The organism is Mycobacterium ahvazicum (assembly GCF_900176255.2).
GTDB lineage: Bacteria > Actinomycetota > Actinomycetes > Mycobacteriales > Mycobacteriaceae > Mycobacterium > Mycobacterium ahvazicum.
This window is the reverse complement of sequence record NZ_FXEG02000003.1, coordinates 1,136,204-1,251,546: the sequence shown is the minus strand read 5'-3', so window position 1 is coordinate 1,251,546 and position 115,343 is coordinate 1,136,204. Positions and strand designations below refer to the sequence as shown.

93 protein-coding genes, 1 tRNA gene and 4 pseudogenes (2 of these 98 running past the window's edge) are annotated in these 115,343 nt (G+C 66.6%); 59 read left to right on the top strand and 39 right to left on the bottom strand.

What is annotated here, in order from left to right:
• Positions 1–771, bottom strand: partial view of a ribonuclease Z gene (locus tag MAAFP003_RS18550; RefSeq protein WP_096289222.1) — the 5' portion only. The gene continues 72 nt to the left of window position 1, outside the view; only the first 771 of its 843 coding nucleotides appear in the window; it begins with the start codon at positions 769–771; its stop codon lies off the left edge, out of view.
• 149 nt (positions 772–920) lie between these two features.
• Between MAAFP003_RS18550 and MAAFP003_RS18545 the strand changes: the two genes are divergently transcribed.
• Positions 921–1,349, top strand: a complete 429-nt coding sequence (locus tag MAAFP003_RS18545) for a CBS domain-containing protein (RefSeq protein WP_096289220.1) — start codon at positions 921–923, stop codon at positions 1,347–1,349.
• A 90-nt stretch (positions 1,350–1,439) separates the two neighbouring features.
• Here MAAFP003_RS18545 and MAAFP003_RS18540 read toward each other — a convergent pair whose 3' ends face one another.
• Positions 1,440–2,042, bottom strand: a complete 603-nt coding sequence (locus tag MAAFP003_RS18540; RefSeq protein ID WP_096289218.1) for a type II toxin-antitoxin system PemK/MazF family toxin — start codon at positions 2,040–2,042, stop codon at positions 1,440–1,442.
• 63 nt (positions 2,043–2,105) lie between these two features.
• Here MAAFP003_RS18540 and lepA point away from each other — a divergent pair, with 63 nt between their 5' ends.
• Genes lepA through MAAFP003_RS18520 form a run of 4 tightly spaced genes read left to right on the top strand, consistent with a single transcriptional unit; the run spans position 2,106 to position 6,337 of the window.
• The gene (gene lepA / locus MAAFP003_RS18535; protein WP_243394156.1) at positions 2,106–4,016 is read left to right on the top strand and encodes a translation elongation factor 4; all 1,911 of its coding nucleotides are present in this window, start codon (positions 2,106–2,108) and stop codon (positions 4,014–4,016) included.
• Positions 4,013–4,741, top strand: a complete 729-nt coding sequence (locus MAAFP003_RS18530; RefSeq protein ID WP_096289216.1) for a sensor domain-containing protein — start codon at positions 4,013–4,015, stop codon at positions 4,739–4,741. The genes lepA and MAAFP003_RS18530 overlap by 4 nt, the downstream gene beginning before the upstream one ends.
• 43 nt (positions 4,742–4,784) lie before the next feature.
• Entirely contained in the window at positions 4,785–5,507 is a 723-nt protein-coding gene (locus MAAFP003_RS18525) for a sensor domain-containing protein (protein WP_207768554.1), read from the top strand.
• Positions 5,508–5,566: 59 nt separating this feature from the next.
• Positions 5,567–6,337, top strand: coding sequence for a sensor domain-containing protein (locus tag MAAFP003_RS18520; protein ID WP_096289214.1), 771 nt, complete (start codon positions 5,567–5,569; stop codon positions 6,335–6,337).
• A 5-nt stretch (positions 6,338–6,342) separates the two neighbouring features.
• Here the strand turns inward: MAAFP003_RS18520 and MAAFP003_RS18515 are convergent, their stop codons facing one another.
• The 3 genes from MAAFP003_RS18515 to MAAFP003_RS18505 form a co-directional block, all read right to left on the bottom strand.
• A complete protein-coding gene (locus MAAFP003_RS18515) occupies positions 6,343–6,912 on the bottom strand; it encodes a metallopeptidase (protein ID WP_096289212.1) in 570 nt (189 codons plus the stop codon).
• An 83-nt stretch (positions 6,913–6,995) separates the two neighbouring features.
• Entirely contained in the window at positions 6,996–9,035 is a 2,040-nt protein-coding gene (locus MAAFP003_RS18510) for a glycoside hydrolase family 15 protein (protein ID WP_096289210.1), read from the bottom strand.
• A 74-nt stretch (positions 9,036–9,109) separates the two neighbouring features.
• Positions 9,110–10,354: an FAD-dependent oxidoreductase gene (locus tag MAAFP003_RS18505; RefSeq protein ID WP_096289208.1), complete on the bottom strand. Its 1,245-nt coding sequence runs from the start codon at positions 10,352–10,354 to the stop codon at positions 9,110–9,112.
• Between the two features lie 37 nt (positions 10,355–10,391).
• On the opposite strand from MAAFP003_RS18505, the gene MAAFP003_RS18500 reads away from it, so the two are divergent.
• The 5 genes from MAAFP003_RS18500 (at position 10,392) to MAAFP003_RS18480 (ending at position 14,726) form a co-directional block, all read left to right on the top strand.
• Positions 10,392–10,586, top strand: coding sequence for a hypothetical protein (locus MAAFP003_RS18500; protein WP_096289206.1), 195 nt, complete (start codon positions 10,392–10,394; stop codon positions 10,584–10,586).
• A gap of 320 nt (positions 10,587–10,906) precedes the next feature.
• The gene (locus tag MAAFP003_RS18495) at positions 10,907–11,944 is read left to right on the top strand and encodes a sulfate ABC transporter substrate-binding protein (RefSeq protein WP_096289204.1); all 1,038 of its coding nucleotides are present in this window, start codon (positions 10,907–10,909) and stop codon (positions 11,942–11,944) included.
• Positions 11,941–12,822, top strand: a complete 882-nt coding sequence (cysT, locus tag MAAFP003_RS18490; RefSeq protein ID WP_096289202.1) for a sulfate ABC transporter permease subunit CysT — start codon at positions 11,941–11,943, stop codon at positions 12,820–12,822. The genes MAAFP003_RS18495 and cysT overlap by 4 nt, the downstream gene beginning before the upstream one ends.
• Entirely contained in the window at positions 12,819–13,637 is an 819-nt protein-coding gene (gene cysW / locus MAAFP003_RS18485; protein WP_096289200.1) for a sulfate ABC transporter permease subunit CysW, read from the top strand. Before cysT ends, cysW begins: the two co-directional genes overlap by 4 nt.
• Positions 13,638–13,652: 15 nt before the next feature.
• A complete protein-coding gene (locus MAAFP003_RS18480; protein WP_096289198.1) occupies positions 13,653–14,726 on the top strand; it encodes a sulfate/molybdate ABC transporter ATP-binding protein in 1,074 nt (357 codons plus the stop codon).
• Positions 14,727–14,729: 3 nt separating this feature from the next.
• Here the strand turns inward: MAAFP003_RS18480 and MAAFP003_RS18475 are convergent, their stop codons facing one another.
• From MAAFP003_RS18475 to MAAFP003_RS18460, 4 genes are read right to left on the bottom strand one after another with little or no spacing between them, the layout of a single operon-like run.
• Positions 14,730–15,056, bottom strand: a complete 327-nt coding sequence (locus MAAFP003_RS18475; RefSeq protein ID WP_096289196.1) for a hypothetical protein — start codon at positions 15,054–15,056, stop codon at positions 14,730–14,732.
• Positions 15,057–15,102: 46 nt separating this feature from the next.
• On the bottom strand, positions 15,103–15,852 hold the full coding sequence (locus MAAFP003_RS18470; RefSeq protein ID WP_096289194.1) for a sirohydrochlorin chelatase: 750 nt from the start codon (positions 15,850–15,852) through the stop codon (positions 15,103–15,105).
• 13 nt (positions 15,853–15,865) lie between these two features.
• The gene (locus tag MAAFP003_RS18465) at positions 15,866–16,609 is read right to left on the bottom strand and encodes a phosphoadenylyl-sulfate reductase (RefSeq protein WP_096289192.1); all 744 of its coding nucleotides are present in this window, start codon (positions 16,607–16,609) and stop codon (positions 15,866–15,868) included.
• Positions 16,606–18,276, bottom strand: a complete 1,671-nt coding sequence (locus MAAFP003_RS18460; protein ID WP_096289190.1) for a nitrite/sulfite reductase — start codon at positions 18,274–18,276, stop codon at positions 16,606–16,608. The genes MAAFP003_RS18465 and MAAFP003_RS18460 overlap by 4 nt, the downstream gene beginning before the upstream one ends.
• 533 nt (positions 18,277–18,809) lie before the next feature.
• Here MAAFP003_RS18460 and hemW point away from each other — a divergent pair.
• Complete coding sequence (gene hemW, locus MAAFP003_RS18450) at positions 18,810–19,982, top strand: radical SAM family heme chaperone HemW (protein ID WP_096289186.1); 1,173 nt, start codon at positions 18,810–18,812, stop codon at positions 19,980–19,982.
• 5 nt (positions 19,983–19,987) lie between these two features.
• Here hemW and MAAFP003_RS18445 read toward each other — a convergent pair whose 3' ends face one another.
• The 9 genes from MAAFP003_RS18445 to MAAFP003_RS18400 form a co-directional block, all read right to left on the bottom strand.
• A complete protein-coding gene (locus MAAFP003_RS18445) occupies positions 19,988–21,220 on the bottom strand; it encodes a sodium-dependent bicarbonate transport family permease (protein ID WP_096289184.1) in 1,233 nt (410 codons plus the stop codon).
• A gap of 282 nt (positions 21,221–21,502) precedes the next feature.
• Positions 21,503–21,709: a hypothetical protein gene (locus MAAFP003_RS18440; RefSeq protein WP_096289182.1), complete on the bottom strand. Its 207-nt coding sequence runs from the start codon at positions 21,707–21,709 to the stop codon at positions 21,503–21,505.
• A gap of 548 nt (positions 21,710–22,257) precedes the next feature.
• The gene (locus MAAFP003_RS18435; protein WP_096289180.1) at positions 22,258–23,202 is read right to left on the bottom strand and encodes a MerR family transcriptional regulator; all 945 of its coding nucleotides are present in this window, start codon (positions 23,200–23,202) and stop codon (positions 22,258–22,260) included.
• A 14-nt stretch (positions 23,203–23,216) separates the two neighbouring features.
• Entirely contained in the window at positions 23,217–24,719 is a 1,503-nt protein-coding gene (locus tag MAAFP003_RS18430; protein WP_096289178.1) for a flavin-containing monooxygenase, read from the bottom strand.
• Positions 24,716–25,636: a ferritin family protein gene (locus MAAFP003_RS18425; RefSeq protein ID WP_096289176.1), complete on the bottom strand. Its 921-nt coding sequence runs from the start codon at positions 25,634–25,636 to the stop codon at positions 24,716–24,718. Before MAAFP003_RS18425 ends, MAAFP003_RS18430 begins: the two co-directional genes overlap by 4 nt.
• Positions 25,637–25,661: 25 nt before the next feature.
• Positions 25,662–26,522 carry an SDR family NAD(P)-dependent oxidoreductase gene (locus MAAFP003_RS18420; protein ID WP_096289174.1) on the bottom strand — a complete coding sequence of 287 codons (861 nt, stop codon included), beginning with the start codon at positions 26,520–26,522 and terminating at the stop codon, positions 25,662–25,664.
• A gap of 2 nt (positions 26,523–26,524) precedes the next feature.
• Positions 26,525–27,535 (bottom strand): alpha/beta hydrolase, encoded by a 1,011-nt coding sequence (locus MAAFP003_RS18415; RefSeq protein ID WP_096289172.1) that lies wholly within the window; start codon positions 27,533–27,535, stop codon positions 26,525–26,527.
• A gap of 175 nt (positions 27,536–27,710) precedes the next feature.
• Positions 27,711–28,793, bottom strand: a complete 1,083-nt coding sequence (locus tag MAAFP003_RS18405) for a GGDEF domain-containing protein (RefSeq protein ID WP_096289170.1) — start codon at positions 28,791–28,793, stop codon at positions 27,711–27,713.
• A gap of 136 nt (positions 28,794–28,929) precedes the next feature.
• The gene (locus tag MAAFP003_RS18400) at positions 28,930–29,283 is read right to left on the bottom strand and encodes a nitroreductase family deazaflavin-dependent oxidoreductase (protein ID WP_096289168.1); all 354 of its coding nucleotides are present in this window, start codon (positions 29,281–29,283) and stop codon (positions 28,930–28,932) included.
• Positions 29,284–29,426: 143 nt separating this feature from the next.
• Here MAAFP003_RS18400 and MAAFP003_RS18395 point away from each other — a divergent pair, with 143 nt between their 5' ends.
• Both MAAFP003_RS18395 and MAAFP003_RS18390 read left to right on the top strand, forming a co-directional pair.
• On the top strand, positions 29,427–29,897 hold the full coding sequence (locus MAAFP003_RS18395) for a DIP1984 family protein (protein ID WP_096289166.1): 471 nt from the start codon (positions 29,427–29,429) through the stop codon (positions 29,895–29,897).
• A gap of 255 nt (positions 29,898–30,152) precedes the next feature.
• A complete protein-coding gene (locus MAAFP003_RS18390) occupies positions 30,153–30,971 on the top strand; it encodes a 3-hydroxybutyrate dehydrogenase (RefSeq protein ID WP_279304518.1) in 819 nt (272 codons plus the stop codon).
• A 4-nt stretch (positions 30,972–30,975) separates the two neighbouring features.
• On the opposite strand, the gene MAAFP003_RS18385 is transcribed toward MAAFP003_RS18390, so the two are convergent.
• From MAAFP003_RS18385 to MAAFP003_RS18375, 3 genes are all read right to left on the bottom strand, one after another.
• Entirely contained in the window at positions 30,976–33,810 is a 2,835-nt protein-coding gene (locus tag MAAFP003_RS18385; RefSeq protein ID WP_096289164.1) for an MMPL/RND family transporter, read from the bottom strand.
• The gene (locus MAAFP003_RS18380; RefSeq protein ID WP_165796434.1) at positions 33,807–34,205 is read right to left on the bottom strand and encodes an MmpS family transport accessory protein; all 399 of its coding nucleotides are present in this window, start codon (positions 34,203–34,205) and stop codon (positions 33,807–33,809) included. Before MAAFP003_RS18380 ends, MAAFP003_RS18385 begins: the two co-directional genes overlap by 4 nt.
• Before the next feature lie 352 nt (positions 34,206–34,557).
• A complete protein-coding gene (locus MAAFP003_RS18375) occupies positions 34,558–34,983 on the bottom strand; it encodes a hypothetical protein (protein ID WP_096289160.1) in 426 nt (141 codons plus the stop codon).
• 208 nt (positions 34,984–35,191) lie between these two features.
• Here MAAFP003_RS18375 and MAAFP003_RS18370 point away from each other — a divergent pair, with 208 nt between their 5' ends.
• The 10 genes from MAAFP003_RS18370 to MAAFP003_RS18325 all read left to right on the top strand — a co-directional run bounded on the left by MAAFP003_RS18370 (position 35,192) and on the right by MAAFP003_RS18325 (position 56,058).
• Positions 35,192–36,640, top strand: a complete 1,449-nt coding sequence (locus tag MAAFP003_RS18370) for an FAD-binding oxidoreductase (RefSeq protein WP_096289158.1) — start codon at positions 35,192–35,194, stop codon at positions 36,638–36,640.
• 554 nt (positions 36,641–37,194) lie between these two features.
• Positions 37,195–37,953, top strand: a complete 759-nt coding sequence (locus MAAFP003_RS18365) for a thioesterase II family protein (RefSeq protein ID WP_096289156.1) — start codon at positions 37,195–37,197, stop codon at positions 37,951–37,953.
• Positions 37,946–39,265: a beta-ketoacyl [acyl carrier protein] synthase domain-containing protein gene (locus tag MAAFP003_RS18360; protein WP_096289154.1), complete on the top strand. Its 1,320-nt coding sequence runs from the start codon at positions 37,946–37,948 to the stop codon at positions 39,263–39,265. The genes MAAFP003_RS18365 and MAAFP003_RS18360 overlap by 8 nt, the downstream gene beginning before the upstream one ends.
• A complete protein-coding gene (mbtD, locus tag MAAFP003_RS18355) occupies positions 39,265–42,318 on the top strand; it encodes a mycobactin polyketide synthase MbtD (RefSeq protein ID WP_096289152.1) in 3,054 nt (1,017 codons plus the stop codon). Before MAAFP003_RS18360 ends, mbtD begins: the two co-directional genes overlap by 1 nt.
• Position 42,319: 1 nt before the next feature.
• On the top strand, positions 42,320–48,898 hold the full coding sequence (locus MAAFP003_RS18350; protein ID WP_096289150.1) for a non-ribosomal peptide synthetase: 6,579 nt from the start codon (positions 42,320–42,322) through the stop codon (positions 48,896–48,898).
• Positions 48,895–53,289, top strand: a complete 4,395-nt coding sequence (locus MAAFP003_RS18345; protein ID WP_096291261.1) for a non-ribosomal peptide synthetase — start codon at positions 48,895–48,897, stop codon at positions 53,287–53,289. Before MAAFP003_RS18350 ends, MAAFP003_RS18345 begins: the two co-directional genes overlap by 4 nt.
• On the top strand, positions 53,286–54,578 hold the full coding sequence (gene mbtG / locus MAAFP003_RS18340) for an NADPH-dependent L-lysine N(6)-monooxygenase MbtG (RefSeq protein WP_096289148.1): 1,293 nt from the start codon (positions 53,286–53,288) through the stop codon (positions 54,576–54,578). Before MAAFP003_RS18345 ends, mbtG begins: the two co-directional genes overlap by 4 nt.
• Positions 54,575–54,802, top strand: coding sequence for an MbtH family protein (locus MAAFP003_RS18335; RefSeq protein WP_096289146.1), 228 nt, complete (start codon positions 54,575–54,577; stop codon positions 54,800–54,802). Before mbtG ends, MAAFP003_RS18335 begins: the two co-directional genes overlap by 4 nt.
• Before the next feature lie 159 nt (positions 54,803–54,961).
• Positions 54,962–55,477: an MTB12 family secreted protein gene (locus tag MAAFP003_RS18330; RefSeq protein WP_096289144.1), complete on the top strand. Its 516-nt coding sequence runs from the start codon at positions 54,962–54,964 to the stop codon at positions 55,475–55,477.
• A 47-nt stretch (positions 55,478–55,524) separates the two neighbouring features.
• Positions 55,525–56,058 carry an MTB12 family secreted protein gene (locus MAAFP003_RS18325; RefSeq protein ID WP_480212828.1) on the top strand — a complete coding sequence of 178 codons (534 nt, stop codon included), beginning with the start codon at positions 55,525–55,527 and terminating at the stop codon, positions 56,056–56,058.
• On the opposite strand, the gene MAAFP003_RS18320 is transcribed toward MAAFP003_RS18325, so the two are convergent.
• The 3 genes from MAAFP003_RS18320 to MAAFP003_RS18310 all read right to left on the bottom strand — a co-directional run bounded on the left by MAAFP003_RS18320 (position 56,055) and on the right by MAAFP003_RS18310 (position 57,933).
• Positions 56,055–56,915, bottom strand: coding sequence for a sigma-70 family RNA polymerase sigma factor (locus MAAFP003_RS18320; protein WP_243394123.1), 861 nt, complete (start codon positions 56,913–56,915; stop codon positions 56,055–56,057). The two genes, MAAFP003_RS18325 and MAAFP003_RS18320, sit on opposite strands and share 4 nt — an antisense overlap.
• Positions 56,912–57,508, bottom strand: coding sequence for a carboxymuconolactone decarboxylase family protein (locus tag MAAFP003_RS18315; RefSeq protein WP_096289140.1), 597 nt, complete (start codon positions 57,506–57,508; stop codon positions 56,912–56,914). The genes MAAFP003_RS18320 and MAAFP003_RS18315 overlap by 4 nt, the downstream gene beginning before the upstream one ends.
• 83 nt (positions 57,509–57,591) lie before the next feature.
• A complete protein-coding gene (locus MAAFP003_RS18310) occupies positions 57,592–57,933 on the bottom strand; it encodes a type II toxin-antitoxin system VapB family antitoxin (RefSeq protein WP_096289138.1) in 342 nt (113 codons plus the stop codon).
• 166 nt (positions 57,934–58,099) lie between these two features.
• Here MAAFP003_RS18310 and hrcA point away from each other — a divergent pair, with 166 nt between their 5' ends.
• From hrcA to MAAFP003_RS18240, 14 genes are all read left to right on the top strand, one after another.
• A complete protein-coding gene (hrcA, locus tag MAAFP003_RS18305; RefSeq protein WP_096289136.1) occupies positions 58,100–59,131 on the top strand; it encodes a heat-inducible transcriptional repressor HrcA in 1,032 nt (343 codons plus the stop codon).
• A gap of 67 nt (positions 59,132–59,198) precedes the next feature.
• Complete coding sequence (gene dnaJ, locus MAAFP003_RS18300) at positions 59,199–60,341, top strand: molecular chaperone DnaJ (protein WP_096289134.1); 1,143 nt, start codon at positions 59,199–59,201, stop codon at positions 60,339–60,341.
• 23 nt (positions 60,342–60,364) lie between these two features.
• The gene (locus MAAFP003_RS18295; protein WP_096289132.1) at positions 60,365–61,180 is read left to right on the top strand and encodes a 16S rRNA (uracil(1498)-N(3))-methyltransferase; all 816 of its coding nucleotides are present in this window, start codon (positions 60,365–60,367) and stop codon (positions 61,178–61,180) included.
• A 55-nt stretch (positions 61,181–61,235) separates the two neighbouring features.
• On the top strand, positions 61,236–62,294 hold the full coding sequence (locus tag MAAFP003_RS18290) for a PhoH family protein (RefSeq protein ID WP_096289130.1): 1,059 nt from the start codon (positions 61,236–61,238) through the stop codon (positions 62,292–62,294).
• An 18-nt stretch (positions 62,295–62,312) separates the two neighbouring features.
• Positions 62,313–62,846, top strand: a complete 534-nt coding sequence (gene ybeY, locus MAAFP003_RS18285; RefSeq protein WP_096289128.1) for an rRNA maturation RNase YbeY — start codon at positions 62,313–62,315, stop codon at positions 62,844–62,846.
• Between the two features lie 74 nt (positions 62,847–62,920).
• Entirely contained in the window at positions 62,921–64,111 is a 1,191-nt protein-coding gene (locus tag MAAFP003_RS18280) for a hypothetical protein (protein WP_243394155.1), read from the top strand.
• 5 nt (positions 64,112–64,116) lie between these two features.
• Positions 64,117–65,421 carry a hemolysin family protein gene (locus MAAFP003_RS18275; RefSeq protein WP_096289125.1) on the top strand — a complete coding sequence of 435 codons (1,305 nt, stop codon included), beginning with the start codon at positions 64,117–64,119 and terminating at the stop codon, positions 65,419–65,421.
• On the top strand, positions 65,414–65,734 hold the full coding sequence (locus MAAFP003_RS18270) for a cytidine deaminase (protein WP_096289123.1): 321 nt from the start codon (positions 65,414–65,416) through the stop codon (positions 65,732–65,734). Before MAAFP003_RS18275 ends, MAAFP003_RS18270 begins: the two co-directional genes overlap by 8 nt.
• Entirely contained in the window at positions 65,731–66,630 is a 900-nt protein-coding gene (gene era, locus MAAFP003_RS18265) for a GTPase Era (protein WP_096289121.1), read from the top strand. Before MAAFP003_RS18270 ends, era begins: the two co-directional genes overlap by 4 nt.
• Positions 66,631–66,788: 158 nt before the next feature.
• Positions 66,789–68,255, top strand: a complete 1,467-nt coding sequence (espB, locus tag MAAFP003_RS18260; protein ID WP_096289119.1) for an EspB family ESX-1 secretion system-associated protein — start codon at positions 66,789–66,791, stop codon at positions 68,253–68,255.
• A complete protein-coding gene (locus MAAFP003_RS18255; RefSeq protein ID WP_096289117.1) occupies positions 68,252–70,180 on the top strand; it encodes a secretion protein EspK in 1,929 nt (642 codons plus the stop codon). Before espB ends, MAAFP003_RS18255 begins: the two co-directional genes overlap by 4 nt.
• A gap of 123 nt (positions 70,181–70,303) precedes the next feature.
• The gene (locus MAAFP003_RS18250; protein ID WP_096289115.1) at positions 70,304–71,545 is read left to right on the top strand and encodes an EspA/EspE family type VII secretion system effector; all 1,242 of its coding nucleotides are present in this window, start codon (positions 70,304–70,306) and stop codon (positions 71,543–71,545) included.
• Positions 71,546–71,609: 64 nt separating this feature from the next.
• Positions 71,610–71,924, top strand: coding sequence for a type VII secretion target (locus tag MAAFP003_RS18245; RefSeq protein ID WP_096289113.1), 315 nt, complete (start codon positions 71,610–71,612; stop codon positions 71,922–71,924).
• Positions 71,925–72,039: 115 nt separating this feature from the next.
• Positions 72,040–72,618 (top strand): hemerythrin domain-containing protein, encoded by a 579-nt coding sequence (locus tag MAAFP003_RS18240; RefSeq protein WP_096289111.1) that lies wholly within the window; start codon positions 72,040–72,042, stop codon positions 72,616–72,618.
• A 56-nt stretch (positions 72,619–72,674) separates the two neighbouring features.
• Here the strand turns inward: MAAFP003_RS18240 and MAAFP003_RS18235 are convergent, their stop codons facing one another.
• Together MAAFP003_RS18235 and MAAFP003_RS18230 are read right to left on the bottom strand one after the other, a co-directional pair.
• Complete coding sequence (locus MAAFP003_RS18235; protein WP_096289109.1) at positions 72,675–73,571, bottom strand: manganese catalase family protein; 897 nt, start codon at positions 73,569–73,571, stop codon at positions 72,675–72,677.
• Between the two features lie 260 nt (positions 73,572–73,831).
• Positions 73,832–75,307, bottom strand: a complete 1,476-nt coding sequence (locus MAAFP003_RS18230; protein WP_096289107.1) for an amidase — start codon at positions 75,305–75,307, stop codon at positions 73,832–73,834.
• Positions 75,308–75,368: 61 nt separating this feature from the next.
• Between MAAFP003_RS18230 and recO the strand changes: the two genes are divergently transcribed.
• The 3 genes from recO to MAAFP003_RS18215 all read left to right on the top strand — a co-directional run bounded on the left by recO (position 75,369) and on the right by MAAFP003_RS18215 (position 77,659).
• Positions 75,369–76,190 (top strand): DNA repair protein RecO, encoded by an 822-nt coding sequence (recO, locus tag MAAFP003_RS18225; protein WP_096289105.1) that lies wholly within the window; start codon positions 75,369–75,371, stop codon positions 76,188–76,190.
• Positions 76,191–76,361: 171 nt separating this feature from the next.
• A complete protein-coding gene (locus MAAFP003_RS18220; protein WP_096289103.1) occupies positions 76,362–77,231 on the top strand; it encodes a decaprenyl diphosphate synthase in 870 nt (289 codons plus the stop codon).
• The gene (locus MAAFP003_RS18215; protein WP_096289101.1) at positions 77,231–77,659 is read left to right on the top strand and encodes a hypothetical protein; all 429 of its coding nucleotides are present in this window, start codon (positions 77,231–77,233) and stop codon (positions 77,657–77,659) included. Before MAAFP003_RS18220 ends, MAAFP003_RS18215 begins: the two co-directional genes overlap by 1 nt.
• Positions 77,660–77,709: 50 nt before the next feature.
• On the opposite strand, the gene MAAFP003_RS18210 is transcribed toward MAAFP003_RS18215, so the two are convergent.
• Both MAAFP003_RS18210 and MAAFP003_RS18205 read right to left on the bottom strand, forming a co-directional pair.
• Complete coding sequence (locus MAAFP003_RS18210) at positions 77,710–78,102, bottom strand: Fur family transcriptional regulator (RefSeq protein ID WP_090603893.1); 393 nt, start codon at positions 78,100–78,102, stop codon at positions 77,710–77,712.
• A complete protein-coding gene (locus tag MAAFP003_RS18205; protein WP_096289099.1) occupies positions 78,099–78,509 on the bottom strand; it encodes an ArsR/SmtB family transcription factor in 411 nt (136 codons plus the stop codon). Before MAAFP003_RS18205 ends, MAAFP003_RS18210 begins: the two co-directional genes overlap by 4 nt.
• A gap of 173 nt (positions 78,510–78,682) precedes the next feature.
• Between MAAFP003_RS18205 and MAAFP003_RS18200 the strand changes: the two genes are divergently transcribed.
• From MAAFP003_RS18200 to MAAFP003_RS18185, 4 genes and pseudogenes are all read left to right on the top strand, one after another.
• Positions 78,683–80,074 carry a glycine--tRNA ligase gene (locus MAAFP003_RS18200; RefSeq protein WP_096289097.1) on the top strand — a complete coding sequence of 464 codons (1,392 nt, stop codon included), beginning with the start codon at positions 78,683–78,685 and terminating at the stop codon, positions 80,072–80,074.
• Positions 80,075–80,243: 169 nt separating this feature from the next.
• The gene (locus tag MAAFP003_RS18195) at positions 80,244–81,419 is read left to right on the top strand and encodes a PPE family protein (protein ID WP_096289095.1); all 1,176 of its coding nucleotides are present in this window, start codon (positions 80,244–80,246) and stop codon (positions 81,417–81,419) included.
• 587 nt (positions 81,420–82,006) lie between these two features.
• Positions 82,007–82,333, top strand: coding sequence for a hypothetical protein (locus MAAFP003_RS18190; protein ID WP_423790923.1), 327 nt, complete (start codon positions 82,007–82,009; stop codon positions 82,331–82,333).
• Positions 82,334–82,335: 2 nt separating this feature from the next.
• Positions 82,336–82,488: pseudogene (locus MAAFP003_RS18185) on the top strand (type VII secretion protein EsxI); the annotation flags it as partial.
• 60 nt (positions 82,489–82,548) lie between these two features.
• Here MAAFP003_RS18185 and MAAFP003_RS18180 read toward each other — a convergent pair.
• Positions 82,549–84,531, bottom strand: a complete 1,983-nt coding sequence (locus MAAFP003_RS18180; protein ID WP_096289091.1) for a TPM domain-containing protein — start codon at positions 84,529–84,531, stop codon at positions 82,549–82,551.
• 65 nt (positions 84,532–84,596) lie between these two features.
• Here MAAFP003_RS18180 and MAAFP003_RS18175 point away from each other — a divergent pair, with 65 nt between their 5' ends.
• The 3 genes from MAAFP003_RS18175 to dnaG are packed head-to-tail and all read left to right on the top strand — an operon-like array spanning position 84,597 to position 88,494.
• Positions 84,597–85,874, top strand: coding sequence for a deoxyguanosinetriphosphate triphosphohydrolase (locus tag MAAFP003_RS18175; RefSeq protein ID WP_243394122.1), 1,278 nt, complete (start codon positions 84,597–84,599; stop codon positions 85,872–85,874).
• A 30-nt stretch (positions 85,875–85,904) separates the two neighbouring features.
• A complete protein-coding gene (gene sodC, locus MAAFP003_RS18170; RefSeq protein ID WP_096289087.1) occupies positions 85,905–86,513 on the top strand; it encodes a superoxide dismutase[Cu-Zn] in 609 nt (202 codons plus the stop codon).
• A 55-nt stretch (positions 86,514–86,568) separates the two neighbouring features.
• Positions 86,569–88,494, top strand: coding sequence for a DNA primase (dnaG, locus tag MAAFP003_RS18165; protein ID WP_096289085.1), 1,926 nt, complete (start codon positions 86,569–86,571; stop codon positions 88,492–88,494).
• Here the strand turns inward: dnaG and MAAFP003_RS18160 are convergent.
• Positions 88,469–88,747 carry a hypothetical protein gene (locus tag MAAFP003_RS18160; RefSeq protein ID WP_096289083.1) on the bottom strand — a complete coding sequence of 93 codons (279 nt, stop codon included), beginning with the start codon at positions 88,745–88,747 and terminating at the stop codon, positions 88,469–88,471. The two genes, dnaG and MAAFP003_RS18160, sit on opposite strands and share 26 nt — an antisense overlap.
• A gap of 175 nt (positions 88,748–88,922) precedes the next feature.
• On the opposite strand from MAAFP003_RS18160, the gene MAAFP003_RS18155 reads away from it, so the two are divergent.
• Together MAAFP003_RS18155 and MAAFP003_RS18150 are read left to right on the top strand one after the other, a co-directional pair.
• Positions 88,923–88,995: transfer RNA gene (locus MAAFP003_RS18155), tRNA-Asn, on the top strand.
• 195 nt (positions 88,996–89,190) lie between these two features.
• Complete coding sequence (locus tag MAAFP003_RS18150; protein WP_341477099.1) at positions 89,191–89,487, top strand: DUF3349 domain-containing protein; 297 nt, start codon at positions 89,191–89,193, stop codon at positions 89,485–89,487.
• A gap of 8 nt (positions 89,488–89,495) precedes the next feature.
• Here the strand turns inward: MAAFP003_RS18150 and MAAFP003_RS18145 are convergent, their stop codons facing one another.
• The 5 genes and pseudogenes from MAAFP003_RS18145 to MAAFP003_RS18125 all read right to left on the bottom strand — a co-directional run bounded on the left by MAAFP003_RS18145 (position 89,496) and on the right by MAAFP003_RS18125 (position 97,848).
• Positions 89,496–91,142, bottom strand: a complete 1,647-nt coding sequence (locus tag MAAFP003_RS18145; protein ID WP_096289079.1) for an NAD-dependent malic enzyme — start codon at positions 91,140–91,142, stop codon at positions 89,496–89,498.
• An 86-nt stretch (positions 91,143–91,228) separates the two neighbouring features.
• Positions 91,229–91,915 carry a serine O-acetyltransferase gene (cysE, locus tag MAAFP003_RS18140; protein ID WP_096289077.1) on the bottom strand — a complete coding sequence of 229 codons (687 nt, stop codon included), beginning with the start codon at positions 91,913–91,915 and terminating at the stop codon, positions 91,229–91,231.
• 2 nt (positions 91,916–91,917) lie between these two features.
• The gene (gene cysK, locus MAAFP003_RS18135; RefSeq protein WP_096289075.1) at positions 91,918–92,850 is read right to left on the bottom strand and encodes a cysteine synthase A; all 933 of its coding nucleotides are present in this window, start codon (positions 92,848–92,850) and stop codon (positions 91,918–91,920) included.
• 486 nt (positions 92,851–93,336) lie between these two features.
• Positions 93,337–93,603: a hypothetical protein gene (locus MAAFP003_RS18130; protein WP_096289073.1), complete on the bottom strand. Its 267-nt coding sequence runs from the start codon at positions 93,601–93,603 to the stop codon at positions 93,337–93,339.
• 101 nt (positions 93,604–93,704) lie between these two features.
• Positions 93,705–97,848: pseudogene (locus MAAFP003_RS18125) on the bottom strand (bifunctional nitrate reductase/sulfite reductase flavoprotein subunit alpha).
• A gap of 321 nt (positions 97,849–98,169) precedes the next feature.
• On the opposite strand from MAAFP003_RS18125, the gene MAAFP003_RS18120 reads away from it, so the two are divergent.
• Together MAAFP003_RS18120 and MAAFP003_RS18115 are read left to right on the top strand one after the other, a co-directional pair.
• Positions 98,170–98,658, top strand: coding sequence for an LppP/LprE family lipoprotein (locus MAAFP003_RS18120; protein WP_423790910.1), 489 nt, complete (start codon positions 98,170–98,172; stop codon positions 98,656–98,658).
• 78 nt (positions 98,659–98,736) lie between these two features.
• Positions 98,737–100,218 carry a nitrate/nitrite transporter gene (locus tag MAAFP003_RS18115; protein ID WP_103175414.1) on the top strand — a complete coding sequence of 494 codons (1,482 nt, stop codon included), beginning with the start codon at positions 98,737–98,739 and terminating at the stop codon, positions 100,216–100,218.
• A gap of 9 nt (positions 100,219–100,227) precedes the next feature.
• Here the strand turns inward: MAAFP003_RS18115 and MAAFP003_RS18110 are convergent, their stop codons facing one another.
• Positions 100,228–102,174, bottom strand: a complete 1,947-nt coding sequence (locus MAAFP003_RS18110; protein ID WP_096289069.1) for an acyl-CoA dehydrogenase family protein — start codon at positions 102,172–102,174, stop codon at positions 100,228–100,230.
• A gap of 181 nt (positions 102,175–102,355) precedes the next feature.
• On the opposite strand from MAAFP003_RS18110, the gene MAAFP003_RS18105 reads away from it, so the two are divergent.
• Positions 102,356–103,477, top strand: coding sequence for an esterase-like activity of phytase family protein (locus tag MAAFP003_RS18105; RefSeq protein WP_096289067.1), 1,122 nt, complete (start codon positions 102,356–102,358; stop codon positions 103,475–103,477).
• Here MAAFP003_RS18105 and MAAFP003_RS18100 read toward each other — a convergent pair.
• A pseudogene (locus MAAFP003_RS18100) lies at positions 103,436–105,712 on the bottom strand (ATP-binding cassette domain-containing protein). The gene MAAFP003_RS18105 and the pseudogene MAAFP003_RS18100 overlap by 42 nt on opposite strands.
• A 101-nt stretch (positions 105,713–105,813) precedes the next feature.
• Positions 105,814–106,290 (bottom strand): MarR family winged helix-turn-helix transcriptional regulator, encoded by a 477-nt coding sequence (locus tag MAAFP003_RS18095; RefSeq protein ID WP_096289065.1) that lies wholly within the window; start codon positions 106,288–106,290, stop codon positions 105,814–105,816.
• Positions 106,291–106,491: 201 nt separating this feature from the next.
• Here MAAFP003_RS18095 and MAAFP003_RS18090 point away from each other — a divergent pair, with 201 nt between their 5' ends.
• From MAAFP003_RS18090 to MAAFP003_RS18075, 4 genes are read left to right on the top strand one after another with little or no spacing between them, the layout of a single operon-like run.
• Positions 106,492–108,462, top strand: coding sequence for an ABC transporter ATP-binding protein (locus tag MAAFP003_RS18090; protein WP_165796457.1), 1,971 nt, complete (start codon positions 106,492–106,494; stop codon positions 108,460–108,462).
• Complete coding sequence (locus MAAFP003_RS18085; protein ID WP_096289061.1) at positions 108,459–109,319, top strand: energy-coupling factor transporter transmembrane component T family protein; 861 nt, start codon at positions 108,459–108,461, stop codon at positions 109,317–109,319. The genes MAAFP003_RS18090 and MAAFP003_RS18085 overlap by 4 nt, the downstream gene beginning before the upstream one ends.
• A gap of 23 nt (positions 109,320–109,342) precedes the next feature.
• Complete coding sequence (locus MAAFP003_RS18080) at positions 109,343–109,795, top strand: SRPBCC family protein (RefSeq protein ID WP_096289059.1); 453 nt, start codon at positions 109,343–109,345, stop codon at positions 109,793–109,795.
• On the top strand, positions 109,788–111,572 hold the full coding sequence (locus tag MAAFP003_RS18075) for a sulfatase-like hydrolase/transferase (protein WP_096291259.1): 1,785 nt from the start codon (positions 109,788–109,790) through the stop codon (positions 111,570–111,572). The genes MAAFP003_RS18080 and MAAFP003_RS18075 overlap by 8 nt, the downstream gene beginning before the upstream one ends.
• Before the next feature lie 63 nt (positions 111,573–111,635).
• Here the strand turns inward: MAAFP003_RS18075 and MAAFP003_RS18070 are convergent, their stop codons facing one another.
• Entirely contained in the window at positions 111,636–112,082 is a 447-nt protein-coding gene (locus MAAFP003_RS18070; protein ID WP_096289057.1) for an Rv2324 family transcriptional regulator, read from the bottom strand.
• A gap of 121 nt (positions 112,083–112,203) precedes the next feature.
• Between MAAFP003_RS18070 and ddaH the strand changes: the two are divergent.
• The 3 genes and pseudogenes from ddaH to MAAFP003_RS18055 all read left to right on the top strand — a co-directional run.
• A pseudogene (gene ddaH, locus MAAFP003_RS18065) lies at positions 112,204–113,086 on the top strand (dimethylargininase).
• Between the two features lie 132 nt (positions 113,087–113,218).
• On the top strand, positions 113,219–114,454 hold the full coding sequence (rocD, locus tag MAAFP003_RS18060; RefSeq protein ID WP_096289055.1) for an ornithine--oxo-acid transaminase: 1,236 nt from the start codon (positions 113,219–113,221) through the stop codon (positions 114,452–114,454).
• A gap of 29 nt (positions 114,455–114,483) precedes the next feature.
• Positions 114,484–115,343, top strand: the 5' portion of a protein-coding gene (locus MAAFP003_RS18055) for an APC family permease (RefSeq protein ID WP_096289053.1). The gene runs 568 nt beyond the window's last position; only the first 860 of its 1,428 coding nucleotides appear in the window; it begins with the start codon at positions 114,484–114,486; the stop codon falls past the right edge of the window.

Sequence of the window (115,343 nt, the reverse complement as noted above, 5' to 3'; positions counted from 1 at the left end):
GGCCAGTGTCCGCCACTGTTCTTCTTGTCCGGGCACCAGCGCGGGCACATAGTGCGTCATGACCAGCGTGCCCACCCCGGCGCGGGCCGCGGTGGCCGCGGCTTCCTCGACCGACGAGTGGTAGTCGCAAATGTCCTGCAGCCGCTGCTGCGGGATCTGGGTGACGATGTCCTTGCGGATCACGGTGTGCACCAACGCGCCTGCCCCGGCCGCCAGCTCGTCCAGGCCCGGGCACGGCACCGTGTCGCCGGCCAGCACCACCGAGGCGCCGTCGGCGTCGACCCGGAACCCGATCGTCGGTGCGACCGGCCGATGGTCGGTCGGAGCCACCCGAATCGAGACGCCGTCGCGGTCCCACACCGGGCCGTGCGTGTACTCGTGCACCTCGACCGCTGGTGGGGTGTTCAGGTCGTCGTGATGGGCGATCCGGTAGCTGATGTCGTGGCCGAACGCCTTCAGCGTCGCCTCGACCGTCTCCGCCGTGCCCGGTGGCCCGAGGATCGGGAACGGCGCCGGATCGGGTGTGAACGTGGTGATCCATCGCGTGATCAGCAGGTCGCCGAGATCGCCGATGTGGTCGCTGTGCAGGTGGGTGAGCAGCAGGGCCGACAACCCGGCGGCGCCCACACCGATGGCCGCGGCGCGCTGCAGGACACCGCGCCCGCAATCCACCAGGAACACCTGCCCGCCGGCCCGCACCAGCGTCGCCGGTCCCGCGCGATTCGGGTCGGGGATGGGACTGCCGGTGCCCAACAGGGTGATCTCGATCATGGCCCTTATCCTTCAAGACGCGTCGGCGGAGTGTGGCTCATTTGCCGGTATCGACGGGTGATCGGGCCGCCGGTTTTCGCGTTGGCTTTCCCACCGCGCGAGTTGGCCGTAGCCTGGTGTGAAGCAGATCACAACCAGCTGGAGGCTTGATGCGGATAGCGGACGTTTTGCGGAACAAAGGCGCGGCGGTCACCACGATCAATCCCGACGCGTCGGTCCGGGAATTGCTCGCGGGCCTCGCCGAGCAAAACATCGGCGCCATGGTGGTGGTCGGCGACGAGGGAGTCGTCGGCATCGTGTCCGAGCGCGACGTCGTGCGCCAATTGCACGTGCATGGCCCCGGCATGCTCACTCGCCCGATCTCCAAGATCATGACCGCGACCGTTGCGACGTGCACGAAGTCCGACACGGTCGACGAGATCAGCGTCCTGATGACCAAGAACCGGGTGCGTCACGTGCCCGTGCTCGACGGCAAGAAACTGATCGGCATCGTCAGCATCGGTGACGTCGTCAAGACGCGCATGGAAGAGCTCGAGGCCGAACAACAGCAGCTGCAGTCCTACATCACCCAGGGCTGAGTGCGGGAGACTCTGCCGCGAGCGTAAGCGCACTGCGACATGGGGCGCGGCAAATAGCCGTGCGCTTACGCTCGCGACGCAACGCCATGCTTACCGCCAGGCGTAGTCGGCGCGCAGGCGCGTGGCCACCACGTCGAAAACCTCGCGCTGCAGGATCGCGCCCTCGCGGCGAATGCCCTCCTCGGGCACGTCGAGCACCCGATCCAGCCGCACCCAGCTCTGCCTGCCCTCGTAATCCCAGTCGCCGGTGCCGATCCCGACCCAATCCGGGTCGGAGGCATAGCGCTCCTGGCTGGACAGCATGAGTCCGAGCAGCACGCCGCGCTCGCGGCCGACGACGAGGACCGGGCGGTCCTTGCCCTGGGTGGGGTCGTCCTCGTAGACCACCCACGTCCAGACGATTTCCCCGGGATCGGCCCGCCCGTCGAGGTCCGGGGCGTAGACCACCTTGCGGGCGCGTTGCGCGGTCGGAAAGCTGTCGCTGGTGACCGGCCGGCCCTCGGTGATCGACGTCGCCTGCGAGTCGCCGCTGGACGCCCGCGCGTTCGCGGTGGTTTTGACGACTTGCTCGATTTCGCGGTAGACCGCGTGCGCGGTCTGAACCTGCTGGATGAAACGCGGAACCCCGTAGACCACGACGTTCTGGGCAAACCGCTGGAAGGTCTTCCACTGCGATTTCCGGCTGGACGCCATAGTCGCAGCATAGTCGTCGGTGCACGGGTGCGACTGTGTCCGAGTGTGTCCCGACCAGCTTGCATAGATACCCTGGACGTACCCGCGAACCACCGGTCAAGCAGCATCAACAGCACCCGCCAGGAGATCCCCATCAGCAGTTTCGCCGACAAGACCTTCACCGCGCCGGCGCAGATCAGGAACTTCTGCATCATCGCTCACATCGACCATGGCAAGTCCACCCTGGCCGACCGGATGCTTCAGCTCACCGGCGTCGTCGACGAGCGGTCGATGCGTGCGCAGTATCTGGACCGGATGGACATCGAGCGGGAGCGCGGTATCACCATCAAGGCGCAGAACGTCCGGTTGCCGTGGCAGGTCGATGGCACCGACTACGTCCTGCACCTGATCGACACCCCGGGCCACGTCGACTTCACCTACGAGGTGTCCCGCGCGCTGGAGGCGTGCGAGGGCGCGGTGCTGCTGGTCGACGCGGCGCAGGGCATCGAGGCCCAGACGCTGGCCAACCTGTATCTGGCGCTGGACCGCGACCTGCACATCATCCCGGTGCTCAGCAAGATCGACTTGCCGGCCGCCGACCCGGACCGCTATGCCGGTGAGATCGCGCACATCATCGGTTGCGACCCCGGCGACGTGCTGCGGGTCTCCGGCAAGACCGGCGAGGGCGTGGCCGACCTGCTCGACCACGTGGTGCGCGAGGTGCCGCCCCCGCAGGGCGACGCCGACGCCCCGACCCGCGCGATGATCTTCGACTCGGTCTACGACATCTACCGCGGCGTGGTGACCTACGTCCGCGTGGTGGACGGCAAGATCGTTCCGCGCGAGCGCATCCTGATGATGTCCACCGGCGCCACCCACGAGCTGCTCGAGGTCGGCATCGTCTCGCCCGAACCGAAGCCCAGCGCGGGGCTGGGTGTGGGCGAGGTGGGGTACCTGATCACCGGCGTCAAGGACGTCCGCCAATCCAAGGTCGGGGACACCGTGACGACGGCGCGCAACGGCGCCAAGGAGGCGCTGACCGGTTACCGGGAACCCAAGCCGATGGTCTACTCGGGACTGTATCCGGTGGACGGCTCGGACTACCCGGACCTGCGCGACGCCCTGGACAAGCTGCAGCTCAACGACGCGGCGTTGACCTACGAGCCCGAGACCTCGGTCGCGCTGGGCTTCGGATTCCGTTGTGGCTTTTTGGGTTTGCTGCACATGGAGATCACTCGCGAACGCCTGGAGCGTGAATTCGACCTGGACCTGATCTCGACGTCGCCCAACGTGGTGTACCGGGTGATCAAGGAGGACGACAGCGAGATCGTGGTGACCAACCCGTCGGACTGGCCCGAGGGAAAGGTCCGCGAGGTGTACGAGCCGGTGGTCAAGACCACCGTCATCGCCCCCAGCGAGTTCATCGGAACCATCATGGAGCTGTGCCAGTCGCGCCGCGGCGAGCTGGGCGGCATGGACTACCTGTCGCCCGAGCGCGTCGAGCTGCGTTACACAATGCCGTTGGGCGAGATCATCTTCGACTTCTTCGACTCGTTGAAGTCGCGCACCCGCGGCTACGCCAGCCTGGATTACGAGGAGGCCGGCGAGCAGGAAGCTTCGTTGGTCAAGGTCGACATCTTGCTGCAGGGCGAGGCGGTAGACGCGTTTTCCGCGATCGTGCACAAGGATTCGGCGTTCGCTTATGGAAATAAGATGACCACCAAGCTGAAGGAGCTGATTCCGCGCCAGCAGTTCGAGGTGCCGGTCCAGGCCGCGATCGGATCGAAAATCATTGCGCGCGAGAATATTCGCGCGATCCGCAAAGACGTGCTCTCCAAGTGCTATGGGGGAGACATCACGCGTAAACGCAAACTTCTGGAAAAGCAGAAGGAAGGCAAGAAGCGGATGAAAACGATTGGGCGCGTTGATGTTCCGCAGGAGGCATTCGTCGCGGCGCTGTCCACCGATGCCGCGGGGGACAAAGCCAAGAAATGAGTTACCGGTGGTGCAGCGTGGCGCCGCTGATAGCAGTCCTGCTGGCCACCGGGTGCACTTCCACGATCGGCGGCAAAGCAGTTCCAGCGCCGGCTCCGCCCCTGCTACGGCTCCTGCTCGACGGCGCAACGCTGAGCAAGCTGCTTGACCAACCGTTCCAGCGTGCACCGTACCTGCCGCCGTCGTACGGCGGCAGCGAGAAGCTCGGAACGGCTTGGGAAGACTCCCGGCCGGCCGAGTGCATCGGCGTCAGGTTCATGATGCAGAAGATGGCGTACGCATCCGTCCCGGTGAAGGGCGTGGCCGACGAGATCTGGGCCAACGACGGCCACTCGGTGCGGGTGGATGACGTCGACGAGGGCGTCGTCTCGTTTCCTTCCGCGAAGGACGCCGCCGCCGCGTTCGCAACCTTGTCCGCCCAATGGCAGGGATGCGACGGCGCGACATTGACCACCAGCGATCGCACCTTTCCGACCGCCGCCATCTCCGACGTGCGCGTCGCGGATTCTGTTGTCGCAGCAAGCATTCTGATGAACCCGCACGCACAGTCGATTCTGGCCGGGATACCGATTGCTCGGGCTCTGGGTGTTCGGGGCAACTACGTGTTCGAGGTCGCGGTGCGCTTCTACGGGGTAGACAATCCCGGTGCCCAGGGCACCGCGGACCCCAAGACCAGCGCCGTGGACATCGCACACGCCATGATGGACCGGCTCGCCCTGAGCTGACATGTTAGAAGTAACCATGCGCACGGTAAAGCTGGCGGCGGCGGTGCTGGCGGTCGCGGCCGCGGCGGCCGGCTGTGACGCGGTTGTCGGGGGTACGGCCAAGCCTGCGCCGAATCAGCTGCCGCATCCGCTCATTGGTGAAACAGTCAGGCAGGTACCGCTGGATGCCACCACCTTGTCGAAACTCCTCGACCGACGGTTCCAGGCCATCTCTCAGTTCCCGCCGGTCTTCGGCGGTGCCGACATATTGGATGACGCCTATCCGGACGTTTCACCCACCGAGTGTCTAGGGGTGATCTACATGACACAGAAAAGCGTCTACCAGTCCGCGGGGGTGAAGAACATCGCGACGCAGCTGTGGCAGCAGGAGGGCGACACGGCCACGGCCGCCGACATCGCCGAGAGCGTCATCGCGCTGCCGACGCGGGCGGACGCAAACGCGTTGTTCGCACAATTCAACGACCAGTGGCGGCACTGCGATGGCAAAACGGTGTCCGTGCCGTCCAGCAGTTTCGTCGAGAACGTCGTCACGAATGTCCGCGTCGCGGATTCCGTTGCCGTGGCCAATGTTTCGAAAAATCCTGATGCGCAATCGATCTTGCATGCCGTCCCGGAAGTGCGTGCCCTCGGGGTGCGGGGCAACTGCCTGGTCGAGGTCGAGGTCGCCTATGTCGGCAGCAGCGAGTTGTCGGACCAGTCGCCCGCCCAGACCGAAGCCGTTACCATCGCGCACGCGTTGATGGACAAGGTCAGCGCGTTGAGTTGAGTTGCGCGCACTGCCCACCGCCGTGCTGTCCGTCGATGCCGAGAAGGTAAGAGGTTGTCATGCGTCTATTCCGGCTGACCGCTTCGTTGGTGATCGTGGCCGCTGTGGCCGGGGGTTGTAGTGCGGTCGTCGACGGGGTGGCCCGGCCCGCGCCGAATCTGAAGCCACGACCGCTCACCGGCCAAGCGGTCAAGCAGGCGCTGCTCGACGGCCCCGCATTGTCGCGGATGCTCGACCAGCCACTGGTTGCGCATGATCCCGCCGACGTCGGCGGCCCCGGCAAGCTTTACCGGGTTGACAGACATGTGTCGCCGGCCGATTGCTTGGGCGTGACGGAAATGCTGCAGGCCAGCGTTTACGATTCCGCCTCCCAGCCTGCCCAAGTCACCGACGTGACGTCGGAATCGTGGTGGAACAACGGCGAACCCGCGCAAGTGATCACGGTCATCGAGGGAGTGGTCGCGCTTGGATCGGTCGCGCAGGCCCAGGGGTTGTTCCGGCATTTCTCGCAGCAGTGGCAACAGTGCGGCGGCGTGACGGCGTCGGAACGGAATGGCCCGATCGCAACGACGAATCAGATCGGTACCGTTAGCGTTACGGATTCCATTGTCGCAGTGACCAATACCGCGACATCGGTGCTGCCCAACATGCCGGCTCTGCGGCCGACGCCGCAGGCCCGCGCCATCGGCGTCCGGTCCAACTGCCTCGTCGAGGTCCAGGTGGTGTTCTTCGGTGAGCGACGCTCTTCGGACCCGGGATCGGGCAACATCGACACCAGTGGTGTCGACATCGCGCACGCGATAATGGACAAGGTCAGCGCGCTGAGCTGACGCGGCTACACCTGTTTGTTGGCGATCACATCGCCCGACACCGCATCGATCGTGACCCGGTGCTCGACGATGTAGCTGTCCCAGGCCACGGCTTGCCACACGGTGGCGCCGTTGCTGTCGCCCAGGCTCAGCTCGCTGATCGATGCGCCCGCGATGATGGCCAGGATCTTTTGCGCCGCGGCACGGTAGTCCAGTTTCGCGGCCTGCACCCAGGCGCGGGTCTGGGCTTTGTCGGCGTCGCTCTGGTTCGCCGGGGTCGGCCCGACCATCAGGGTGACACCGTCACTGGACACGTCCATCGATTGGTTTGTTCCGTCGGGGGTGGCCACCAGGACCCGCCACGATCCGGCCTCCTGGGATCTGATCAACGTCAGCTTGCCGTTCGGAACCGCTGCCACCGCAACGGATCCGGCATGCAGCAGGGTCTGCGGGTCGGGCGGTGCTGCCGGACGTGTCCAATTGGAATGCGGCTTGGTGGTCGTCGCCGAGGTCGACGTCGCGGTCGAATCGCCGCTGTGGCCACCGCACCCGGCCAGCCACGCGATCGACGCGCAGACCAGGGCCACCGTTTTCACCGCTGCTCTCATCGCCCGCCCATCGTGTCAGGTGTGTTCCGTTGTATTTCCAAGCCGGGTAATAGCTTTCGCTACCAGAGTGTTCACATGGGCGCGTTGGCGGGCTGGAACATGCCAGAACCGTCGGATTCCTCCTCGGCGCGAATCACGTGCACGACCGCGTTGATCAGCGCCAGATGGGTGAACGCTTGCGGGAAGTTGCCCAGGTGCCGGCCGGTGCGCGGTTCGATCTCCTCGGCGTAGAGATGCAGCGGGCTGGCGTAGGACAGCAGCCGCTCGCACAGCCGCTTGGCCCGTGCCACCTCGCCGATCTCGACCAGCGCGGACACCAGCCAGAACGAGCAGATCGTGAACGTGCCTTCCTCGCCGGACAGCCCGTCGTCGGTCTGCTCGACCCGGTAGCGCAGCACCAGGCCTTCCTCGGTGAGTTCGTTGGCGATCGCCAGCACCGTGTTACGCACCCGCGGATCGTCGGGCGGCAGGAATCGCGTCAGCACCACCAGCAGCAGCGAGGCGTCCAGCGCGTCACTGCCGTAGCGCTGGGTGAAAACACCGCGGGAGTCCACGCCGTTCTTGAGAATATCGGCCTTGATCTCCTCGGCGATGACCCGCCACTGCTGGGCATAGCTCTTCTCGCCTTGGCGCTCAGCCAGTTTGGAGCCGCGGTCGAGTGCCACCCAGCACATCACCTTCGACGACGTGAAGTGCTGCGGCTCCCCGCGCACCTCCCAGATGCCGCGATCGGGCTCGCGCCAGTGCGCGATCGCCTCTTCCACCTGCTTCTTGAGCACCGGCCACAATGTCTCCGGAACCTGTTCGCGTGACTTGGCGTGCAAATAGAACGAATCCAGGATCGAGCCCCAAATGTCGTGCTGGATCTGGTCATAGGCGCCGTTTCCGATCCGCACCGGCCGCGCGTGGTCGTAGCCGGACAGATGGTTCAGTTCCTCTTCGACCAAGCTGCGCTCGCCACCGACGCCATACATCACCTGCAGCGGATGACGCTCGTTGTTGTTGGCGCCGGACACGTCGGCGATGAACGCGAAGAAGTCGTCGGCCTCGCGATCCAGGCCCAGCGTGTACAGACCCCACAACGCGAAGGTCGAGTCGCGGATCCAGGCGTAGCGGTAGTCCCAGTTGCGCTCGCCCTGCGGCGTCTCCGGCAGCGACGTGGTGCTGGCGGCCAGCAGCGCGCCGGTCGGTGAGTAGGTCAAGCCCTTCAGGGTGAGCGCGCTGCGCTGCAGATAGGCCCGCCACGGATGGTCGGGGAAGTTGCCGATGTTGATCCACTGCCGCCAGCACTCGGTGGTCTGCCACATCTTCTCGGCGGCCTCTTCATAGGTCTGCGGCGCCGGGTGCTTGGTCCAGCTGAGCGCGACGAACACGTCGTCGCCCTCCTTCATCCGGGTGCGCGCCCGCGCCTCGCGGCCCTCCAGCCCGATGTTCAGGTTGCTGGTCAGGCGCAGCTGCGGGTGGTCGTCGGGCTGCTTGCTGGCGCGCGCGAGCACCTCGCCGTACGCGTGGGCCGAGTATTCCCACGCGGGGCCGATGCGGTGGTAGTCGAACGCCGGTTCGCAGCTCATGACTAGCTCGACGGTGCCGCTGACGCAGCGCACCGTGCGCAGCAGGATGTGCTCGGCATCCCAGTCCATCGGCGTACGGCGGTGGGTCTTCGACCGGCGCTCGATGTCATGCCAGGGACCCATCACCAGCGCGTCGCGCACGATCAGCCAGCCGGTATGGGTCTGCCAGGTGGTTTCCATGATCAGGCTGCCGGGCAGGTAGCGGCGCGCCGAGGGAACCGAGACGCCGTACGGTCCGAGCCGGAAATGGCCCGCGCTGCGGTCCAGGATCGCGCCGAACACGCTGGGCGAGTCCGGCCGGGGCACGCACAGCCACTCGACCGAACCGGCGGGGGAGATCAGGCACGTCGTTTCCCAGTCGGACAGGAATGCATAGTCGGCGATCGGCGGAAACGGGTTGCGCAGCGAGCTGCTGGAGGTAAACGGAGCCGCGGCGCTGAAATCGAGCGGCGAAGCCAGCGGTGGTTGGCGCGCGGAAGGAAATGACTGGTCGGACTCCCCGTTGGCGGGCTGGTCGGCGGGTTCGGCGTGCATGACCATCCCGCCATCATCATCTGTCGAGGTGCCCGGCGTCCATTTTTTGTCCAGCCGCTGGCGCGGCGGCGATCGGCGGGTCAGCCGGTTGACCGGGCAAACTTCGGTGCGTGCTCGGGCAGTGGACCGATCGCCACCAGGTAGGCGAGGAATCGCCGCAAAGACGGCAGCCGGGCGGCCAGTCGCACGCCCCGGGGCGCTTCGCCGTCGCTTCCGGCCACCACGTCGGCGACCACCTGGGCGTGGATTGTCCGCTGTACCGCCTGGATGATCGCCGTGGGTACCCAGCGGCGCACCTGCACCCGCAACAGCTCCAGCGTCGAAACCCGGCCGGCTCGCAGCGGATCGGCCAGCAGGCGCGCGGCGGCCACGGCGTCGGCGACCGCGAGGTTGATCCCGACACCGCCGACCGGCGACATCGCGTGCGCCGCGTCGCCGATGCACAGGGCGCCGTCGGTGTACCACCGGCGGAGCCGATTGAGTTGCACGTCAAGCAGTTTCACGTCATCGAAAGAAGTCAGCGTGCCGACTCGGTCGGCGAGCCAGGGCACCAGATCCACCAGCACCCGGTGCAACGCCTCGATGCCCTGGCCTCGTAGGTCGGCATCGGCGCCCTTGGGAATGATGTAGGCGATCTGGTAGTAGTCGCCGCGGTCGATCATGATGATCCCGTGTCCGGCCACGAACATGCCGGCAAGCCCGCTCGGGTCGTCGGCATGACGAGGCAACCGGAACCACCACACGTCCATCGGGGCGCCGAACCGCCGCGGTTGGAATCCGAGCGCGGAGCGCACCGTGGATCCGCGCCCGTCGCAGGCCACCGTCAGCAAGGCGCGCATCTGCTTGCTTTCGCCGTTCGAGTCGCGATAGGTAACCCCGGTGACGCGGTTGCCGTCGCGCACCACCCCGGTCACTTCGGTACTGCGCAGCAACCGGAAGCTGGGTTCCGCCTCGGCCGCGGTGGCCAACATCTCCAGTAAGTCCCACTGCGGCACCAGGGCGATGTGCTGGTGCGCGCCCGGCAGCCGGGACAAATCGAGGTTCAGCGGTTGGCCCTGCATCTCCAATGTGATGCTGTCGATCAGGCGATGCGGGAGCTGGGTGAAGCGCGAGCCCAAACCGAGTTCGTCGAGCAGGCGCAACGTGCTCGCGTGCACGGTGTCGCCCCGGAAGTCACGCAGGAAGTCTGCGTGTTTTTCCATCACCGTGACTCTTACACCGGCCCGCGCTAAGAGCAGGCCAAGCACCATTCCGGCCGGACCGCCGCCGGCGATGACACACGTAGTTTCCTCGGATGCGACAGGCACTTGCCGATCTTCACACATTGGTGTTTCCACAGCTCGGACGAATAGTGTGAGCCGGGTGAACGGGTTTCTCAATTGGTGGGACGGAAATGAGCTCTGGCTTTCCGGACTTCCCTTCGTGCTGCAGGCCATGGTGGTGATGCCCGTCGTGCTGGCGGTCGCCTACCTCCTGGCGGTGGCGCTGGACGCCGTGCTCAGCAAAGGCCTCGAATTGATGCAGCGCGCCCGCCAGACCGACGGGACGCCCAGGTAACCTGCGATGCCTCGTTCTCACGTGACGCTGGTTCTCGTCACGCTCGTGGTGTTGGTGATCGTCGCCTGGTGGGTGACGCACTGAGGCGGGCGCGCCGACTTGCGATGCCACCCGGTCCGGTGGCGGGTCAGCGAATTCCTGTTAGGCTTCGCGCCATGCACCTGACATCCGAAGCCCCGGAATGTGATGTCTTCGTGCACTGTTGTCGCTGACTACCACCCGCGCGCGGTTTGGTAGGGAGTTCGCGAATTCCCCTGACGTTTGATCGCCTTTCCGCAGCAACGGACCGAAATCCGTAAGCCCGCACCGAAAGGCCGTCAATGCTTATCGACAACGCCGGCGCACCGCGCTGGCGGCCTCTTGTTGCGCTCGCACTGATCGTCGGTGTCGTCGCGGCCTGCGGCGGCGGTCCCAGCGATGTCGTTGGCGGCAGCGGGCCCTCGGGCGCGCACACCACGATCACCCTGGTCGCCTACTCCGCTCCAGAACCCGGATGGAGCAAGGTGATTCCCGCGTTCAACAACTCCCAAGAGGGCAAGAGCGTGCAGGTGATCACCTCCTACGGCGCCTCGGGTGACCAGTCCCGCGGCGTTGCCGAAGGCAAGCCGGGCGACCTGGTGAACTTCTCGGTGGAGCCGGACGTGACCCGATTGGTCAAGGCGGGCAAGGTTTCCAAGGACTGGAACACCGATGCGACCAAGGGCATCCCGTTCGGGTCGGTGGTGACTTTCGTAGTGCGCAAGGGCAATCCGAAGAACATCAGGGATTGGGATGACCTGCTGCGGCCCGGCGTCGAGGTCATCACGCCCAGCCCGTTGAGTTCCGGCTCGGCCAAATGGAATCTACTGGCCCCGTACGCCGCCAAGAGCGAGGGCGGCCGGAATGGCCAAGCGGGAATCGACTTCATCAGCCGGTTGGTGCGCGACCACGTGAAATTGCGGCCCGGGTCGGGGCGAGAGGCCACCGACGTGTTCGTCCAGGGCAGCGGCGACGTGTTGATCAGCTACGAGAACGAGGCCATCGCCACTGAGCGACAAGGCAAGCCGGTCGAGCACATCACCCCACCGCAGACCTTCAAGATCGAAAACCCGCTGGCGTTGGTGACAACGAGCCCGCACCTCGACGTCGCCACCGCGTTCCGCAACTTCCAATACACGGCCGCGGCGCAGAGGTTGTGGGCCCAGGCCGGTTTTCGGCCGGTCGACCCGTCGGTGGCCGCCGAATTCGCCGACCAGTTCCCGTTGCCGCCGAAGCTCTGGACGATCGCCGACCTGGGCGGCTGGGCCACGGTCGATCCGCAGCTGTTCGACAAGAGCAACGGCAGCATCACCAAGATCTATACGAAGGCCACCGGATGACCGTGACGACGCCCCCGGACCCGAAAGCTGTTCGGCCCGACCTCGACGCGCCCGGTGGGACCCAGCCGGTCGCGCGGTCTTTCGGGCGCGGCGGCACCTCGTCGCTTCGCGTCGGGGTGGCGACGCTGTGGCTCTCGGTGATCGTGCTGCTGCCGCTGGCCGCCATCGTGTGGCAGGCCGCCGGTGGCGGCTGGCGCGCGTTCGGGGAGGCCGTCACATCGCGTGCCGCAATCGAGTCGTTTCGCGTGACGCTGACCATCTCCGTCGGGGTCACGGTGGTCAATCTGTTATTCGGCCTGCTGATCGCCTGGGTGCTGGTGCGTGATGACTTCCCCGGAAAGCGTCTCGTCGACGCGATCATCGACCTGCCGTTCGCCTTGCCGACGATCGTCGCCAGCCTGGTCATGCTGGCTCTGTACGGGAAAAACAGCCCGGTCGGGCTGCATCTTCAGCACACCGCCTGGGGTGTGGCGGTGGCGCTGGCGTTCGTCACGCTGCCGTTCGTGGTGCGCGCGGTTCAACCGGTGCTACTGGAGATCGACCGGGAAACCGAGGAGGCCGCCGCGTCGTTGGGTGCCAGCGGGCCCAAGGTCTTCACCTCGGTCGTGTTGCCCGCGCTGCTGCCGTCGTTGTTGTCCGGTGCCGGCCTGGCGTTTTCGCGGGCCATCGGCGAATTCGGTTCGGTGGTCCTGATCGGCGGCGCGGTACCGGGCAAGACCGAAGTGTCGTCGCAGTGGATACGCACGTTGATCGAGAACGACGACCGCACCGGGGCGGCAGCGATATCGATTGTGCTGCTGCTGCTTTCGTTTGTGGTGTTGTTCGCTCTGCGCCTAGTCGGCGCGCGGGCGGCCCGGCATGAGGAGCGGGCGCAGTGACATCGTCACGCTGGGTTCGTTACCTCACCAGGTATGTCGCGTTGGCCTATGTCGGGGTGCTGCTGATCATCCCGGTGGCGGTGATCTTGTGGCGGACGTTCGCGCCAGGGTTCGGTCAGTTCGTCGACTGGATCAGCACCCCGGCGGCGATATCGGCGCTGGACTTGTCACTGCTGGTGGTGGCCATCGTGGTGCCACTGAACGTCTGCTTCGGCATTCCCACAGCGCTTGTCTTGGCGCGCAACAGATTCCGCGGTAAGGGCGTGCTGCAGGCGGTCATCGACCTGCCGTTCGCCGTCTCGCCCGTCATTGTCGGCGTCGCGTTGATCGTGCTGTGGGGGTCGGCGGGTGCGCTCGGCTTCGTGGAACGAGACCTGGGTTTCAAAATCATCTTCGGCCTGCCCGGCATCGTGCTTGCCAGCATCTTCGTCACGCTGCCGTTCGTGGTGCGCGAGGTCGAGCCGGTGCTGCATGAGCTGGGAACCGACCAGGAGGAGGCGGCGGCCACCCTGGGTTCTGGCTGGTGGCAAACCTTTTGGCGGATCACGCTGCCGTCCATCCGGTGGGGCCTGACGTACGGCGTCGTGTTGACCATCGCTCGTACTCTCGGTGAATACGGCGCGGTGACCATCGTGTCGTCCAACCTCCCGGGCAAGTCGCAGACACTGACGCTGCTGGTCTCGGATCGCTACAACCGTGGGGCCGAATACGGTGCCTACGCATTGTCGACGTTGTTGATGGGTGTTGCCGTGGCCGTGCTGATCGTCCAGGTGATTCTGGATGCCCGCCGGGCACGAGCGGCGAGCAAGGCCTGACAAGGAGATTCGGACATGACCGACGCCAAAACCGCCGACCTGGCGATCACTGTGCGCGACGCCAACAAACGCTACGGTGATTTCGTCGCATTGGACCACGTGGACTTCGTGGTCCCCACCGGCTCGCTGACGGCCCTGCTCGGCCCCAGCGGTTCCGGCAAGTCGACCCTGCTGCGCACCATCGCGGGTCTCGACCAGCCCGACACCGGCACGATCACGATCAACGGCCGTGACGTCACGCGGGTGCCACCGCAGCGGCGCGGCATCGGATTCGTGTTCCAGCACTACGCCGCGTTCAAGCACATGACGGTCCGCGACAATGTCGCGTACGGATTGAAGATTCGCAAGCGACCCAAAGCCGAAATCAAGGAGAAGGTCGACAACCTGCTGGAAGTCGTGGGGCTCAGCGGATTTCAGGGTCGCTACCCCAACCAGTTGTCCGGCGGTCAGCGACAGCGCATGGCGCTCGCGCGTGCTTTGGCCGTCGATCCGCAGGTGCTGCTGCTCGACGAGCCGTTCGGGGCGCTGGACGCCAAGGTTCGCGAGGATCTGCGCGCGTGGCTACGCCGGCTGCACGACGAGGTCCACGTCACCACGGTGCTGGTCACTCACGACCAGGCCGAAGCGCTGGATGTCGCCGATCGGATCGCGGTGCTCAACAAGGGCCGTATCGAGCAGATCGGGTCCCCGACCGAGGTTTACGACGCCCCGGCGAACGCGTTCGTGATGTCGTTCCTCGGTGCGGTCTCGACCCTGAACGGCAGTTTGGTTCGCCCGCATGACATTCGAGTCGGTCGCAATCCCGAGATGGCGATCGCCGGTGGTGACGGCACCGCCGAATCCATCGGAGTCGTCCGCGCTACCGTCGACCGCGTCGTGGCACTGGGATTCGAAGTGCGCGTCGAGTTGACCAGCGCTGCCACCGGTGGCAGCTTCACCGCCCAAATCACCCGAGGCGACGCCGAGGCGCTGGCCCTCAAGGACGGGGACACCGTCTACGTGCGCGCCACCCGGGTGCCCTCCAGCGTCGCCGCCGCGGCGCCGTCGGGCGGGGCCGACGAAGAGCAGAGCACGTTGACGTCGGCCTGAGAGTTATTGCAGCGACCAGTAGGGCGGTTGCTGGGTCAGTCGCTCGATGTACTCGGTCACCGTCAGCTCGTCGGATTCAGCGTTGTCGTCGCCGTGGGCGAATGGGCACCTTCGTGGATCGGTTTCGACGATCCACACCGCTTCGAGTTCGACTTCGGGGACGGGGGCGCCCGGCGCCGGTGAGATCAGGTCCGCGGCGAATCCTTCTGCGCCGGGCCACGTCAGGCCGTCGCTGTAGATGACCTCGTTGTTCCGGTTCAGGGCGACGACGTGGAAGTGCGGCAGGCCGGCCAGATGCTCGGCGAGCCCACGTGGTTCGTAATCGCCCATTGCGCCATGTTAGTGCCGCAAGCGATTTGACGTACCGTCAGCCTGCTCAAGCCGCGATCTGGCCGGCGGCCGTCGCGGTGAAGCGATCCAGCACCGTCTCGGCCACCAACCGGTCGGCTCCCAGCGGGGCCGCCATCTCGATGCCGGCCTTGGCGGCGAATCTCTCCACCCGATCGGGGATGCGTCCCGGCGCCAGGAACCACGGCGCGACGACTACCCGCTGGGCGCGCTGGCGGCGCAACCTGCCCAACGCTTCGGAGAGCGAACGTTCCTGTTGGGTGGCGAACGCGGTCGTTGCCCCCGCCCAGGACGTGCCTGCCAACAGCTTTGGCGCTACCCGGCCGGTGCGTGCGTTCACTGCCAAGTCCGAGGTGCCGATCGCCACGACGAGGACACCGACGCTGTCGTCGCGGGGCGAGACACCCAGCTCGGTCACGCGCCGGCGCAGCACCGCCACCATCCGGTCATCCTCGCCGAGCACCGGTGCCTGCCACACTTGTTGGTTCGTAACGCAATTGGCGATCTGGGCGGGGATGTCGACGCGGGCGTGGTACGCGTTGGCCAACAGCAACGGGGTGACGACCGCCGGGCCATCCACCGACGTGAGTACATCGGCCAGGCTCGGTGAGCTGTGTTCCAGGAAGGCCAGTCGCACATCGAGGTTCGGCCGCAAGCACACCACCTGGTCGGCGACGGCCCGTGAGTTGGCCCCCGACCGTGGATCCTTGCTCCCGTGTGCGGTCAGGACGAGGGCAGGCTTGATGGCGCCACTCCTGCTCATCGCTACGCTCTGCATCGTCGCCGGCGCGTCACGACGCGTGCAGTCCGCATTCGGTTTTGGCCTGCCCCTGCCAGCGTCCGCTGCGCGGGTCGGCGCCCTCGGCGGGCTTGGCCGTGCAGGGGGCGCAGCCGATCGACGGATAGCCTTCGTAGACAAGGGGATTGACCAACACATCGTGCTCGTCGATGTAGTTCTGCATATCCTCGTCGGTCCACGCCGCCAGCGGGTTGATCTTCACCAGCTTGAATGCCTCGTCGAAGCTGATCAGCGGCGCGTTCGCGCGGGTCGGCGCCTCGACCCGGCGTATCCCGGTCACCCATGCGGAGTAACCGCTGAGCGCTTTGCTCAGCGGGGCGACCTTGCGCAGCCGGCAGCATTCGCCGGGGTCCCGCGCGAACAGGTCCTTGCCCTTCAGCTTGTCCTGCTCGGCCACCGTGTGCTCCGGCGCGACATTGAGAACCCGTATGTCGTAGACGGATTCGACCGCGTCCCGGGTGCCGACGGTTTCGACGAAGTGGTAGCCGGTGTCCAGGAACAGCACCGGCACACCGGGGCGAACCTTGGACGCCAGATCGACCAGCACGGCGTCTTGCATGTTGGAGGCGACGATGTAATTGCACGTCGCCCAGCCGCGCGGGCCGTTGATACCGCCGAAGTTGTCATCCGTCCAGCGCAGCAGCTCGGTGGCGCTGGCGCCCTCGAGTTCGGCCGCGCCCCGGGCGGCCAGCTCCCGCAGTGCGGCGTATTCCGGGTCGGTCGTTTCGGTGCTCATCGCAACTCGCCTTCCTCGGCGCGAAGTGCCCACTGCGCGAACCGCTCTCCCTCGTTGCGGTGCTTGACGAAGTTGCGCACCACCCGATCGATGTAGTCGCCCAGCTCGTCGCTGGTCACCTTGTGCTGGCGCAGCTTTCGGCCGAAACCGCTGTCCAGCCCGAGGCTGCCGCCCAAATGCACCTGGAAGCCCTCGACCGAGTTTCCGTCGCCGTCGTCGACCATCTGACCCTTGAAGCCGATGTCGGCGACCTGAATTCGCGCACACGAGTTGGGGCAGCCGTTGATGTTGACGGTGATCGGCACGTCGAGGCGCGAGTTGATGTCATCGAGCCGCTTTTCCAGCTCTGGCACCAAAGTCTGTGCCTTGACCCGGGTTTCGGCAAAAGACAACTTGCAGAACTCGATCCCGGTGCAGGCCATCAGGTTCCGGCGCCAGTGTGAGGGGTTCGCCTGCAATCCGAGGGCATCGAGGCCGGCGACGAAGCCGTCGAGCTTGTCGTCGGGAATGTCGAGGATGACCAGCTTCTGGTAGGGGGTGAACCGGATCCGGTCCGAACCCGCCTGCTCGGCCAGGTCGGCCACCGCGGACAGGATGGTCCCGGAGACCCGGCCCGCGATCGCGGCGACACCCACCGCGTTGAGTCCGTTCTTGAGCCGCTGTACTCCGACGTGGTCGATCGGGTGCGTGACCGGCTCGGGGGCCGGGCCGTCGATCAGCGGCCGCTTGAGGTATTCCTGTTCGAGAACTTCACGAAATTTTTCTACGCCCCAGTCCTTGAGCAGGAACTTCAGCCTCGCCTTGGCGCGCAACCGCCGGTACCCGTAGTCGCGGAACACCGAGGTGACCGCGGCCCAGACCTCGGGCACTTCCGCCAAAGGCACCCACGCGCCAAGGCGCTGGCCCAGCATCGGGTTGGTGGACAGCCCGCCGCCGACCCACACGTCCAGCCCGGGGCCGTGCTCGGGGTGGTTGACGCCGATGAACGCGATGTCGTTGACCTCGTGCACCACGTCTTGCAGACCGGAGATGGCCGTCTTGTACTTGCGCGGCAGGTCGGCGAACTCGGGCTTGCCGATGTAGCGCTTGACGATCTCGTCGATCGCCCAGGTCGGGTCGAGTACCTCGTCGAGGGACTCGCCGGCCAGCGGTGAGCCCAGGATTACGCGCGGGCAGTCACCGCACGCCTCGGCGGTCTGCAATCCGACCTCGGCCAGCCGCCGCCAGATCTCCGGGACATCCTCCACCCGGATCCAGTGGTACTGCACGTTCTCCCGGTCGGAGATGTCAGCGGTGTCACGGGCGAACTCGGTCGAGATCTGGCCCAGCGTGCGCAGTGCCGCGGCCGACAGGGCGCCGCCGTCGCAGCGCACCCGCATCATGAAGTACCGGGCCTCGAGCTTGTCCATGTTCTCGTCGCCGGTCCAGCTGCCGTCGTAACCCTGCTCGCGCTGGGTGTACAGACCCCACCAGCGCATACGGCCACGAAGATCGTTCTTCTCGATGCTGTCGAAGCCTTCTTTGGAATAGGTGTGCAAAATGCGGTCGCGCACCTCGAGTGGGGGACCGGCTTGTTTGAACTCCTCGTTGGGGTTCAGCGGTTCGCGCTCTCCCAGCGCCCATTGACCCTCACTTCGAGGAGCCTTGGCGGGGCGGGCTGTGGTCATTCGAAGATCTCCTTCGCGGGCTGTGCAGGCGTGGACGCGCGACTCACCGGTTCCTACGGCAGGCGCAGATCCGGCGCCAGCTGGACGTACAGGTGGGCGGGTCTACGGAATCAAGCCGGACAGCTACAGCTGCAGACACGCTTGAGATCGATGTGCCGCCGAACCACTAGCGCAATGCGCTGGCTGGGCTGGGCGACGGTCACGCGCCCATTCTGCCATGGATAGAGGCGGCAGTCGCCACCAGGTCAAATTTGCCCTCACGGTGAGCAAAACTACCGGGTAATCCTGGGTAATTCGACATACAAAGCCGAGAAATCCCTGAGAGGTGAGCCTGGCCGCGTCTGACGTGCCCAATCGCCCCACCGTGCGTTCAGGCCTACGTCGATCCCGTCTGACCCTGCGGCTGGAACTTTCGCGTCGACCGTGGGTGCTAGGTACCAGAACCGTCTTGAATTCGTCCATAGGCCCCACGCTCGGCGATGGCCTCCCCGTCGAGAGGGCGGCTGGGTCCGGCGAACGTGCAATCATTTGGCATGGCCCTTCGCGCGGCACCGGTTGAGCTTCCCGGCATACAGCGCAGTCCTGGGCAGTCGTTCGGGGTGTACGTCCACGTCCCGTTCTGCATAACGCGTTGCGGGTATTGCGATTTCAACACCTACACGCCCGCCGAGCTCGGCGGCGTCAACCCGGACGCCTGGTTGGAGGCGCTGCGCACCGAGTTGGCGCTGGCCGCGGCGCGGCTGGATGCACCGACGGTGAACACGGTGTTCGTCGGCGGCGGGACGCCATCCCTGCTGGGGCCCGCGCGCATCGTCGCGCTGCTCGACATGGTCCGTGAACACTTCGTGCTCGCCCCGGACGCCGAGGTCACCACGGAGGCCAACCCGGAATCGGCCTGGCCGGACTTCTTCGAGGCCGCCCGAGCGGCCGGGTACACCCGGGTGTCGCTCGGCATGCAGTCGGTGTCGCCGTTCGTGCTGGGTGTCCTCGACCGGATCCACACGCCGAACCGGTCGGCGGCCGCGGCCCGCGAGGCGCTGCAGGCGGGCTTCGAACACGTGAGCCTTGACCTCATCTACGGCACGCCGGGGGAGACCGACGACGAGCTGCTGCGCTCGGTCGATACGGCGATCGCGACCGGCGTCAACCATGTGTCCGCGTATGCACTGGTCGTGGAGGAGGGGACCGCGCTGGGGCGCCGGGTCCGCACCGGTGAGCTGGCCGCACCCGACGACGACGTGCTGGCGCACCGTTATGAACTGCTCGACGAGCGCCTGTCCGCGGCCGGGTTCGATTGGTATGAGGTGTCGAACTGGTCGCGGCAGGGTGGGGAGTGCCGGCACAACGTGGGCTACTGGGACGGTGGCCAGTGGTGGGGCGCGGGGCCGGGTGCGCACGGGTATGTCGGCGCGACGCGGTGGTGGAACGTCAAGCACCCCAACGCATACGCCGAGATATTGTCGGATTCGGCGTTACCCGTGGCGGGCTTCGAGCAGCTGGACGCCGAGGCGTTGCACACCGAGGATGTGCTACTGAAAACCCGTATGCGTCAAGGGCTTCCGCTGGAGGTGCTGAACGCCGCCGAACGCGAACGAGCCAAAACCGTTGTCGCCGACGGCTTGTTGGTGGACGGAGGCGACCGGCTGGTCCTCACCCCCCGCGGCCGGTTGCTGGCCGACGGGGTGGTGCGGACCCTGCTAGGGTGACGGCGTCAAACGCCGAACCACCCTTCGACGAGGCGGGCAATCTCGATGTAGAGCGGGATCCCGATCGTGACGTTGTAGGAGAACGTCAGACCCAGTGACGCGGCCAACGGCAGCGTCGGACTCGCTTCCGGGATCGCCAATCGCTGGACCGCCGGCACCGCGATGTAGGACGCCGCGCCGCACAAGACCGCGAACAGCACGTAGGTGCCCGTCTTGAAGTCGGTGTGGGTCAGGCTCGCGTAGGAGCAGGCGACGATGATCCCCAGCGTGGCAAAAACATTCGGCGCGAGTACCGCGAAGAAGATGAACCCGGGCCCCGCCGTTCGCAGGTCCTTCAACTTGCGCGAGGCCGTCATGCCCATCTCGAGCAGGAACAGGCACAGCACACCCTGGAACGCCATCACGAAGAACTTGTCGTCGTCCTGCACGACCTTTTGACCCTGCAGGCCACTGATCAGGCCGATCACGATCCCGCCGATCAGCAGCACCAACCCGGGGTTGAGGAACACCTCCTGGAACAACTCGCGGGAGAAGATGGACGGCTTCTTCTTGGTGAGCTGCGCGCTCGGGCTGACGTCGAGTTCCTCTGTGCGCTCGCGCTTTTCCAGTGAGAGTTCGAGTTCGTCCTCGATCGCGCGCTCGGTCTCCAGGCTCTGGCCCTGCGGAGGCCGAGCCGCGGTGCCAGGCCCGATGCCGACCTTCACCGGCGCGTAACCCGGCTCGTCGGCCATGTTGCCCGCGGCGTCGATTCCCCGGTGTCGCAGGTGCGCCACCAAGTAGAGCGCCACCAGGCAGCCGGGAATCTCCATCACGGCCAGCATCACCGGCATGTACGCGTTGAAGGCGATGTTCACCGCGGCCAGGACCGCCACACAGGTGGCGAACGTACCGGCAGAGTCCGACCCGTAATAGCCGGCGATCGTCGCCCGATCGATCCTGCGCAATTTGGTCAGCCAGCCGAGCAGGTAATAAGCGACGATGCCGATCACGAAGTTGAGCGCGAAGCCCAACACCATGAATCCGATGATCGCCCCGACGCTGGAGGCATTGACCTCGGCGAGTTCCTCACCACCGTGCCAGCCGATAGCCAGCAGCAGGTACATGGTGAGGCCTTGATAGATTACATAGGGGAACTCGAATCGCACCTTCAAGATCGGGATCAGGAATCCGAAGTAGAAGAAAAGCAGAAGCGGCTTGAACAGGTTATGCGTGAAGTTATGCCAGAACTCTTGCAGCATTGGTGCCTCTCTTTTTCCGTCCGGTGGCCCGGGGGAAGCACCGTCCGCAAGCGGGGGCTACCACGAACGTCCCGACGACCGTGGAAAATTTAGCTCTGCCGCTGCCAAACCGCCACTCGGATCTGACCCGAATTGTGCATGTCGTTCCAAGCCGCGCCGAAATGGCTGGGAATCCCAAAACCCGTGGTCACAGCGATGCTGGTAGGACGGGGTAAGGTGGGATTAGCGTGAATCTGGTGTGAGTTCGCTGTGCATTTCCTGTCAGGATTAGCGTGTCGCAGCTCAACCAGAAATTAGCGAGGGCCGGACGCCGGCGCCCCGTTTGCGGTGGGTCACCGACAGCCAGGCGGACGGCGAGTAATGCGTCGTAATCTCTTCGAATCCGTCGACCCGGGAAACCGTAAGGACGCCTGTTTCCTGGTTTATTTCGAGTTCGTCGCCGTCCGAACCGTGGACTTCCTCACCGTTCGCGAGCCTGATCACGAACATAATGTTCCTCTCAGTGGATGGGTTTTAATCGCGATCGGGCATTTGCTGGTCATCCGCACCGGCCGGATTAAACCTTTGTTACGTTTTTCTGTCAGGGTCCGTGGAAAACGTCCGGCACGGTTCTTCCGGCCCCGAAATGCTTCCGCGGTACGAATCCCTTAGGTAGCGATTCACCCGGGCTACCCCCTTCTCCGCGCCGGTCACTGGCAAGCCCCCCATGCAGTCCGCGTCGGAGCCAATGATGGTACGGGGAACACAGCCATGGACAGCCATGGTAGCCCTTTCCTATTCGCCAAGCAGGTGAACGAGGGGCAAACGTTTTGGCCTACCGGTGCCTCCGGGTGGACCGCTCGATCGGCCCTCATGCGATGAGTTCGCGGCTGCTGCCTGGGAAAACGGAACTCGGGCGGCCGACCGCCCGGCTACTCCGAAGAGGCGACGCCCGATTAATTCCAGGAGCGATCGATCGGTGCGCGGCGCCCCGGGGGACCCGAATGGCAAACCTGCGTGAAGCTGTCGACGTCGGCCGCGCCCCAACTGATTGCGCGCTAATTGGCTTTGCGCCGGCGTGCCGACAATTCGTCGGGCGGCGCCTCGGTCCCGGCTTCCGGTGAGCGTTCCAGGTAATCGGCCAGGATGCGGCTGGTCAACGATTCGATGTTCGACTCGATCGACGACGCGAGCGTTGCGGTGACGGTCGCCACCGCCTGAGTGCGGAACCGAACCAGCATCGTGATCAACTCGGCGATCTCGGCATCCGCGGGCAGCGCCTGGCCGGGTTTGATCTTGTCGATGACGTGTTCGGCGCCGGCGCGCACCAACAGGTCGCTGATCTTGTCGATCTCGGGCACGATCTGCTCGTGCAGGTCGACCAGCTTCTCCAATTCGACGCCGTAGCCCCGGATCTCGTTGAACGCTTCGATCAGCTTGGGCCGGGTCACGGTGGCCTGCGCGCCGTCGACGCGGATCACCTGCAAGGCGACCAGCCGGTCGAACGCGGTCGGGTCGTCGACGAGCGCCTGGGCGTCGGCGAGCGGCATGGTCTCCGGCTTCTCGGTGGTCCAGCTGCCCACGATGGCCGTCTCGAGGCCCAGCACGTCGCCGAGGCTCTTGCCTTCTTCCCAGGCGCCCAGCATTTCCCGCACATGGGCGATGTTGTAGCCGCGGTCGAGCATCGAGGTGATCAGCCGCAGCCGGGTGAGATGCGTGTCGTTGAACAACGCGATGCGCCCGACCCGTACTGGCGGCGGCAGCAGTCCGCGATCCCGGTAGACCCGGATGTTGCGGGTGGTGGTGCCGGCCAGCCGGGCCAGGTCGTCGATCCGGTACTCCCCGGACGCCGCATCGCCGTGCGGGTGCCGCACCGCCGCGTCGAACAGCTGCGACACCGCGGTGTCGATGAAGTCCCGCGATTGGCGCCGAACGCGTTTGGGCGCCCGTCGCACGTTGTACAGGACGCTGGCGATCGTGCCGGGTTCCGGTTTCTGTGCCATCTCAGTGCGCCGGCTTAGGCCGACGACGTGACGCGCGCGGTCACTCCGCGCGCCACCGCCTGGTAGTCCGCATAGCGGAAATCGCTCATCTGGCGAAGATACTGGGTCGCGAAACCTGGGTACATCGAGCCGTTGAACCCGTCCTTGGTGAGATACCAACTGCGACAACCCGACATCCAGGTCGTCTTGGTGAGCCGGCGCTGAATGCTCTCATTGTGGCGCCGTTGCACGTCTTCACGTACGTCGAGATAGCGCAGGTCGTCGTCGAGAATGGTGCGGATGCCGCGCACCGCGTAGTCGAGTTGGCCCTCGATGTAGACCAGCAGCGAGTTGTGCCCCGGCCCGGAGTTGGGGCCGGTCATGAAGAACAGGTTCGGATAGCCGTGTGCGTTGATGCTCTTGTAAGCCCGTGCGCCATCGGCCCATTCGTCGGCCAGCGACCGCCCGCCGAGGCCGGTGACGGCGAACGGCGGGCCGGTGAGGTGGACGTCGTACCCGGTGGCGAACACGATGCAGTCGAGGTGATGCTCGATACCGTCGCTGGTGCGGACGCCCACGGGGCTCAGCGTCGCGATCGGCCAGGAGATCAGCTTGCAGTTGTCGCGCTGCAGCGCGGGGTAATAGTCGCTGGAGACCAGCATCCGCTTGCAGCCGGGGGCGAAATCGGGGGTCAGTTGCCGGCGCAGCCACGGGTCCTTGACGGTGGCGCGCAGATGAGCCTGGCCGAGCCGAGCCACCACCGAGGTCAGCGGGGTATCCCACACCAGGGCGGTGGCGCTGGCTTCGTGGCCCCAGAACAGCGCCTGGCGGGCAAGTTGTTGGGCGGCAGGGACTTTGGCGAATAGGGCTTGCACGGCCGATGGGGTCGCCACATCGAGGCGGGGCAGCACCCAGCCCGGGGTGCGCTGGAATACCTTGACGAATCCAGCCTGTTTGACCAGTTCGGGGATGATCTGGATCGCGCTGGCGCCGGTTCCGATGACTGCGACGCGCTTGTCGGTGAAGTCGTAGTCGTGATCCCAGCGGGCACTGTGGATCTTGTGCCCCCGGTAGGTGTTCAGACCACGGATGTTCGGGAAGCTGACATCCGAGAGAGGACCGGAGGCCACAACGACGGTGCGGGCGCGAAATTTCTTGCGGTTCTTGGTCTTCACCGTCCACACGCCGGCGGCCTCGTCGAAGGTCAGATCGTCGACCTCGTGTCGGAAACGGATGTGCGGACGGATGTCGAACTTGGTCGCCATGTCTTCGAGGTGGCGACAGATCTCGGGGGCGGGGGAGTACGTCCGCGACCATCTCGGGTTCTTCACGAACGAGTAGGAGTAGAGCAGCGACGGCACGTCGCAGCTGGCCCCCGGGTAGGTGGTGTCGCGCCAGGTTCCGCCCACCCGGTCGGCGCGCTCTAGGATGATGATGTCGGTAATTCCGGCTTCGGCTAGCCGAATTGCGGTACCAAGCCCGGTGAAGCCGGCTCCGATGATCAGCGCTGCGTAGGTGTGGTCGTTTGCCATGGTCACGCTGCCGGCTCGTGGGTGAGTTCCTTCGACCAGCTCGGTGCCGGCCTCAGCAGCGGCTTGGGATAGAAATCCGACAGCCACACCATGGAATTGGCCAGCAGTTGATAGGGGTGCCGGGGGTTGACCACCCACATGCCGTGGCGCTTGAGCAACTTGTAGGTGGGCACCCGCCGGGTGCGTTCACCCCGGTCGCCGAGTTGCTTGAAACGGTTGACCGCGTTGAACAACCGCTCCGAATCCATCCCCATGCCGGCCATCTCGTTGCGGACCCGATTGAGCAGCGGCACGTACATCAGCACGCCGATGATCAGACCAGGGGACGCGAAGCGCCCGACGAATTCGATGGCGAGTCGACGCGCGCTGGCGTTGCCGATCATCTCCAGCACCTCGAAATCGACGGCGATGTGCCGTGATTCGTCGTTGTTGATCTTCTCGAACACCTGATGGCAGACGGGGTCCTGCACCGTGTCGAGGAGGAACTTCAGCAGCGCGCCGTCGAGTGCGACCTCCAGCATCGGGATCACGGTGCCCAGCACCGACAGCGGCATATCGTCGGCGAATGTGTCCAGCCACTCGATGGCCAACCGGATGTTGACGTTGGGCTTGGGGATCTCGCCGTCGTCGAGCATGCCCCAGCGCTTCATCAGTGCCAGTTCGGCGTTGGCGTGCCGTTGCTCCTCGGCGTGGAAATACCGGTAGATCTCGGCGATGGTGGGGTTCGGCGCCTTCTTGGCGAGCGCCGCGAATCCCCGGGCGCCGATGTTCTCGATCCAGCACAGGTCGGCCATGAAGGCCCGGAGTTTGGGCCGGAACTCGGGCTTGATCGTGTCGGCCCCCGGTGCGTCCCAATCGATATCGGCGAGCGCCCACTGGCGATCCTTGATCTTGGCAAGCATGGCTTCCATGTCGATGGCCACCAGCAGCCCCCTTCTCTTTAATTTGTCAGTGCATGTTAGCCCGCGACACAAGGCCAACCGCACGGGTATAGGCTTGCGGCGCAAGGCGTTTGACGTTCCAGCCGATCTTGGCGTCGAGTTGTGGCAGGCAGTAGAGCTCACCGCGATCGTGAGCGTCCAGGCAGGTCCGCGCGACCTTCTGTGCCGAGAACCCGGTCCAGCGCATCAGCGTGTTGGCGAGGTTGCTGGATTGCTCGCTGATCCGGCCCGATGCGACGATATTGGTCTTGACGAACGTCGGGCACAACACGGTGACCCGGATGCCGGTACCGGACAATTCGGCGGCCAGCGTTTCGGAAAGCGACAGCACGCCGGCCTTGCCGACGTTGTAGGCAGCCATGCCGGGAGCGGCACCGAACGCTGCCGCCGAGGCGACGTTGATGATGCCCCGTGGCGCGTGCGCGGGCCCGGCCTCGCGCAGGATCGGGGTGAACACGTGGCAGCCGTGAATCGGACCCCACAGGTTGATGCCCAGCGCCCACGCCCAATCATCCAGGGACACATCGCCGATGGCTGCGCCGCCGGCGCCGACACCGGCGTTGTTGATGATCAGCGTGGGCGCGGCTCCGAAGAAGGACCGTGCTTCTTCGGCCAGCGCGCGAACGTCGTCGATTCGCGAAACGTCGCAGCGGTTCGCGATCGCCTTCGCGCCGTGCTCGGCGATGGCGTCCGCGGTCTGCTGCGCGGCGACCTCGTCGATGTCACTGCATACCACCGTGCCGCCCCGGCGAGCGAGTTCGACGGCGAACGCCGCGCCGATCCCGCTGCCGGCCCCGGTCACCACGGCCAACGCGCTGTGGCTGGTGGTCTTCGACGTGCCGAGCAGTTTATCCAGTGGTCCGAGCATCGTCAGCCCACCTCGTCAACCACGGCGCGGGCATCCTGCAAGGCGTGGGCGATGAACCGCGCAACGTAGGCCATGGCCTTTGCCGCTTCGGGTGTCATGCGCGGAAGTGCTTGGAACACATGGACTTGGTGTGGCCACACCTGCAGTTCGCAGCGGCCGCCGGCGGCTTTGATGTCGGCGGCCAACTGCCGAGCATCGTCCTGCAGCATTTCGGCCCCGCCGGCCTGAACCAGGGTCGGCGGCAGCATCGCACCGCCGGCGACGTCGAGTGTCAACCGAGGATGGGTGAGATCGATTTCCGGGTGGTAGAGCGCGACGAGACGGGCCGCGTCGGCGACTCGGATGGCGGGATCGGGACGAATCTTCTCGCGAGCGAGTGCGAGCGCGAAGGTCATGTCGATCAGCGGCGAGAACAGCACCAGCGCGGCAGGAGAGTTCGCGGCGACCTCGGGCTGCAGCAGCATGTCGACCGTCAGGTGACCACCCGCCGAATCACCGGCTATCACAATATTTTTCGTCGGCACGTCACACGTTTGCACCAGCCAGTCCCAGCCCGCCCGGACATCGTCGGCGGCGGTCGGAAAGCGATGACGCGGCGCCAACCGGTAGTCGATGCTGAACACCGGCAAGCCGGTCAGCGATGACAGCCAGGATGTCAACCGGCGGTGAGTCTTTGGCGAACATATGGCATAACCGCTGCCGTGCACGTAGTAGATCGCGCCGGCTTTGCTGGACGAATGCCTGGTTTCGCTCGTCGGCGTCCGGGGCCCGTACACCCATTCGCCCTTGACCCGGCGACCGTCGGGCAGTCTCGTGTCGACCAGTTCAACGCGGGTGCCCGACAGTGAGGGGCCGAAGGTGGCCATCACACGCGCGATCATCTGGCGCGACAGCCAGATTCCCCACGCGCGTTCGGGCGGCACCAGCCCGCTGAACGGTCGCAGGGTGTAGGTGCTTACTGCCGCTGCGCCGCGGGACCGCAATGACCCGCGGGCCGGAACGATGTCCGCCATGCAACGCAGTCAACAGCAAATGGTGACATTCGTCAATGGCAGCTTTTGGCCGGAGCGGCGGTCAGCCTGCCCATTGCGTCGTGAAGGCGGCAACCGACTCCGCGGTGCGACGACGGGCCGCTGCGGGATCGGGAAACGCGGCGGCCAGGCCGTCGACGGCGCGGCAGCCGCGTGGCTAGTCCAGCGGGTAGCGGTATCCGGACAACCGAACCTGGTTTCCGCCAGCGCGTTTCGCCTCGTACATCGCGGCGTCGGCGGCCTCGACCAGGCTTTCGATGATCTGGCGCCCGGGTCTTTCGACCACCATCGGCAGACGAGCGCTGCTGACACCCAAGCTGGCGGTCACGTACCAGGGGGTCGCGGCAATGGCCACCCGCATGGCCTCGGCCGCCTGGAGCGCTTCCTGCTTCCCGATGCTCTCGGCGACCAGGAATTCTTCCCCGCCGACGCGAGCGATCACCGTCTTGCCGCCGCGAATTCGGCGGAGGCTGTCGGCAACGGCCACCAAGATCCGGTCTCCGGTCGCGTGACCGTAGGTGTCGTTGATGCGCTTGAAATTGTCGAGGTCGATCATCAACACGCTGATGCACAGCGGGCGCTCGTCCCCGGCGAGCAGCTTGGGCGCCGTTCGATAAAAGCCCCGCCGGTTGCGCAGCCCGGTGAGCGGATCGGTCGAGGACTTCAGGGCGTCCACCGACAACCAATGCACGAGGACCTGTCCGCAGAACGGTACTGCCAGCAGCCCCGCGCTGAGCACCAGCCAATCCGCTGTGGCGATCAATGCATCGCTGTTCGCGGCGATGCGGGCGGCGCAGATTGCTGCCGCACCTGATGCGGTGCCGAGCGTGAAAACCAACACGCGAGCCGAGTGAAAGAACGCGACGTAACCGGCCAGGCCGCCGAATGCCGCACACCCGAGCATTCCGTTACGCGGGTCGGACTGCACAATGCAAACCACCGCGATGCCCAGCGCGCCGACCGCTGAAAAGACCTTGGATTGCGCCCGGGTCGGCCAGCACCGCCCGTATACCAGCGCGAACCCCGCGAGGATGACGATGGCCGCCACGGCGGCGGCGCGCTGCGCGGGTGCGTGCGGACCTGATGGGCTGCTGAGCATCAACACCGTCGCTGCCACCAGGGTGGTCAGGATCGCGACGAGCAGGAAGCGGACAAACGGCTTCAGTCCGCGCGCGGCAAGGTATTCCGACAGCCAGTCATAGTGGTCGGGCTGCCGCCACCACGCGCTGATCCACCCCATTTACCGACGCCCCTCGCCCCCGGTGACGTCGGAAATCGACGGCGCCGACCAAACCTCGGTCGTATGCTACTTACCGGTTGCTGAAATGCGGGGCTCTTCGCGCAAAGCGGGATCGCGGAGCGGACGTGCAGGCCGACTATTTGCCGCGCTGGAGTGCGAACACCGGGATGACACGCGTGGTCTTGGTCTGATACACCCCGAAATTCGGCGACCGGGACACCACCTGGTCGAACAGGGAATCGCGCTCCTCGCCCAGCGCCTCGCGGGCCGTGGCCTCGAACGATTCGGTGCCTATCTCCAGGCGCACCCGTGGATTGGCGCGCAGGTTGTGCACCCATGCGGGGTCGTTCGGTGCGCCGCCACGCGAACCGATGATCACCAGGGCGTCGTCGATCGGGAAGTACGCGAGTGCGGTCAAGCGCGGCAGGCCTGACTGGGCGCCGGTCGTGGTCATCAACAGCACAGCAAGTCGTGATCGGTTGGTACGCATAGCTTCTTGCCCGTGAGGTGGCGCTTTGGGCACTGCGTGGAAGGTGAATTGCCAGCCGCCCAAGCCGGGTTCATGATGCTAGTGGCCCGGGCTACCCGACGCGGTCACTTGGCCGGGCCGGCAATCACAAAGGAGTTGGAATCGTGAAGCTCGCAGAGGCTTTGTCGCTTCGCGCGACCGCGGCGCGGCGGATCGAGCAGTTACGCACTCGCATCGTGAACAACGCTCGATACCAAGAAGGCGAAGAGCCCGCTGAAGACGCGTCAGCCCTGCTGACCGAGGTCGGCGAGGTGCTCGATGAGTTCGAAACTCTGATCCGGCGTATCAACCGCACCAACGCTGCCACCACCATCGACGCGGACGGCACCCTGACCGATGCGTTGGCCCGCCGCGACGCGTTGCGCCACCGTCACTACGTGTTGACCGTGGCGGCGGATGCCGCCGCGGGCACCAACCAGCCCAGCTACTCTCGGCAGCTGCGGTCCGAGCTGAAAATGCAGTCCGCGTTGCCTGTCGCCGAGTTGCGCGCGCAGGCCGATGTGCTGGCGCGCGAGCTTCGTGAGCTAGACGTGCGGATCCAACGCTCCAACTGGGAGGTAGATCTGCTGGATTAAGAGGTGGAGCAGGTAGTTGTCGTGAAGGCGTGCGCAAGCCCTGATCGGCGGGCGAAGTCCGGTCTCTCCTGGCGCACGAAGGGCAGTGCAGAGGGTCCGATTCCCTCATCACATCGCAGCCCAGCATTGCGCACCGGTGACAGCACACAGCACACAGCACATCACCACGTGCAGATTCGTGACGATGAGGGCGGGCAAGGGGCATCCACCTCAGGAAACGCCGGCCGGGAAGCTTTCGGCGGATAATCACCTCCGATGGCCGAGATGCGGCCCCAAGGGGAGAGTGTGGCGATGATCCACGGAAAGTCGGTCGTTGTAACGGGTTCCACGTCGGGTATAGGTCTTGCGATCGCACGGGCTTTCGCCGCCAAGGGAGCGAACGTGACCCTCAACGGCTTCGGTGACCCGGACGCCGTCGAGCAGCAGCGGTCCGATATCGAAGAGGCTTTCGGGGTGACGGCGGCCTATTCGGGCGCCGACGTGACCAAGCCGGCCGAGATCGCCGAGATGATCGGCGACGCCGAACGGACCTTTGGATCGGTCGATGTCCTCGTCAACAATGCCGGCGTCCAGTTCGTGGCGAAGCTGGAGGACTTTCCGGTCGAGAAGTGGGACGCGGTGATCGCGACGAATTTGTCGGCGGTGTTCCATACGTCTCGGTGCGCACTGCCCGGGATGAAACGGCGCGCCTGGGGCCGAATCATCAACATCGCCTCGGCGCACGGCCTGGTCGCGAGTGCGGAGAAGTCCGCCTATGTCGCGGCCAAGCATGGCGTTGTGGGGCTGACCAAAGTGGCGGCGATCGAAACCGCCGAGTACGGCATCACCTGCAACGCAATCTGTCCCGGATGGGTCATGACCCCTCTGATCGAGCAGCAGATCGAAGCGTTCGCCACGTCAGCGGGAAAGTCCTTTGACGAGGCCAAGCAAGAGTTCGTCGCCGACAAGCAGCCGATGGCCCGCTTCACCCGTCCGGAAGATGTTGGGGCACTTGCGGTTTTCCTGGCCGGCGAGGCGGCGGCCACCATCACCGGTGCCAGTTATTCGATCGACGGCGGCTGGACCGCCCAATGACGCCCTAGGTGGTTTGTGCCTGCGGCAGCGGGCGACTACGCACCAGCGTCGGCCACCAGAACCATGGTCCGAGAATGCGCATAATGCACGGCACTACGAACGACCGCACGATCAGCGTGTCGAGCAGCAATCCGATGCACACGGTGGAACCCACCTGGCCGATGGTTCGCAGATCGCTGGTCAGCATTGCCAACATCGTGAACGCGAACACCAAGCCCGCGGACGTCACCACACCGCCGGTACTGCCGAGCGCGCGGATCAGGCCGGTGTGGATTCCGGCGTGCAGCTCCTCTTTGACGCGAAGGATCAACAGCAGGTTGTAGTCCGAACCGACCGCCACCAGGATGATGAACGTGAGCGGCAATATCAGCCAGTGCAGCGGCAGACCGATGAGATGCTGCCAAACGAGGATGGAAAGCCCGAACGCGCCGGCGTAGGAGAAGGCCACCGTCAGGGGAATTACCAAGGCCGCCATCAGACTTCGCGTCAGGAACAACATGATCAAGAAGATCAGCACGAAGGCGGCGATCGCCACGATCAGCAGATCGGACGCGGCGTATTGCTTGATGTCTTTATTGGTTGCTCCGGAACCGCCGATATAAACTTTGGAGCCGGCCAGCGAGGTCTCCTTGAGCGCCACGGTTATTGCGTTGGGGAACTGTTCGACGTGCTGCACACCCTCCGGGCCGTTGGCGTCTCCCTCGTGGGTCACGATGATCCTGGCGGCCTTGCCATCCGGCGACATCAGCAGCTGCATACCGGTTTTGACGTCGTCGTTGTCGAAACCCTCGTGGGGGATGTAGAAGAAGTCATCGCTGCGGGACTGGTCGAAGTCGAGCCCGACATTGATCTGGTCGTCGAAGGTCTGGTCGGTCTGCGTGGTCTGCAGAGACGACTGGCCGTAGGTGTTGACCAATAGATTGGCCAGCGCCTCCGAGTCGTCGGCCGTGAGTTTCAGCTGGGTGATGATTTGCGGCAAGGTCTTGTCGATGACCTCGAGCGAGGCTACGGCGTCCTTGATGTCGTCGGCCATCTTGTCGAGGCCGTCGATCGATTCGAACAGCGACCTGAATGCGTAACAGACGGGAATGTCGAAACAGTGTTTCTCCCAATAGAAATAGCTGCGCATCGGCCGGAAGAAGTCTTCGAGGTTGGCCAGGTTCGACCTCAACTCGTCGGTGACCTTTTGCATGTCCTCCATCGTGAGGACCGTCTTGTGCATCTCGTCCGACATCGTCTGGAAGAAGCCGATCTCTTTGCGCAAGACCGCGACGGTGTGCTGCGTGATCTCGGCCTGCTCGCTGGTATTGGCGTTTTGCCGCTGGCTGAACGGGAGCTGTTGGCCCAGACCGCTGCCCTGAGTGGTGAACAGGTAGGGGATATGGGCATGTTCCAAAGCTCGACCCATGGGCCTGGTGATGCTCTGCACCATCGCGACGCCGGGAAGGCGTTCGAGAGCCTTGGCGGCGCGGTCCAACGAGATGAAGTCGGCCGAATTTCGCAGGTCGTGATCCGACTCGATCATCAACATCTCGGAAAAGAGCTTGCTCTTCGGGAAGTGCCGATCCGCCGCCTGGAAACCAAGATTGGCGGGGGAATTGTGCGGCTGGTACTGACGATCGTCGTAGTTCTGCCGGTACGTCGGCACGAAGATCGCCCCGAGCATGACGGCAGCGGTACTGGCCGCCAGGATTGGCACCGGCCATCGGACGACGCTCGTCCCGATCCGTCGGTAAAGATGCGCCTTGGCCTTGCTTTTCGGGTCGAAGAGCCCAAATAGGCTGCCCACCGTCAAGAAGGCCGGACCGAGCGTCAGCGCTGCCGCGATGGTGAACAGCATGCTGATCGCAACCGCCGGCCCCATGGTGTGGAAGTAGTTGAGTCGCGCGAAAGTCAAGCAATAGCAGGCCCCGGCGATCGTCAATCCGGACCCGAGGATGACCGGCGTGACGCTCTTGTACGCGGTGTAGAAAGCCTGCTCCCTGCCCTCGCCGTCATGTCGCGCCTCGTGGTAGCGGCCCATCAGGAAGATGCCGTAGTCCGTGCCCGCTCCCAGGGTCAGCGCGACGACGATATTCACGGCGAATGACGAGAGTTCGATGTACCCGAGATGACCGAGGGTAGCGATAACCCCCTTCGCGACCAACATCTCGAACAGAACTCCGGCCAACGGGACAAACAGGGTGACGACGGAGCGGTACACCAGCAGCAGCATCCCGATGATCAGAAAGATCGTCACGATCGTGATGTCGTTCAGGCTCGAATTCGCAATAGCTACGGTGTCCGAGGCCAGCGGTGCGGCGCCGCTGACGTAAACCTTGAGCCCGGGTGGCGGCGTGTCCTTGGCGACGATATCCCGAACGGCCGCAACGGATTCGTTCGCCTGCATTTGGCCGATGTCGCCGGCGAGACGAAGGAGCACGTATGCGCACTTGCCGTCGAGGCTCTGCGCCCCCGCGGCGGTGATCGGCTTGCCCCACAGATCCATGGCGTACTGCACATGCTTGGGGTCTTGCTTGAACCGTCGCATCAGATCGTCGTAGTACTGATGATCCGCGTCGCCCAGCGGCCGGTTGGCTTCCAGCACAATCATGGCCAAGCTGGTCGAATTGGACTCGTGGAACTCCGCGCCGATGGACAACAACGCCCGCTGCGACGGCGCGTAGTGCGGGACCACCGGCCCCGCGAGTTCTTCTGCGACCCTCTCCACTTGCGGCATGAAGGTGTTCGTCGACACGGCCAGAAGCGCCCAGAAGGCGATGATCGGTATCGCGAAGATGCGGACCATTCTGGGGACGAATGGTCGCTTCGCCACGGGCTCCGACCGATGCTCGCTCATGCGGATTTCACCAGGCAAAAGACGTGTGCGTCCTGATGGGCATCGGACTGTTCGGCGCGGACAACGCCGTTCACCCGCAACCGGCAGCCGACTTGGCCGCCCTGAACCTGGGCCGAGATGCTGCCGGACACCACGGTCAGTGTGGTCGACTCGGTGTGCGACCACGGCAGCGTCGTGAGATCAACCCGATGCGGATGTCCGTTGACGTCCACCCAGACGAGCATCCCGCCTTGCCCGACGTTGCCGAACAACTCGTAGGTGAGCCGTTTGATACTGAACTCCGGCGGTGCCGCGGGCTCGTTGACGGTGATGACGGGCGGGGGATCGGAGAACTCGTGCACCTTCCACATGGCCACCCCTCCGACGGTGAGCGCAACGACGGCAACCAAAGGCATCCAGACTCGTGCCAGGACGGTCCTGCCGACTGAACGAGGGCTCACTCGATCACCTTTTCGGACGACGGTTCAGGCCTTGCGCTCGCATGTCATCCCCGCCTACGCGCCGCCCGAATAGTAGACGGTCATGTGCCCAATGCGGTGGACTGATGGTCAAGAGTAGCGGCTTTGCGCCAATACGAGAACATGACGACTACGGACGTTGCCACCCACCGGGGCTCACGGCAACGGGGATGCGCCCAGTCGCGCTGATTGCAGCGCGAACCGATGCGACCACGCCGGTTTGCTTAGGGCGCCGCCGGCGTGTGAAACGGCTTGTCAGAAAGGGTGCGAGCGGAACCCATCGTGTTGCTCACGACAATTTCCGCAAACGTCTTTTCAACCTCGCGCTGCGCAGGATCTGAGTCGTGAAGTTCAAGGAGGCGAGCATGGGGAACACCCCGAGGAAGGTCCGCTCCGACGGGGTCGCCCCGTGCAGGTGGTACAGGCTCCCGAACACGTAAAAGCAACCCACCGAGAACAAGGCGCCGGGGATGCTGAGCGTCAGCAAGGAGCTGCGGTCGGCCACGATCCGCTTTGCGTAGTCGAGCTCTTCTTGCGACATCGGTTCGCGTTTGCGCACCTTGGTGGTGACCGCTCTGGCGATGCCGATTTCGTCGGCTATCGGAGGGGACGGTCGTTCCCCCAGGCGTTTGACGTACCCGGCAGCAATGGTGGCGAACACCAGGGCCATTGCCAGGGCAACGACGGTGAGCAGCCCGTATAAACCTTGCTCCATTGCGCGCTCCTTGCCTGACGGTAGCCGTTGTGGACGCGACCGAGCACTAGCTTAGGCCCGAGCGTGCGGCGCGGGGAATCACTGCCAGCCTTTGGTCAGGCGGCGGTAACGGTTCGAGCTCGTTTCGGTCATGGCGCCGCACGTCGGGCGCTGCCGCGTATCCCGCGGTCTAACAATGCGGGCATGACGCAATCGCGGGAGTCCGACGGTGGCGCGTGAGATCTCGCGGCAGACGTTTCTGCGCGGTGCCGCCGGCGCGATAGCGGCCGGCGCGGTATTCGGCACGGGCCGATTCGGTTCCGCCCCGGCGACCGCCGCGCCGAACGCCACTGGCTGGGACGGTCTTTCGTCCGCGCTTGGTGGCAAGGTGCTGTTGCCGGACAGCCCGCAATTCGGCTCGGCCAAGCAGGTTTTCAACACCAACTACAACGGACTGACGCCGGCGGCGATAGTCACTCCGACGTCGGCGGCCGACGTGCAGAAGGCGATGGCCTTCGCCGCCGCCAATCACCTCAAGGTCGCTCCGCGCAGTGGCGGACACTCGTATATCGGCGCGTCGACGGCCAACGGCGCCATGGTTTTTGACCTGCGTCAGCTGCCCGGGGGAGTCAACTACGACGCGGCCACCGGGCAGGTCACGGTGACGCCGGCGACGAGTTTGTATTCAATGCACGAGACGCTGGCCGGTGCCGGCCGGGGTTTGCCGACGGGTACCTGCCCATCGGTGGGTGCCGCGGGACACGCGTTGGGCGGCGGAATGGGTGCCGACTCGCGGCATGCCGGTCTGCTCTGTGACCAACTGACCTCGGCCCAGGTGGTGCTTCCCGGCGGCCAGGCGGTCACCGCGTCGGCCAACAGCAACCCGGATCTGTTCTGGGCGTTGCGCGGGGGCGGGGGCGGCAACTTCGGGGTGACCACCTCGCTGACCTTCAACACCTTCCCCACCCACGACGTCGATGCCGTCAACCTGAACTTTCCGCCGCAGTCATTCGCCCAGGTGCTCGTCGGTTGGGCCAACTGGCTGCGCACCGCCGACCGCAACAGCTGGGCGCTGGCGGACAGCACCACCGACGGGATGGGCACGGCGTGCCGCATTCTCGCGACCTGCCCGGCCGGATCGGGACCCGGCGTGGCCAACGCCATCGTCTCAGCCGTCGGCCTGCAACCGACCGGCACCGAGAGCCACACCTTCAACCGGATGGACCTGGTCCGGTATCTGGCCGTCAACAATCTGAACCCGCAGCCGCTGGGTTACGTCGGCGGGTCGGATGTCTTCCAGAGCCTCACCCCGGCCGCCGCTCAGGGAATCGCGGCCGCGGTCAACGCTTTTCCGCGCGGCGCCGGCCGCATGCTCGCCATCATGCACGCTTTGGACGGCGCCCTGGCCACCGTCGCCCCGGGTGCCACCGCCTACCCGTGGCGCCGGCAGGCCGCCCTGGTGCAGTGGTACGTCGAAACCGGTGACCCGGCGGCCGCGACCAACTGGCTCAGCACGGCACACCAAGCGGTGCAACAGTATTCGGTCGGCGGCTATGTGAACTACATCGAAGCCAACCAGCCGCCGGCGCGTTATTTCGGGCAGAACCTGCCCCGGTTGTCGGCCGTGCGGCAGAAGTTCGATCCGGGCCGGGTCATGTTCTCCGGGTTGAACTACTAGCAGCTTCGTCGAGTGTGCGGTCGCGGCGTTGAGTCTGCGCCCGCGGTGCCCACCGTGCGCTCGGGGCGCCGACACGCCGGGACGGCCCGCCGTCAGCGCACCCTCGACGCCGCACGAGCCGAGACAGCGCCTCCGCAAACGGATGCCGGCCGGCGGCCAAACGCCGGATGCGCGGCGCTCGATGACACCCAAGCTTCCGCGGACCCTGCTGTGTCCGGGATCACCCGGGTGCCTTGGCGGGGGCTTAGTAGCAACAGCGCAGGGAGAGAGGATAGGGTAACCAAAAAAATTAGGGCAGCCTGTGCTAATTCAGGGAGGTTTGGTGGTGCGTGCCCCCGCGGGCTCGGAGAATATCCGTGCGGAGGTAGCCGAGTGGGTCGGCGTTGCTGTTGACGCTGTTCAGCAGGCCGGCAACCTGCGGTGTCGGGCCTTGGGCTCGCTGCGCGTGACGTCGCCGGCCGGCCGGTCGCGGCGAGTGGCGGCAGGGTCCCGGGCCGCTGCTACCCACTCGGCCGGCGCTCTGAGCCACAGCGCCCAGGCATCCGGTGAGCACCATGACATTCCGTGACCTGATCAGCATGCCATCCACCTTTCCGTCCTGGATCAAGCTGGTTCCCGGGCGCACGTCGGCTGACGGCGCCACCGTGGTGTTTCCACACGCCGGCGCGGCCGCCGCGAGCTACCGGCTGCTGGCCGCCGCACTGGCTGCCGGCGGCGACATCTACATCGTCCAGTACCCACAGCGCGCCGACCGGCTCGCCGAACCTGCCCACGAGACCGTGCACGACCTCGCCCTCGGGCTCTTCGAGGCCGGGCCTTGGCGCCGCGTCGCACCGTTGCGGTTGTTCGGGCACAGCATGGGCGCCGTGGTGGCGTTCGAGTTCGCCCGGGTGGCCGAAGAGCGCGATGTCGCCGTGCGGAAGCTCTGGGCTTCCGCGGGCCCGCCGCCGTGTGTCGTCGCCGACATGCCCGAACTGCCGACCAGCGACGACGGCGTGCTCGCCGAGCTCGCCGACCTCGGCGGTACCGATCCCGAACTGCTGGCCGACGAGGAATTCTCCGAACTGCTCACCACCGCGATGCGCGCCGACTATCAAGCCTTCAATCGCTACGACCCCAGTCCCGATATCCGCATCGGCACCGACATCCACGTCCTGGGCGGCCGCGACGATCACCGCATCGCGATCGACGTGCTGCGCCAGTGGGAACGGCATACCGCCGGGTCCTTCGAGCTGTCGTTGTATGACGGCGGCCATTTCTACGTCTACGACCATGTCGATGCGATCGCCGCACAGGTGAACGCCGATGTCTGACCACGGAGTCCAAGCCACCGAGATCGATCCGGTGGTGATCGTCGGGATGGCCGTCGAAGCACCCGGCGGTATCGACACCGCCGACAGCTACTGGGACCTATTGGCGCACGGCCGTGAGGCCTTGGGCCGGTTTCCGACCGACCGCGGCTGGTCGGTCGCCGAACTGCTCGCCGGGTCGCGCCGCAGCGGATTCAAACAGATCCACGACCGCGGTGGATTCCTCGGCGGGGCAGCAACATTCGATCCAGAGTTCTTCGGGATCTCGCCCCGCGAAGCGATCGCGATGGACCCACAGCAGCGGGTGACGCTGCGGGTGTCCTGGCGCGCGCTGGAGAACAGCGGCATCAATCCCGACGACCTGGCCGGCCACGATGTGGGCTGCTTTGTCGGCGCGTCCATGACCGGGTATGGGCCCGAAATGGCCGAGTTCTCCCGGCACAGTGGCCATCTGCTCGCCGGAACCGCGCTGAGCGTCATCTCGGGGCGGGTGGCGTACACGCTCGGGCTGACCGGCCCGGCGCTCACCCTCGACTCCTCGTGCGCGTCGGCGCTGGTGGCCTTCCACGTCGCGGTGCGCGCTCTGCGCGACGGCGATTGCGACTTGGCGCTGGCCGGTGGCGTCAACGTATTGGGCTCGCCCGGTTTCTTCGTCGAATTCTCCAAGCAACACGCCCTCTCCGACGACGGCTACTGCCGCCCGTACAGCGCGCAGGCCAGCGGAACGGTCTGGGCCGAGGGAGCGGCAATGTTTGTGTTGCAACGCAAATCGGCGGCGCTGAGGGCCGGCCGGCAGATCATCGCCGAAGTCCGCGCCACCGCGGTCAACCAGGACGGTCGCAGTGCCGGTCTGTCCGCCCCCAGCGAGGAGGCTCAGGTCCGGCTGTTCCGCCGCGCGATCACCCAAGCCGAAATCCAGCCCGGCGAAGTGGGCATGATCGAGGGGCATGGCACCGGTACCCGGCTCGGCGATCGCACCGAACTGCGTTCGCTGGCAAAGACTTACGGGAACACCGAACCCGGCGCCGGGGCACTGCTGGGTTCGGTCAAGTCCAACCTGGGTCACTCGTTGGCCGCTGCCGGTGCGCTCGGGTTGGCTAAGGTTCTGGTTTCGGCCGAGCACGGCGCGGTACCGGCCACTCTGCACGCCGACCAGGCAAGTCCTGAAATCGATTGGGATGCACAAGGGTTACGCCTGGCGCAGACCCTGACTCCGTGGCCGGCGGTTGCCGGACAACGCACGGCCGTGGCGTCGGCCTTCGGGATCGCGGGTACCAACGCGCATCTGATCGTTTCGATGCCAGAGGTGGCATAGTGCTCGATCACATGTTGCCCGACGGCCGTGTCCCGGTGCTGCTCACCTCGCACGACAAAGAGCTGATTCGCCGGGATGCCGCTGCGATCCTGGACTACCTGGACCGCAGCGGCAACGCCGCACCGGATTTGGCGGCGTCGGTCGCGTCGACCCTGTTGCGGCTGCGGCGGCTGCGACGTCACCGCGCGGTGGTGCGGGCAGCCGACCGGGCCGAGCTCGTCGACGGCTTGTCGGCGCTGGCCCTCGACGACGAGCACCCCCTGACCAGCTGGTCGTCGAAGAGCTCGGCGCCGCGCATCGCTTTCGTGTTTCCGGGGCAGGGCAACCAATGGCAGGCGATGGGAGCCGACGCCTACCGGGTGCTGCCGGCCTATCGGGAGACCGCGGACGAGTGCGGGCGGGCGTTCGTCGCGGCCGGGTTGCCCTCGCCGCTGCCTTACCTGTTCGGGGAGCAGGAGCAGCACTGGTCGCGCACGCAGATCCAGGGCGCGCAGTTCGCGCACGCGGTCAGCCTGGCCGCGGTATGGCGAAACCACGGGGTGGTTGCGGAGGTCACCATCGGGCACAGTCTCGGTGAGGTGGCGGCGGCGTATGTGGCAGCGACGATCACCTTGCCGGACGCGGTCCGATTGGTCGGCGCGCGCGCGAGCGTCGTCGACCGGCTGACCGGCCGGTACGCGATGGCGGTGCTGGGCGTCGGCCTCGAAGAGGCGGAGTCCGTGCTGGCCGATGCGCCCGGCTGGCTGGAAGTGTCCGCGGTCAACGGCCCGTCATCGACCGTGGTCTCCGGTGAGCACGACGCGGTGGCCGCGGCAGTGCGACTGGCGGGGCGTCGCGGCATCTTCAATCATCAACTGTCCGTGGACTATCCGGGTCACACCAGCGCACTGCGGCCGTTGCGGACTCCGTTGATCGAGTCGATGCCCGATTCGGGCTTCCGGCGCGGCGAGGCGCGGTTCGTCGGCTCCACGTTCGGCAGCGAGGTGGACGACGACATCGACTTCTCCGAGTATTGGTACGAGAACCTCTGTGGCACAGTGCGATTCGACCGGGCCGTGCGACATGCGCAGAAGCTGGGCGTCGACACATTCGTGGAACTGTCCGCACACCCGTCGCTGCTCTATCCGCTCGCCGATATCGTCGACGAGGAGTCGGCGGTGGTCGTCGGGTCGGGGCATCGCGACAAACCCATCGTCGAGGCCCTTTCGGCGAACATCGCCGCCGTCGCGACCGCCGACCCCGGCAGCCCGTGGGCCAAAACCATCCCGGGCGGTATCCGGCCGCCGCTGCTGAGGTTCCCGAACGCGCCGATGCGGGCGGTGCACCTGTGGGCGACGCCGGAGCCGCTGACCGACCCGGTCGCGGTGCCCGCGCTGACCGCTGCCGTCGAGGATTGGCAGCAGGTGACGTCGACGACGGGTGCAACCGGTTGCAGCATCGGGTTTTTCGGCGAGGCCGCTGCGGGCGCGTTGACGCGGCAATTGATCGACGCCGTCGCCACGCACGACGGCTGCCGGGCGGTGCCGCTCGGCGAGGCCGAAATCGTCGTGGTGATCGCCCCGGAACTCGACCGGCTGGATGCGCTCGCCGCGATCGAGCAGATCGCCGGACGATCCGACGCGGGCCTACCCGACTACGCCGCGATCACCGGCCCACGTTGCCGGGCCGTGTGGTTGCTGACCGTCGGTGCCGAGCAGGTCGAGCGAGAGGATCCGAATGTCTCGCCCGCACAGGCCGCCCTGGCGGCGATGCACCGCAGCGTCGGGTTCGAATTCCCGGACCAGATCTTCGGGCACCTGGACCTGCCCAGCCGCGATGTCGACGCCGCAACCGCGCTCGCGGTCGTCGAGGCGCTGATCGGCGAAGGGGCCGAGATCGCGGTGCGGGGGACCGAACCGCCCCGACGCTATGCTCGGACGTTCCGGGAGTGCCGAGACTCGGCAATCAGCCGGCCATTGGACGGCGCCGCCCTGGACAACGTGGTGATCACCGGTGGCAGCGGAGCGATCGGCCTGCGGTACGCGCGGTACTGCATCGAACACGGGGCGCGCACGGTTACCTTGTTGAGCCGCAACGGCGTTGACCCCGACACGTTGGCACGGCTCGCCGACAACCATGACGCGGTGGTGCAGGCCCCGCGCTGTGACATCACCGACCGTGTCGCGCTGTCCGCCGCCGCGCTCGAATACGCCGGCGCTGGTGCGTCGTTGCTGATACACACCGCCGGCATCGCCAAAGCGGTGGTGCGCGAGGATCTCACCGGCACGGATGTGGCCGAGGTATGTGAGGCGAAGGTTCGCGGATTGGCGCTGCTGGCCGAGGTTTGGCCGAGCAGGCCCGGCTGCCGGATTCTGGCCTGCTCGTCGGTGTTTGGCGTGTGGGGCGGCTACCACCATGCGGCGTATGCGGCGTCCAACCGGATGCTCGACGTGCTGGCCGCCCAGTTGCGGGCCGGGGGCCGGGACTGCACGGCGATTCGATGGGGACTATGGCAGGCCGCCGGTGTGGTGGCGGCCAACGAGATCACCCGCACCGAACGCTCGGGATTGATCGCCATGGACCCCGAATTGGCGATCGAAGCCAGCCTGTACCGTTACGACGGCGATCCACTGATTTTCGACGCGGACTTCGACCGGCTCGCGGTCTTCTTCGAAAGCCAGGGAATGCCAATGCCGTTCAGCGGCTCGCTCGGCGAGAGCTCTGAGCATGACAACGGCTCGGCTGTCAAACCGGTCGCCGACGTGGTGCGCGCCGAGCTGGCCGCGACATTGCACTTGGGTGATTCGTCGTCGATTGACTCGAGTGCCTCGCTGATCGACCTGGGTGTGGATTCGCTGCTCGCGCTGGATCTGCGCAAGCGGCTGCGCCGGACGGTGGGGAACTCGGTTCCGGTGGCCCGGATGCTCGGCGGCATCACCGTCCACGAATTGATCGATGCGTTGGGCGCCGGCTCGACCGGCGGGCCCAAAGCTGCGCCGACGTTGGGTGGCGGCGCCGCTGCGATCGGGGCGCACCATTCGACGCTCGCGATGCTAGAAAGGTTGGACACCTAGCGTGACTGAAATTAATGCCAGCGCCCGGCTCGACGAAAAGCGCTTGGAGTTGTTGCGCCGCAAGCTCGCTGAGCGCGGCCTGACCCGGCCCGATGCCGAGGCGCCGGTGGCGACCGTCGACGAGCCGCGCATGTCCGGTGGCCAGCACCGGATGTGGTTCGTACAGTCGGTCGACCCCGACAGCGCGCTGCTCAACGTCTGTGTCTCGTACCGGGTCAGTGGCACGGTCGACGTAGCGCGGCTGGGGGACGCCATCAATGCCGTGGCCGCGCGGCATCAAGTGCTGCACACGACCTACGAGACCGACGCCGACGGCTTTCCATATCCGGTGGTCCGCGAAGACCTTCGGCCGGATTGGGCCGAGCACGATCTGTCGGATCTGCCCGATCAGTCGCGGCGGTTGCGGCTGGACGTGCTGGCACAGCGGGACTTCTGCCGTCCCTTCGACCTGGCCAAGGATTCGCCGCTGCGGGTCACCGTGGCGCGCTTGTCGGCCGACGAGCTGATGCTGCTGTTCACCGCCCACCACATCGCGTGGGACGACGGGTCATGGGCGCCGTTCTTCGCCGATCTGACGCACGCCTACACCGACCCGGACGGATTCGCCGCCGCGCCGGCGGTGCCGACGCCCGCGGTCGAGGCGGCCTTCGCCGACGCCGCGAGAAATGACCAGGACGCGGACTACTGGCGTCCCCTGATCACGAACCTGCCGGAGCCACTTGAGCTTCCGGGGCCCAACGGTTCGGTGGTGCCCAGCACCTGGCGTGCGCAGCGCGCGACGACGCGGTTGCCGGCCGACCTGGTCGATCGGGTTGCGGAATTGGCCCGACAAACCGGCGCCACCCCGTACATGGTGTTGATGTCGGCCTTCGCGGCACTGGTCCAGCGCTACACGCAGTCGAGCGATTTTCTGGTCGCCGTCCCGGTGCTCAATCGCGGCGTCGGGACCGAGGATGCCATTGGCTACTACGGCAACACCGTGGTGATTCGGCTCCAACCGCACTCCCGTCAGACATTCCGCGAACTGCTTGCCCAGACGCGCGACAGCGCGGTGGGCGCCTTCGCACATTCACGCGCCGACCTCGATTGGCTGGTGCGCGAATCCAATCCCGATCGCCGCCACGGCGCCGACCGGATGACCCGGGTGAGCTTCGGACAGCGAGACGCCGACGGCGCCGGCTTCTGCCCGCCGGGGGTGCGGTGCGCGCGCGCCGAGTTGCGCGGTCACTTCAACCAGCTGCCACTGAGTTTCATGGTGGAGCTGCAGCGATCGGGCAACGGCGGCGGGCTCATCGAGGCCGAATACCTCGTGGAGGTGCTCGATCGCCCGTTGGTCGAACAGCTGTTGCGGCACTACGTCGTCCTGCTGGACAGCGCGCTGAGCAACCCCGACGCGACGCTGTCGGCATGCGCGCTGATGAGCGGCGAAGACGCCGAATGGCTGCGCCGAGTGTCGACGGGCGAAGAGTTCACCACTGCGGCGGCCACGTTGCCGGAGTTGGTCAGTCGGCGCGCGAGTTCGGCGCCCGACGCCATCGCGGTCGGCTACGAGGGCCGCGACTACAGCTACCGGGAGATCGACGAAGAGTCCAACCGGGTGGCGCACTGGCTCATCGACCAAGGGATCGGCACCGAGGACCGGGTCGCGCTGCTGCTGGACAAGTCGCCCGAACTCGTCATCACCGCGCTGGGCATCCTCAAAGCGGGTGGGGTCTACCTGCCGGTGGATCCCACCTACCCGCAGGATCGCATCACGTTCATCCTTGGTGATGCGGACGCCAAACTGGTGCTGCGCGAACCGGTTACCGGTCTGTCGAACTACCCGGTGAGCGCGCCCGAGCTGATTCGGCCACTGAGCCCGCACAACACGGCCTACCTGATCTACACCTCCGGCTCGACCGGGCTGCCCAAGGGTGTTCCGGTTCCACACGCGCCGATCGCCGAGTACTTCGTCTGGTTCGGCGACGAATACCAGGTCGACGCAACGGAATCGCTGTTGCAGGTCGCCTCGCCCAGCTTCGACGTGTCGATGGGCGAGATCTTCGGCACGCTGATCATGGGCGCACGGCTGGTCATTCCGAGGCCCGACGGGTTGCGCGACATCGGCTACCTGACCGAACTGCTGCGCCGCGAAGGCATCACCTCGATGCACTTCGTGCCTTCACTGCTCGGGCTGTTTCTCTCGCTGCCCGGCGTCAACCGATGGCGCACCCTGCGGCGGGTGCCGATCGGCGGCGAGGCCCTGCCGGGCGAGATCGCCGACAAGTTCCATGCCACCTTCGATGCGCTGCTGTACAACTTCTACGGACCGACCGAGACGGTCGTCAACTGCACCAGCTACCCCGTGCAGGGCACCCAAGGCACCCGCATCGTGCCGATCGGACGGCCGAAGATCAACACGCAGGTGTATCTGCTCGATGATGCGCTGCAGCCGGTCCCGGTCGGCGTGATCGGCGAAATCTACATCGCCGGAACACATGTCGCTCACGGATATCACCGTAGGCCGGCACTGACGGCCGAACGCTTCGTCGCCGACCCGAACACTGCGGGCGGGCGGATGTACCGCTCCGGTGACCTGGCCCGCCGCAACGCCGACGGAGACATCGAATTCGTCGGCCGCGCGGACGAGCAGGTGAAGATCCGCGGCTTCCGCATCGAGCTCGGTGAAATCGCCGCCGCCATCTCGGTGGACCCCAGCGTCGGGCAAGCGGTGGTGCTCGCCGTGGATCTGCCCCGATTGGGCAAGAGCCTGGTCGGCTATGTGACCCCGGCGCCGGACTGTGGCACCGAATCCGTTGACGTCGAACGTATCCGGGCCCGGGTGGCCGCCGCTCTGCCGGACTATATGACGCCGGCCGGCTACCTGGTGCTCGACGAGATCCCGATCACCGCACACGGCAAGATCGACCGCGTCGCGCTGCCGCAACCGGAGATCGCCGCCGCCGCCGAATATCGCGACCCGACGACGCCCACCGAACGCCGCATCGCCGCGCTGTTCGCCACGCTGCTCGGCCACGACCGAGTGGGTGTCGACGACTCGTTCTTCGATTTGGGCGGCCACTCGCTGGTGGCCACCAGACTGGTCACCGCGATCCGCTCGGATTGCGGTGTGGAGCTCGGTATCCGCGATGTCTTCGAGCTGGGGACGGTGGGCCGGCTGGCCGAGCGGGTCGACCAACTCGGGTCCGGCGAGCTCGTCGAGACCCGACCCAAGCTGATCGCGACCGCGCACGACGAACCGTTGCCGCTGTCGGCGTCGCAGCTGCGCAGCTGGTTCGCCTACCGTATCGACGGGCCCAGCTGGGTCAACAACATTCCGTTCGCCGCGAAACTGAGCGGTCCGTGGGATATCGAGGCGCTGATCGCCGCTATCGGCGACGTCGTCGCCCGTCACGAAATCCTGCGCACCAGCTACGTCGAAATCGACGGCGTGCCTTACCAAGTGGTCAATCCGGCCGGTGATGTGGCGATCCGCCGCGCGTCCTTCGATGGTGCCGAGCAGGACAGCGAGGCCTGGCTGCAAAAACAGCTGGACCAAGAGCGCCAGCACTGCTTCGAGCTCGACGCCGAACGGCCGATTCGGATTGCGTTGCTGCGCAACGGCATCCAGGACGAATATGTGATGTCGTTCGTGGTCCACCACATCGCCTCCGACCACTGGTCGGCGGGCGTGCTGTTCACCGATGTGCTCACCGCGTACCGGGCCCGCCGGACCGGGGAGGCTCCGTCCTGGGCACCGCTTCCGGTGCAGTATGCCGACTACGCGGCATGGCAGAGCACGTTCCTGGGTGACTCCGGCGGCCAGGAGTCCGCCATCGCCGCCGAGCAGCGCGAGTACTGGACCCGCCAGTTGGCCGGGATGCCCGAGGACACCGGGTTGCGGCCGGACTTCGCTCGCCAGCCGGTGCCCAGCGGGGCGGGTGAATCCGTCGCCTTCCGCATCGACTCGGCCACCCGCGCCAAGCTCGCCGAGGTGTGCCGCGAGTTGGGCATCACCGAATTCATGCTGCTGCAAACGGCCGTCGCCGTGGTGCTGCACAAGGCCGGTGGCGGCGTGGACATTCCGTTGGGCACCCCGGTCGCCGGGCGTACCGAGGCCGAATTAGACCAGCTGATCGGTTTTTTCGTCAACATCCTGGTGCTGCGCAACGACCTGGACGGCAACCCGACGCTGCGTGCGGCGCTGACCCGGGCGCGCGAGACGGCGCTGGCCGCCTACGCCCACCAGGATCTGCCCTTCGACCGGGTGGTCGACAGCGTGAGCCCGGTGCGCTCGCTGTCGCGCAACCCGCTGTTCCAGGTCGTCGTGCACGTGCGCGATCACCTGCCGGCCACCCGGGTCATCGAGTCGGGACCCGCCACCGGTGACGGCGGGGACACGGTGTGCACCTCGCTGGACCCGATCTTGGACATGGCGCACGCCGACCTCAGCGTCAACTTCCTGGGCACCGACGGTGGTGACGGCGCCGGATACGACTGCGACGTCATCTACCGCACCGAGCTGTACAGCCGGTCGACGATCGAGCGACTGGCCGGCTGGCTGGCCCGGATCATCACCGAGTTCGCCGAGAACGTCGACCAAACCCTGCGCGACGTTGCGGTGATCGACGACGACGAGCAGCACCGCATCCTCGACGAGTGGAGCCGCGGTGCCCCGCCGCCACCCGACCGGCCCCGTACCATTCCGGAGCTGCTCGCTCCCAGCCGCAATTGGGGGTCCGACCGGATCGCGGTGCGCTGTGGCAGCGAGCAGCTCGATTATCCCGCGCTGCACCGCCGTTCGGACAACCTGGCGGCGCTGCTCGCCGAACATGGCGTGGCACCGGGCTCGCTGGTCGGGCTCTCGACACGGCGGGGCATCGACATGGTGGTGGCGCTGGTGGCCATCATGAAGGCCGGTGCCGGATACTTCCCGATCGATCCCGGCTATCCGTTGGCACGCAAGCAATTCATGCTCGACGACGTGGTGCCGCCGGTGGTACTGGCGACGGCCGAGGCTGTGGCCAGCACGCCAGAAGTGCCTGGGGTAGAGGTCATTTCGCTGGACGATCCGCAGGTGCGCACGGTGGTGGAGAACGGCACGGCTCGTCTGGACCTACCGGTGCCGCATCCTGACGACCCGATGTATTTGGTGTTCACGTCCGGCTCGACCGGCAAGCCGAAGGGTGCGGTGGGCACGCATCGATCGATGTCGGCGCGGCTGGATTGGCAGTTGCGGCATTACCCGCCCTGCGCCAACGACATTCGGTTGGCTCAGGCCTCGATCACCTTCCTCGAGGGCGGCATGGAGATGCTGGCCGGCCTGGCGGCCGGGGCGACGATGATTCTCGCCGACGACGCCGAGCACCGGGACGCCGAAGCACTGGCGGCGCTGATGGATCGGCACTCGGTGGCGCAGGTGACCGCGGTGCCCAGCCTGGTCCGGGCGCTGGTGGACATCCGGCCCGATGTGGTGCGGTCCCTGTCGAGGCTGGTGTGCGGTGGCGAGCCGGTGAGCACGTCGCTGCTGCAGCGCCTGGTGGCCGCGTGTGCGGGCAATACGGGCATCCAGCTGTTGAACAACATCGGCTCCACCGAGACCTCCGGTGCGGTGTCGCGCGGGCCGCTCAATTCGCCGAATCCGCTGGTGGGCAAGCCGGTCCCGGGTAGTGATGCCTACCTCCTCGACAACGGCCTGCGCCCGGTGCCGGTCGGTGTGGTCGGCGAACTGTATTACGCCGGTGACCAGCTGGCCCGTGGCTATTGGAAGCGGCCCGGGCTGACCGCGACGCGGTTCATTGCCAATCCCTATGCGGCCGAACCCGGTTCGCGGCTGTACCGAAGCGGCGACCTGGCCCGGTGGACCGAGGACGGCCAGCTGGAGTTCGCCGGCCGGGCCGACCATCAGGTTCACGTGCGCGGTTTCCGGGTCGAGCTGGCCGAGGTCGAATCCGCATTGGCGGCCGCCGAAGGCGTCGCCGCGGCGGCGGCCCGTACCTGGGAGGTGCACGGAGGTCTCTCGCTGGCCGGATACGTGGTGCCGCAACGGCCGATCGTCGACGATGCCGGGAAGGCCGGCTTCGCGGCCGCGGTGCGCGCCGCGATCGCGATGACGCTGCCCGGCTACATGATGCCCTCGTCGCTGACCGTGCTGGACGCGATGCCGAAGACCGACTCGGGCAAGCTGAACCGGCCCGGGCTGCCGAAGCCGGCGGTCAGCACCGGCGGCCGGATCGAACCGTCGCGCACCGACACCGAACGGGCGCTGGCCAAGGTATTCGCCGAACTGCTCGCCACGCCGGAGGTCGGCCGCTCCGACGACTTCTTCGCCCTCGGCGGCGACAGCATCCTGTCGGTTCAGCTGTCCTCGCGGGCCCGCGCGGCCGGCCTGGCGGTCAGCCCGCGCATGGTTTTCGAGCATCCGACCGTGGCGCAGTTGGCCGCCGCCCTGGACGCTGTGGGCGAAGGCGAGGCCGGCACCGGCCAGGCCGATGCGCCGGCCGATGCCCGCTTCGAGCCGATGGCCGCGTCCGGACTGTCGGCCGACGACCTGGCCGCCGTGTCGCAGCTGTGGGCGTCGTCGCGCGACGGGACGTCATGACCGCGACCAAAACCGATGTCGCACCCGACATCGAGGACGTGATGGCGTTGAGTCCCCTGCAAGAGGGCCTGTATTCGCTGAGCGCGCTCACCGAGTTCGTCGAAGGCGACGCGGCCGACGACCCCTACATGATCGGCATGGCCGCGGACATCACCGGCGTACTCGACGTGGAGCTGTTACGCGACTGTGCGACAAAGATGTTGGCCCGGCACCCGAACCTGCGGGCCAGTTTTTTCAGTCGGGGCATTGCGCGCCCGGTGCAGATCGTGCCGTCCCGAGTCGAGTTGCCGTGGCGACGTGTCACGGCCACACCCGGCGAACTACCGGCGCTGGAGGTCGGCGAACGTCGGCGCCCGTTCGATTTGGAACGCGGGCCGGCCATCCGTTTCCTATTGATCGAATTGCCTGGGCCACAATGGCGGTTGGTGATCACCGCCCACCACATCGTGATCGACGGATGGTCGTTGCCGGTGTTCGTCAACGAGATGATGATCCTGTACGCGGCCGGGGGAGATCCCGCGGCGCTGCCCGTCGCGCCGCGGCCGTACCGGGACTACATCGGGTGGCTTGCGAGCCGCGATCCGCAGGCCAGCCAACAAGTTTGGCGCCAACACCTGGCCGGGCTTTCCGGCCCCACCCTGCTGGCCGCCGCGCTCGGCTCCGCCGAGGCGGCCGAGGGCCAGTCGGCGGGCCTGCCGCGCACCACCGAACTGCGGCTGGCGCCCGACGTCGCCGAGCGGCTCGTCGAGGGCGCCCGGTCGCGCGGCATCACCGTCAACACCCTGATGCAAATGGCGTGGGCCCTGGTTTTGTCGCGGCTGACCGACACCCACGACGTGGTCTTCGGCGTCACGGTCTCCGGCCGGCCGGCCGAGCTTGCCGGCGTCGAGACGATGATCGGCCTGTTCATCAACACCGTGCCAATGCGGGTACAAGTCGACCCGGCCGCCGGCGTGGGCGACCAATGCCGCGCCGTGCAACGCGATGCCGCACTGCTGCGCGAACACGGCTATCTCGGGCACGCACAGCTGCGCGCGCTGGGCGGGGTGGGCGAGATGTTCGACACCCTGCTGGTTTACGAGAATTTCCCGATGGACGGGCTGGTCGCCGGCGGTGAATTGACCGCGGGCAGTGCGACATTCCGGCCATCCGCGCTGGAGAGCTTGTCACACTTCCCGATCGCGATCGCCGCCCACATGGCGGGCCGCGAATTGGTGGTGCTGGTCGAGGTGTTGGACGGCGCGCTGGGTGTCACCTCCGCCGAGCGGCTCGGCCGACGGGTGATGGCCACCGCCGAGCGACTGCTGCAGGGCTGGGATCGGCCGTTGCGTGAGGTCAGCGTGCTCTTCGACGACGAGGCCGTCGCGGCCGCCGGCGCAGCGGCTCCGCCCGCGGCCGGCATCCACACCCGGTTCGCCGCGATCGCGGCGACACTGCCCGATCACGTCGCGGTCAGCTGGGCGGGCGGCACGCTGAGCTATCGCGAGCTCGACGGTCGCGCCAACGGGCTGGCCGCCCGGCTCGCCGAGCGCGGGGTGAGGTCCGAAACACCAGTGGCCATAAGGCTTTTCCGCGGCCCGGAGTACATCATCGCGATGCTCGCGGTACTCAAGGCCGGCGGGATGTGCGTGCCGATGGAGCCGGGGCTGCCGCCCGAGCGGGTGGAGTCGATTTTGCGCCAAACCGGGGCGTCGATCGTCGTCGACGAAGACCTGATGCGGACCGGCGAGGCCCGCGACTTCCGGGCCGTCGAGGTAACCCCCGGGCAGGCCGCGTACGTCGTCTTCACCTCGGGGACGACGGGAGAACCCAAGGGCGTCATCGGAACTCACGCGGCCGTCGGCGCGTACGCCGACGATCATCTGGACAGCGTGTTGCGGCCCGCGGCCGCCCGGCTGGGCCGCCCGTTGCGGATCGCACACGCGTGGTCGTTCGCGTTCGATGCGGCGTGGCAGCCCCTGGTCGCGCTGCTCGACGGCCACGGCGTGCACGTCGTCGACGAGCGGACCCAGACCGACGCCGAGGCTCTGGTCGCCGCGATCGCCGAGCACGGCGTCGACATGATCGACACCACGCCGTCGATGTTCGCCCAACTCACCGCTTGCGGATTGCTGACGACGGTTCCGCTGGCGGTACTGGCGCTGGGCGGGGAAGCGCTGGGTAAGTCCGCGTGGACCCTGATCCGCAGCGAGTGTGCACGAACCCGGTTGCGCGCGTACAACTGTTACGGCCCGACCGAGACCACGGTCGAGGCGGTGGTGGCCGCGATCGCCGAGTATGACGAGCCGTCGATCGGACGGCCGACGCACCACACCCGCGGGTACGTGCTCGACTCCGGGCTGCGCCCGGTGCCCGTCGGGGCGACCGGCGAGCTCTACCTGGCCGGCGCGCAGTTGGCCCGCGGCTATCTGGGCCGCCCGGGAGAGACCAGCCACCGCTTCATTGCCGATCCATTCGTCGCCGGCGAGCGGATGTACCGCACCGGCGACGTGGTGCGCCGGGGCATCGACGGCTCGCTGCAGTACGTGGGGCGCGCCGACGCGCAGGTGAAGATCCGCGGCTATCGGGTCGAGCCGGGTGAGATCGCCGCCGCACTCGAGTCGCACCCCGCGGTCCGGCACGCCGGTGTTCTGGTGCGGCGCCTGCAGACCGGAGCGCGGCTGACCGCCTACGTGGTGAGCTCGGACGGGCACACACCGCCGACCGCGCAGTTGCGCGCCATGCTCGCTACCCGGTTGCCGCGCTACATGATTCCGCAACGCATCATCGGGGTCGACGAAATCCCGTTGACCGCAAACGGCAAACTCGACGAAACCGCGCTGAGCGCATTCGATGCGGCCGACGCCGCGAGCACCGCCTGGGCCGAACCCGAAACGCCGACGGAAACCGCACTGGCAGAAGTGCTTTCGGAGCTGCTGCAGCTACCTCGGGTCGACGTCACCGCGGACTTCTTGCAGCTGGGCCTGGACAGCATCATGGCGTTGTCGGTGGTGCAGGCGGCGCGGTCGCGCGGTCTGGCGTTGCGCGCCAGGCTGATCCTCGACTGCGTCAACATCCGGGAATTATCGGAGGCCATCGATTCCGAGAGTTACGCTGCCGCAAGCGATATCGACGAATCGGCCGGGCCGATGCCGGTGCTGGCCAACGGCCGCTGGCTCTACGAATACGGCGAACCCCGCCGGCTGGCGCAGACCGAAGCCATCCGGCTGCCCGCCGACGTCAGCCCCGAACACCTGGCTGCCGCGCTGGCCCGCATCTTCGCCGGGCACGAAGTGCTGCGCACGCGACTGGACCGCGACACGATGACTCTGGTTCCGACCGGGGCAACCGCGACCCTTGTCGACGAGGTGGCCGTGTCCGGCGATCTGCCGGCCGCCGTCCCCGGGCACGTCGCGGCGGCCGTCGAACGTCTCGATCCCGAGCGCGGAGTGCTGCTGGCCGGGGTCTGGCTTCGCCCCCCGACCGGACCGAGCGTTCTGCTGCTGGCCGCCCACGTGTTGGCAATGGATCCGGCGTCGTGGCGGGTCGTTCTCGGCGAATTGGACACCGCGCTGCGGGCTTTGGCCACCGGGCACTCGCCCGCGCCGATCCGGGAGCACACCAGTTACCGGCGCTGGGCCGAGGCGCTAATTCAGCGCGCCGAGAAGTTGGACACCACGCGATTCTGGGCGGCGCAGCTCGAAGGGGACGATCCCCATCTCGGTGCCCGACGGGTGGATCCGAATCGCGACCGGGCCGGCGATCTGATCGTCCGGATGGTCGCCGCCGATGCGGACACCACCCACCGGCTGCTGGATTCCGGGCTGCCGCTGCCGCATCTATTGGTGGCCGCCACCGCGGCGATGGTGACACGCTGGCGCCAGCAGCGAAACCAGGCCACGCCGCCGCCGCTGCTGGCACTGGAAACCCACGGCCGCGCAGACAGTTTGGTGGACGACACCACCGACACCGGCGACACGATCGGACTGCTCAGTTCGATCTATCCGGTGCGGGTGTCCTCGGCCGACCCGCGGCAGGTCGGGAAGCAGTTGGCGGCCATCCCGGGCGACGGACTCGATTACGGCCTGCTGCGCTACCTGCGCAAAGACACCGCTGCACAGCTGGCCCCGCTGCCCGGCCCGCAGGTGCTGCTGAACTACCTGGGCGCGGCCCACACCGGCGGCGGCACCGTGGTCAAGCTGGAGCGCGAACTGCTGGCCGGGGTGTCGCCGCAGCCGGAGCCGGATGTGGCGGTGCGCCACGAACTCACGATTATGGCCACCGTGCTGCCGTTCGATTCCCAGCGTGTTCTGGCCGCGCAGTGGCGCGCGCTGCCCGGCATTCTCGATGACGCGGATATCTCTGCGTTGCAACAACTTTGGATTGAATCACTGCGGGAGGTGGTGACATGAGCACCCTGGCGATCCTCGGCGCCGGCGCCAAGGCGGTGGCGGTGGCCGCCAAGGCCAAGGCATTGCGCGACATGGGCCCCGATATCCAAGACGTTCCCGACGTGATCGCCGTCGAACGCACCGGAGTCGGAGCGAACTGGCAGGCGAGCGGCGGCTGGACCGACGGGGCACACCGGCTCGGAACCAGCCCGGAAAAAGATGTCGGCTTTCCGTATCGGTCGGCGTTGGTGCCGCGCCGCAACGGCGAGCTCGACGAGCTGATGACCCGGTACAGCTGGCAGTCCTATCTGATCGCGACCGCGTCGTTCGCCGAGTGGATCGACCGCGGCAGACCCGCTCCGCCGCATCGCAAATGGAGCCAATACCTGGGCTGGGTCGCCGACCAGGTCGGCATGCACGTGGTGCACGGCGAGGTCGACGGGCTCGGCATCGCGGGCGACCGCTGGGCGCTGCACACCCGCGAGACCACCGTGCACGCGGACGCGTTGATGATCACCGGCCCGGGTCAGGCCGAGAAGTCGCTGCTGCCCGGCAACCCGCGCATGATGTCGATCGCGCAGTTCTGGGATCGCGCCGCCGGACACGACCGCATCAACGCCGAGCGGGTCGCGGTGATCGGCGGTGGTGAGACGGCCGCCTCGATGCTCAACGAGCTTTTCCGGCACCGGGTTTCGACGATCACGGTCATCTCGCCGCAGGTGACGTTGTTCACCCGGGGCGAAAGCTTCTTTGAGAACTCGTTGTTCTCCGACCCCACCGACTGGACCGCCCTGACGCTGGATGAGCGCCGCGACGCGCTGGCCCGCACCGACCGCGGTGTCTTCTCGGCGAATGTGCAGGAAGCGCTGCTGGCCGACGACCGCATCCACCACCTGCGCGGCCGGGTCGCCCACGCGGTGGGCCGCGACGGGCAGATCCGGCTGACGCTGTCCACCAACCGGTTCAGCGAGAACCTGGAGACGGTGCACGGATTCGATCTCGTCATCGACGGCTCGGGCGCGGACGCGCTCTGGTTCACCTCACTGTTCAGCCAGGACGCGCTCGATCTGCTCGAGCTGGGTCTGGGTGGACCGCTGGCGTCCGATCGCCTGCAGGAGGGGATCGGCTACGACCTGTCGGTCAGCGACGTCGCCCCGAAGCTGTTTCTGCCTAACCTTTCCGGCCTCACCCAGGGGCCCGGTTTCCCGAACCTGAGCTGTCTGGGCCTGTTGTCGGACCGGGTTTTGGGGTCCTGGGTCGGTCCGGCGGCTGGTCTGTCCCGATTCCCGACGATGGTGGAGAAGCGATGAGTACTAACCCGTTCGACGACGACAACGGCACCTTCTTCGTGCTGGTCAACGATGAACAACAGCACAGCCTGTGGCCGGTGTTCAGCGACGTCCCAACGGGCTGGCGGGTGGTCTTCGGCGAAGCGACCCGCGCCGAATGCCTGGACTATGTCGAACAAAACTGGCCCGACATCCGTCCGAAGAGCCTGCGTGACTCCCTCTCCGCGAGCCGTTCGGCGGGTTAGCCGGCGAACCCAAATTCTGGGCTGCTACACAGGTTGCGCACAGATTAGTCCGTGCGATCCCGCGTAGCATCTGTCACAAGGTGCACAACCACACCATCTACACCAGGTGGGGGGTGTGGGTGACATTCCGTCACGTCGCTGCACGTCGAAGGGGGAATCATGAAATCTCTGAAAGCTATCGTCACGGGTGTGGCAGCCCTGGGCGCCGTCGGCGCCGCCGCCATCGGCGTCACCTCGGTCGCATCCATTCCAGCGGTTAGCGCGGTCCAGCTGGCCGCCTTCGGCGCCCCGTTGCCGCAGGACCCACCGCCGTTGCCGGCTCCCGCCGTCGACGTTCCGACCGCCGACCAGCTGACCGGACTGCTCAACACCCTCGCCGACCCCAGCGTGTCGTTCACGAACAAGGGCAACCTGGTCGAAGGCGGCGTCAGCGGGACCGTGGCGCACATCGCGGACAAGAAGCTGCAGAAGGCGGCCAAGAACGGCGACTTGCCGTTGTCGTTCACCATCACCAACATTGCGCCGGCCGCCGCGGGATCGGTTACGGCGGACGTCGCGGTTTCCGGCCCCAAGCTGACGAACCCGGTGATGCAGAACGTCACGTTCGTCAACCAGGGCAGCTGGATGTTGTCGCGCTCGTCGGCGATGGAGCTGCTGCAAGCCGCCGGGCAGTGAGTAGCATCCGTCAGGTTGGCCTGGACCGGGCCTCTAAAGGGGGAAATGTGAAATCCATAGCTATGAGCGCGGCTGCGCTGGCCGTCATCGGCGGCGCGGCCGTCGGCATCGCTGCTGTGGCAGCGCCCATGACTGAGGTGCAGTTGGCCGCGGTGGGTGCGCCGTTGGCGCCACTGCCCCAGGAACCCCCGCCTCCTCCCGCGCCTGCGCCGGTGGTGCCGGGCCAGCAGCTGCCGACGGCCGAGCAGTTGACCAACCTGTGCATCCAGGCCACCGATCCTGGCGTGGGCTACTCCGTGAAGGTCGGTCTGGTCGAAAACGGCATCGCGCCCGACGAGGGCCACGTTGCCGACCACGACCTGCGTAAGGCCTACCGGAACGGCAACTTCCCGGAGACCTTCACCGTGACGAACATCGTCCCGGCCGGACCGAACATGGCCGCCGCCCAGGTGGCCATCGCGGGTCCGAAGTTCGCCGGGCCGGTCAACAAGCAACTGGTGTTCGTCCAGCAGGGTGGCAACTGGGTGCTACAACACGACGCCGCACTGGCGTTGTTGCAGGCTGCGACCGCCGTCAACTAGTCGGGCACGGCTTTCGCGACGCGCTCCGGGTCGGCCAGCACGTCGATGGCGGCGACCAGGCCGTCGCGGACCACGAAAGCCATGATCGCGGTGGGCCGGCCGGTCACGAACACGACCGCGCCGGCCGCACCGTTGACGGTGGCCGCACGGACCTCGCGCTCGGGGGATGCGTAGCCGCGGGCCAGCCGGGCCACCGATGACGCTCCCTCGGCGCGGAAAAGCCCTGCGCCGGAACCGAAGTCACCCCGCAGCACGACGTCGGGATGCAGCACCGACACCAGCCGGGCGAAGTCACCGGAGCGCCCGGCCGCGAAGAAGGCGTCGACGGCCTCGCGCTGCGCGGTGATGCCGACGTCGGGAAGCGGGTCCGCGTCCCGGATTCGACGGCGTGCGCGGCTCGCCAGCTTGCGGGTCGCCTCCGGGGTGCGCTCGACGATGGGTGCGATCTGCTCGAACGGGACGGTGAAGACGTCGTGCAGGACGAACGCCAACCGCTCCGCCGGCGCCAGGGTGTCCAGCACGACGAACAACGCCAGCCCTACCGCGTCGGCCAGCATCGCGCGATGTTCGGGGTCGAACTCGCCTTGGGGGTCCACGATCGGATCGGGCAGCCGGGCGAGGAGTTCCTCGCGATGCCGACCGTGGCGGTCGCGCAAGGTGTTCAAGCAGATGCGGGCCACCACGGTGGTCAGCCACGCGTCCAGATTGGCGATGTCCTCGGCGGAGCTGCGGTTCAGCCGTAACCAGGCTTCCTGCACGGCGTCCTGCGCATCGTCGATCGAACCCAGCATCCGGTAGGCGATGGCGCCAAGCTGTGGCCGGGCCGCCTCGAAACGTGCCGCCAGTGCAGCCGTCACGCGCGGCCGGATTCGGGCAGGGCGCACACCCGGTTGCCGGAGAAGCCGGACGAGCCGATGCCGAGCGCGACATTGAACCGGGCACGCAGATTGCCCAGATTGATGACGTGGGTCAGGGCGACCAGCTGCGGGGTGTCGAAGTGGGCGCGCAACGCGTCGAACAGCTCGTCGGTCACCTCGACCGGGGTCCGGCTCATCGCGGTGGCGTACTCCAGGATCAGCTTGTCGACGTCGTCGAAGCACGCGGCGTCGCGGTAATCGGCCATGCCCACCAGTTCGTCGTCGGTGATGCCCCACCGGCGGGCGATCTGCGAACCGAGGTCGATGCAGTACTCGCAGCGCACCGTCGTCGCCGCCTTCAGCTCGGCCAGTGCGCGGTGGCGCGGGCACAGGATGTCCAGCTTCGATTCGGCCATTTCCAGCTTGCCGATGGCGCTGAGCAACGCGGGGATGTGGGCATACATCCGCAGCGGCTCGAGCATGCCGGCCGTTTCCAGGCCGGCCATCCGCCCGAGCTTGCGCCTGGTGAAGAAGAAGGCGATCTTGGCGCCCAGGCTGGCGTCGTGGTCCGAGACTCCCTGAAGCCGGGACATGGCGAACCTCCCGAATAGTCCTAGTGCGGACCCGTTTTGGGCCTCATTAGGTCGACACCCGGCGACGCACGAACGTGACCGGGCTAGTGCCCGAACGTGGAACCCGATCCCTGGGTCTGCTGGCTCAGCGGCACATCCATGTCGTATACCCGGGCATGGAACACGGTGCGATTCCGCAGCGCGGCTTGGACCGCGCGATGCAGGCCGTCCTCGAGGTAGATGATGCCTTTCCACCGCACCGCGTGCGGGAACAGATCGCCGTAAAAGGTGGAGTCTTCGGAGAGCAGCCGGTCCAGCGCCAGGACCGTCGTCGTGGTCACCAATTCGTCGAGCCGGATCTGCTGCGGGGGTATCTGGGACCAGTCCCGGTAGGAGAGCCCGTGTTCCGGGTAGGGCTTGCCTTCTCGTACGCCCTTGAAAATCATTGGTAGATCTTCTCCGATGCGTCGTCGAGGCCCTAGAAAAACCTGCGGATACCTGCTGAACAGGCTAGCCGCAAAGTTGCCGGACGTGCGCAGCAGATGCTCGCGCAGCGAGGTCAGCGCGTCGTATGAGACCGTAAAATGGACGCGATCAAGGAGGTAGCAACCGATGGGCAGTGCTGACGAGCGTCGCTTCGAGGTACTGCGCGCCATCGTCGCCGACTTCGTCGCGACCAAGGAGCCCATCGGATCGAAGTCGCTCGTCGAGCGCCACAATCTCGGCGTGTCCAGCGCCACCATCCGCAACGATATGGCGGTGCTGGAGGCCGAGGGCTACATCACCCAGCCGCACACCAGTTCCGGGCGGGTGCCCACCGAGAAGGGCTATCGCGAGTTCGTCGACCGGATCGATGACGTCAAGCCGTTGTCGTCGGCGGAGCGAAAGGCGATCCAGAGCTTCCTGGAATCCGGCGTCGACCTGGACGACGTATTGCGCCGGGCGGTGCGGCTGTTGGCTCAGCTGACCCGTCAGGTGGCCGTGGTGCAGTACCCGACGCTGTCGACGTCGACGGTTCGGCATCTGGAAGTGATCGCGTTGACCCCGGCCCGGCTGTTGATGGTGGTCATCACCGAATCCGGCCGGGTGGATCAGCGCATCGTCGAGCTCGGCGACGTCATCGACGACCATCAGCTCTCGCAGCTGCGCGAGATCCTGGGCCAGGCGCTGGAAGGCAAGAAGCTCTCCGCGGCCTCGGTCGCGGTGGCAGACCTGGCACAGCAGCTGGGCGGCGCCGGCGGCCTGGGCGACGCGATCGGCCGGTCGGCGACGGTGTTGCTGGAGTCGCTGGTGGAGCACACCGAAGAGCGCCTGCTGATGGGCGGCACCGCGAACCTGACCCGCAACTCGGCGGATTTCGGCGGTTCGTTGCGCTCCATCCTGGAGGCACTCGAGGAGCAGGTGGTGGTGCTGCGGTTGCTGGCGGCTCAGCAGGAGGCGGGCAAGGTGACGGTGCGCATCGGCCACGAGACCGCGGTCGAGCAGATGGCGGGCACTTCGATGGTGTCGACCGCGTACGGCACCATGGACACCGTGTACGGCGGGATGGGGGTGCTGGGGCCCACCCGAATGGACTATCCGGGAACTATCGCCAGCGTGGCCGCGGTTGCTCTTTATATTGGCGAAGTCCTGGGTGCTCGATGATCGCGCACCATCAGGTTTGTGGACACACGTGGTAAATCGGCCTTAAAAAGGCCCAGAAAGGTCAGGCGTGGCACGCGACTATTACGGGCTGCTGGGCGTGAGCAAAAACGCCGGCGACGCGGAGATTAAACGCGCATACCGAAAGCTGGCGCGCGAACTGCATCCGGACGTCAACCCTGACGAGGCTGCGCAGGCCAAGTTCAAGGAGATCAGCGCCGCCTACGAAGTGCTGAGCGATCCCGAGAAACGCCGGATCGTCGACCTCGGCGGCGATCCGCTGGAGAACGCTGCCGCCGGCGGCGGGTTCGGCGGGTTCGGCGGCCTGGGTGATGTGTTCGAGGCGTTCTTCGGCGGCGGCTTCAGCGGGGGCGGGACGTCGCGCGGTCCGATCGGCCGGGTCCGGCCTGGCTCGGACTCGCTGCTGCGGATGCGGCTGGACCTCGAGGAGTGCGCGACCGGCGTGACCAAACAGGTCACCGTCGACACCGCGGTGCTGTGCGACCGCTGCCAGGGCAAGGGCACCAACGGCGACTCCGCGCCGATCCCCTGCGACACCTGCGGTGGCCGCGGCGAGGTGCAATCGGTGCAGCGCTCGCTGCTGGGTCAGATGGTGACGGCGCGACCGTGCCCCACCTGTCGCGGCGTCGGCGTGGTCATCCCCGACCCGTGCCATCAGTGCATGGGCGACGGCCGGGTGCGGGCCCGCCGCGAGATCAGCGTCAAGATTCCCGCCGGTGTCGGCGACGGCATGCGGGTCAGGCTCGCCGCCCAGGGTGAGGTCGGGCCCGGGGGAGGGCCGGCCGGCGACCTCTACGTCGAGGTGCACGAGCAGACCCACGACATCTTCGTCCGTGACGGCGACGACCTGCACTGCACGGTTTCGGTGCCGATGGTCGACGCCGCGCTCGGCGCCACCCTCAGCGTCAACGCCATCCTCGATGGCACCAGCGAGATCACCATTCCGCCTGGCACACAACCGGGTTCGGTCATCACGCTGCGCGGCCACGGGATGCCGCAGCTGCGCTCGGCGCCCCGGGGCGATCTGCACGTCCACGTCGAGGTGGTGGTCCCCACCCGGCTCGACGGCCACGACAGCGAACTGTTGCGCGAGCTGAAGAACCGCCGCAGCCGCGACGTGCCCGAGGTTCGCTCGACGCACGCCGGCGGTGGGCTGTTCAGCCGGCTGCGCGAGACCTTCACCGGGCGCTAGCCAGATCTGAGGGGTCCCCGCAGATGGTGGCTAGAATTTCTCAGCTGTTCTACGTCGAAGCACTGCCCGACACCGGTGGGGTGGCCGTCGTCGACGGGGACGAGGGATTCCACGCCGCGACGGTGCGCCGGATCCGGTCCGGCGAGGAATTGGTGCTCGGCGACGGCGCCGGAAGCCTGGCCCGCTGCGTGGTCGACCAATCGGGGCGCGACGGCTTACGGGCCCGGGTGCTGGACCGCTGGACCGTCGACCCCGGCAAGCCGCCGGTGACGGTGGTGCAGGCGCTGCCCAAATCCGAGCGTTCGGAGTTGGCGATCGAATTGGCCACCGAGGCCGGCGCGGATGCGTTCCTGGCCTGGCAGGCGGCCCGCTGCGTGGCCAGCTGGCAGGGCGCCCGCGTCGAGAAGGGGCTGCGCCGCTGGCGTGCGGTAGCCCGGTCGGCGGCCCGGCAATCGCGACGGGCCTACATCCCACCGGTCGACGGGGTGTTGTCGACGGCGGCACTGGTCCAGCGGATTCGCGACGAGGTGGCCGCCGGCGCGGCCGTCGCGGTACTGCACGAGTCGGCGACCGATGGCATCGCGGACGTCGCGGTGGCGGGGGCGAACTCGCTGTTCGTGGTGGTCGGTCCCGAAGGAGGTATCGCGCCGGATGAGCTCGCGTTGCTGACCGGCGCCGGCGCCGTCGCGATACGGCTGGGCCCGCAGGTGCTGCGGACTTCGACGGCCGCCGCGGTGGCCCTGGGCGCACTCGGCGTGCTCACCGCGCGATGGGAGCAAACCGCCGAGGTCGAGTCGGCGGAGCCGCTCGGAGCTGACCAGACGGAGCCCTCGGCGTAGACTGAGACATCCGATCAAACCCTGACGAGCCGAGAAGGCAGGCACCGGAAACCACGTGACGCCACGCGAGACCAACGCTGCTGACGCAGCTAGGGCCCTGCAGGCCGACGCTCAGGTTCGCAGCAGCATCGACATCCCTCCTGATCTCGTCGTGGGCTTGCTGGGTTCGTCGGACGAGAATCTGCGCGCCCTCGAACGCATCCTGGCCGCCGACCTGCATGTTCGCGGCAACGCCGTCACCATCTCGGGTGAACCGGCCGACGTCGCGCTGGCCGAGCGCGCCCTCTCCGAGCTGATCGCGATCGTGGCCGGCGGCCAATCGCTGACCCCGGAGGTGGTGCGCCACAGTGTCGCGATGCTGGTCGGCACCGGCGACGCGTCACCCGCCGAGGTGCTCACCCTCGACATCCTGGCGCGCCGCGGCAAGACCATCCGGCCCAAGACGCTGAACCAGAAGCGGTATGTCGACGCCATCGATGCCCACACGATCGTGTTCGGGGTCGGCCCGGCCGGTACCGGCAAGACCTACCTGGCCATGGCCAAGGCGGTCCACGCGCTGCAGTCGAAGCAGGTCAGCCGGATCATATTGACCCGGCCCGCGGTGGAAGCCGGTGAGCGTCTGGGTTTTTTGCCGGGCACGCTGAGCGAGAAGATCGATCCGTACCTGCGACCGTTGTATGACGCGCTGTACGACATGATGGACCCCGAGCTGATTCCGAAGCTGATGTCGGCCGGGGTCATCGAGGTGGCGCCGCTGGCCTACATGCGTGGACGGACGCTCAACTCCGCGTTCATCGTTCTGGACGAGGCGCAGAACACCACCGCCGAACAGATGAAGATGTTCCTCACGCGGCTTGGCTTCGGGTCCAAGATCGTCGTGACCGGGGACATGACCCAGGTCGACCTGCCGGGCGGCGCCCGGTCCGGCCTGCGGTCGGCCGTCGACATCCTCGATGATGTCGACGACATCTACATCGCCGAGCTGACCAGCGTGGATGTGGTGCGTCATCGGCTCGTTTCGGAGATCGTCGACGCCTACGCGAGGTTTGAGGAACCCGACTCGGGCATGAATCGGGCGGCTCGGCGGGCATCCGGAACCCGAAATCGCCGATGATGGTTCGGTGAGCAGGCCATGACGATCGAAGTGTCCAACGAGTCCGGCATCGACATCTCCGAAGCGGAGTTGGTCAGCGTCGCGCGCTTCGTCATCGCCAAAATGGATGTCAATCCGGGCGCTGAACTGTCGATGGTGCTGCTGGACACCGCGGCGATGGCCGACCTGCACATGCGCTGGATGGACCTGCCCGGCCCGACCGACGTGATGAGTTTCCCGATGGACGAGCTCGAGCCTGGTGGCCGTCCGGACGCGCCCGAGCCGGGGCCGTCGATGCTGGGCGACATCGTGCTGTGCCCGGAATTCGCCGCCGAGCAGGCAGCGGCGGCGGGCCATAGCCTCGGACAAGAGTTGGCGCTGTTGACGATTCACGGCGTGCTGCACCTGCTCGGCTACGACCACGCCGAGCACGACGAAGAGAAGGAGATGTTCGCCCTGCAGGGGCGGCTTCTCGAAGAGTGGGTAGCCGACCAGGTCGAGGCGTACCACTACGACCGGCAGGACGAGCGCGACCGCCGGTTGCTGGACAAGTCAAGGTATTTCGACAATTGAGCCTTTTGAAGCGAGCACTCTGGATCGCGGTTTCGGCCGCGATAGCCTTCGCACCCTCGGTGGTGCTGGTGAGCATGCCCGGCGTGGCGGCGGCGTCGCCGTGCGCCGGCGAGGGGGCAAACCCCGTGTCCTGCCAGCACTGCATGTTCTATGTCGAGGCCTATCACACCGCGAACGTGTGTAACGCCCCGGCGCCGCGGCCGGCCCCGGCACCGACGAGCACCCCGGTGTACATCCCGGAGCCGCCGCCGTTGCCCCTGCCGCCGAGTCCCACGCGTCCGGCGGCGACGCCGGTGCAGACCCCGAAGATCAATCCGCCGGCCCCGGGTGCGCCCCGCAACGTCGGGGTGGTGGCACCGCCGAAGAAGCTGGATGCACCGCCGCAGGCGATCGCGGCGGCCAAGGCCGCACCGGTGGCGCGCCTTAATCCCGCCGACCCGCCGAAACCGCCGACCTCGACGGACTTCAATCAGCAGGTACAGAACGTCATCACCAACCACAGCGAAAACATCGAGCAGATCAGGGCCGACAACAAGGTGCTGGTCCGGCCCCGGCACTGGGACTTCGTCGACTACGACGAGGATCACCGCCCGACCCTGTACAACCCGCTCAGCCAGGCGATGACCTTCCGCTACACCTACGACGGCGCGTCCCGGGACGCGTACCTGCCGGCCGGTGGCCGGATCGTGCTGGATGCCGGCATCGCGGGCCTGGTCCCGTTCACCGCGGTCGGCGAAAGCTATCTGGTCGCGGGCAGCTTCTACGGCGGAGCCTTCGTGCCGCCGCCCAACTCGCAGGGTCCGCCGCCGCCGGAGTACGCCGCGCCGGCGCCCCCGACGCTGTACCAGACCGTCCTGGCCGAAGTCCCCGCCGACAACCAGATCGTGCAGGTCGGCCAGGTGGCGGTGCTGGGTCGCGACGAAAGTCAGCCCGCGGGCAGCCAGGACAGCTTCCTGCTCGACGACACCACCGTGGCCTGGGGCCAGGTGACCGATCCCAGCAGCGGCGTGCAGATCAGGGTCAGCAAGACCCAGTCACTGCCGGGCTTCGGGCCGACCGACAACGGCGACTTCCTGGTGACGCTGGCCGTGCACGGGGACCAGACCCAACCGGCCATGCCCGCTGCGCCGTCCCAACCCTGGTGGCCGTGGGCGGTGCGGTACGGGCTGCTGGTGCTGGCGGTCGTGCTGATCGCCGGTTTGCTCAACCGTCGAGCCAAGAGTGACGAGGCCAAGAAAGAGTCCGCGACCGAGCCAAGGCATTAGCACCGTTGACCGGGATATCTCAGCTCCTCGGTGCGCTCGCGTTGATAATTCTTGGTGCGGTCTTCGCGGCGATCGACGGGGCCATCAGCACGGTGTCGGTGGCCCGGGTGGCCGAGCTGGTGCGCGACGAGCGGCCCGGCGCACGATCGTTGTCGAAGGTGATGGCCGACCGGCCGCGCTACATCAACCTGGTGGTGCTGCTACGCATCACGTGCGAGGTCACCGCGACCGTACTGCTGGTGGTCTTTCTGTACGACAACTTCGGCCTGAACTGGGCGGTGTCCGGCGCCGCCACCATCATGGTGCTGACCAGCTTCATCGTGATCGGAGTGGGCCCGCGCACGCTCGGGCGTCAGCACGCGTACACGATCTCACTGGCGTTGGCCATTCCGCTGCAGGTCATTTCGTCGCTGCTGATGCCGGTCAGCCGCCTGCTGGTGGTCATCGGTAACGCGCTCACCCCCGGCCGCGGCCTGCGAAACGGGCCGTTCGCGTCCGAGATCGAGTTGCGCGAAGTCGTCGACCTGGCTCAGCAGCGCGGCGTCGTCGCCGCCGACGAGCGCCGGATGATCGAGTCGGTGTTCGAACTCGGCGACACCCCGGCGCGTGAGGTGATGGTGCCCCGCACCGAGATGATCTGGATCGAGAGTGACAAATTCGCCAGCCAGGCGACCAATTTGGCGGTGCGCAGCGGACATTCGCGGATTCCGGTGATCGGCGAGAACGTCGATGACATCGTCGGCGTGGTCTATCTGAAAGACCTTGTCGAGCAGACGTTCTTGGCTCCTGACGGTGGTCGCGACATCAAGGTGGCGCAGGTGATGCGCCCGGCCGTCTTCGTGCCCGACTCCAAGCCGCTGGATGCGCTGTTGCGCGAAATGCAGCGCGACCGCAACCACATGGCGCTGCTCGTCGACGAGTACGGCGCGATCGCCGGTCTGGTCAGCATCGAAGACGTGCTGGAGGAGATCGTCGGTGAGATCGCCGACGAATACGACGAGGCCGAGGTCGCGCCGATAGAAGACTTGGGTGACAAGCACTTTCGGGTGTCTTCGCGGCTGCCGATCGAAGATGTCGGCGAACTCTACGACATCGAATTCGACGACGATCTCGACGTCGACACGGTGGGCGGGCTGCTGGCACTGGAGCTGGGCCGGGTTCCGCTGCCCGGAGCCGAGGTGGTCTCGCACGGCCTGCGGCTGCGGGCCGAGGGTGGGCCCGACCATCGCGGGCGGGTGCGGATCGGCACCGTGCTGCTGAGCCCGGCCGAGTCGGAGGACCACGAGCTCGAGGGCGCGCATCATGGCTGAGCAACTCGACTCCGAGGACGTCGAGCTGGTAGTGCTGGCCCGGTCGGCGATGGCCCGGGCGCAGGCCGGCAGCGCGGCCTCGGTGCGCGACGTCGACGGCCGCACGTATGCGGCTGCGCCCGTGGAGTTGTCGGCGCTGCGGCTCACCGGACTGCAGGCCGCGGTGGCCGCGGCCGTATCCAGCGGGGCGACGGGCCTGCAGGCCGCCGTGCTGGTGGCGGGGTCGGCCGACGACGCCGGCATCGCCGCGGTGCGCGAGCTCAGCCCGACCGCGGCGATCATCCTCACCGATCGCGCCGGCGACCCGCTATGAGCGAATTCCGTTCGGGCTTCGTATGTTTGGTGGGCCGGCCGAACACCGGCAAGTCGACGCTGACGAACGCTCTGGTCGGCACCAAGGTGGCGATCACCTCGAAGCGCCCGCAGACCACCCGCCACACGATCCGCGGCATTGTGCACCGGGAGAACTTTCAGATCATCCTGGTCGACACCCCGGGCCTGCACCGGCCGCGCACGCTGCTGGGCAAGCGGCTCAACGAATTGGTGCGGGACACCTACACCGAAGTCGACGTGATCGGATTGTGCATCCCGGCCGACGAGGCCATCGGACCCGGAGACCGCTGGATCCTCGACCAGATTCGTTCGGTCGCTCCGAAGACCACCCTCGTCGTGATCGTCACCAAAATCGACAAGGTGCCCAAGGACCGGGTGGCGGCCCAGCTCCTCGCGGTCAGTGAACTCGTCGACGGTGCGGCCGAAATCGTTCCGGTGTCAGCGGTGGCCGGCACCCAGGTCGACGTGCTGATCGATGTGCTGGCCGCCGCGTTGCCCCCCGGCCCGGCGTACTACCCCGACGGCGAGCTGACCGACGAGCCCGAAGAGATCCTGATGGCCGAGCTGATTCGCGAGGCCGCGCTCGAAGGCGTCCGCGACGAGCTTCCGCATTCGCTGGCCGTGGTAATCGACGAGGTCAACCCGCGCGAGGACCGCGACGACCTGATCGACGTGCACGCGCTGCTCTATGTCGAGCGGGACAGCCAGAAGGGCATCATCATCGGCAAAGGCGGGGCCCGGCTGCGCGAAGTGGGCACGGCGGCGCGCGGGCAAATCGAGAAGCTGCTGGGCACCAAGGTATATCTCGACCTGCGGGTGAAGGTTGCCAAGAACTGGCAGAGCGACCCCAAACAGCTTGGGCGACTGGGCTTCTAGCTAAATCGCGTCGTGGTCACAGACGACGCTGAGTGATGGCTGCATCCGTTCCAAGAATCCTTTGAGGGCTTTCCCAGAAGGTTTCTCTAACGGTCGACGCGGACCGGCGAATTCGGAACGCACCGAAGCCGATCACGGTAGAAGGAGGGTCGCTGGCGATGACGCAACCGTTGGCGGTCAACGTCGAGAAGCAAGAACTTCTGGCCCGGGCCGCCGAGCTGGAGCAGCCGATCCCGGGTCTGCCGTCGGAATTGCAAGCGCTGCAGGCGCCGTGCAACCTTGCGCCGATCGTCGCGGCCGCCGAACAACTTGTCTTGTCCGCCAACAACATGCGGATCTATTTGGCGGTGGGCGAAAAAGAGCGGGCAAATCTGGCGGAGTCACTGCGCAACGCGGCCGAGGCGTACGAGGACGCGGACGAGGGCGCCGCGCAGGCTCTGCACAACGGAACCTCCGTGTCGAACCGGCCGGTGCAGCACGCCGCTCAGGTGGTGGACCGGGCCTCGCTGAAGGACACGCGCCTGGCGGCCGACCCGTTGCCGAACGAGTTTCAGACGGTCAAACAACGGGCGTTCGACTTGGAGCAACCCGACCAAGGTGCCGCATTTCTCGCCTTCGCGGATGCGTGGGCGGCCCATCGTGTTGCGCTGCTGCAGGCCGTCGTTCGCTTCCGGCCGTTCACCGAATGGTCGGGCACGGCGTGCGCGGCCGTCGAGGCGAACTTCGATCAACAGCGATCGTGGCTGACCGGGATGGCGGAATTGTGCAACCAGTTGGTCACTCAGGCCCACACCGTCGTGGCCGCGCATCGCTGGATGCGCGGTGCGCACATCGTATTTCCCGATCTCAATCCTGCCGGCGGAGACTACGTCCTCGACTACGCGGAAATTCTGCGTTGCGAACAAACCTGGGAACGGATTTGGGACGACCCCACCCAGGCCGCATACAAGCAGTCCTACATCGAGTTTTTCCAGAAAGCCCAGGAAAAGTCGGACGAACTCATCGCGCAATACCAGCAGAAGGCGAACCTGCCGCTGGCTCCGATCAACCCTGCGACACCGCCGGCGGCCACCGGAATCCAGCCGCCGTCGGACGACGACCTGCCCGACGGCGGCGGGTCACTGTATCCGGACGGCTCACCCGGCGATGCGCCGGCCGGGGTACCCAGCGTCCCCAGCATCCCGAGTCTGCCGATGGGCAGCACCCCAAAGGCGCCGCCGCAGCCCAGCCCCGCCTTGGCGGGGATCAACAACACCAAGGTTGCGGGCCTGCCGAAAGCGGGTGCGCCGGGGCTCAAGCCGGCGTCGATCGGCCTCGGCGGGCTCGGAATGCCGTCGACCCCGTTGCAGGATCCGCACTACGGCACGGCGTCGCCGGGTGCCGCGGCGAAGGGTACCGAGGGCGCCGGCTTCGCGGCTCCCGGCCGCAGCGGGGGCGGTGCGACGGGCGGCGGCATGGGCGCGGCGCCACTGGGCGCCCCGGGCGATCGGGGTGCCGGCAAGGGCAAGCGCGTGCAACGCGACGACGACGCGATCTACACCGAGAACCGCGCGTGGACCGAGGGGATCATCGGGCGACTCCCGGCGCCGAAGAGCGCTACCGACCAGAAAGGTCAGAAGCCGTGAGCATCGTGCGGCCGACGGGTCAGTACGCCGAGCAGATGCTGGCACCCAACGGGTGGCCCCAGGTCGATGAGGACGCCTTGTATGACCGGGCTCGGCAGTACACGCGGGTAATGTCGGACATCACCGGAGTCCTGGAAGCCTGCCGGCACGAGCAGATTTCGATCTTCGAAACCGGTGTCTGGAAGGGCGCGTCGGCCGGCACCGCCGGCGACGAGCTGGCAATACGTATCGACGAGCTGGCCACGCTGCAGCGTCATTTGGCGAGAGTGATTGCCTGGCATCGGGATATCGCGGGGTCGGTCGTCCGGGCCAAGGCCGAAATCGGCGACAACGTGGAGCTCGCTCACCGGAGGATCAACGAACTGGAGAACGACGTCCGCCTCGAGGCCGCCGAGCGAAGTGGCGCGATCGGGGCGCTGGTGAGTGCGACGCTGGCCGGCAATGTCAGCGTGGTGAGCGACACCGCCGAGCAGATTCGGGCAATCAAGCAGGGAGCGCTCCCGGCTAGTGCACCGCGGAACCTGCTCAGCCAGCAGGCATTAGCGCCCGCCGACCACGATTCCCCGGCGGACGCTCCCGATCGGCCGGCTTCGTGCGCGCCCGCCGGCCTTACGCCGGCAACGCTGTCGCCGTCGGTGCCAGAAGTGGGCCAGCGACCGACCCCTCAGCTGCCTTCGTTGCCGGGACTGACATCGGTTTCGTCGCCGGCCCCGGCCCCGGTAACGCCGGCGGCTGCTGGACGCCCCGTGGCCGCGATGCCGTGGACTTCGGGTGGGGGACCGGCCGTCGCGAAAAGCTCGGCAACACCGCTGCTTTCGCATGGGGGTGTCCGGAGCAAGGGCGTGGTATCGGTTCGACCGTCGTCGGGCGACCGGTCAACGACGCAGGCCGAAGAGGCTGCCGCTCTGCCGGGCATGCCCATGACATCGGCCACGGCCGGCGCCGGTCAGGGCTCGGGTTCGCGTCCTCTAATCGGACAGACCCGCGCGGACAAGTCCGCGGTACGCCCGGCCGCGGCTGGCACGACGGCACCTCGGCACCGGGCCGCTTCGCGCCGGGAATCAGCCGAGCCTCGTAGGGCGCCGGATACCGTTGCAGCGCAACTTGTTCCGATCTCTTTGGCGCGGGCCTCTCGTGATGCCATTGCCGATGCGACGGTGGGCAACGCGGCCCGTGGCGTGGGGTCTGGCCGGCTGCGGTTGGCGCGTCAGGTCGCGGCCGCTTTGAACGCGCCGGTCGCCGGCAGCACGGGGGATATCGGCTTCTTCTGGCTGACCGCGCTGACCACTGACGGCGAAATCGTGGTGGCCAACAGCTACGGCCTGGCCTACATCCCCGACGGCGTGCAGCTGCCCGAAAACGTGCACATGGCAAGCGCCGACGAGGCGATACCGACCGGCGAGCGGGCGCGCTGGGCCACCTATCCGGTGCTGGCCGTGCAGGCCTGGGCGAGACATCGCGGCAGTGAGCTGAGGGCGGTTATCGGAACCGAGAAGCAGTTGGCCGATTGCGATCCCGGCGCGGCCAAGGTCGTCCTGAGCGCCGATGACATCCCGGACAGCGGCGCGATGGTGGGGCGCACCCGGCTCGAAGTAGTGGACCCGCAAGCGGCTCATCGATTGGCGGCGACCCCGGATCGGGACCTGCTCGAATTGGTATCGCCGGCACCGGCCGGCGACCGGCCGGCCGATCGACGAGCCACGCTGTGGATCGCGGTGATGCAGCCTCTGGCCAGCCAGCTTGCCGGCCGCCAAGCCGCACATCTGCGGGCGATGCGGTCTTACGCCGTGCACACCCGGGAGGTACTCCTGAACCGGGCGCACACCACGGTGGATCCGGTCGCCCAGCGCAACACCGTCGCCGACTGGCTCTACTGGAATCACCTCGCCGCGCGCCTAGACGACACCCTCGTCGAGGCGGCGTAATTCTGGAATTCCTTCCAAGAATCTGTCAAGGGCCATCGCCGAGAATTCAGTCAACGGTCGGAAAGCCACCGGCCCGGTTCATCGCCGAACCGCACCAAACGCATCGAGAGCAAGGAAACGCAGATGAACGTATTCGTAGATGCCGCAAGGCTGATCGCCAATCTGGGCGGCATAGGCGCCCAATTCAATGGCTCAGGTAGCGCGAGTTACGGCGGCGAATACATTGCGTCGAGTGTGACCAGCATGAGCGCCGACGCACTGTCGGGCGGCCTCGTCGGCTACAAGATGGTTCAGCAATATCGACTGTCCCGGAACATGTCTCCCGAAGAGCTGGAAGAGATGAACAAGGGGATGAAGGACAGCACCAGTCTCATCCTCAAGACGCTCACCGTCGTCGACGTCGTGGAGCTGATGACCGGATTCGGGCCGCCCTGCGACGGCGGGGATTTCGCGGCAGGATCTCAACAGCTCATCGAAATCTCGGACCAGCTGATGTCGGCGCTCCCGGATGACGACTGGCAGGGCGATGCGTCCCAGGCCTATGCCCAACAGGTGACGGCACTGAGGACTCTTGCGCAAGGGATGGCTGAGCTGGACCGTCAGCTTGCCGACATCACCAAGAATCAGGCCGAGTGGGTCACCCATATGCGGTTGGCCTTCGGCATATTGAAGGATCTCCTGATGGCGGCATTTGGCATTGAGGTGGCCCTGAAGATAGCGGTGCCTGCGCCGGCCGGCCTCGCCCTCGCCGAAACATTCGCGACCACCGTTGCCGTCTTGGGGATCGCTGCTGCCAGCTCCTTCGTTTTCACGCTGTTGCGCTACTCGCAAGACAACGCGGGTAAGGCCAACGAAATAATCTCCAAATACCAAAAGCTGGCTCCGGTTCCAACGGGTCCCACGTCTGCCGAGTCGCACGTGGCCACCGCGCTGAAGTCCACCACGCCCGACTTCGGCGAGGTCTCGAGGCAGATGACTGATGTGTTCAGCGCGGTCGAACTCGCCACGCCGGCACGCCCGGATGCTTCGACGAAGCAAAGCACCCCCGCCGGCGCGGGTGAAACCTCGCAGCGACGGGGCGTGTTGGACGCGCGCGATGAGGCGGCTGCGGCCACGTCATCATCGGGCGCGCCTACCTTGGCGCCAATCGCCCAAATGCCTGGCAAAGCCGCACAACTCAGTCAGACTGCGGGGCCGCGGCCGATTTACCCCGTGCCCCGAACGGGCCAGAAGGCGGGTCTTGCCGAGGACGACGGGTTTGCCGACGACGTCGACGACGGCGTAGCGGCACCGGGTGCCCAGGGCACCGAGCGCGCACCCATCGCGTTCGCCGCACCCGAGGCCACCGTACGACGTGCCGGGTAAAGTCCACGTGCAGTCAAAGTTCTTGTCAAACAACCCAATACATGCTTGAAAAGGAGAACACGCCATGTCCGATTTAGTCGTCACGCCGAACTACCTCGACCAGCTGGCCACAGTTGAGAAGCAAACATCCGCGAAGATCGGATCGGCGGCCGAGGTGACCGAGGGGATCAGCTCCGCCGTCTGGCTTACCCACGGGGTGGGCAGCGAGCCCTCCAATATCGCGCTGACTCGTGTCGAGGCCGCGCGCCGTTGCGCGGTCGAGGCGATGCAAAGTGTCTGCCAGGACCTCGCCGCCAAGCTGGGCACGGCCGCCGCCGCCTACGCCAGCACCGACGAGCTGGCGGCCGGCACCATCGACAAGCAACTCCTTGGCCGCTGAAAGACGATGCCCTCCCACTCCCGGTGGGAGGGCATCGTCGTCTGCGCAATCGTTTCAACATCCATGCGCCGGGTACCACTGACCGACCGATACGGCCTCAATCGGAAGGCAAGACATGGATGCGTTAACTTTTCTCCGCCAAGACCACAAAAGCGTGCTCGGATTGTTCGAGACGCTCGATGGTGCCCCGTCGGGCTCCGGCGCCGAAGCCAGCGGCCTGGAAACCACGGTGAACAACCTGATCATCGCCGAGTCGCAGCACGAAGCGATCGAAGAGCAGTTCTTCTGGCCCGCGGTACGCGAGGCGCTCGGTGATGCGTTCGCCGACAAGGCAATCGAACAGGAGCAGACCGGCAAGAAGCTGCTCCAGCGGCTAGAAGACGGCAAGCCCGGCGAGCCGGATTACCACGAAGCATTGCAGCAATTCGTCGAAGCGGGCCGCGAACACATCGCCTACGAGCAAGAGGTGGTGTGGCCCCAGGTCGAACAGGTAATGAGTCGCGAGGAGCTGGAGAAGATCGGCGAAAAGCTGGAAGCGGCAAAGAAAATCGCCCCCACCAGGCCGCACCCCGACACTCCGCCGAACGCTGCGGTGCAGATGACGATGGGAGTGGGCGCGGCGGTGATAGACCACGTGCGCGATGCGGTCACCGGCCGCAGCCAAGACAACCCGCCGGACCCACAAGCCCACTAGGCAATACGAAGACTGGGCATCGGAGCATCCGATGCCCAGTCTTCGCTGTTACCCGATCAGGTTGTGGGCGAGTGCTGTTCGTGCGTGAACGGCTTTTCGGCCTCGACCGCCGGCGAGCCCTCAGGGTTCTGTTCGGCTCCCTTGTTTTGTCGCGCCTGTCCGCCCAGCCATTGCTTTTCCGGCTTTTCCACGTAGTCCCATTCCATGCCTTGCGGCCACGGACCCTGCCCCTCGTTCCACGGCCCACGGATCGATTCGCCGCCGCCGTCGGACATGTTGAACGCCACATTTTGGAAACGGGGATCGCCCGCCAACTGCCCCGGCGGGAAGTTGACCGGAAGTTCGTTGAGCGCAGCGGTGAATTGCTGATAATGCGCCACTTCACGCGTCATCAAGAACGTCAGGGTCTCCTGCACGCCCGGATCATCGGTGAACTGCTTGAGGTACTCGTAGACGACTTTGGCCCGGGACTCGGCGGCGACGTTGTTGCGCAGGTCGACGGTGGGATCGCCGTTGGCATCGATGAATGCCCCGGTCCAGTTGTTGCCCCCGGAGTCTTTGACGTCGGGTCCACCGCCGCTGAGCACGAGGAACATCGGGTTGACGGCGACCTGATGAATGATGTTGTCGCGCCCGTTCGTACTGGCGACGGCCGGCATCCAGTCGCACCGTTGATTCGCGATCTTGAGATCGTCGCTGAGTCCATCGAGCAACATGGTGATCATCGATCCGACCATCTCGAGATGGCTGAGCTCCTCGGTGGCGATGTCCATGAAAAGGTCGTACATCTTGGGATTCTTTTGGCGCAGCACGAACGCCTGGGTGAAGTACTGCAGCGCTGCGGTGAGTTCGCCGTTGGCGCCGCCGAATTGCTCCATGAGCAGCGATGCGAACCGCGGGTCGGGTTCGGTGACCCGTACTTCGAACTGAAGATCTTTGTTGTGCATGAACATTGATTGCCTCCTGGAGTGTCGGCACGGCTGGTGTGCGCAGCCGGGTACCCGGGGCATTGGCCGCCAAACGCGGTTATCCAGGTACCCATAGAGACCGTTTGCGCATGCCGGCCGCGGGTAGCCGGTGCGCATGACGCAAGCAAAGTTGGCACTGGTGACCGGGCGTCTATGACTTGGTCGTCGCTGCGAAGGAAAGTCGATACCGATCAGCCGCTAGAAACTGGAAATCCGTTGGGCGCCTGAGCTTTAACGGTATGGCTTTAATCGTGTGGACGGAAGTGGTCGTGCTCCCACCACACCTTCGGCTGCTTGGCGGCCCAGCCGCAGACAGCCTCCAACTCGGCGGCCAGCGAGATCAGCACGCCCTCGCTGTTCGCCGGGCCCATCAACTGCACACCGATCGGCAAGCCGTCCGAGGTGAACCCGGCCGGCACGTTGATCGACGGCCAGCCCAACACATTCCACGGCCAGGTCGCCGGGCACGCCTTGATCATGGCCCGGTCGGTGCCCAAGCCACTGAGCCGGTCAAAGGATCGGGCCAGGGGCGGTGGCTGCGCGGTCGTCGGGGCCACCACCACGTCGACGATGTCGAAAATCGAGCCCACCCGCCGTTGCAGCGCGGCTTCGTGCACCCGCGCGTTGCGCAGGATCGCCTGTCCCAACACATGGCCCATCCGCAGGTTGGACAGGGTGCGAGGGTCCAGCACGACGCCGTCGCCCAACCGCTCCTCCCATTCCCTCAGTCCCGCAGTCGATCTGGCCAGAAAATCCCATCCCAACCGCACGCCGTAGTCCGGGTTACCGTTCACAACCGTGTGGCCGAGCAATTGCAGCTGCTTGCCCACTACTCGGGTCGCGGCCAGTATCTCCGGATGCAGCTTGGCCCGAAAGAAGGTGTACGCGAACCGGGTTGACAGCGCGATGTTCAGCGGACCCGGGGCGATGCTGACATAGTCGGACGCCCGCAGCGGCGGCGGCTTGTGCCGGTCACCCTCGACATTGCCCGACGCCGCGTCGAGAACCAGTGCCGCGTCGGCGACCGTGCGGGCAAGCACGCCGTTGACCGTGATCCCGTTGAACGACTCCGGTAGCGGCCAGGTCGAGATGCGGCCGCGCTGCGGTTTGATGCCGACCAGATGCGTCCACGCTGCCGGGATGCGGATGCTGCCGGCACCGTCGGAGCCGATCGCCGCGGTGACCAGGCCGGCGGCCACCGCGGCGGCGCTACCGCCGGACGAGCCGCCCGGGGTGTGCCGCCGTGACCACGGATTGCGGGTGTGCCCGAATCCCGGCCCGCTGGTGAACGGCCACTGCCCCAGCTCGCAGGTGTTGGTCTTGCCGACGATCACCGCTCCGGCGGCCTTGAGGCGGCGCACCACCTCGGAGTCCTGGGTGGCGGGGCGCACATGGCCGTCGGTGCCGAAGGCGGTGGGCACGCCGGCAACATCGACGTCGTCCTTCACCGCGATCGGGACGCCCAGCAACGGCGCCGTTTCGCCGGCGGCTCGTCGCCGGTCGGCCTCGGCCGCGTCGGCCAGCGCGGACTCCGTCAGGACCACCCGGAACGCGTTCAGCGTGGACTGGCTGACATCGATCGCATGCAGCGAACGCCGCACCAATGTGTCGGAGGTCACCGCACGGCTGTTCAGCTGATACAGCAGGTCAGTGAGTGTGGGCAGGCGCGTGCCGCGGGACCCGGAAACGGACCCAGAACCGGGTCCAGGAGCGCCAATCACGGGGTACGAGACTATCGGCGCGGATCCCCGCGATGTCGCGGCGGGGTGCAAAACTATTGATATGCGGCTGTATCGAGACCGAGCGGTAGTGCTGCGCCAGCACAAGCTCGGCGAAGCAGACCGAATCGTGACCCTGCTGACCCATGATCACGGGTTGGTCCGTGCGGTGGCTAAGGGGGTGCGCCGCACCCGCAGCAAATTCGGCGCGCGGCTGGAGCCGTTCGCGCACATCGACGTGCAGTTGCATCCCGGCCGCAATCTGGACATCGTCACCCAGGTCGTTTCCATCGACGCGTTCGCCACCGACATCGTCAGCGACTACGGCCGGTACACCTGCGGGTGCGCGATGCTGGAAACCGCCGAGCGCCTCGCCGGCGAGGAGCGCGCGCCCGCCCCGGCGCTGCACCGGCTCACCGTGGGCGCGCTGCGGGCGGTGGCCGACGGACGCCGCCCCCGTGACCTGCTCCTGGACGCCTACCTGCTGCGGGCCATGGGCATCGCCGGCTGGGCGCCGGCGCTGACCGAGTGTGCCCGCTGCGCCACACCCGGTCCGCATCGGGCATTCCACATCGCCGCTGGGGGCAGCGTCTGCCCACACTGCCGTCCCGCGGGCTCGACGACACCGCCGCTGGGCGTGCTGGAACTGATGTCCGCGCTGCACGATGGCCATTGGGAGGCCGCCGAGGCGACGCCGCAATCCCACCGCAGCCATGTCGGCGGATTGGTGGCCGCCCACCTGCAATGGCATCTGGAACGCCAGCTCAAGACGTTGCCGCTGGTGGAGCGCAATTATCGGGCAGACCGTCCCCCGCAAGCCGGGGGTACCGGCACCATCGCCGAGCAGCGCGCCGCGCTGCTCGGGCAGGATGAGGCCTGTGGCTAATCGGATGGCTAACCGGGCCGTGAACACATCCGTCACATCCGTCACATCCGCCCCTCCGCCGGTCGACATGTGCTTTGCCCGCCTCCGAGCGACAACCGCCGGACGCCGATTTTTGTCGCGCGGAGGCGGGCAAAGGACCGTCCAGCCCCAGCCGAGGCCAGTGGGGCGGACGTGACAAACCGGGCCTTCCCGCAACTGCCCGCCGCACCCGAGGACTATCCGACTTTTCCCGACAGGTCGACGTGGCCGGTGGTGTTCCCCGAGTTGCCGCCGTCTCCCGACGGCGGACCGAGCCGGCCGCCGCAGCACATTTCGAAGGCGGTCGCTCCGCGGATCCCGGCGGATCGACTGCCCAACCACGTGGCGATCGTGATGGACGGCAACGGCCGCTGGGCCACCCAACAAGGCCTGAGCCGCACCGACGGCCACAAGGCGGGGGAGGCCGTCGTCATCGACGTCGTCTGCGGCGCAATCGAAATCGGGATCAAGTGGCTCAGCCTGTACGCCTTCTCCACCGAGAACTGGAAGCGTTCTCCCGAGGAGGTCCGCTTCCTGATGGGCTTCAACCGCGACGTGGTGCGCATGCGCCGGGTGAGCCTGCAGGCGATCGGGGTCAAGATCCGCTGGGTGGGCTCGCGGCCCCGCTTGTGGCGCAGCGTGATCAATGAATTGGCGGTCGCCGAGGAGATGACGAAAGGCAACGACGTCATCACCGTCAATTACTGCGTCAACTATGGCGGCCGCGCCGAAATCGCGGCGTCCGCAAAGGAAATCGCACGCTTGGCGGCTGCCGGCCGGCTGAACCCCGAGCGCATCACCGAGGCGACGGTGGCCCATCACCTGCAGCGGCCCGACATCCCCGACGTGGATCTGTTTTTGCGGACCTCCGGGGAGCAACGGTCCAGCAACTTCATGCTGTGGCAGGCGGCCTACGCCGAATACATTTTTCAGGACAAGCTGTGGCCCGATTACGACCGTCGCGACCTGTGGGCGGCCTGCGAGGAATACGCGGACCGCAATCGACGGTTTGGGAGCGCCTGATGCCATCTCTACAAGAGCGGCTCGGATCGATTCTGCGCGACGTGCTGACGGTCGAGAACGAACCCGACGGCGGGCTGACGGTGCACCATGACGGCACCTTCGCGTCGCTGCGGGTGGTGAACATCGCCGAGGGGCTCGACCTGGTGTCGCTGACCCAGGTGGTGGCGTGGGATCTGCCGCTGACCAAGAAACTCGGCGATCAGGTCGCCAAGCAGGCGCACAACAGCAACTTCGGCAATGTGACCGTGGTCGAGAAGGTCAGCGACAAGGCCGCGCAGCGCAATTCCGGCGAGGGCGCGGCCAAGACCGCGGACGTGATGCTGCGCTACAACTTTCCCGGCGCGGGCCTGGCCGACGACGCCCTGCGCACCCTGATCCTGTTGGTGCTCGACTCGGGCGCGCAGATGCGGCGCGTCCTGACGGCCTGAGTTCTCGCCGAGTGTGCGGCCAGCCGCACATTCGGCAGGGCTAGCGGGCCCTAGCGGCCGCAGTCCGAGCAGGTCCCGAAGATCTCGATGGTGTGGCTGACCTCGGAGTAGCCATGCTTGGCGGCAACCTGTGACGCCCATTCCTCGACCTCGTGGTCGCCCACCTCGATGGTGGACCCGCAGTGGCGGCACACCAGATGGTGGTGATGGTGCTCCGAGCAGCGCCGGTAGACGGACTCGCCGGTGTCGGTGCGCAGCGTGTCGACCATTCCCGCCGACGCCATCGACTGCAGCGTCCGGTAGACCGTGGTCAGCCCGATGTTCTCGCCGCGGCGGCGCAGCTCGTCGTGCAGCTCCTGGGCCGAGCGGAATTCGTCCAGCGTTTCCAGCAGCGTGGAGATCGCCGCCCGCTGACGGGTGGAACGGACGCTCGGCCCGGTCATGGCGTGTCCTCGCTGGCGTGGGCGACGGCGTCGACGACGATGTGCGCCAAGTGGTGGTCGGCCAGTCGGTACAGCACCTCGCGGCCGGACCGCTCCCCGGCAACCACTCCCGCCGCCTTGAGAATCTTCAAATGCTGGCTGACCAGCGGTTGTGGCACGCTCAGCGCGTCGACCAGCTCGTGCACGCAGCGCTGGGATTCGCGGAGTTGCAGCACGATGGCGATCCGCACCGGTGCGGCCAGGGCCCGCAGCAGCTCACCGGCGGCATCCAGGATTTCTCGCGACGGCGGCTCGGGATATTCGGCGAAGGGAGCATGCTCGCCGGCGCTCGCCTCGCCGTGCCGGTGGGCGACCAGATCCGACGATGAGCCGTTGGCGGCGGTCGGCGATGAGGAGGGCATCACCATGCGAGCGTCATCTCCTCGAAAGTGCCGGGTATGTGGAGTGCCCACTATAGAGAACGACTTCCACTGTCACATGCATGATGACGCATGTCAAAGACCGCGGCCCGGTCGATACGATTGCTGGTGTTTCGCGGGCGACGATTCGTCGCCTCGCCTCCTCAGTTATCCGAAAGGGAGTGGACCACCCCGTGGCGTCCGTCATCGACACCGTCGTCAACCTGGCCAAACGGCGTGGATTCGTCTATCCCTCGGGGGAGATCTACGGCGGCACCAAGTCGGCGTGGGACTACGGGCCGCTGGGTGTGGAGCTCAAGGAGAACATCAAGCGGCAGTGGTGGCGCGCCGTGGTCACCGGCCGCGACGACGTCGTGGGACTCGACTCGTCGATCATCCTGCCGCGCCAGGTCTGGGTGGCCTCCGGCCACGTCGAGGTGTTCCACGACCCGCTGGTGGAGTCGCTGATCACGCACAAGCGCTACCGCGCCGACCATCTGATCGAGGCCTACGAGGCCAAACACGGGCATCCGCCGCCCAACGGACTGGCAGACATCCGCGACCCCGAGACCGGCGAGCCGGGTCAATGGACCGAGCCGCGCGAATTCAACATGATGCTCAAGACCTACCTCGGCCCGATCGAGACCGAGGAAGGGCTGCACTACCTGCGGCCCGAGACCGCGCAGGGGATCTTCATCAACTTCGCCAACGTGGTGACGACGGCGCGGCGCAAGCCGCCGTTCGGCATCGGGCAGATCGGCAAGAGTTTTCGCAACGAGATCACCCCGGGAAACTTCATCTTCCGCACCCGCGAGTTCGAGCAGATGGAGATGGAGTTCTTCGTCGAGCCGTCGACCGCAAAGGAGTGGCACCAGTACTGGATCGACACCCGGCACCAGTGGTACACCGACCTCGGCATCAACCCCGAGAACCTGCGCTTGTACGAACACCCCAAAGACAAGCTGTCGCACTATTCCGACCGCACCGTCGACATCGAGTACAAGTTCGGATTCCAGGGCAACCCGTGGGGTGAGCTGGAGGGCGTCGCCAACCGGACTGATTTCGACTTGTCAACGCACGCAAAGCATTCCGGTGCCGACCTGTCCTTCTATGATCAGGCCAGCGACACCCGGTACACGCCGTACGTGATTGAACCCGCGGCCGGCCTGACCCGGTCGTTCATGGCGTTTTTGATCGATGCCTATGCCGAGGACGAGGCCCCCAACGCCAAGGGCGGCGTGGACAAGCGCACCGTGCTTCGCCTGGACCACCGGCTGGCCCCGGTCAAGGCGGCGGTGCTGCCGCTGTCCCGGCACGCCGACCTGAGCCCCAAGGCGCGGGACCTGGCCGCCGAATTGCGGAAGTCTTGGAACATCGACTTCGACGATGCGGGTGCGATCGGGCGCCGCTACCGGCGCCAGGACGAGGTCGGCACGCCGTTCTGTGTGACAGTGGATTTCGACTCCTTGGAGGACAACGCCGTCACCGTGCGCGAACGCGACGCCATGACGCAGGAGCGGGTGTCACTGGATGCTGTCGCCGACTACCTGGCGGTTCGACTCAAGGGCGCCTAGCGGGCCGTTGATCGGCTATTTCGGCAAACCGGGCCATTTGGGTGTAGTGCTGCCCTACGATCCGGCCTTAGTCTTATACGCAGTGTCTTATACGCAGTGTCCAGTCGCTGGTGACTGTCGGGGTGCAGTTGAAAGGCCGTTGAAACGGCTGGTCGTGTCGAGGTAGTAGATGGTTCTGAATTTCGCGTTTTTGCCGCCGGAGATCAACTCGGCCCTGATGTACGGAGGTGCAGGCTCAGGGCCGCTGTTGGCTGCGGCCGCTGCCTGGGATGGCCTGGCCGCCGACATGTGGGCGTCGGCGTCGTCCTTCGACTCCGTCGTCTCGGGCCTGGCGTCCAATGGGCAGTGGACGGGTCCCTCGTCGGAATCGATGACGCAGGCGGCAGCACCGTATCTGCAGTGGTTGCACACCGCGGCGGCGCACGCCTCGATGTCGGCCGTGCAGGCCCGGGTGGCGGCGACGTCGTACGAGTCGGCATTCGCCGCGACGGTGCCTCCCGCGGCGATCGCAGCGAACCGCATCCAGCTGATGGTGTTGATCGCGACGAACATCCTGGGCCAGAACACGGCGGCGATCGCGGCCACCGAGTTCGAATACATGGAGATGTGGCTTCAGGACGTGATGGCGATGTTCGGGTATCACGCCGGGGCGCAATCCGTCATGGCGGCGTTGCCGTCGATCACGTCGGCACCGTCGAGCCTGGCCGGCCTGTTCACGACGCCGCTGAGCACGCTGGCGTCGCAATTCGCCGGGGCGTTGTCGTCGGTGGGCGGTCAGATATTCGGTCCGGGTTTCTCGTCGGCGGTGACCGCGATTCAGTCCGCGTTGACCCAGGTGGGGTCGATCGTCACCTCGACGCCGGTTTCGTCGTTGATGTCGGCAGCCCAAATCGGGATGTATCCCGCGACCACGTTGCCTCCGATGATGGCGCTGGCGCAGGGCACCGCGCCGGTGACGTCGCTGGCCGGTGCGACGAACATGGCGGCCACGGGTGCGTCGCAGACCGTCGGTTCGACCGCACCGGCGATGAGAATGATGAGCGGCGACGGGAGCTGGGGCTCGTCCATCTCGGCCAGTCTGGGCAGGGCGCGGCTGGTGGGCGCGATATCGGTGCCCCCGGTCTGGCAGGGTTCGACGCCCGCCCCGATCGCCACCTCCGCGATGGCGGGTGCGGGAGCGTCCGGCACCGTGGCAGAGCCGGTCGGATCGACCAGCGGCATGCCGATGCCGGCGCGGGTGGCCGCGGATCGTGACAAACCGGCCGAAATGGTGGGCAAGGCCGGAACCAGCGCGACCCACGTGGTGCAGTCCCGGCCGAAGGTGGTGCCTAGAAAGGGCGCGTGAAGGGGGGCCGGAGCGTGGCCGGGCGCAATTGCCGGGGCGGTCATACGAATGAATCGTGTGTGTCGCAAATTTCTCGAGATGCAGCCAACTTCTATTCATCGGTTACCCGCTTAATCAAACTATTAGGTACGGTTTGCGACGGCGAATGATTCCGGCCCACGCAATGTTCGCCAGAAGACACGTACCGCAAGCACCCTCCCCGTCGGGCGCTGGTCCGGTGCCCGAGTCCGGCGGGCCCGGACAAGTGGTTGCCGCGCCGGGGTCCTGCGGCGGCCGTTGCCACGAACGGGCGGGTCGCCTCCCCGCAAAATCCCTGTCGAGCAACGGTTTTCGCGCTCGGGCCAGCCGGCCTGCCGGGTGTGGCGTGCTACCCCGCACGGTCGCATCCGGCGATGCCGCGACCGAGCGGCTCGAGCCGACCGCGCTCCCAGGTTGGCGGGTGGCTGAATTTTGATGATTAACGTCGACAAGAACCGTAAATTTCCGACAATTGTCCTTAGCTTTGCTTTAGTATGAAAAATACTTGCGGCGATTTGTGCGCCGTTGGGGTCTGTGTTAACAGAGTTTCGGGTGTGGAAGGGGGCATCATGCTTTTGCCTCTTGGTTCACCTCTGCCGGACGATTCGGTCGCGGCAGTTCGGGGTGAGTCAGGCATGCTCGGTCGCTTGACGGTTCCGCTCAGCTGGGGCGTGGCCGTTCCGCCGGACGACTATGACCATTGGGCACCGGAGCGCGCGGAGCGCTCCGATGCCGCTGGCAAGGCGACCGACGGGCCCGATACAGAGGCGGCGGCCGACGGCATGAGTGAAAAGAAGGAATGGGGGCATTGGAACGAATGGGGCGGCGACGCCGAACCTCGTTTCGAAGCGCCACGAAGCGGCCGCGTTGTACCGCATTCTCCGTGGGCCGGTTGAGCGCCGGTTCGGTGGCGTGCCAGGAGTTCATCACCCAGTTGGGTCGCAACTTCCAGGTCATCTACGAGCAAGCCAACCGGCACGGGCAGAAGGTGCAGACCGCGGGCAACAACATGGCCAGCACCGACAGCGCCGTCGGGTCCAGCTGGGCCTGACAGATTTCGAGTAGTAGGGGCGTACCGAGCAATCGGTGCGCCCCTACTACTGTGCAGGGCTCAAAACCGCCCGCCGCCGCCCATGAAGCCCCCGTCAAAGCCGCCCGGCGACGAGTTCGACGAGCCGCCGAACGACGTCGAGCTCCAGCCGCCGAATCCGCCCCGCATTCCTCCGCTGAGCAGGTCGCCGATGATGATCCCGCCCAGCATCGCGCCGGCGTCGCCCCCGCTGCTGCGGGTGTAAGCACGCTGGGCGGAAGCCACATCGGAGTTGGCCAGCGACTGCGCAGTGGCCGCCAGTGTGGACGCCGCATTGGCATGCGAAATCGCCTCGGCCGGGTTGGTCGACCGCTGGGCGTGCGCGGCGTCGAGATGCCGCTGGGCCTCGGCGAGGCGGGTGCGAGCGTCGGGTCCGACGCTGCCCCGGCGGGTGTCGATGTACTCCGAGACTCCGCGCACCCGCGATTCCGCGGTGAACAACGCCTGTTCGAGTGAACGGTTGAGCCGATCGGCGTCCGCCTGTTCCTTGGCCACCGTGGCCAGCAGCCGGTTGAGGTCGGAGTCTGCCTTGGCCAGTTGCGCGAAACTGCTCAGTGGATCGGCCGATCCACCGCCGGCGGCGTCGACGGCTCGAATAGCGGCATCACGGGCCGCCGCGAGCTCGCCGGCATGCGGGGCTTTCGCGTTCTGCCCTTGCAGCTGCGCGGTGGCGTGCTGGATGCCGGCCTGGATGTCGCTCATCACCGTGGGCAGCCGCTCGACGGCACGCCGGATGTCGCCGGCCGCGTTGTCCACCGCATCCAGCAGCGCGCGAGCTTGCCCGAGCGCCGACTCGGCCGCCCGCACCGCATCGACCAAACCGCTCTGCTGTCCACTGACCGCATTGCCGGCCAGCGCGCGCGCCGCGCTGATGTTGCGGTCGGCGAACGCCAGCCGCTCCTTGGTGGTGGCGACGTTGCCCGACACCGAAGTCAGTGCCACAGGGCCGAACTCCTTGTTCAACTCGGCCAGCCGCCGTTCGGCCGGCTCGACGCGGCTGGTGAGTTCAACGACCTGCTGGGTGAGCGCATCAAGGCGGGTGGCGGCGTTGACCACCAAATCGCGGAGCTGCTCGAACGCCGCGGTCTGTGCGTCCAGCTCGCGGTCGGCGGTGGCCGCCGACACGATTACCTGGGTGAGCAGGTTGCGCTGCTGCTCGGGCGTCTCGGGCATGGCGTCGTCGAGTTGCTGACGGACCGTAAAAGCTTGGGATAGAGCGGCTTTGGCGTTGTTGACGGCCCGGGTGAAGGGTTCGGTGCGCTCGGCGCCGAACTCGTCGACGGCCAGGGCGAGCTCATTGGAGCTGGTGCGTACCGCGTTGTCGACCTCCACCACCATCGAGCGCGACAGGTCGTCGAGGGCGGTCAGTGGCACGGCCGCCAGCGCGGTCGGATTGGTGGGGTCCACCCGGCGTGCGGCGGCCAGATCGGCGCGGCGGCGTCGGCGGCGGCGATAACGCATCACCAACACCAGGGCCACGACCGCGACGATAACCAAACCGAGGGTGGCTAACAGCCAGAAGCGGCTTGTCGGATTCGGCTGTGCATCAAGGCCATTGGCTGCCGAGACCGCAGCGCCCCGCCAGTCCCCTTGGCGCAGAGCGGGTTCGATTTTGTTGCGGCGCAGCTCGTCCACCTGAGTTTGGGTCACGCCTTTCACCCCGGACGGCACCAGGAAGGCATACGCGCGTCCGGTGGTGGCCACCGCGAGCAGCGCGTCGTAGGTACCGAGATCGCTTTCGCGGATGGTGCGCTGTGCCCAGGCCACCGAGTTCTCTCCGGAGAAGTCGTCGACATAGACCACCCACAGCCGAATGTGGCGGTTGTTGTACAGCTTGTCGATGGCTTCGCTTACATCGGTGCGGCCCGACGGCGACAACGCGCCGGCGTTGTCGGTGACATACCCCGGCAGCCGGAACGGGGGCTGTGCGTCGGCGGCCGGTGCCACCAGCAGCCCGGTGACGAGCATCGTCAGGATCACGCCGAGGAAGCGGGCAATGGGCATAGGTCAATTTAGCGCCGGGGGAGACCGGGGCCATGTCCCGGCATTCCCTGGCAGACTGTGCTGCGGTGACTAAGAAGGTGATCACGAACGTGCCAGACCCATACGACGACTTCGACCGTCAACGGCGGGTAGCCGAAGCGCCGAAGACCGCGGGTCTGCCGGGCACGGAAGGTCAGCACCGCACCGACTTCGCCCGGGACCGGGCGCGCGTGTTGCACAGTGCCGCGCTGCGCCGGCTGGCCGACAAGACGCAAGTCGTCGGGCCCCGCGAAGGCGACACCCCGCGCACCCGGCTGACGCACTCGCTCGAGGTCGCGCAGATCGGGCGCGGCATGGCGATCGGGCTGGGTTGCGATCTCGACCTCGTCGAGCTCGCCGGGCTGGCGCACGACATCGGTCACCCGCCCTACGGACACAACGGCGAGCGCGCGCTCAACGAGATCGCCGACGAGTACGGCGGATTCGAAGGCAATGCCCAGAACTTTCGCATCCTCAACAGCCTTGAGCCCAAAGTGCTTGACGAGCAAGGCAATAGTGCCGGACTGAACCTGACTCGCGCTTCGCTGGATGCGGTCACGAAATATCCGTGGACACGTCGGGACGGTGTCCACAAATTCGGGTTCTACGAGGAGGACCGCGAGGTTGCGAACTGGATGCGCGCGGGGGCGCCGCGCGACCGAGTGTGTCTGGAAGCGCAGGTGATGGACTGGGCCGACGACGTCGCCTACTCGGTGCACGACGTCGAGGACGGTGTCGTCTCACAGCGCATCGATTTGCGGGTACTCGCCGACGATGACGAGGCCGTGGCGCTGGCCAAGCTGGGGGAGAGCGAGTTCTCCCGGGTGAGCGCCGACGACTTCATGGCGGCCGCGCGCCGGCTGTCGGGGCTGCCGGTGGTCGCTGCGGTCGGCAAGTTCGACGCGACGCTGGCCGCGTCGGTCGCCCTCAAGCAGTTGACCAGTGAACTGGTGGGCAGATTCGCCTCGGCGGCGATCGCGACCACGCGCGCGGCGGCGGGTGCCGGGCCGCTGGTGCGTTTCCAAGCCGACTTGCAGGTGCCCGACTTGGTGCGGGCCGAGGTCGCGCTGCTGAAGATTCTGGCGCTGCAGTTCATCATGTCCGACCCGCGGCATCTGGAGACTCAGGCTCGGCAGCGCGACCGCATTCATCAAGTGGCGCAGTGGTTGTACGCCGGAGCTCCGCGCACGCTTGACCCCTTCTTCGCCTCGGCATTCACCACCGCCGCTGACGACGCCGCCCGCTTGCGGGTGATCATCGATCAGATCGCCTCGTTCACCGAAGGCCGGCTGGAGCGAATCGATGCCAGTCCGGCGAGCCCGTAACGGGCTTGTGGCACCCGTTAGGCTGCGGGCATGAGCAGAAACACCGTTGTTGCCGCCGCCCTGTTCTCGATGCCGGTCGTGGTCATGACCGCGTGCAGTTCGCCTCAGCACGCGAGCACTCAGCCGGGCACGACGCCGCCGGTGCTCAGCGGGTCCCCGAGCTCGTCGACGACATCGGGTCCGGCGCCCAGCGGCCAGGCCCTTTCGGCTCAACTCAAATCGCCCGACGGCAAACAGGTCGCCACCGCCACCTTCGACTTCACCGACGGATACGTCACGATCACCGTCAAGACGGACACCCCAGGCATCCTGGCGCCCGGTCTACACGGCATGCACGTGCATGAGATCGGCAAGTGCGAGCCGAACTCGGTGGCCCCCAGCGGCGGTGCGCCCGGGAACTTCTTGTCGGCGGGTGGCCACTACCAGGCGCCGGGACACACCGGGAAGCCCGAAAGCGGCGACCTGTCGTCCCTGGATGTGCGCAAGGACGGCTCGGCTTACCTGGTGACCACCACCGACGCGTTCACCAGGGACGAGCTGCTGGCGGGCAACAGGACGGCCCTGATGCTGCACGGCGTGCAGGACAGCGACATGGCGATGGAGCGGGTGGCGTGCGGCGTGATCGGTCCGGCCAGCTGAGCTGGTCGTCACGGGTTTGATGGGACAGCCGTATCCGGCGTCCTAGACTGAGCCGATGGCTGGCCGGATCTCCGATCGTGATATCGCCGCCATTCGTGAACGCGCCCGCATCGAGGAAGTCGTCGGCGATTACGTCCAGCTGCGCCGGGCGGGAGCCGACTCGCTGAAGGGGTTGTGCCCCTTCCACAACGAGAAGTCCCCGTCGTTTCACGTCCGCCCCAACCACGGCCACTTCCACTGCTTCGGCTGCGGTGAGGGCGGCGACGTGTACGCGTTCATCCAGAAGATCGAACATGTCAGCTTTGTCGAAGCCGTCGAACTGCTCGCCGACCGGATCGGCCACACCATCACCTACACCGGCGCCGCGGCCACCAACGTGCAGCGCGATCGCGGCAGTCGCAGCAGGCTGATCGCGGCCAACGCCGCCGCGGCCGAGTTCTACGCGGCGGAGCTGGAGTCCGACGAAGCGGCGCCGGCGCGCCAGTATCTGAAGGAGCGCAACTTCGACGCCGAGGCCGCACGTCGCTTCGGCTGCGGATTCGCGCCGTCGGGCTGGGAGAAGCTGACAAAGCATTTGCAGCGCAAGGGTTTCGAGTTCAAGGAGCTCGAGGCCGCGGGCCTGTCCCGGGAGGGGCGCCGGGGGCCGATGGACCGCTTCCACCGCAGGCTGCTGTGGCCGATCCGCAGCTCGGCCGGTGAGGTGATCGGGTTCGGGGCCCGGCGGCTGTTCGACGACGACCCGATGGAAGCCAAGTACGTCAACACGCCCGAGACGCTGCTGTACAAGAAGTCGTCGGTGATGTTCGGCATCGACCTGGCCAAGCGCGACATCGCCCGGGGACACCAGGCCGTCGTCGTCGAGGGCTACACCGACGTGATGGCGATGCATCTGGCCGGGGTGACCACGGCGGTCGCGTCGTGCGGCACCGCGTTCGGCGACGAGCATCTGTCCATGCTGCGCCGGCTGATGATGGACGACAGTTTCTTCCGCGGCGAATTGATCTACGTTTTCGACGGCGACGCGGCCGGCCGGGCGGCCGCGCTCAAGGCCTTCGGCGGCGAGCAGAATCTCGCGGGGCAGTCGTTCGTCGCGGTCGCCCCCGACGGAATGGATCCCTGCGATCTACGGCTGGCGTCCGGTGACGGCGCGCTGCGTGACCTGGTGGCGCGACGAACTCCGTTGTTCGAGTTCGCCATTCGCACGGCGATCGCCGAGTTCGACCTCGACAACGCCGAGGGAAGAGTCGCCGCGCTGCGTCGCTGTGTGCCGATGGTGGGCCAGATCAAGGACTCCACGCTGCGCGACGAATACGCCCGCCAGCTCGCCGGCTGGGTGGGTTGGGACGATGTCGCGCAGATCATCGACCGGGTGCGGACCGAGGCCAAGAAATCCAAGGTCCCGACGGCCCGGCCCGGGTCGGCACCGAGTCCGCGCCGCGGCGCCGACGCGCCGGCCCCGAGCGCTCCGGTCGACCGTGCCGCCGGACGCCCCGACCCGCGCGACCCGACGTTATGGCCACAGCGCGAGGCGCTCAAGTCGGCGTTGCAGTACCCGGCGTTCGCCGGCCCGGTGTTCGACACGCTGACTGTCGAGAGCTTCACCCACCCCGGGTATGCGGCCGTGCGCGCGGCCATCGACGCGGCCGGCGGCACGTCGACCGGCATCACCGGCGCGCAGTGGATCGACACGGTGCGCCGCCAGACCACCTCGACCCTGACAGCCGGACTGATCAACGAGCTCGGCGTGGAGGCCGTCACCGTCGATGACGAGAAGCTGCCCCGCTACATCGCCGGGGTCCTGGCGCGCCTGCAGGAAGTCTGGATGGGCCGCCAGATCGCCGAGGTCAAGTCCAAGCTGCAGCGCATGTCACCGATCGACCAGGGCGACGAGTACCACGCGTTGTTCGGCGACCTGGTTGCTATGGAGGCGTACCGGCGCAGCCTGCTGGAGCAGGCTAGCGGCGACGATCTGACGGCGTAAGGGCCTCGTCGGCCGGCCGCTCGACCTCCCGCCGCACGACGGCCGTCTCGTTGTCGATCTCGGCCACGGTGACGAAACCCGCGTCGGGCGAGATGGTGTTTGCGATCTTGCGCCGCCCCCCTTCGATCATCGACCGGGCCATCGGACTGCTGGTCAGCGCGCGATAGGTACCGACGAGCTGCTCGTACCGGCGACGGCCGGCTTTCGAGCCCAGCACGTAGCCCAGTCCGAGCACGACGACATAGCGGATCAAAGCGTCCCTCCCCACGCGGTGCGGATGGGTCCATCCTGCCTCACTCGGCGCAGTGCGTGCGCGTCCGATCGGTCTAGCTGGGCGCGCACGGCCGCCCGGCGAACTTGGGCGCGGCCGTGCCAGTACGCTAGAGTCGTCCAGCGATCCGCGCCAGATTCCGCGCGGGCCAGGTTAATCCCCTGTAGCTCAATTGGCAGAGCATTCGGCTGTTAACCGAAGGGTTGGTGGTTCGAGTCCACCCGGGGGAGCGGGCAACGGCGCATCTCCAGTCCAGCGTGCTCGGGAGCGCCAGCAACAGGGGGCTCGACATCCATGGTTAGAAATTTGACCTGTGTACAGAGCATGGTGCGTTTACGTCACCGTCAGTTAAATAGCGATGCGTACGGTTGGCCCGTCTCACTCGTGTGTGTCCGCACATGACGGCAGGAGGGTGGTGTCGGGCGGTGCCGTTGACCGGATTGGTAACCACATTCGACGCTGTCATTCGCGCCGGCTACCCGCACGGCGTGCCGTACGCCGACTACGTCCCGCTGTTGGCGCTGCTGCGGCGGCGCATGCCCGACAACGCGGTGGCCGCGGTGGCGACCCACGTCGCGGCCCGCGGTGAGCTCAACATCGATGCCTGCGACATCCAGGCGGCGATCACCCGCGTCGCGGCAGAACTGCCCTGCGCGGCCGATCTCGAACGCGTCCAGGGCCGGCTCGCGGCGATCGTCGGATTGACCCAACAGCCCGCGTAGTCACCCGCCTAGTCGTAGCTGGGACGCCACATTGTGTCGAGCGCGACTTGGCGGGGGTCGTCATGTGTTCGGGTGGCGACCCCGTCGGCGACGGCGGCGTGATAGACGGCCTCGGCGACCGCAGACGAGATGGCGCACAAGTTCTGCACATCCGGCAGCAGTGAGTCCCCGATTTTCGCTGGGCTAGCCTGTCCCGCAATGGCTTTCGCGGCCGCATGCAACATGGCCGGGGTCAGCCGCCGTGCTCCGGCCACGATGATGCCCAGCCCGAGCCCGGGGAACACCAGCACGTTGTTGGCCTGGCCGATGGTGTAGGTGACGCCGTTGTATTCGGTTGGGGCGACCGGGGTTCCGGTTGCCACCAGCGCCCGGCCATTCGACCACGCCAGCACGTCGGCCGGCATGGCTTCCATCCGTGAGGTCGGGTTGGACAGCGGGAAGATCATCGGGCGTTCGCAGGACGCTGTCATCGCCTGCACGACCTCGCGGGTGAATGCGCCGAAAACGGTTGAGCATCCCAGCAGCAGCGTGGGGGAGGCCAATTTGATGGCCTCGATCAGACCGATTCGTTCGTCGGGCGCCACGCCCAACTGTTGACGATTCTTGGCGTAGGGCACCTGGAAATCGCGCAGGTCGTCCATGTCGTCGAAAAGCAAGCCCTGCTTGTCGATCGCCCAAATCGCAGACGTGGCCTGCTCGATACTGGCGCCGTCGTCGACCATCGCGTCGCGGATCTGATCCGCGACACCGATTCCGGCGGTTCCGGCGCCGAACACGATCGTCTTCTGCTTTCGCAGCGGCACCCCGGTGACATGCGCTCCGCCGTGCGCGGCGGCCACCACCACGGCGCCGGTACCCTGCACGTCATCGTTGAACACGCAGTAGTCGTCGCCGTAGGTCCGCAGGATCTTGCGCGCGTTGATCGGCCCGAAGTCCTCGAAATGCAGGATGGCGTTGGGGAACAACCGGTTGGCGGTTTCGATGTAGCGCTTGATGAAGTCGTCGTATTCACCGCCTTGGCGCCGCGCGTGGCGATTGCCCAGATAGTACGGATCCTGCAGAAGCTGTTCGTTATTCGTGCCGACATCGAGTGACACCGCGATACAGCGGCGTGGATCGATACCGCCGCCGGCGGTGTAGAGCGCTAACTTGCCTACCGCGATTTGAATGCCGCCGACGCCCCAGTCGCCGATGCCCAGGATGGCTTCGGCGTCGGTGCACACGATCAGGTCTACGTCGTCGGCTCCCAAGCCGAACGTTTGGAACGCGTCGGCGATCTCGTCGGGTTCGTCGATGCTCAGAAACAGGCCGCGCTGACCGCGGTATTCGTCGGAGAAGCGTTGAATGGCCTCGCCGACCGTGGGTGTGTAGACCACCGGCATCAGCTCGGGTAGGTGATCTTCGAGCACCTTGTAGTACAGCAACTCGTGACGGTAGTGCAGCTGCTCGAGCAGCAGATTACGCCCGAGATCCGTTGACATGCTTTGCAATTGGTGCCACACCCGGTCGGCTTGCTGTTCCAGAGTGAGCACCGCCGACGGAAGCCGCCCGGTCAGCCCGAGCCGCCGCCGCTCTTCGTGCGTGAAGCCGACGCCACGGTTGAGGCTGGGCGAGGACATCGCTATTGGAATCCGCGGCACGTGGCCGTCGCTCATCGGAAGCCTCCGTTGTCGAGTCGGTACGTCAGTCACGGTAGCGCTGATCGCGGTAAACGGATCTTGAAGAGCAACTGAAGGCCGCGTCAGATGGAGAAGTCCTCACCGTGCCACACCCCGGCTTCGGGGGGCCTGATCATCCGGCCGTTCTCGGTGTCGTCCCCACTCGCGGCCTCGAGCCGGGCCACCCGGGTGAGCAGGGACTGCAGGCTGACCCCGACCAGATCGGGCATCAGTGCGTCGTCCTCGTGGCCGCGGGCCAGGCGGGTGACGACCTGACCGGGAACGCCGACGACGACGGAGCTGGTCGGTACCTCTTTGACGACGACGGCATTGGCGCCGATCCGGCTGTCGTCACCGATTTTGATCGGGCCCAGGACCTTGGCACCGGCCCCAATGATCACGCGGTCACCGATCGTGGGATGGCGTTTGCCGAGATCCGCGCCCGTGCCGCCGAGGGTGACGCCGTGATAGATCGTGACGTCGTCTCCGACCTCCGCGGTTTCCCCGATCACGATGCCGGTGGCGTGGTCGATGAACAGCCCCGAGCCCAGAATCGCGCCCGGGTGGATCTCGACCCCGGTCAAGATGCGGGTGAGTTCCGCCAGTGCGCGCGCGGCCAGCCGAGCGCCACGGTTCCATAGTTGGTGGCTGATCCGATGACCCCAGATCGCGTGCACGCCGGGATAGGCGAAGATGACCTGCAGCGTGGTGGGCCTGGCCGGATCTCGCTCCTTGGCCGCCCGGATGTCGCGCCGCATGGTTTCGAACATGACTAGTCCGCCACATCCGCGAAAAGCGGCGTACTCAAATATCGTTCGCCGAAGGACGGCAACACGACGACGATCAGCTTGCCGGCGTTCTCCGGTCGGCGGGCCACTTGCAGAGCGGCGGCGACGGCCGCACCCGACGAGATGCCGACCAGTAGGCCCTCCTCGCGGGCCAGCCGTCTTGCCAGGTTAATCGAGTCGTCATTGCCGACGGTGATGATCTCGTCGACCAGATCCAGGTCGAGCACCGGGGGAATGAACCCGGCGCCGATGCCCTGAATAGGGTGCGGGCCCTTCTGACCGCCAGACAGCACCGGCGACGCGGCCGGTTCGACGGCGACGAATTGCACCGAGGGCTTGCGCTCCTTGATGACCTGCGCGACTCCCGTGATGGTGCCGCCGGTGCCGACGCCCGCGACGAAAAAGTCGATCTTGCCTTCGGTGTCGTTCCACACCTCTTCGGCGGTGGTCTTGCGGTGGATCGCGGGGTTGGCCGGGTTCTCGAACTGCTGTGGGATGAAGTACCGCTGGTCGGTTTTGGCCAGTTCCTCGGCCTTGGCAATGGCGCCCGGCATGCCCTCGGCACCTGGGGTCAGGATGATTTCTGCGCCATAGGCGCGCAACACCTTGCGCCGCTCGACACTCATCGTCTCGGGCATTGTCAGCACCAGCTTGTAGCCGCGCGCCGCGGCCACCATGGCGAGGGCGATCCCGGTGTTTCCGCTCGTCGGCTCGAGGATGATGGTGTCCGGCCTGATCAGACCGGCTTCCTCGGCCGCGTCGATCAGGGACACCCCGATGCGATCCTTGACGCTGCCCGCCGGATTGAACGATTCCAACTTGGCGACGACGTCGGCGCGCGCGCCGTCGGCGACCCGGTTCAGCCGGACCAGCGGTGTATGTCCGACGAGCTGCGTGATGTCCTCGGCGATGCTCATGACACTTCCTCCACGATATCGATGTAAGATCCGTCAGCCGGGCTGGTGATGTCGGATATGCTGCACATCAACGGGATTGGCACTTGGAATAGTCCTATGAGTCCGGATACGGCGGTTGCCTGGTTGGGGTTCATCGGTGATCGCAAAAGGCCTTTTCGTGCTGTGATTTCTAATGAGCAAGAATGCGCCAAGAAATCAACGACAGCAGCAACAACAACAGTCCACAGCTGGGCGGCGCGTGAGGACAAGGCGCGGCTGTATGGCCTGATGCATAGGCACCACTATAGGGCACGGCGCATAGCCCCAGTTCAGGTCGCTGGCGTCGGGCTCCTTGTTGAAGGTTAGTGAAGCTTCGCGCCTACGGTATCGGCGTGCGGGCAGTACCTACGACCGATGAAATATTAACGGCGACAAGCGATCTGACCGATCAAGGGGGGCGGGAGCGGTCGCGGAGGCGACTGGCTTCGGCGAAGGCCGGCCCGCGTGCTACCCGGCGTGGCGCCGATCGTCGCTCAGCCACTCACGCGGGTGACTCGCGCCGGAGTCGAGCAAGCCGTTTTCGGTGGCGGCCTCAGCGTCGTTTGCGTCGGTGCCGTTTCTGAGCGCGCACCAACGCTTCCGCAACAGGTGCTGCGCGTAGACCTTGTCGCGCTGGGCGTAGGAGAACGCGAAATCCAGGTTGATCGGCAGTCCCGCCCACGCAACTTCACCCGTCGGTAATTCCTGGTCACCGAGGTGTTCGTCAGTCGCCATGCGGGCACCCCTTCATCGAGTACGCACCTGTTGTTGAGCACATGGTGCGACAGCGATGTTTCGGCCACGCTTGTCCGGCGTTTCCGCCGTATTACGAAGTCCTAGTAGACGTCGCGGTGGTAGCGCTTGTCCGCGCTGAGCGACTGGACGTAGTCCTTTGCCTCGTCCAGGTCGAGGTTGCCATGCTCGGCCGCGATGTCGCACAGCGCGCGGTCGACGTCTTTGGCCATCGGGTCGGCACTGCCGCAGACATACAGTTGGGCGCCGTCCTGCAGCCAGCTCCACAGCTCGGCCCCACGCTTGCGCATCAGGTGCTGGACGTAGACCTTCTCTTGCTGGTCCCGGGAGAACGCCAGGTCCAGCTCGGTGAGGAGCCCGTCGGCGTGCATCTTCTCGATCTCGTCGCGGTAGTAGTAGTCGGTCTCGGCGTGTTGTTCGCCGAAGAACAGCCAGTTGGGCCCGGTGTGGCCGAGGGCGCGGCGCTCCTGCAGGAAGCCGCGGAACGGCGCGATGCCGGTTCCGGGGCCGATCATGATCATCGGCGTCTCTGACTCACTCGGCGGCCGGAAATTGCTCGACGGCTGTAGGTAGACAGCCACGCGATCACCGGGGGAGCGGTCGGCAAGGTAGGTCGAACACACCCCGCGGCGGGGGACGCCCTGGAAGTTGTAGCGCACCGGAGAGACGGTCAGGTGAGCTTCGCCCGGGCATTCCTTAGGGCTCGACGAGATCGAGTACAGCCGCGGTTGCAGGCGTTTGAGGACGCGCAGCCACTCATGGGCCGACGCGTAGACCGGCAGCTGGGCCAGCAGGTCGATGGACTGGCGCCCCCACGTCCAATTGCTCAGGGCGGCTTTGTTTTCCGGTCGCAACAGTTCCGCGAGTTTCGGGTCACCGGTGCGCTCCTGCACGAACCGCACCAGGTCCCGGCTGATGTGGGCGATCTCGATTCGCTCGGTGAGCGCGGAACGCAGCGACATCAGGCCGTGCTCGCCGACCTCGACCGGCGTCTGCCCGTTCAGTCCGGTGACCGACAGCCATTCGTCGACCAGCTGGTCGTTGTTGCGCGGCCACACCCCGAGCGCGTCGCCCGCTTCATAGCTAGCGGCCTCGTCGGAAACGTCGAAGACGATCTGGCGCACGTCTTTTGCGGAGTTCGGCCCGCTGAGGGTGATGTTGCTGATCATGTCGGTGACCAGCGGGCGCTTCTTGTTGTAGGCGGGCGCCTGGGGGCGGGCCGCCGGACGGGGCGCGGACGTGGCGCACTGCGCTCATCCACCCGGCGGCGGCCTCCTCGTAGTCGGGTTCGCAGTCGACGCGGTCGACGATCCGGGTCGCGCCCAGCTCCGCCAGCCGCTCGTCGAGCTTGCGCCCGTAACCGCAGAAGTCGTCGTAGTTGGAGTCGCCCAGGGCCAACACGGCGTAGCGGGTGCCGGGCAGCCGCGGTGCGCTGTCGCCGGTTAGCGCGCGCCACAGTGCGGCACCGTTGTCGGGGGCGTCGCCGTCGCCGGTGGTGCTGGTGATCACCAGCAGTTCCCGCGTGGTGGCCAGATCGGCCACCGGGAAGTCGTCCATGCTGTGCGAGGCGACCTGCAGCGACGCCTCCGCGAGCTGGGCGACGCAGTCGGCGGCGAGTTCTTCGGCATTGCCGGTCTGCGACGCCCACAACACCACAACCGGAGCCTGCTTCGGTTCTGCCGCAGTTACCGGGGCGCCGGGCGGGCCGGCCGGTTCCTGTGCGGCGGGGGAGACCGGGGTGAAAGCCGGCATCGACGGCGGTGCCTCGGTACGAGCGAACATCCCCGCGAGCAGACCGTCCACCCATAGCCGGGTGTTGGCGTCGAGTGGGGCGTTGAGCGGCAGGGTGGGGACCCCGGCCGTGCGGCGGCCGGCCTCCGAGCGCAGTCCGGCCAGCACCCCGGCCAGATAGGTGCGGCCCAGCGGACCCAGCTGGGGAGCGGGTTCGTTTGCGACACCGAGGATTTCCGCGAGGGCGTCCACCTGTGACACGCTGATTTCCATAACTTCCGTGGGAGCGGGCTCTGCTGTGCCGGTGGCCAACGAAGGCTCGGGCTCTGCGTCGGATTCGGCTGTGCCGGCAGCGATCTTGGTGACGGTAATCGCGCACGCCTTGAACTCGGGCTGGAAAGACACCGGGTCCACGGCGTCGTTGGTGACCGCGTTGATCGACAAGTATTCGCCGAACGCGTCGTTCCAATGGAAGGGCGCGAAGCAGTTGCCCGGCCGCACCCGGTCGGTGACCACGGCAGGAAGCACGGCTCGCCCACGGCGCGAGGCGATTTCGACCTGGTCGCCATCGGCGATCTCGAGCCGCGCGGCGTCGTCCGGGTGGATTTCGACGAACGGTCCCGAGTTGAGTTTGTTGAGCTTGGCCACCTTGCCGGTCTTGGTCATCGTGTGCCATTGGTGGGGGAGACGACCGGTGTTGAGCAGGAACGGGTAGTCGTCATCCGGCATCTCGTCGGGCGACAGGTGCGGCCGGGCGAAGAACATCGCCCGGCCGTTCGCGGTGGGGAAAGCCAACCGTGGCACGGTGCCGTCCTCGCGCACCAGCTGATTCTGGCTGACGCCGTCGTTGCGGTAGCGGATCGGGTTGCGGTCATCGGCGCCATCGGGCGGGCACGGCCACTGCAGCGGAGTCTGCCGCAGCCGGTCATAGCTCGCACCGCGCAGGTCGTAGCCCGTCTTGGGATTCCAGAACCGCTTGATCTCCTCGAACACGTCCTCGGCGGAGTCGTAGCTGAAGGAATCCGAAAAGCCCATCTCGCAAGCGATTCGGGCGATGATCTGCCAGTCCGGCATCGCCTGTCCGGGCGCTTGCACGGCCGGCTGGAACAGCGTCAGGTTGCGCTCGGAGTTGATCATCACGCCCTCGGACTCCGTCCACAGGGCGGCGGGCAGCAACACGTCGGCGTAGCCGTTGGTCTCGGTCTCGAGGAAGGCGTCCTGCGCGATCACCAGCTCGGCGTTCTCCAGGCCGGCCAGCACGGTCTTCCGATTGGCAACGCTGGCAACGGGATTGGTGCAGATGATCCAGCAGGCTTTGATCTCGCCGTTGGCCATGCGGGAGAACATGTCGACGGTGCCGGTACCGACCTCGGTGCGCAGCGTTCCGCGGGGGATGCCCCACTGGTCCTCGACAAAGTCGCGATCGGCCGCAGAAGTCACCACGCGCTGGCCCGGCAGACCCGGCCCCATGTAACCCATTTCGCGGCCGCCCATCGCATTGGGTTGCCCGGTGAGCGAGAACGGGCCGCTGCCCGGCTTGCAGATCGCCCCGGTCGCCAAGTGCAGGTTGCAGATCGCATTGGTGTTCCAGGTGCCGTGGGTGCTCTGATTGAGCCCCATCGTCCAGCAGGTTACGAAGTTCTCGGCTTCGCCGATCCAGCGGGCCGCGGTCCGGATGTCGTCGGCGGGGATGCCGGTGGTCTTGCTGACCCGCTCCGGCGTGAAGTGTTCGAGGAAACTCGGCATCTCGTCCCAGCCCTCGGTGAACTCGGCGATGAATTCCGGGTCGGTGTAGCCGTTTTCGACGATCAGGTGCAGCAGTCCGTTGAGCAGAGCGAGGTCTGCGCCAGACGAGATCTGCAGGAAGAGGTCGGCCTTTTCCGCGGTCGCGGTGCGGCGCGGGTCGACGACGATAAGCTTGGCGCCGGCCTTGACCCGATCCATCATCCGCAGGAACAGAATCGGATGGCAGTCGGCCATATTGGCGCCGATGACGAAGAAGACGTCGGCCTTCTCGAAATCCTGATAGGACCCGGGCGGCCCGTCCGCGCCCAGCGACAGCTTGTAGCCGGACCCCGCGCTGGCCATGCACAGTCGCGAGTTCGACTCGATCTGGTTGGTGCCGATGAACCCCTTGGTCAACTTGTTCGCGAGGTATTGCGCCTCCAGCGACATCTGGCCGGACACGTACAGGGCGAAGGCATCCGGGCCGTGCTCGTCGATAATGGCCCGCAGCTGCGTGGCGGACCGGGTGATCGCGGCGTCGATGTCGATCCGCGCCGGGGATTCGCCACGGTCGGCGCACCAATACGCCGAATCCATCCGGCCCGATGCCGCCAGCATGTCCGCGGTCGTTGTGCCTTTGGTGCACAGGCGGCCGAAGTTGGCCGGGTGGCTTTTGTTTCCAACAGATTTCGCAACGTGACGGCGGTCGCTGTCCGGATCGGTTGTGATCTGCAGCACCATGCCGCAGCCCACGCCGCAGTAGGCGCACATGCTGTTCACGGTGTCTTGACCGTGGTCTGCAGCCACGCCTACGACCTCCTTCCGGGCGCGCACGGGTCTATCCGCTAAATCGTGCGACAAGGATGTTTCGGCATCGGGCGTCCGATGTTTCCGCCGTTTTACGGCTTGATCTCACCGGCTCCGGACGCAAATGTGAGATGTCCGGGAAATCCACCGTCAAGCGCGTAGCCGCAGGTCAGCATTGATCCGCGACTGGGGCCAGATTACCCACGGATCCTTCGGAATTTCCCCTCAGAACAGGGGTTCCGACCAAACAAATGGCACATTCACAGTTTTCGCTAAGCTCACAATGTGCGTCGTCACTTTGTGATTTTTCTGGCTTTCTTGGCAGCGTCTTGCGGCGGAAAACCAACGGCACCGCCGGCGTCGTCGCGAGCGGACACGTGCAAGGAGGCCGACGGGCCGAGCGCGGCGACCGTGCGCCAGGCCATCGCCGCCGTTCCGATCGAGGTTGCCGGGTCGAGTTGGGTCGAGATCGCTCGCGGGCACACCAAGAATTGCCGGTTGTACTGGGTGCAGATCATCCCCACCATTGCCAGCGAATCGACTCCCCAGCAGCTGGTGTTCTTCGACCATGCCCGGCCATTGGGTACGCCGACGCCAAACCCCAAGCCGTACATCACGGTGTTGCCCGGCGGCGACAACGATGCGGTCACGGTTCAGTACCAATGGCAGACCGGGAACGAAGAGCCTTGTTGTCCCAAGGGAATCGGCACCGTTAAGTTCCACATCGGGCCCGACGGCACACTACAAGCACTAGGCAAGATTCCGCACCAATAGGTCTACCGCACATCATGTTCCGACATTCCGCCGCATTGGGTCTTGGTATCGAAGGGATTACGGTGCCCGCACTAGGCGATGCTTCCAGTACTTCTACAGGAATCCACCAGCGATTTCGGGCCCAATTCCCGAGCCAACTTGCTTCGAACGGTCAAGCGAGTGGGTAGCTCACGTCACCTCTCGCATTGGGACGCAGAAGATCTCGAGGCATGGGAGGCGGGCGGCAAGACCATCGCGCGGCGCAACCTGTTCTGGTCCGCGATGACCGTGCACCTCGGTTATGCGATATGGGCGCTCTGGCCGGTTATGGCTCTGTTCATGCCCCGAGACGTGTATGGCTTTTCCGCCGGCGACAAGCTGCTGCTCGGTGTCACCGCCACCCTGGTCGGGGCATGCCTGCGGCCGACGTACGCGGTGGCAACGGCGATCTTCGGTGGCCGCAACCTGGCCATGTTCTCGGCCTTCGTCCTGGTGGTCCCGGTCATCGGGGCGATGGTGCTGCTGGCTCATCCGGGGCTGCCGTTGTGGCCGTACCTGGTGTGCGCGGCCCTGTCCGGCATGGGTGGCGGCAATTTCGCGGCCTCGGCGAGCAACGCCAACTCCTTCTATCCACACCGGCTCAAGGGCGCGGCGCTGGGGCTCGCCGGCGGGATCGGCAATCTCGGCGTGCCGGTGATCCAGATAGTCGGGCTGGTGGTGATCGCCGCCGCGGGCGACCGGCAGCCGTACTGGGTGTGCGGCCTGTACGTGGTCCTGTTGATGGTCGCGGGCATCGGCGCCGCGTTCTTCATGAACAACGTCGCCCAGCACCGGGTGGAGCCCGGCCGGCTGAGATCGATGCTGTCCGCGGTGCTTTCCACGCGCGACACCTGGCTGCTCTCGCTGCTCTATCTCGGCACCTTCGGAACGTTCATCGGGTTCTCGTTCGCGTTCGCCCAGGTACTGCAGACCAGCTTCGTGGCCGGCGGGCAGACTAATTCCCAGGCCGCCCTGCATGCCGCCGAACTGGCCTTCATCGGACCGCTGCTGGCCGCGGTGTCCCGCATCTACGGCGGCCGGCTGGCCGACCGCCTCGGCGGGGGCCGCGTCACCTTCGTGGTGTTTGTCAGCATGGTCGTGGCCGCCGGGCTGCTGATCACGGTCGGCACCATCGAGGATCCGCACGCCGGGCCGGTCAGCCGCTCGGCGATGGCGGGCTATGTCACCTGCTTCATCGCCCTGTTCACTTTGGCCGGGCTGGGCAATGGATCGGTCTACAAGATGATCCCGACCATCTTCGAAACGTGCAGCCGGAACCTGGAGATGGACGAGGCCGACCAGCGACAGTGGTCCCGCGTGATTTCGGGCATCGTCATTGGTGTCGTCGCCGGCGCCGGGTCCTTGGGTGGCGTCGGGATCAACCTCGCGTTGCGCCAGTCCTATGTCAGCACCGGCACGATGACGTCGGCGTTCTGGATCTTCCTGGCCGTCTATGTCGCTGCCGCGGTGCTGACCTGGGGCAGGTACGTGCGGCGCCCGCTGAGCTTGCGCAGCCTTGCCGATGCGGTCGACGCCGGTTGAGCCGCGTGTTCAGTCGGCTTCGGGCAGGTTTTCCGGGTGCAGCATCTCGGCGTAGCGCAACGGCTCCGGGATGCCGAAGCCGTCAACCAGTGTCTCGGCATGCGGGCGCAGGGCCCGGCACCGATCGTTGATGCCGCGGGTCACCGCCTTGGCCCGCCCGGTGGACAGGTAACCGTGCTCGATGTACCAGGCCTTGTCTTCTTCGATCACCGACAGCGCGTACAGGTCGCACACGATCTCCAGTAGCTCACGGGCCGCGTCGTTTTCGCAGGCGTCGATACCTGCGACGAATGCTTCCAACACGATGCGGTCGATGTGTGCACTCGCGGCATGCAGCACGTGATCCTGCACGGCGTTGAACGCGTCGAACTCCGACATCTCCTTGGACTTGCCCTGGAGGCGACGCGCGACCGAAGACAGCAGGTATTCCTCGCGCTCTTCGAACATGTTCACCTGGGTGCCGCGGTTGAACAGGCTGCCCTCTTCTTCGCTGTCCTGGCGAGAGTCGACGAGGGTTTGCATAATCGCTTCGGCCGCAGTACGTTTCAGCACCCGCTCGCCAACGGTGTTGGCCGCGAACCGAACCCAATCGACCGGGCTCATGCTCTTGATGTCGTCGGCGTAGGCGGTCAACAGTTCCTTGGCCACCAGCTGGGTCAGCACGTGGTTGTCACCCTCGAAGGTGGTGAACACGTCGGTGTCGGCCCGCAGGGCGATCAGCCGGTTCTCGGCCATGTAGCCCGCGCCGCCACACGCTTCGCGCGCTTCCTGAATGGCGCGGCTGGCATGCCAGGTGTTGGCCGCCTTCAGGCCGGCCGCACGCGATTCCAGCTCGCGCTGCTCCTCGGCGTCGGGAAAGTCCGACGTCTGCAGGTCGTGGCACTTGGACACCAGCTCGTTCTGGGCGAACTGCAGCGCATACGACTTGGCTATCAACGGGAATAGCCGCCGCTGATGCACCAGATAGTCCATGATCAGGACTTCGCCCTCGTCGGCGGGAGCGCTGAACTGCCTGCGCTGCAACGCATATCGAGTGGCGATGTCGAGCGCGACGCGGGCGGCGTTACCGGCGCTGCCGCCGACGGTGATCCGGCCACGGATCAGCGTGCCGATCATCGTGAAGAACCGGCGGTTCGCGTTGTCGATCGGGGAGCTGTACGTGCCGTCTGGCGCGACGTCGCCATACTTGTTCAACAGATTCACCCGCGGGACGCGGACATGGTCGAACATGATGCGGCCGTTGTCCACACCGGGCAGGCCGCCCTTGTAGTGACAGTCCGACGTCGTCACGCCGGGCAGATCGTTGCCGTCGGTGTCGCGGATCGGTACCAGCACACAGTGCACGCCGTGGTTGACCGGCTCACCGTTCTCGGTGGTGATCAGCTGCGCGAAAACCGCTGCTACCGTTGCTGTCTCGGCGGCCCCGCCGATGTAGTCCTTCCGGGCGGTCGGGGTGGGGGAGTCGATGACGAACTCTTCGGTTTGCGTGTCGTAGGTCGCTGTCGTCTCCAGCGCCTGCACGTCGCTGCCGTGCCCGGTCTCGGTCATCGCGAAGCACCCGCGGAGCTCGAGATTGATGACCTTTTTCACATACGGTTCGTGATGGCGCTCGGTGCCCAAGTTTTCGACGGCCCCACCGAACAGGCCCCACTGCACCCCCGCCTTGACCATCAGGGACAGATCCGACATCGCGAGCATCTCGATCATCGTGATCGCCGCGCCGACGTGGCCGGTGCCGCCGTGTTCCTTGCGGAATCCCTCGTCGGGGATTCCCGCGGCGGCGATGAGCTTCATCTGCTCGAACACCTTGGCGCGGGCCAGGACCGTGTTCGGCGTGTAGTGCGGCCGGAACTGATCCTGGCTCAGCCATTTGCGGGTCTCGTTCTTCGCATCCCGGAAACGTCCGTCCAACGCGTCGCGCAGGTGCTCGGCAGTGTTTGTCGTGTCTGGCGCCATACCCGACGGTAACCTGCCGGCCGCTCCGCGGGAACAACCCACCGGTGCCGACCGTGTGGCGGTGTATCAGCGTTGCGGAGGCGGCAGGATGCGATTAGATGACGTCATGTCCCAGCCCGGCACCTTGCCCGGAGAACCCGGAGTCAGACGACGCCTGCCTGCTCGTGGCGGCAGTCGTTTGATGCGGGGCCGGTCGCTGACGCTGGTCGGGTTATGTCTTTCCTGCTTGCTCACCGGTTGCGATGCCGCGCGCCCGTCGGCTCCGCCGAGTCCGCCGCGGCCGGTGCTGGCCTACCTCGGTCAGGCCCAGGTCGCCTTCGGCACCACTTTCGGTGACACCACGATCGGCGGCTTGTCTGCTCTGAGCTACGACCCGGAGCGCGGACTCTACTACGTGATCAGCGACGACCGCTCGGAGAAGAACCCCGTCCGGTTCTACGCCGTGCAATTGTCGTTGTCGGACAAAGGAATTGACGGGGTTACCTTCACCGCCACCCACCCACTGCTGGACCGGTCGGATCAGCCGTTTCGGCCGCTGGCGGTGAACACGACGCCGCCGGTGGTTCCTCCCGACCCGGAGGGCATCGCGTTCGACCGTGCCCGGCAACGCTTGTATTGGAGTTCGGAAGGCGAGCGGCTGGCCGAGGGGCCGGTGCTGCTGGACCCGTGGGTCAGGACCGCGGGACTCGACGGCGCCTATCTTGGGCAGTTCACGTTGCCGGCCAATCTGGCCATGTCCGCTCAGCAGACCGGACCGCGGCGCAACCGGGCGCTCGAGGGCGTGACGCTGACGCCTGACGGTCGATCGGTGTTCGCCTCGATGGAGGACCCGGGCTACAACGACGGCCCCGAGACCGGTGACGGGAACCGGGTGCTGACCCGGTTCACCAAATTCGACGTCGCCACCGGAAAGCCCACCGCCCAGTACGCCTACCCGATGGAGCCACCCACACCGCCGGCCGAGGAGAACGGCGTCTCGGATCTGGTGGCGCTGACGGATACGACGTTTCTGGTGATCGAGCGGACCGATTCCATGCCGCAGACGATCCGCGTCTACCGAGCCGAGATCGGTTCTGCCACAAACGTATTGGATATGCCGTCGATGACGAACGTGATGTTGACGCCGATGACGAAGTCGTTGGCGGTCGACATGACAGCGACACCGGGCCTGTCGCCGCTGGGCAACATCGAAGGCATCACGCTGGGACCGAAGTTGACCGACGGCCGTCAATCGGTCGTATTCGTCAGCGACAACAATTTCTCACCTCGGGGAATCACTCAGTTCCTGCTGTTCGCGATGTAGCGGCCGCGGGCCGATGTCGCGGGTCGGCGGCCGAAGCCGGTACCGAGCAAAACCGGCCCACAGCGCGCCGAAGCTGGCGAGCACGATCATGTCGAACATCCACCAGCCCGCATAGTGCGTCCAGACCAGGATGTCGGCGGCCTGGGCGTCGACTCGGTGCAGGTCGACGGTCGAGGCGGATGCCGCGAAGCCCCACTGCGCGGGGACGAACCAGGAGATCTGGTCGTAGCCCCAGGTGCCTACCAGGGTGATCAGGCCACCGGCGAACACCGCCGAGGCCAGGATCGCCGGGATGGCCAGTGGCAGGACCTCGCGCAGCGACGTGCCCATGGCCGACAGCGCCAGGCCCACGACCGCCGAGACGATGGCCGTTAGCGCCACGCCGACATACAGCTCGGCGGTGGCGTTGTGCAGCAACACAGCGCCACGCGTCGGCTGGCCCTTGTCGGCGATGACGATCGCGAACACGACGCCCGCCAGCGCGGCCGCGGCCACGCCGAAGAAGACGATCTTGGCCGCCAGATATGCCGACGTCGAAAGCCCGACGGCTTGCTCGCGCCGGAAAACGCGCCGCTCGCCGGCCAGTTCGCGAATGGTCAGCGCGATACCCAGGATTACCGCGGCGATGTTGAGTGCGGCCAGGATCTCGACGGCTTCATGGGGGTTGCGGCTCGTCGGCCCGGGCCGGCCCAGGCCGGAGTCACCGGGAATCAGCAACGCCAAGCCCGCCAACGCGAGCGGCAGCGCCACCAAGAACACGGTGTAAAGCGGGTCCGCGACCAGCACCCGCACTTGGCGACGCGCGACCAGCCAGGCCTGGCGGGTCAGGGTCGGCGCTTGCTGCGGCGGCCACGGTGCGGCGACCTCGGGCGGTTCCGCCTGACCGGGTGCCTGTTGCCGTGCGGTGAACGCGCGGTGCGCCCCGTCGGGATCGGCGCTGATCCGCGCGAGAGCTTCGGACCAGTCCGCAGTGCCCAGCGCGGACTGGACCTGCGGCGGCGCTCCGGTGAAGGCCAGCGTCCCGGCGGCCGTGAGCACCAGGACCTGGTCGCAGATCGTGAGGTGGGTCGGTGTCGTGGTGGCCACCACGACGACACAGCCCAGATTGGCCTGACGTCGCAGCACGGCCATTACGTGATCTTCTTGCTCCTCATCGAGTCCGATGCCCGGCTCGTCGACCACCAGCAGGCTCGGCCGGGTGATCTGTTCGATCGCCACCGATGCGCACCGGCGTAGTTCCGGGGTGAGCTTGCCGATCCGCGTCGTGCGGTGCGGCGTCAGCTCCACCTCTTCGAGCACCTGATCGACCACCCGGTCGCGATGCTCGGGTGTCGTGTCGGGCGGCAGCCGCAACTCGGCGGTGTAGCGCAGGGCTCGTTCGACGGTCAGCCGCCGGTGCATGGTCTCGTTGCGTCCGACGATCCCGATGCGGGTGCGCATCGGGTCGAGTTCGGCGTACACGTCGTGGCTGTCGATGGTGAGCTGCCCGGTGCTGGGCGCCCGGGTGCCGGCCAGCATCCCCAGCAGCGCCGAATTGCATGCGGCCGACGGGCCGGTGACCGCGGTCAGCGTGCCCGGGCGCGCCGTGAACGACACGTCCGTGAGCAGATCGTGGCTGTCGGTGCGCAGTCCCAGCCGGTAGGCGTTGACGCCGACCGTGCGGGCACCGGTCGCCAGCGGCAGCCGATAGGTCGTGTTCGGCTCCTCGGCGCGGAAGTTGGTGGTGGCCTCGGCGGGACGGCTTGCCCGCAGCTTGCGGGTCGCGTCGGTCATCCGCTCGATCAGGCCACGGCCCTTGGGCTGTTCCTCCGGCGCGATGGGTTGCTCTCGTGGCGCGAGCGGTGGAGGCGCGGGCGGAGGCGGCGGTGCGGCAGACTAGCCCACTCACTTTCAGATAGACAACAAGAGAACCTCTAACAAGACAGAAACGACAAACATAGATAATTGAGTCTATGGAGAAGGTGCCAACCAAGTTAATATGGGCGTCAGTTGTGTATAGCGTCAGATGTGTATGAGAGAAAGGATGTCGACCGTCGGCACCCGAGAGCCGTCGACGAAGATGCCGCCGCGGCTCCTATCGATGGCGACCCAGCGCGTCTCGGCAAAGCGCAGCAGCACGTCGGGCTGCGGAATCGGCGGTGGCGGGGCGGCAAAGCCCAGGCGGTCCAGCGGGATGTCACACCAATCCCCGTACGCCACGATCGCGTCGCGGCCCGGGGCAAACACGTACCGCATCGGGCCGACGAAGACGGTGAGCGGTGAGGCTGGGAAGGCGGAAGCCACTGACTAAGTGTCTACCCGCTGGCGGTCATCGCCCCACAAGGGGTGCACGCCGGTCACAGTGTGTTGCGGCGCGGCGTCGCCGCGGCATTGTCGAGCAGTCGGCGCAGCACCTGGACCGCCTCCGCGAGCACCTCGCGGTCGGCGGGCTCGAGCATCGCCAGCTGCGGTTCGATCGCGGCGGCGCGGTCGGCCCGGACCGCGTTCAGCGTGCGTCGTCCCTCGTCGGTGATGCGGATCCGGACCGCACGGGCATCGCCGGGGTCGACGGTTCGGCTAACCAGCCCGGCGTCCTCGAGTCGGCGCACCTGGGTGGTCATCGTGGGTTGCGAGCAGTGGTCGACGGCGGCAAGGTCGCCGATGCGGGCTTCTCCGTGAACCTCGACAGTCGCGAGCAGTCTGGCCTGCGCCGAAGGCAGCGGCATCTGGATACGTTGGGTAGCCAGTCGGTTCAGCCGCGCGACCACAGCGAGCAGGTCCGCGCCCAGCCCCTGCTGGAGCGCGACGTTTGCGGTGTCGACAACGTTGTCCATAGATCCATGCTTGCATAGCTTTGCTATGCGAGACCAACCGCTGTCGCCCTGATGCACAGAATCGTCACCGGCCAGCAAAGGGCCGCTAACTCGGGGCGGCCGGTGTGTCGGCCTGGCACAATCGAGAAAGTGACCTTGCGCCCTCTTCGGCACAGCACGAGCGGACCGCTGCAGCCGAACGAATTAGCTCAGGCCGCGGTGATGGGGGCGCTGTGTGCGGTGACCGCAATCATTGCCGCGGTCATTCCGTTCGCTCAGGGCTTCGGCGTGCTGGGCACGGTGCCGATGGGGTTGCTCGCCTACCGCTTCCGTCCTCGGGTGCTGATCGCCTCGGCCGTCGCCGCGACGGTGATCGCTTTCTTGATTTCCGGGATGGGCAGTTCGGCGATGGTTGTCGACGCCGCCTGGGTCGGTGGGATATGCGGCATCGTCAAGCGCAAGGGCCGCGGCGTACCCACGGTGATCGTCTCGTCCCTGGTTGCCGGATTCCTCTGGGGCGCCGCCTGGGTCGGCGTGTTCGCCGTGCTGACTCGGTTGCGGCAGTTGATCTTTGGCGTACTGACCGCGAACGTCAACGGCGTCGCCGCATTCTTGCGCTGGGTGCACCTGCCGAATGTCGCCGCGGCGCTGCAGCGTTACGTCGCGGAGGGGCTGCAGTACTGGCCGTGGTTGGTGCTGCCGTACTTGATGTTCGTCGTCGTGCTGGTGACGCTGGTCGGCTGGTCGGGGTTGTCGCGGCTGCTGGAACGGATGGGCGACATCCCCGATGTGCACAAATTGGATCCACCCGACATCGAACTGCCCGCGGATGCCGGGATCGGTCCGGTGCCGGTGCGGCTGGACCGGGTGCGGTTCCGTTACCCCAAGGCGGCTAAGGACGCACTGCGCGAAGTCAGCCTGGAGGTGCGAAGCGGCGAGCACGTCGCGATCACCGGCGCCAACGGCTCGGGCAAGACCACGCTGATGCTGATCCTGGCCGGCCGGCGGCCGACCTCGGGAACCGTGCACCGGCCCGGCGCGGTGGGTTTGGGCCGACAGGGCGGCACGGCGCTTGTCCTGCAACACCCGAAGAGTCAAGTGTTGGGCACCCGGGTCGCCGACGACGTGGTGTGGGGCTTACCCCCGGACGCCAAGGTCGACGTGAGCCGGCTCCTGCACGAGGTGGGCCTCGACGACCTTGCCGAAAGCGATACGTCCAGTCTGTCGGGCGGGCAGTTACAGCGTCTGGCGCTCGCCGGGGCACTCGCCCGGGAGCCCGCCTTGCTCATCGCCGACGAGGTCACCTCCATGATCGATCAGCAGGGTCGCGATGCCTTGCTGGACGTGATGTCGGGCCTCACCACACGGCACCGGACCGCCCTGGTGCACATCACCCACTTCGACGACGAGGCCGCGTCGGCAAACCGCACGATCAATCTCAGCGAGTCGTCGGACAACACCGTCACGATCGGATTCGACGAATCGTTGGTGTCAAGCGCCGTGCCGCCGCGGCGCCACGACGCGGGAGCGATCGAACTCGTCGGCGTCGGGCACGAATACGCCAGTGGCACACCGTGGGCCAAGACCGCGTTGCGCGACATCAACTTCGTCGCCGAGCAGGGTGATGGTGTGTTGATCCATGGCGACAACGGCTCGGGCAAGTCGACACTCGGGTGGATCATGGCCGGGCTGACGGTCCCCACCACGGGCACCTGCCTGATCGACGGCGAGCCCACCCATGAGCGTGTCGGCGTGGTGGCATTGGCATTTCAGTCGGCCCGGCTGCAATTGATGCGCAGCCACGTCAACCTGGAAGTGGCCCCGGCGGCGGGTTTTTCGCATGAAGACGAAGAGCGGGTCGCCGCGGCATTGGGTTTGGTCGGGTTGCAGCCCGCGTTGGCCGAGCGCCGCATCGACCAACTCAGCGGTGGCCAGATGCGCCGCGTGGTGCTGGCCGGAATGTTGGCGCGTTCGCCGCGAGCGCTCATTCTCGACGAGCCGCTGGCGGGATTGGACGTCGCCAGTCAGCGCGGGTTGCTGACACTGCTGGACCGCCTTCGCCGTGAGCAGGGTCTGACTCTGGTGGTGATCTCGCACGACAGCATCGGCCTGGAAGGAATTTGCCCGCGCACGTTGCATTTGCGCGACGGCGTGCTGGAAACGGTGCCCACCGCGACCGGGGGTGCGGCATGACCGACACCGCGTCCCCGCGCGCCGCCAAGGCCACCACCAAGAAACCCCGTCGTCCGGTGGTGCTGTTGGTACCGGTCCCCGGAGACACCGTCATCCACAGGTTGTGGGCCGGCACCAAACTTCTGGTCGTTGTCGGCACCGCGGTGCTGCTGACCTTCTATCCGGGTTGGGTGACCATCGGGCTACTCGGGGCCCTGACGATCGCGGCGGTGTGGCTGGCGCACATTCCGCGCGGCGCCATGCCATCGGTGCCGCGCTGGATGTGGTTCATGATCGCGCTGGGCTTCATCACCGCCGCGGTCGCCGGTGGTAGTCCGGTGGTATCGGCGGGCGGGCTTCATGTTGGCCTCGGCGGATCACTGCATTTCCTGCGGGTGACCGCATTGACGATCTTGTTGATAGCGCTCGGGGCGCTCGTGTCCTGGACGACCAATGTCGCCGAAATCGGCCCAGCACTGGCAACTTTGGGCCGCCCGTTCAAGGTATTCCGGATCCCGGTCGACGAATGGGCTGTGACGTTGGCGCTGGCGTTGCGCGCCTTTCCGATGCTGATCGAGGAGTTCCAGGTGCTCTACGCCGCCCGCCGGCTGCGTCCCAAAGAGTTGCCGGCGACCCGCAGGGCCCGGCGCAAGCAACAGGGCCGGGAGCTGATCGACCTGCTCGCGACGGCCATGGTCGTGACGTTGCGGCGTGCCGACGAGATGGGCGACGCGATCACCGCTCGCGGCGGGGCGGGTCAGCTGTCGGCGTCTCCGGCCCGACCGAAACCGGCGGACTGGGTGGCGCTGGCGCTGTTTGCCGCGGCGGGGTCCGCGTCGGTGGTGGTCGAGACAATGATGCACATCACTCCGATTTAAGACTTGTCGCGTAGCGTAAGCGCGTGGCCGACATCCAGCGCACTCGTACCATTGCTGCGCGCCCGCAAGAGGTCTGGGATGTCCTGGCGGACTTCGGCGCCATCGTTTCGTGGGCCGATAACGTCGACCACTCGTGCATCTTGGCTTCGGGAGCCGACGGAGCACCGGTCGGCACCACGAGACGAGTCCAGGTCAAACGCGACACACTGGTCGAGCGCATCACCGAGTTCGACCCGCCCCACGCGCTCGCCTACGACATCGAGGGTCTGCCCCGGCTGCTGCGCCGGGTGGTCAACCGCTGGACGCTGGCGGCGGGTTCGGGCGATTCGACCGTGGTGACGCTGACCACCACGGTTGAGATCGGGCCCTGGCCGCCGCAGCAGCTTGCCGAACGTGTCGTGTGTCAAGTAGCTGCGCGACAATCTGATTCGATGCTCGCCGGGCTTGCCAACCGATTGGAGAATGCGCGTGTCTGATCGCCCCGACATCGTCATCCTGATGACCGACGAGGAACGGGCGGTGCCGCCGTACGAGACGCCCGGTGTGCTGGCGTGGCGCGACCGAGTACTGACGGGCCGCAAGTGGTTCGACGACCACGGTGTCAGTTTCGGCCGCCACTACACGGGATCGCTCGCCTGCGTGCCGAGCCGCCCGACCATTTTCACCGGGCAGTACCCGGACCTGCACGGCGTCACCCAGACGGACGGCATCGGGAAGACGGCAGACGATTCCCGGATGCGCTGGCTTCGTCCCGGCGAGGTGCCCACCCTGGGCAACTGGTTTCGCGCGGCCGGATACGACACGCACTACGACGGCAAGTGGCACATCTCGCACGCGGATCTCGAAGACCCGGACACCGGCCGTTCGCTGGCGACCAACGACGACGACGGCGTCGTCGACCCGGCCGCGGTGCAACGCTATCTGGACGCGGATCCGCTTGGGCCGTATGGCTTTTCCGGGTGGGTCGGCCCGGAGCCACACGGGGCGCTGCTGGGCAATGCCGGGATTCGCCGCGATCCGCTGATCGCCGATCGCGTCGTGGCGTGGCTCACCGACCGCTACGCGCGCCGTCGCGCCGGCGACCCGTCCGCGCTGCGCCCGTTCCTGCTGGTCGCCAGTTTCGTCAACCCGCACGACATCGTGCTGTTCCCGCTGTGGTCGCGGCGCAGCCCGGTCAAGCCGTCGCCGCTGGACCCGCCACCGGTCGCCCCGGCGCCCACCGCCGACGAGGACCTGTCGACCAAGCCCGCCGCGCAAATCGCCTTCCGCGAGGCGTATTACTCCGGCTACGGCCCGGCACCCGCGATCGACCGGACCTACGAGCGCGGCGCGCAGCGCTACCGCGATCTGTACTACCGCCTGCATGCCGAGGTGGACGGGCCGATCGACCGCGTCAGACGTGCGGTCACCGAAGGTGGTTCGGAGGACGCCGTTTTGGTGCGCACCGCCGATCACGGCGACCTGCTGGGCGCTCACGGCGGGCTGCATCAGAAATGGTTCAACCTCTACGACGAAGCCACCCGTGTTCCGTTCGTCATCGCCCGCATCGGTGCGCGCGCGACGCAGCCCCGGGTGGTCACGGCGCCGACATCGCATGTCGACCTGGTCCCGACGCTGCTGGGTGCCGCCGGGGTCGATGTCGCGGAAGTGGCTGCCACACTGGCGGAGTCGTTCTCGGAGGTACACGAACTGCCGGGCCGCGATCTGATGCCGGTCGTCGATGGCGCACCCGCCGACGACACCCGGGCCGTCTACCTGATGACCCGCGACAACATGCTCGAAGGGGATAGCGGCGCGTCGGGTCTGGCGCGGCGCCTGAAGCAGACGGTGAATCCGCCCGCGCCGCTGCGGATCCGGGTTCCCGCGCACACCGCCACGAATTTCGAGGGTCTGGTATTGCGGGTTGACGAGGCCGGCGGCGACGGACATCTGTGGAAGCTGGTTCGCACCTTCGACGACCCGGGCACCTGGACCGAGCCGGGCGTTCGTCATCTGGCGGCCAATGGCCTTGGGGGAGAGGCGTATCGGACGTCTCCGCTCGACGATCAGTGGGAGCTCTACGACCTGACCGCCGACCCGATCGAAGCAAACAACCGGTGGACCGATCCCAATCTGCACGACCTGCGGCAGCACCTTCGGATGCAGCTCAAGGGGGCCCGGGCGAGTTCGGTGCCGGAACGAAACCAGCCTTGGCCCTATGCAACTCGCCAGCCAGCGGCCCGGCCGGCGCGCTGGTTCGGCGCTCGAGCGTAACCACACGCTGAAAATTCAACCAAAATCCCGGCCTGGCGTTACGCTCGCGAAGCCCGGCGCGCGCTAGGTCCGCATCCGGTCGATCAGGTTTGACAGCACCACGATGCTCTCGCTGCGCTCGATGTCGGCACTCTCCCGGATGCGTTCGAGTGCGGACTCCAGGTGGCGCATATCGCGGGCCAACACGTGCAGGATCGCATCGGACGTCCCAGTCACCGTCGCGGCACTGACCACCTCGGGCATCTCCACCCAGGCCGCGCGCAACTGATCGGGCGCGATCGTGCCGTGGCAGTACACCTGCACATAGGCCTCGGTGTTCCAGCCGAGCGCATTGCGGTCGACGATCGTGGTGAAGCCCCTGATCACGCCGTTGTCGAGCATGCGGTCGATGCGCCGTTTCACCGCCGGCGCGGACAGATTCACCTTCTCGCCGATCTCGGCGAAGGTCGCCCGCGCATGCTCGGTGAGTTCGGCGAGGATGCGCTCGTCGGTGTCATCCAGGCGGTCCATTGTCCCCATTTCAAGCTTGTGCAATAAATCGCTGTCGACAGCACTGTATCGCAATAAATCATTCATAGACACGCAAGAATCGTCGTTTGATTGTGTACAGACGTCCAAATACCCTTGATCTATGACGGATTACTATGTCGCCGACCCGGCTCCGCGCGCCCGGCCCGAGGCATGGCAAGACGCCGCCCCCAGGCGGTCCAGAACAGCTCGGACTCGTCGATATGCGATGACGCCGCCGACCTACTTCGCGGTCGAGTACGCGATCAACCCGTGGATGGACACCAGTGCGCCCGTGGACGTCGACGTCGCACACGCGCAGTGGGAAGGCCTCCGGCAGACCTACCTCGGGCTCGGCCATCGCGTGGACATCGTCGAGCCGGTCCCCGGTCTGCCGGATATGGTCTACGCCGCAAATGGCGGGTTCGTCGCCGGTGAGGTCGCCATCGTCGCCCGATTCCGCTACCAGGAGCGGGCCGGCGAGGCGGTGGCGTACGGCGAGTGGATGTCGTCGATGGGTTACCAGCCCGTCACGACCCGCCACGTCAACGAGGGGCAGGGCGACCTGCTGCTGGTCGGCGAAATGGTGTTGGCGGGCTACGGCTTTCGCACCGATCGGCGCGCACATGCCGAGATCTCGGCGGCGCTGCGCATGCCGGTGGTCTCGCTCGAGCTGGTGGACCCGCGGTTCTATCACCTCGACACCGCGCTGGCCGTCCTTGACGACCACACGATCGCCTACTACCCTCCCGCCTTCAGCGTGGCGGCTCAGGATCAACTGCACGCGCTGTTTCCCGACGCTATCGTGGTGGGAAGCGCGGACGCCTACGTGCTTGGCCTCAATGTGGTATCCGACGGCCTGCATGTCGTGCTTCCTTGCGCTGCAACGGTTTTCGGAGCCCAGTTGCGGGAAGCGGGCTTCGAGGGCGTCGGCGTCGATCTCTCCGAGCTGCTCAAGGGGGGGGGGGGGTTCAGTCAAGTGCTGCACATTGGAGGTGTTTGAATGACGATTCTGGACCACCCGACTTCGTTGGCCGGCGACGAAACCGAGAACGCGATCGGACTCGTCGAAAAGTATGCAGCGAAGAATTATTCGCCGTTGCCCGGGGTGGGGGAGACACAGCATTGGAGGTGTTTGAATGACGATTCTGGACCACCCGACTTCGTTGGCCGGCGACGAAACCGAGAACGCGATCGGACTCGTCGAAAAGTATGCAGCGCAGAATTATTCGCCGTTGCCCGTGGTGGCGGCAAGCGCCGACGGTGCCTGGATCACCGACGTCGAGGGCAGGCGCTACCTGGATTGCCTGGCCGCGTATTCGGCGGTCAACTTCGGGCACCGCAACCCGGAGATCACCGCGACAGCGCACGCCCAGCTCGACACCGTCACGCTGGTCAGTCGCGCATTCCACGCCGCGAACCTGGGCCCGTTTTGCGCCGGGCTTGCCGAGTTGTGCGGCAAAGACATGGTGCTGCCGATGAACTCGGGCGCCGAGGCCGTCGAGAGCGGCCTCAAGGTCGCCCGCAAGTGGGGCGCTGACGTCAAGGGCGTGTCCGAGGGCCGCGCCAACATCGTCGTGGCCGAGAACAATTTCCACGGCCGCACGATCAGCATCGTCAGCTTCTCCTCGGACCCGACGGCGCGCGGCGGCTTCGGTCCGTTCACCCCTGGCTTCCGTGCGGTGCCCTTCGGTGATGTCGCGGCGTTGGCCGAGGCGATCGACGAGAACACCGTCGCGGTGCTGCTCGAACCGATCCAGGGCGAGGCCGGCATTATCGTGCCGCCCGACGACTACCTACCGGCCGTTCGTGCGCTGTGCACCGGACACAACGTGCTGATGATCGCCGACGAGATTCAATCGGGCCTGGCGCGCACCGGTTACACGTTCGCCTGCGACCGGTGGGGTGTGGTGCCCGACGTCTATCTGCTCGGCAAGGCGCTCGGCGGCGGCGTCGTCCCGCTGTCGGCGGTGGTCGCAAACCGCGATGTCCTCGGTGTGCTGCATCCGGGTGAGCACGGCTCGACGTTCGGGGGCAACCCGCTGGCCGCCGCGATCGGCACCACGGTGGTCGCGATGCTGGCGCGGGGCGAATTCCAGGCCCGCTCGGCCGAATTGGGAGCCCATCTGCACGGACGGTTGCGGGACCTGATCGGTGACGGTGTGATCGCGGTGCGTGGCTTCGGCTTGTGGGCCGGCGTCGACATCGAACCCACCCTGGCCACCGGCAAGGAGATCAGCCTGCGGCTGGCCGAGCGCGGTGTGCTGGTCAAAGACACGCACGGTTCGACGCTGCGGTTCGCGCCACCGCTGGTGATTACCGAGCAAGAAATCGATTGGGTCATCGACCAGTTTGTCGCCGTCTTGCGGGCATAATCAGCTGATCCAGCACGAGGGGGCGCCATTTGCCAGCCAGCTCGATCAGCCTGACAGCACAGATGCTGCGGCGCCGCCCGGTATCCGGCGCGCCCGTCGCAGCCGGGGCCGCGGAGCATCTCAAACGCGGCATCACCGCGTTCCAGCTGACCATGTTCGGGGTCGGTTCGACGATCGGCACCGGCATTTTTTTCGTGCTGTCGCAGGCGGTGCCGGAAGCCGGTCCCGGGGTGATCGTCTCGTTCATCATCGCCGGCGTCGCGGCCGGGCTGGCCGCTATCTGCTACGCCGAATTGGCCTCGGCCGTCCCGGTTTCCGGGTCTTCGTATTCGTATGCGTACGCGACGCTGGGTGAGGTGGTCGCGATGGCGGTCGCGGCCTGCCTGCTGCTGGAGTACGGCGTAGCGACCGCGGCGGTGTCGGTGGGCTGGAGCGGCTACGTCAACAAGCTGCTGCACAATTTGTTCGGATTCGAGCTCCCGCATGCGTTGTCGGAGGCGCCGTGGGATTCCGACCCCGGCTACGTTAATCTGCCGGCGGTCATCCTGATCGCCATGTGCGCGCTGTTGCTGATCCGCGGCGCCAGCGAATCGGCGCGGGTGAACGCGATCATGGTGATGATCAAGCTCGGCGTGCTGGGCATGTTCGTGATCATCGCGTTCACCGCATTCGACGCCAACCAGCTCAAGGATTTTGCCCCGTTGGGCGTGGCCGGAATCGGCTCGGCGGCGGGCACGATCTTCTTCTCGTTCATTGGCCTGGACGCCGTGTCCACCGCGGGCGAAGAGGTGAAGGACCCGCAGAAGACCATGCCGCGCGCCCTGATCGCGGCGCTGACCACGGTCACCACCGTCTACGTGCTCGTCGCGCTCGCCGCACTGGGCACCCA

Excerpts from the sequence above, each read along its gene's own strand:
- MAAFP003_RS18545 (WP_096289220.1), top strand. The coding sequence starts at position 921 with ATGCGGATAGCGGACGTTTTGCGGAACAAAGGCGCGGCGGTCACCACG.
- MAAFP003_RS18540 (WP_096289218.1), bottom strand. The coding sequence starts at position 2,042 with ATGGCGTCCAGCCGGAAATCGCAGTGGAAGACCTTCCAGCGGTTTGCC.
- MAAFP003_RS18530 (WP_096289216.1), top strand. The coding sequence starts at position 4,013 with ATGAGTTACCGGTGGTGCAGCGTGGCGCCGCTGATAGCAGTCCTGCTG.
- MAAFP003_RS18520 (WP_096289214.1), top strand. The coding sequence starts at position 5,567 with ATGCGTCTATTCCGGCTGACCGCTTCGTTGGTGATCGTGGCCGCTGTG.
- MAAFP003_RS18510 (WP_096289210.1), bottom strand. The coding sequence starts at position 9,035 with ATGGTCATGCACGCCGAACCCGCCGACCAGCCCGCCAACGGGGAGTCC.
- MAAFP003_RS18505 (WP_096289208.1), bottom strand. The coding sequence starts at position 10,354 with ATGTGTGAAGATCGGCAAGTGCCTGTCGCATCCGAGGAAACTACGTGT.
- MAAFP003_RS18495 (WP_096289204.1), top strand. The coding sequence starts at position 10,907 with ATGCTTATCGACAACGCCGGCGCACCGCGCTGGCGGCCTCTTGTTGCG.
- cysT (WP_096289202.1), top strand. The coding sequence starts at position 11,941 with ATGACCGTGACGACGCCCCCGGACCCGAAAGCTGTTCGGCCCGACCTC.
- MAAFP003_RS18480 (WP_096289198.1), top strand. The coding sequence starts at position 13,653 with ATGACCGACGCCAAAACCGCCGACCTGGCGATCACTGTGCGCGACGCC.
- MAAFP003_RS18475 (WP_096289196.1), bottom strand. The coding sequence starts at position 15,056 with ATGGGCGATTACGAACCACGTGGGCTCGCCGAGCATCTGGCCGGCCTG.
- MAAFP003_RS18470 (WP_096289194.1), bottom strand. The coding sequence starts at position 15,852 with ATGCAGAGCGTAGCGATGAGCAGGAGTGGCGCCATCAAGCCTGCCCTC.
- MAAFP003_RS18465 (WP_096289192.1), bottom strand. The coding sequence starts at position 16,609 with ATGAGCACCGAAACGACCGACCCGGAATACGCCGCACTGCGGGAGCTG.
- MAAFP003_RS18460 (WP_096289190.1), bottom strand. The coding sequence starts at position 18,276 with ATGACCACAGCCCGCCCCGCCAAGGCTCCTCGAAGTGAGGGTCAATGG.
- hemW (WP_096289186.1), top strand. The coding sequence starts at position 18,810 with ATGGCCCTTCGCGCGGCACCGGTTGAGCTTCCCGGCATACAGCGCAGT.
- MAAFP003_RS18445 (WP_096289184.1), bottom strand. The coding sequence starts at position 21,220 with ATGCTGCAAGAGTTCTGGCATAACTTCACGCATAACCTGTTCAAGCCG.
- MAAFP003_RS18440 (WP_096289182.1), bottom strand. The coding sequence starts at position 21,709 with ATGTTCGTGATCAGGCTCGCGAACGGTGAGGAAGTCCACGGTTCGGAC.
- MAAFP003_RS18435 (WP_096289180.1), bottom strand. The coding sequence starts at position 23,202 with ATGGCACAGAAACCGGAACCCGGCACGATCGCCAGCGTCCTGTACAAC.
- MAAFP003_RS18420 (WP_096289174.1), bottom strand. The coding sequence starts at position 26,522 with ATGCTCGGACCACTGGATAAACTGCTCGGCACGTCGAAGACCACCAGC.
- MAAFP003_RS18415 (WP_096289172.1), bottom strand. The coding sequence starts at position 27,535 with ATGGCGGACATCGTTCCGGCCCGCGGGTCATTGCGGTCCCGCGGCGCA.
- MAAFP003_RS18405 (WP_096289170.1), bottom strand. The coding sequence starts at position 28,793 with ATGGGGTGGATCAGCGCGTGGTGGCGGCAGCCCGACCACTATGACTGG.
- MAAFP003_RS18400 (WP_096289168.1), bottom strand. The coding sequence starts at position 29,283 with ATGCGTACCAACCGATCACGACTTGCTGTGCTGTTGATGACCACGACC.
- MAAFP003_RS18390 (WP_279304518.1), top strand. The coding sequence starts at position 30,153 with ATGGCCGAGATGCGGCCCCAAGGGGAGAGTGTGGCGATGATCCACGGA.
- MAAFP003_RS18385 (WP_096289164.1), bottom strand. The coding sequence starts at position 33,810 with ATGAGCGAGCATCGGTCGGAGCCCGTGGCGAAGCGACCATTCGTCCCC.
- MAAFP003_RS18380 (WP_165796434.1), bottom strand. The coding sequence starts at position 34,205 with ATGCCTTTGGTTGCCGTCGTTGCGCTCACCGTCGGAGGGGTGGCCATG.
- MAAFP003_RS18375 (WP_096289160.1), bottom strand. The coding sequence starts at position 34,983 with ATGGAGCAAGGTTTATACGGGCTGCTCACCGTCGTTGCCCTGGCAATG.
- MAAFP003_RS18365 (WP_096289156.1), top strand. The coding sequence starts at position 37,195 with ATGACATTCCGTGACCTGATCAGCATGCCATCCACCTTTCCGTCCTGG.
- MAAFP003_RS18360 (WP_096289154.1), top strand. The coding sequence starts at position 37,946 with ATGTCTGACCACGGAGTCCAAGCCACCGAGATCGATCCGGTGGTGATC.
- MAAFP003_RS18345 (WP_096291261.1), top strand. The coding sequence starts at position 48,895 with ATGACCGCGACCAAAACCGATGTCGCACCCGACATCGAGGACGTGATG.
- mbtG (WP_096289148.1), top strand. The coding sequence starts at position 53,286 with ATGAGCACCCTGGCGATCCTCGGCGCCGGCGCCAAGGCGGTGGCGGTG.
- MAAFP003_RS18335 (WP_096289146.1), top strand. The coding sequence starts at position 54,575 with ATGAGTACTAACCCGTTCGACGACGACAACGGCACCTTCTTCGTGCTG.
- MAAFP003_RS18330 (WP_096289144.1), top strand. The coding sequence starts at position 54,962 with ATGAAATCTCTGAAAGCTATCGTCACGGGTGTGGCAGCCCTGGGCGCC.
- MAAFP003_RS18315 (WP_096289140.1), bottom strand. The coding sequence starts at position 57,508 with ATGTCCCGGCTTCAGGGAGTCTCGGACCACGACGCCAGCCTGGGCGCC.
- MAAFP003_RS18310 (WP_096289138.1), bottom strand. The coding sequence starts at position 57,933 with ATGATTTTCAAGGGCGTACGAGAAGGCAAGCCCTACCCGGAACACGGG.
- hrcA (WP_096289136.1), top strand. The coding sequence starts at position 58,100 with ATGGGCAGTGCTGACGAGCGTCGCTTCGAGGTACTGCGCGCCATCGTC.
- MAAFP003_RS18295 (WP_096289132.1), top strand. The coding sequence starts at position 60,365 with ATGGTGGCTAGAATTTCTCAGCTGTTCTACGTCGAAGCACTGCCCGAC.
- ybeY (WP_096289128.1), top strand. The coding sequence starts at position 62,313 with ATGACGATCGAAGTGTCCAACGAGTCCGGCATCGACATCTCCGAAGCG.
- MAAFP003_RS18280 (WP_243394155.1), top strand. The coding sequence starts at position 62,921 with ATGCCCGGCGTGGCGGCGGCGTCGCCGTGCGCCGGCGAGGGGGCAAAC.
- MAAFP003_RS18270 (WP_096289123.1), top strand. The coding sequence starts at position 65,414 with ATGGCTGAGCAACTCGACTCCGAGGACGTCGAGCTGGTAGTGCTGGCC.
- era (WP_096289121.1), top strand. The coding sequence starts at position 65,731 with ATGAGCGAATTCCGTTCGGGCTTCGTATGTTTGGTGGGCCGGCCGAAC.
- espB (WP_096289119.1), top strand. The coding sequence starts at position 66,789 with ATGACGCAACCGTTGGCGGTCAACGTCGAGAAGCAAGAACTTCTGGCC.
- MAAFP003_RS18250 (WP_096289115.1), top strand. The coding sequence starts at position 70,304 with ATGAACGTATTCGTAGATGCCGCAAGGCTGATCGCCAATCTGGGCGGC.
- MAAFP003_RS18245 (WP_096289113.1), top strand. The coding sequence starts at position 71,610 with ATGTCCGATTTAGTCGTCACGCCGAACTACCTCGACCAGCTGGCCACA.
- MAAFP003_RS18240 (WP_096289111.1), top strand. The coding sequence starts at position 72,040 with ATGGATGCGTTAACTTTTCTCCGCCAAGACCACAAAAGCGTGCTCGGA.
- MAAFP003_RS18235 (WP_096289109.1), bottom strand. The coding sequence starts at position 73,571 with ATGTTCATGCACAACAAAGATCTTCAGTTCGAAGTACGGGTCACCGAA.
- recO (WP_096289105.1), top strand. The coding sequence starts at position 75,369 with ATGCGGCTGTATCGAGACCGAGCGGTAGTGCTGCGCCAGCACAAGCTC.
- MAAFP003_RS18215 (WP_096289101.1), top strand. The coding sequence starts at position 77,231 with ATGCCATCTCTACAAGAGCGGCTCGGATCGATTCTGCGCGACGTGCTG.
- MAAFP003_RS18210 (WP_090603893.1), bottom strand. The coding sequence starts at position 78,102 with ATGACCGGGCCGAGCGTCCGTTCCACCCGTCAGCGGGCGGCGATCTCC.
- MAAFP003_RS18205 (WP_096289099.1), bottom strand. The coding sequence starts at position 78,509 with ATGGTGATGCCCTCCTCATCGCCGACCGCCGCCAACGGCTCATCGTCG.
- MAAFP003_RS18195 (WP_096289095.1), top strand. The coding sequence starts at position 80,244 with ATGGTTCTGAATTTCGCGTTTTTGCCGCCGGAGATCAACTCGGCCCTG.
- MAAFP003_RS18190 (WP_423790923.1), top strand. The coding sequence starts at position 82,007 with ATGCTTTTGCCTCTTGGTTCACCTCTGCCGGACGATTCGGTCGCGGCA.
- MAAFP003_RS18180 (WP_096289091.1), bottom strand. The coding sequence starts at position 84,531 with ATGCCCATTGCCCGCTTCCTCGGCGTGATCCTGACGATGCTCGTCACC.
- sodC (WP_096289087.1), top strand. The coding sequence starts at position 85,905 with ATGAGCAGAAACACCGTTGTTGCCGCCGCCCTGTTCTCGATGCCGGTC.
- dnaG (WP_096289085.1), top strand. The coding sequence starts at position 86,569 with ATGGCTGGCCGGATCTCCGATCGTGATATCGCCGCCATTCGTGAACGC.
- MAAFP003_RS18145 (WP_096289079.1), bottom strand. The coding sequence starts at position 91,142 with ATGAGCGACGGCCACGTGCCGCGGATTCCAATAGCGATGTCCTCGCCC.
- cysE (WP_096289077.1), bottom strand. The coding sequence starts at position 91,915 with ATGTTCGAAACCATGCGGCGCGACATCCGGGCGGCCAAGGAGCGAGAT.
- cysK (WP_096289075.1), bottom strand. The coding sequence starts at position 92,850 with ATGAGCATCGCCGAGGACATCACGCAGCTCGTCGGACATACACCGCTG.
- MAAFP003_RS18130 (WP_096289073.1), bottom strand. The coding sequence starts at position 93,603 with ATGGCGACTGACGAACACCTCGGTGACCAGGAATTACCGACGGGTGAA.
- MAAFP003_RS18115 (WP_103175414.1), top strand. The coding sequence starts at position 98,737 with ATGCTTCCAGTACTTCTACAGGAATCCACCAGCGATTTCGGGCCCAAT.
- MAAFP003_RS18110 (WP_096289069.1), bottom strand. The coding sequence starts at position 102,174 with ATGGCGCCAGACACGACAAACACTGCCGAGCACCTGCGCGACGCGTTG.
- MAAFP003_RS18105 (WP_096289067.1), top strand. The coding sequence starts at position 102,356 with ATGCGGGGCCGGTCGCTGACGCTGGTCGGGTTATGTCTTTCCTGCTTG.
- MAAFP003_RS18095 (WP_096289065.1), bottom strand. The coding sequence starts at position 106,290 with ATGGACAACGTTGTCGACACCGCAAACGTCGCGCTCCAGCAGGGGCTG.
- MAAFP003_RS18090 (WP_165796457.1), top strand. The coding sequence starts at position 106,492 with ATGGGGGCGCTGTGTGCGGTGACCGCAATCATTGCCGCGGTCATTCCG.
- MAAFP003_RS18085 (WP_096289061.1), top strand. The coding sequence starts at position 108,459 with ATGACCGACACCGCGTCCCCGCGCGCCGCCAAGGCCACCACCAAGAAA.
- MAAFP003_RS18070 (WP_096289057.1), bottom strand. The coding sequence starts at position 112,082 with ATGGACCGCCTGGATGACACCGACGAGCGCATCCTCGCCGAACTCACC.
- rocD (WP_096289055.1), top strand. The coding sequence starts at position 113,219 with ATGACGATTCTGGACCACCCGACTTCGTTGGCCGGCGACGAAACCGAG.